Consider the following 115,343-nt stretch of genomic DNA (forward strand, 5'->3'; position numbering starts at 1 on the left):
TGCGCGGGTTCAATGCCCAACGCCAGACCGGCGTTATTCACCAGGACATCAATATTGCGCCACTCGGCAGGCAGCTGTGTGATGGCCTCTTCAATCGATGCCCGGTTACGCACATCTAACTGTACGGTATACAGATTCTCACCCAGCTCCGTTTTCAGCGCCTTCAGGCGTTCAGCACGACGTCCACTGGCAATCACCTTGTGACCTGTTTCGATGAATCGGCGGGTAATGCTTTGGCCAAAACCGGCTGTGGCTCCCGTAACAAAAATAATCATCTCACTTTTCCCTCTTCCAGTTTCGTGATGTCTCCTCACCTTATCACGGCATTTTAGCCTGTGTCCGCTGAATTCCGCGGGGAGGCGCTTTTGCGCGCTTTTAGCGCACGCTGCCCCGAAATCGTGCAGAGAACGGGGCAGCAAAGTAACGTGGCAGGGGGCATTTTTACTGGCAACCGATTGCGTTAGATGAGCAACCGATTGCGTGGCGATTTTATCGGCGAAATTGTTGCGCAACAGGATTATTGACATAAGTTACTGATAATAAAGTAATTTATCAGGCGACAATCTGGCATGCGTCTTGCAAAGTGTTTAAAGAGAGTACGAGATGAACAGGGCGACAACATCAGGCGCCCGGTAAGAGGAAACGATATGTCTACATGCCAGGACACGGCGATTCGTGCCAGTTTTTTTGATTTTGCCGCGGTGGCGAACGAGCCTGAGGCTATTCTGTCTCAGGCGCGTTATATCGAAGATGGTCTGCTCATTCTGCGTGAGGGCCGCGTAGTCGGTTTGCACCCCTGGTGTGATGTCAGCAGCAGTCAGGCAGCAGAGCGCGTTATCGATCTGCGCGGTAAGCTGATCCTGCCGGGTTTTGTCGACTGCCACATTCATTACCCGCAAACAGAAATGATCGGCGCCTATGGTGAGCAGCTTCTCGAATGGCTGAATCAGTATACGTTTCCGGTTGAGAGGCAGTACCGCTGTGCCGAGCATGCCGCGCAAATGTCAGCGTTTTTTCTCCATCAGCTACTGGCTAACGGCACCACCAGTGCGTTGGTTTTTGGCACGGTGCATCCGCAGTCGGTAGAGGCGCTTTTTAGCGCGGCCGAAGTGCTTGAGATGCGCATCATCGCCGGTAAAGTCATGATGGATCGCAATGCGCCTGATTACCTCACCGAAACGCCGGAGGAAAGCTATCAACATTCCCGCGATCTGATTGAGCGCTGGCACGGCCGCGGCCGACTGAGCTATGCCCTGACGCCGCGTTTTGCGCCCACCTCGTCACCCGACCTGTTAAAGAAAGTGCAGGCGCTGCGCACGGCTTACCCGGATGTCTGGCTCCACACGCACCTCAGCGAAAACCCACAGGAAGTTGCCTGGGTCAACGCGCTGTTTCCCGAACGCAATGGCTATCTGGACGTTTACCACCACTATCAGCTGACCGGCCGGCGAAGCGTCTTTGCACACTGCCTGCATCTGGAAAATCATGAATGGCAGTGTCTGCACGATACGGATTCCGCCATTGCCTTTTGCCCGACCTCAAACCTGTTTTTGGGAAGCGGCCTGTTTAATATCAAGCGCAGCTGGCAGCAGGGCATCAAAGTGGGCATCGGCACCGATGTTGGCGCCGGAACCACCTTTAATATGCTGCAAACGCTGGGCGAGGCTTACAAGGTCGGCCAGCTGCAGCAATACAGGCTGAGTGCTGCAGAAGCCTTTTACCATGCCACGCTGGGCGGGGCCCGTGCGCTGGATCTTGACCAGCACATCGGTAATTTTGCACCAGGTAAAGAAGCTGACTTTGTCGTGCTGGATCCCGCCGTATCGGCGCTGCAAAAGCTGCGTATGGGGAACTGCAAGGATATCTGGGAAAAACTGTTCGTCTTGATGACGCTGGGTGATGACAGAAACATCGTAGAGACGTGGGTTAACGGCCGACCGGTCTGGCAATCCACCACAAAGGAGAATGCCGCATGATTCAGTTTCTGCTTAACGACCAGCTCGTCACAGAAGAACGTATCGATCCCAATCTGACGGTACTCTCTTATCTGCGCACGCATCAGCGTCGCTGTGGCACCAAGGAGGGCTGTGCGTCCGGCGACTGCGGTGCCTGTAGCGTCACGCTGGGGAGCGTGGTGGACGGCAGGTTGCACTATCAGACCGTTAACAGCTGCCTGATGCTGGTCAGTGGATTACAGGGCAGGCAGCTCATCACCGTCGAAGATTTACGTGAGGGGAAAACCCTGCATCCGGCTCAGCAGGCGATGGTGGACTGTCATGGCTCGCAGTGTGGCTTCTGCACGCCGGGCTTTGTGATGTCATTGTTCAGTTTGCAAAAAAATCACAGCGACTGGGACCGGCAGCAGGCAGAGCATGCGCTGGCCGGCAACCTGTGTCGCTGCACCGGTTATCGTTCCATTATGGCGGCGGCCGAACAGTTGGTGACGCAGGCACAGCCGGACAGCTTTGATCGGTGTGAGCAGGGCGTGGTTGAGCGCCTGCGCGCGCTGGAGAATCAGGAGGTCCGGGTAATTCAGGACAAAGGCCGTCACTGTTACCTTCCCACCACCGTCGCGCAGCTCGCTGCACTCTGTGTCGCGCACCCCGATGCCGCGTTACTGGCGGGCGGCACGGACCTGAGCCTGCTGATTACCCAACGCTACCAGGGCATTCCAGTGATGATTGCGCTGGGGCAGGTGGATGCACTGAAACACTGTTATGAGGACGACGCATCCTATCACTTAGGTGCCGCCGCCTCGCTCGACCAGATCGCAGCGTTTATGGCGACGCGCATTCCGGGAGTAACGGAGATGCTGACGCGTTTTGCCTCGCTGCAAATTCGCCAGCTTGGCACACTGGGCGGTAACCTTGCTAATGCTTCCCCGATTGGCGATGCATCGCCAACGCTGCTGGCATTAAACGCCTCTCTGCTGCTGCAGAAGGGCGACACGCAACGCACTTTGCCACTCAGCGCGTTTTTTACCGGCTACCGGCAGACCGTGCTGCAACCCGGTGAGTTTATCCATACCATCATTATTCCAAAAGTGACGGTGTCACCTGATTTTGTTGCCTGGAAGGTCTCGAAACGGCTGGATGACGACATTTCAGCCGTGTTTGCCGCTTTTAATATCCAAACCGATAACGGCATTGTGACAGCGGCACACATTGCCTTTGGCGGGATGGCGGCAACGCCGGTGCGCGCCACAGGCTGTGAGCAGGCCATGATTGGATCGGCCTTAACCGCACAAACGATAGCCACGGCCTGTCAGGCGCTGGAAGAGACCTTTGAGCCGCTCAGCGACTTTCGCGCCAGCGCCGGCTATCGCCTGCAGGTGGCGTGCAACCTGCTGCGCCGTTACTTTTACCGTCTCAACGGATTGTCCCTGACTGAGGTAAGCCGCTATGTCCCATAATCGTCCGGCTCTGCCCGATTCAGCATTACCCATTGCTCATGCGCGCGACATCAGCAGCGGCGTGGGGCGCAGCAATAAGCATGAAAGCGCCGATAAACACGTGTCCGGCGAGGCGATATATATCGATGACAAAGCGGAGCAGCCCGGTCTGCTGCATCTCTGTCCTCGCCTGAGCGATCATGCCCATGCCCGTATCACTCACGTTGATGTCCAGCCGTGCTACGACGTTCCCGGCGTCGTCCGCGTCCTCACCTGGCAGGACGTGCCCGGCGTCAACGATGTCGGCCCGCTGCAGCCCGGCGACCCGCTGCTGGCTCAGGACTGCGTCGAATATGTTGGGCAAATTATTATTGCCGTGCTCGCCGACTCGCCGGATGCGGCCCGACAGGGCGCGATGGCGGCGGTGATCGAGTATGAGGTATTGCCCGCGCTGCTGGATGTAGAACAGGCACTGCTGCAGGGCAGTTTTGTGCAGGAGCCCCATATCCACCAGCGCGGCGACGTCGAGGCGGCGCTGGCCCGTGCGCCGCACCGCATACAGGGCGCGTTTCATATTGGCGGGCAGGAACACTTCTATCTGGAAACCCAAACGGCCATGGTGATCCCGGGTGAGGACGACGCGCTGCAGGTGTTCTGCTCCACGCAAAACCCCACGGAGGTCCAAAAGCTGGTGGCAGAGGTCATGGGCATCAGCATGAACAAGGTCACGATTGATATGCGCCGAATGGGTGGCGGTTTTGGCGGTAAAGAAACCCAGGCGGCGGGCGTGGCCTGCCTGTGCGCCGTCGCGGCAGGCCTGACCGGCCGGGCGGTTAAAATGCGCCTGGCCCGACGCGATGACATGCGGATAACCGGCAAGCGACATCCTTTTTACGTGCGCTATGATGTGGGCGTTGAAGACGATGGCCGATTGTGTGGGGTAAAAATCGATCTTGCCGGTAACTGCGGCTACTCGCTCGATCTGAGCGGATCGATAGTGGATCGGGCCATGTTTCATGCCGATAACGCCTACTATCTCGGTGATGCGCGCATCACCGGTTACCGCTGTCGCACCAATACCGCGTCAAATACTGCTTTTCGCGGCTTTGGCGGGCCGCAGGGCATGGTGGCGATTGAGCAGATTATGGATCATATCGCCCGCGAGCGCGGTCTGGATCCGCTTACGCTGCGAAAACGCAACTACTACGGCAAGAACGAACGCAATATCACCCATTACCATCAGCAGGTGAAAGACAACCTGCTGGATGAGATTACGGCGCAACTGCAAACCAGCAGTGACTATGATGCGCGCCGCGCGGCGATCGCAGCCTTCAATGCCAGCAGTCCCGTACTGAAACGTGGACTGGCGCTGACGCCGGTTAAATTTGGCATTTCATTTACCTCCAGCTTCCTCAATCAGGCCGGAGCGCTGATTCTGATCTACACCGACGGCACGGTGCAGCTCAACCACGGCGGAACGGAAATGGGCCAGGGGCTTAACACCAAGGTGGCGCAGATTGTGGCGCAGGTGCTGCAAATCGAGGTCGATCGTATTCAGATCACCGCCACCGATACCGGGAAAGTCCCTAACACTTCGCCCACGGCGGCGTCCAGTGGCACAGATCTCAACGGCAAAGCGGCACAAAATGCCGCCGAGATATTACGTGAGCGCATGACAACCATGCTGTGTACGCTGCACGGATGCGGGCCAGAGGCGGTGATGTTCAGTAACGGTATCGTTCGGGCTGCCGAGCACTATTACACCTTCGCCCAGGTCGCGCAGCTTGCCTGGCTGAATCAGGTACCGCTATCGGCGACGGGCTATTATCGCGTCCCCGGCATCCATTACGACCGTCAGGCCGGTCGCGGCGAACCTTTTTACTACTTCGCCTATGGCGCGGCCTGTTGTGAAGTCATTGTGGACACGCTGACGGGCGAATACCGGCTGCTGCGGGCGGATATTCTGCACGACGTGGGCGCGTCGCTGAATCCGGCCATCGATATTGGCCAGGTAGAGGGCGGCTTTGTCCAGGGGCTGGGCTGGCTGACCTGTGAGGAACTGGTCTGGAATGACAAGGGCCAGTTGATGACCGACGGCCCCGCCAGCTACAAAATCCCGGCGATTGCTGACGTACCGGCCGATATGCGGGTTACGCTGGTGGAAAACCGCAAAAATCCGCAGGACACGGTGTTTCATTCCAAAGCCGTGGGTGAACCGCCGTTTATGCTGGGGATAGCCGCCTGGTGTGCGTTACAGGATGCGGTAGCCAGCGTCGCCGATTATCGTCTGCATCCCGCGCTGGACGCGCCCGCTACGCCGGAGCGAGTATTCTGGGGCGTCCAGCGCATGGCGGGAGGCACCCATGATTTATCATGACTGGATAGCAATTTTGCACGACCTGCGCCAGAAGCGGCAACACTGCGTGCTGGTCACCGTGTTGCGCGATCGGGGTTCAGTCCCGCGTGACGGCGGCGCGAAGATGGTGGTGACGGCCAACGAAAGTTTTCTGACCATCGGTGGCGGCCATCTTGAGTTTCAGTGCATTGCGCAGGCGCGCGCGCTGTTGGAAAGTGGAGAGCGTCGTCCTCATACCGAAGACTACAGCCTGGGCGCCCGGTTAGGCCAGTGCTGCGGCGGGATGACCACCATTCTGTTTGAACCGTTGATGCAGGCGCAGCCGGAAATCCTGGTTTTTGGCGCGGGCCACGTCGGGCAGGCTCTGGTCAGCCTGCTGGCTACGTTACCCTGTCACGTTAACTGGATTGACGGTCGGGACAATCAGTTTGCTTCTGTGCCACCCGGCGTCAGCGTGCAACAGCCCGACGATCCCCTGGACTGCGTGGCCGCGGCGGCGGCGGGGAGCTATTATATTGTGATGACGCACCATCATCCGCTGGATCTTGCGCTATGTGAGGCTATTCTGCGGCGCGGTGATTTCCGCTACGTGGGCGTGATCGGTTCGCAAACGAAAAGTCAGCGTTTTCGCTACCGGCTGGAAGGCAAAGGCATTGCCGAAGACCGGCTGGCGCGGTTACGCTGCCCCATGGGCCTGCCCGATTTAAAAGGGAAACTGCCTGCCGAAATCGCCGTTGCGATTGCCGGGGAAATCATTGCGGTGTATCAGCAACAACGCGGTCAGGTTGTTCTGTAAGAGGCAACCTGCCACTATGAGACTCTGTGTTGTTCACCAGGAGCGCCTATGAACGCCCGTCAAAATCCTTTTTTTAACGTCAGCAGCTTGCCTTATCACACGCCACCTTTTGATCAGATTCAGGAAACCGACTTTCTGCCCGCGCTTCAGGCCGGAATGAAAGAAAAGCGCCAGGAAGTCCTGGCCATCGCCACCAATCCGGAAGCGGCAACCTTTTTGAATACCTGCGAGGCCCTGGAAAAAAGCGGTCAACTGTTGACCCGTGTGAGCCTGGTGTTCAATGCCATGACCTCCGCCCACACCAGCCCCTATTTACAGCAGGTTGACGAGGATATTGCGCCACAGCTCACCGCGCTTAACGACGAAATAATGTTGAACCGGCCGCTGTTTTCACGCATTGACCAGGTCTATTTGCAGCGCAACTCGCTTGATGCTGAATCGAAACGCCTGGTCGAGGTGCTGTGGCAGCGCTTTCAACTGGCGGGTGCCAACCTGCCGGAAACACAGAAGCAGCAGTTAAAGGCGCTGAATCAGGAGGCTGCACGACTGAGTACGCAGTTTACTAATAAGCTGCTTGCTGCAACCAAGGCGGGCGGTTTAGTGGTCAATGACGTGCAGCAGTTAGCGGGGCTGAGCCCGTCCGATCTGGCCGTTGCTCAAGCGGCGGCGGCGGCACGAGGCCTGGAGAATGCCTGGCTGCTGGTGCTGCAAAACACCACGCAGCAGCCTGCGCTGCAGTCTCTGGAAGATCGCCCGACGCGCCAGGCGCTGTTCCACGCTGCTATGACGCGCAGTGAGAAAAATGATGACAACGACACGCGAGCGTTAGTGCTGCGCCTGGCACAGGTGCGGGCAGAGCAGGCGAAGCTATTAGGGTTTGCCAGCTTTGCCGCCTGGCAGCTACAGGATCAGATGGCGAAAACCCCCGATGCCGCCTTTGCGTTTATGCGCAATATCGTTCCTGCGGCCCGTGCGCGGGCCGAGCGGGAAGCTGCGGCCATTCAGCAAACCATCGACAGCCAGCAGGGGAATTTTACCCTTGGCGCGTGGGACTGGAACTTTTACGCGGAGCAGGTTCGGCGGGCGCAGTACGATCTCGATGAAAGCCAGATTAAACCCTATTTCGAACTGAACAGCGTGCTGGAAAAGGGCGTATTCTGGGCCGCGACTCAACTTTATGGCATCCAGTTTACCCAACGTCACGACCTGCCGGTTTATCACCCCGATGTCCAGGTGTACGAAATCTTTGATACCGACGGCAGCGGAATGGCGCTGTTCTATACCGATTTTTTCAAGCGCGACAGCAAAGGCGGCGGCGCATGGATGAGCAACTTTGTTAACCAGTCCACGCTGCTCGACGAGAAACCGGTGATTTACAACGTCTGTAATTACACCAAACCCGCCAACGGCGAGCCTGCACTGCTGAGCTGGGATGACGTAATTACGCTGTTCCATGAGTTTGGCCATACGTTGCATGGCTTGTTTGCCAGCCAGCGCTATCCCAGCCTCTCCGGCACGGAAACGCCACGTGATTTTGTTGAGTTTCCATCGCAGATCAACGAGCACTGGGCCAGTGAGCCACAGGTGTTTCGTCATTTCGCCCGTCATTATCAGACCGGGGAGGCCATGCCAGCGGCCCTGCATGAAAAAATCATCAGAGCAGGCAAGTTCAATAAAGGTTATGAGATGACCGAGCTGCTGGCGGCCGCGTTACTGGATCTCCACTGGCATAGCCTGGAGGGGAAAACCCCGGTGCAGTCGGTCGACGCGTTCGAACAGCAGGCTTTACGCAGCGATGATATTGATCTGGCCGCCGTACCACCGCGCTACCGTTCCAGCTATTTTCAGCATATCTGGGGCGGGGGGTATTCTGCCGGCTATTATGCCTATATCTGGACCCAGATGTTGGCAGACGATGGCTACCAGTGGTTTGTCGAACACGGCGGATTAACCCGGGAAAATGGCGACATCTTTCGGCAAAAAATCCTGTCGCGTGGCAACAGCAGCGATCTTAAAGCGTTGTATGAGTCCTGGCGCGGCGGGGCGCCTCAACTGGAGCCGATGCTAAAAAATCGCGGCTTAGCCGAATAAGCGAAAGGGCGGTGATACCGCCCTTTTTGACTATCCCAGCGGTCCGCCTTCAATGGTTTCGCACAGTCCCGCCAGCACCCGTTCACCCGTTTCCGTTTTCAGCGACTGATACCATGCCGATGTCAGATGGGGATCTTTAGCATGCGTGATGTCGCAGCGTTTACGCGCTTTCAACACCAGATCCTTAACGCGTTCAACGCGGCGCATCTGGTAACGTAACAGCGCATCCTCAATGCCAAGCGAATGTGCAGACAATGCAGAGGCCAGTACAATCCCGTCTTCCATTGCCGCGCAACCGCCCTGACCAATATCCGGCGTGGTGCTGTGTGCTGCGTCGCCCAGTAAGACCACCCGGCCTTTTACAAAGCGGTGAAAAGGCTCGATGTCGTGAATCTCCACGCGGTTAGTGGTTTCCACATCAATTGCCGCGATGAGCTTCTGAACCGGTTCAGACCAGCCGCTGAAGTAGTGCTGCAAATCGTGCCGCATCGTTGATCGATCCTGCTCCAGCCCGGCGGGTAGCGGCACATCGAAAAAGAAGTAGAAGCGGTTGCCGCTGACCGGCATGAGAGAGACGCGTTTACCCTCGCCTACAAAGGTGGTCCATTGATCGGCAGGCGCGATGGACTCATCAACGCTGACCAGGCCGTTCCAGTTCACATAGCCTGCGTAGCGGCGGGGCAGTTTTTCCCCCAGTACGTAATCACGAATAACCGAATGCGTTCCATCGGCCGCAACCAGAAAGTCACCCTGGGCCTGACTGTTATCTTCGAAGGTCGCGATCACGCCGCTGGCATATTGCTCCACCTGCACGATACGCTTGCCAAAATTCACCCGATGGCGGCCGTAAGCATCCAGCAGCATGGCCTGAAGCTCGGCGCGGGCAATGGGATAGGGAAACTCGCCCACCTGCTGCACCAGGGGGGAAAGGCTGAAACGGGTGAGGGTTTCACCCGAAAAGGCCTCTTTATAGGCCATATAGGCCATGTTGCCGCCCAGGGCGCGCACTTTTTCTTTCAGTCCCAATGCATTAAGGCATTTCACCCCGTTAGGCCAGACGGAAATGGCCGCACCAACGGGACGTATCGTTTTGACCGCCTCAAAAACCTCAGTGTCGAAACCTGCCTGTTCCAGAGCCAGCGCGGCGGTCATGCCACCCATCCCGCCACCAATGACGATCGCTTTCATATGTTATCTCCTGTGCACATATCAGTTATTTGCAACTTTTGTACCAGAAGCGCGACGCGCGGAGTGCGCGTCTGAATGGGGGCATGAAGGGTGAAAATGGCGCAGATGCACGGTCGCTGTGCAACAGGCTGCACCTGTCGGGTGCAGAGAAATCTGTAAACCACAGTAATCACATGTTTTTAAGATGTTACCTATGATCTGTTTCATATTCAGCGTGATATAGATCACGTTCGCACTCACCACGACTTCGGAACCCTTCATGAAAATCGGCATAAGTAATAATCACTATCCGGAGCAGCGCAATATTTTGGTCAATCCGGGAAACGACTACATTAACCTGAAAAAACGTAACGTTTTCTATTTCCTCAATCCGCTGCGTACGCGTTTACTGAAAAAAAATAAACGTTTCGTCTTCTTACCTGTCCCGTTTGCAATGGGGCAGAAGCCCGACATTCTCCATCTGTTCAATGAAGTGGCAATAACGCAAATGAACTGGGTCGCGACGTTTGAAACCGAGCTGCCGCGCGTTCTGCCGGTAGCAGGCGTGGCCAAACACGACAACCCAGAGCTGAAACAGCTGATCCCTTATTTGCTCAAAGATAACTGTTTCGGTCTGATTGCTATTTCAGAGGCGACGCTGCACATCCAGATGAAGCTGTTTAAACCGGATGTGGCGGCAAAAATTCGGGCTAAAACGCTGGTGATGCATCCGCCACAAACGCTGTTTACCCCGCAGAAAAGCGCACGTCACAGCGACAAAATCCGTCTGGTCTTTGTCGGCAATGAGTTTTATCGCAAGGGCGGGGCCGAAATTGTGCTGGCGCTGAGTGAGCTTGTCGAAGCGGGTCAGATCGATGCATCCCAGCTTGACGTGCAGCTTATCGGCGATTTGACTAAGCGTCATAACGTGGCACACCGTAAATTCCAGGACGACGAGGCTTTTTACCGAAATATCCAGGATCGTATCTCCCGCCTGAGCTTCGTCACCCATCATGCGCAGATGGCAAACTCGGCACTCCTGAAACTGTTCCAGAACAGTGACCTCGGTTTGTTACCGACCTGGCAGGAAACCTACGGGTTTTCCGTGCTGGAGATGCAGGCGAGCGGCTGTCCGGTGTTAACCAGTAATGTGCGTGCTCTGCCGGAAATCAACCCGGCCAGTGCAGGCTGGACGATCGGCGGCGAGCTGAATGACGATCGTGAATATCAGGTCAACAGCGAAGCCGATAAAGATCGCCTGCGCCGGGCGCTGATCGACGGCATAAAATCGACCCTGCTGGACATTCTGGCACACCCGGCCTGCCTGATGGAAAAGGGAGAAGGGTCAATTTTACGCATTAAACAGCAGCATGACCCGCGTCAGTACGGCGTCCGACTTAACGATATTTATCGTCGCGGCGTTGTGGAATGTGTTGAACATCCGCCCGCGCTCTCAATTTAACAAGATTTATCAGACGTTACGCGTCAGAGTTACCATACTTAACTGACGCGTATCTCTGGAGATCGGTTATGAAATGTCTTTTTGCTTTGCTGCTGACCTGCCTGATGGCCAGCAGCGCACTGGCACAACCCGCACACAGCTTTCCGGCGCGCGCGCCGCTTCCTCAACTGATGCCCATCGCCGCAAAATGTGATCTCTCCAGCTGTCAGACTCGCTGTTATGTTGAGCAATCTCATTGTAATACGCGTAATTCCGGTGCCTGTAGTACCCAGGCGCAGCTTTGCGTGCAATCATGCGCTGCTCAGTGTCATTGACGGCTCCCCGCCCTGAGCGAGGATTCCCACTTCACCGAGCCGAACCTAAGCCGCGTTAAGCGATTTGGAATTTACAGGCTCTCCGTGAGCCAACACTGTCTGCCCGGCAGCTTTTCTATTACGGGCCGCGTTAATGTCGCGATCATGGTCGCGCGCTTATATCTCCGCCCGATTGGGCGAAGTCTTACGCGCAAACTGATGAACTGTCACCTGAATGAGTGCTGATGAAAATATATTTTACTGCATTACTCGTCGCCCTTAGCGCCAGCAGCAGCGCGACGGATTTATCCTCACAGGAGATTGCCTCGCGGGTTAAGGACGTGATTACGCCATTAATGGCGGAGCAGGGGATTCCTGGCATGTCCGTCGCGGTCCTGTATAAAGGCCGCCCGCAGTACCTGAACTTTGGCGTAGCGGATACCGCAACCGATCGACGTGTGACGGAAAATACGCTGTTCGAACTTGGTTCCGTCAGCAAAACCTTTACCGGCGTACTGGCTGGCGTGATGATACGTAACAGCGAACTTCGCCTGAACGATCCGGTACAAAAGTACTGGCCCGCGCTAAAAGGCCCGCAGTGGCAGGCGATCAGGATGGTGCACCTCGCCACCTACAGCGCAGGTGGCATGCCGTTACAGCTTCCTGCCAGCGTGGTCGATCAGGATTCCTTACTCCGTTACGCGCAGCAGTGGCAGCCCGGTGTCGCGCCGGGCATTCAGCGGCAATATTCCAATGTCAGTCTCGGTCTGCTGGGTTATCTCATGGTAAAGGGCGAGTTTGAAGAAGCCATGCAGAAGAACGTCTTTACACCGTTGCGGCTCACGCGCACTTTTTATACCGTTCCGGCGTCCATGATGTTCGACTATGCGTGGGGTTATAAAGACGGCCAGCCCGTGCGCGTCTCTCCCGGAATGCTGTCGGCAGAAACCTATGGAGTGAAGTCCACCGCGCGCGACATGATGACCTTTATGCAGGCCAATGCGAATCCCAACGGGTTATCGTCCGGCAATACGGTTTTACGCAACGGCATACTCACCGCACAGTCGCACTATTTAACGGCAGGTCAACTTTCTCAGGGGCTGGGATGGGAAATCTATCCATGGCAGGTGAAGGAGCAAACGCTCATCGACGCCAGCGACACGAAAACCGCGCTGGAGGCTCAGCCTGCCACGCTGGTGAACCCGGTAAAAGCCGCGGACCGCGCCAGCTGGATCCACAAAACCGGCTCCACAAACGGGTTTGGGGCCTACATTGCCTTTGTCCCTCAGCTCAACAGCGGCATCGTTATGCTGGCGAATAAAAACTATCCCAATCCGGAACGCATTAAGGCGGCCGTGGCGATTCTCGACGCGTTACAGTAATGCCGAAAAGCAGGCAAAAAAATGGCCGCGCAGTGCGGCCATGGCGTATTAAAAACGCTTACAAGGTTCCGGTTCCCCCGTCAGAGCACCATACCTGCCCGGAGGCAAAGCTGCACTCGTCCGACGCAAGGGTGACGTAGAGTGGGGCGATCTCTACGGGTTGGCCGGGGCGTCCCAGCGGCGCGTCTGCGCCAAACTGTTCCACTTTCTCCTGCGGCTGGCCGCCGCTCGGCTGCAGTGGCGTCCAGTACGGACCCGGTGCGACCGCGTTCACGCGAATCCCTTCCGGGCCGAGCTGTTTAGCCAGCGCTTTGGTAAAGGCGACGTTGCAGGCTTTAGTCTGCGCGTAGTCCAGCAGGATATCGCTGGGTTTAAAGGCCTGCACGGAAGAGGTGTTAATGATACAGGCCCCGCGCGGCAAATACGCCAGCGCGGCTTTCGTTACCCAGAATGGCGCATAGACATTGGTTTTAAAGGTGGCATCGAAATCTTCTGTGCTCAGCGTACGGATGGATTCATTAAACTGCTGACGTCCGGCGTTATTGACAAGAATATCCAGCCCGCCCAGCTTCTCGGCCGCTTCGTTAACCAGCGTCTGGCAAAAGGTTTCAGAACGCAGATCGCCGGGGATGGCCACAGCTTTGCGTCCTTCGGCTTCAATCAGTTTAATCACTTCAACCGCATCGGACTCTTCTTCCGGCAGATAGTTAATGGCCACATCTGCACCTTCACGCGCATAGGCGATTGCAACCGCACGGCCAATACCCGAGTCGCCGCCGGTGATCAGCGCTTTACGGCCGGTAAGGCGACCATGTCCACGATAGCTTTTTTCACCATGATCGGGAGCAGGATCCATCTCACTGGCTAATCCGGGTGCCTGCTGCGGCTGCTGCCTGAACGGCGGCTTCGGAAAGCGATCCGGGTCTTGAATGTGGTTATTTGACGTCGTCATAGTGAACTCCTTGAACAGGGTGGTCAGAGAGTTTAAGCCTGGCACAGATGTGATATTTGTCACATTCAAATGCTTATTTAATCCGTACTGGCAGATGAAAACAGGCTTTATGACGAGGGTTTGCCGACGATATTGCAGATAAGCGCAGCGGAAGTAGCAGAATATGTTGATTTTTCCTTAAGGGGGAGCGCCATCAGGCCAAAAAGAGCGCATCCTCTTTCCTGGCGACACGCACAGGTGAAGGCTAACGCATTGAATAAAAGGCGCTTATGGCATGAAAGAAGAGGGGAGATCATTGCATATGATAAAGGAGGACAATCAGGTGTGGGAAAGCGAAGGTAAATGTTTGTACAAATGTTTCTGGGATGTTACTCTGAGTGTCCCGGCCAGCATCACTTTATATTTTGTGAAGTCTGGCCGGAAAGTTTTTCCCTGGTGTTGGCTGTTTCAGCGACCTGGCCTTGCAGGTCAGGTTTTTTTTTACCGCTAAACAACTGAACCCATTGTAACCTCTGGCTGAATCATTGTAAGTTATTCTTAAGTATTATCTTACCTGTACTAAAGTGCAGGTTATGTCATCGTTAAGTAAAAGAAGCAGCATGGAGCCTGAATGTTTTCTTTTTTTCTTGAAAATCAAACAATAACGGATACGCTTCAGACTTACATACAGAGAAAGTTATCTTCGTTTGGCAGTCCTGAGTACGCTTACACTGTTGTGAGCAAAAAAAATCCTTCAAATGTTCTGATTATTTCCAGTTATCCTGACGAATGGGTTAGGTTATACCGCGCCAATAATTTTCAGTTAACCGATCCGGTTATCCTTACCGCCTTTAAACGCACCTCACCCTTTGCCTGGGACGAGAACATCACTTTGATGTCCGATCTCCGGTTTACTAAAATTTTCTCATTATCGAAGCAATACAACATCGTTAATGGCTTTACCTACGTGCTCCACGACCATATGAACAACCTGGCGTTGCTATCGGTCATCATTAAAGGCAACGACCAGGCCGCACTGGAACAGCGTCTTGCCTCAGAGCAGGGCACGATGCAGATGTTGCTGATCGATTTTAATGAGCAGATGTATCGACTGGCTGGCGCAGAAGCGGAAAGAGCACCGACGGTGAATCAAAACGCCGATAAAACCATCTTTTCTTCGCGTGAGAATGAAGTGTTGTACTGGGCGAGTATGGGGAAAACCTACTCTGAGATTGCCGCCATTACCGGTATTTCTGTCAGCACTGTAAAATTTCACATCAAAAATGTGGTGGTTAAACTGGGCGTCAGTAACGCCCGACAGGCTATCAGACTGGGTGTTGAGTTAGATCTTATCAGACCGGCAGCGTCAGCGGCCAGGTAGTTACGGCGACGGGCGCGCAGCCCGTACGTGCGACAATATCCCCACCCAACTGCTGTTTATCGGCTTCCCCGGCTGGCAGCGTCAGCAGATAAATACGCTCTTTTTCCGTCAGAAAAGCTTCTTTGACCACGCTGATTTGCCATCCGGACCGTTTCAGTATTTTCAGCATTGCCCGGCTGACTATTGTGTAGATATGCGTATAAGCATTATTCTGCGCCCAGTTAACCATGGCTAAAAACAGTACCTGGCTGACAGGATAGTGCTCACCCAGCAGTTCGCGCGCGCGGGCTTTATCAACAAAAAAACGGCTGGACTCGGTGCCGTAAGTGGGCAGGGGAACGTCGTCAAAACAGTGACGAAAGGTGTGGGTAATCATATTGGGGCGATCCAGGCAGGTAAAGCGGACACTGCACACTAACTGCCCTTCGCAGATACCCAGAATATAACGCGTCCCTGGGCCATCAAACTCATCCGACTCCATGCCCTGACTGCACACGACTTCCCATCCCAGGCGGTCGCTAAAAGTTTTTTTTCTGAGCTTATAAAGTTCTTCTGAACGTGTGGTTTGCAGCTCTTCATAACTGACGTCAAACAGTTCAAGCATTCCATTTCCTCTAAAAGTTACTGCAGCCCTCACGGCTATCCTGTACTGATTTTACTAACTTTTCACTCTGACGTTCAGCTAAATAACATTTTATTCATCTGAAAATAGGGCTGCTCAGTCGTTCAGTGGGCAGGATAACGCATCTCGGGCGGTAAAATTCTCCCTGAAGAGATATTATTTGCCATAACGCAACAGAAAACAATACAAATAGTAACAAGGCTGTACTATTTCAAGCGTGCATATTCGCCATGTCATAGCGATTTTATATGAGAACATTACAGGCTTATAACAAAGTAACCCCACCTGGTGTCAAAAATATTTCGTCAAAAATGTATTGATCGATAAGTTATCAATATGCACTGCATCACAAACCCGCAAAAAAACTAAATATCATAAATTGGCTGTTAATTTCTGGAATTGTTGCTACTCCTCCAGACTACTAATACTTGAGCCTGGCCTGCCTGTACAGGCAGCGCGTGGAAAGCTGACTGAACAGGTTTTTCACCTAATTATAAGGCTCATAACAATGACTATATCCTCTGTATCCTCTGTGCTCACGACAAAAGATAAAATGGGTTACGGCATCGGTGATGCCGCCAGTTCAATGGTGTGGCAAACCGCCACCTTGTTCCTCGCCTACTTTTACACAGATGTGTTTGGGTTACCGGCAGCCATTATGGGGACGATGTTTTTGGTGGTTCGTCTGGCCGATGCCTTTGTCGATCCCTGTATCGGCGCGCTGGTCGATCGCACTCGAACCAAGCACGGTCGTTTTCGGCCCTGGCTGATGTGGTTTGCGATTCCGTTTGGCGTCAGTTGTCTCATTACCTTTTATATTCCGGATGTCGGCCCCACGGCGAAGATCGTCTATGCCTGTGTCACTTACACGATTCTCAGCTTTATTTACTCTGCGGTAAACGTCCCTTACTGCGCCATGCCCGGTGCACTGACGCTCGATCCTCGCGAACGCCATTCTTTGCAATCCTGGCGGTTTGCCTGCGCGTTTATCGGCGGGCTGGTGGTGACCGTCATCGGGCTGCCGCTGGTGGATCTGTTAGGTCAGGGTGACAAGGCAAAAGGCTACCTCTTTGCCATGGGCTTCATGGGGTTCTTAGGGGTGGTTTTAATCTACTGCTGCTTCTTTATGACCCGGGAACGTTATTTACCCCGCAGTGACAGCGCAAACTCGATGTGGTCCGACCTCAAGGCGCTGAGTAAAAACAGCCAGTGGTGCATCATTGTTATTTTTAACATCCTGCTGCTCACGGCAGTGGTAACCCGTGGCTCCTCCACCATTTATTACATGAACTACGTTTTATTGCGTCCTGACCTCGTATTCACTTTTATAATTACCGGCATGATAGCGGCATTGTGCGGGGCCTTTTTTTCAGAGCGGTTATTGGGAAAATTTGATCGCGTCCGCACTTATCAGATTTGCCTTGCCAGTTTTGTTTTTTTTGTCACCACGATTTATTTTATTCCGCCTTCTCAGGTCTGGCTGATCATTGCCGTGAATATTGTTTTTGGTTTTGTTCAGAACCTGACCACGCCCATTCAATGGAACATGTTCTCGGATGTGGTGGACTTTGAAGAACAGCGCAGCGGAAGACGACTGGACGGCCTCGTATTTTCAACGGCGCTGTTTGCCATCAAATTTGGCCTTGCCATGGGCGGGGCTGTCGTGGGCTGGATTCTGGGACTGGTTCATTACCAGCCCGGCGTGGCCGCACAAACACCTCGCGTCATCACCACCATCAACCTGATGCACAACATTATTCCCGGCGTTCTGTTTACCTGCATGTTGCTACTGCTTTTTCTCTACAAACTGAACAGCGCGCGGGTGAATGCTATCGCCCTTGAGCTGGCTGCGAAGCGCGCCGCTGAAGAGAAAATGGACGCCAGCAAGACTATCTGAAATCTGCATAAAGGAGTGAAACATGACTGCAATCTATAAGGATCCTCATCGTCCGGTCGCTGAACGCGTCGCGGATCTGCTGCCGCGCATGACGGCGGAAGAAAAGTTCGCGCAGATGCATGCTTACTGGCTCATTCTGGATGAAGAGGGCAATCACCAGGAACGCACAGATTTAAGCGATGAGTTTACTGGCGTCAGTGCCCAGACAGCACTGAAAGAAAGATTAACCCGCGGTATAGGTCAGATTACCCGTCCGCTGGGAACGCATATCGTTGACGCGCTGACTGGCGTCCGGGCGGCGAATCGCCTGCAGCGCGACGTGACTGAAGGCTCACGCCTGGGCATCCCGGCGCTGCTGCATGAAGAGTGCCTGGTCGGTTTGCTCTGCAAAGGCGCCACGTTGTTTCCCTCATCGCTCAACTATGGATCGACCTGGGATCCTGAACTCATCAGGCGGGCGGCACAGCGCATTGGCACAGAGGCGCGTTCTGTTGGCTGTAAGCAGGGGCTGGCGCCGGTACTGGATGTGTCCCGCGATGTCCGCTGGGGGCGGACAGAAGAAACCTTCGGGGAAGATCCCTGGCTGGTGGGCGTCATGGCCACCGCCTACGTCGAGGGGCTGCAGAGCGACACGCGCGATCTGTTAGCCACGCTGAAGCATTACGTCGGCCACTCATTCAGTGAGGGCGCCCGTAATCACGCGCCGGTACACCTGGGTTTCAGCGAGTTAAACGATATCTTCTTACTGCCGTTTGAAATGGCGGTCAAGCTGGCGAATGCGGGTTCAGTCATGCCGGCATACCATGACATCGATAATCAACCCGGCCACAGCGATCGTTTTTTACTGACGGAGGTCTTGCGGGAGCAGTGGGGATTCGACGGCATTGTCGTCGCTGACTACGGCGGCGTCAGCCTGCTTCATCAGCATCATGGCGTGGCGCAGGATGCGGCAGAATCTGCCGCGCTGGCTTTTAACGCCGGGCTGGACGTCGAACTGCCAAAAGATGACTGCGCTCGCCATCTGGCGGACGCCGTATCACGTAATCTGCTGTCGATGGAGAAGGTGGATGAAATTGTTGGCCGCATCTTAACCGAAAAGTTTCGTCTGGGCCTGTTCGAGCAGCCCTACATTAATGAAGAGACGATTTCACTGCAGGACGAGGAAACCCGTCAGGTCGCCCGGGAGGTTGCCACGCGGTCGATCACGCTACTGGAAAACAACGGCATTCTGCCGTTGCAACAAACCAGTCGCGTTGCGGTTGTGGGCCCCTGTGCAGACGATCCACTCGCGCTACTGAGTGGCTACAGTTTTCCTGTTCACCTTATCATTAGCGATATGCTGGAGGAAACCTCGCAGGTAACGACGCCGCTCGCCGCGCTGCGCCATACGCTAGGGCAGCAAAACGTCAGCTATGCCAAAGGCTGCCATATTATTGAGAAACGCGCGGCAGGCGCTCCCGTTTTCCCCGGAGACAGTGGGGCGAAACCTGTGCAGCAGTCGCCTGTTTCACAGGATACGCATCTGATTGCGGAGGCGGTTCTCGTGGCACAAGAAAGCGATGTCGTTGTTGCCTGCGTAGGCGATCTGGCGGGCCTGTTCCAGAGCGGCACCGTAGGAGAAGGTTCTGATACCGACAGCCTGAATCTGCCAGGCGTGCAGCAGTTATTGCTGGAGGCCCTTGTGGACACCGGAAAACCGGTGATCGTGGTCATGACCGGTGGGCGACCTTATAACCTGCAGGGCCTGGAGAACAAGGTCGCCGCCTTTCTGCTGGCCTGGGCACCGGGACAGGAGGGCGGCTGGGCGATAGCAGATATCCTCACCGGCCGCGCAGAGCCGCAGGGCCGCCTGGTGGTGAGCGTTCCGAAGAACGTCGGTGCGATGCCGTTCTATTACAACCACAAACTGAAAAGCGGCGGCACGCCAATCGCCTTCCATTTTGGCGCACGCTATCCGTTTGGCTACGGTCTGAGCGGGACAACGTTTAGTTGGGGGACGCTCCAGTCCGAGCAGGACAGCGTCGCTATTGACGGCGAAATCCGCCTCAGAATGACGCTAACCAATAGCGGCCAACGGCAGGGCAGTGAAGTGGTTCAGCTTTATATCCGGGACAAGGTCGCCAGCATGGTGCGCCCGCTTCAGGAGCTCAAAGCTTTTCAGCGCGTCACGTTACAACCGGGTGAAACGGCTGAGCTGTGCTTTACGCTCCCCGTCGATATGCTCAACTTTACCCGTCGCGATGGCAAGCGCATTGTTGAGCCGGGCGAGTTTGAGCTGCAGGTCGGGTCGTCCTGTCGCGATATTCATGGCGTCAGCACGGTAACAGTAAGAGGCGAAACGCGTGTTCTGCCTTGCCACTGGCGCATGTTAAGCGACTGCAAGGTCAATATCATCTGATGCCTTAACCCTGTCCATTGAGAGATGGACAGGGGCAACCCTTGCGTTTTTGCAGCGTGAAGATCAGCGCGCTGCGCTTAACGCTTTCGTCAGATAATGACGTTGCATGCCCGGTTGAGGGAAATCCGTTAACGACATCTGTCGGGCATAACCCTGCTTCTGGTAGAAGGGAAGTGCCTGGAAACTAAAGGTATCCACCAGAGCACTGTGGCAACCCGCCGTGACAGCATCCTGTTCGGCTGCATGAACCAGCTGCTGGCCAAGGCCTGAACCGCGCACGGATTCACTCACCCAGAGAAACTCAATACAAAGCCAGTGCCCTTTTTGGCTACCAATCAGTCCGCCCAGCAATTTTCCCTGCGGATCACGACAAAATACCGCCAGCGGCCCCCATGTCGAAGTATCGATGAACGCGTTGTTATAGGCGCGCAGCCCGGCCAGTAAATCCTGCTTATCGTTCTCGGTGTAAGACCGCGTGACGGCCAGAAGAAAGTTACATTTGGTCATTTTACCTCCAAAATATCCGCTATCGGGGGTAATTAAGTTATCAGGCGAAAGAGCAGCAAGTCTGATAATATCCTCTAACGGGGATAAATCCTCACTTATCAGGGAGCATACCGCATGATTTACAGTCCCCGCCAGTTGGCAAATCAGGTCAGGCTACTGCGGCAGCAAAACGGCTGGACCCAGGTCGAACTGGCGAAAAAAGTGGGCCTGAAACAGGCAACCCTGTCTCACTTCGAAAATGCCCCGGATACAACCTCACTGGCAACGTTGTTCAAAATCTTACAGGCGCTCGATCTTGCTCTGTCGCTTCATGAAAACAGCGCATCCTCAGCCCCGGCTGAGGATGCCTGGTAATGGCAAAGCTCATTGCCTGGATAAACGGCGAGCGTACGGGAACGCTGACGCTGCATCACAACGGCGCGCTGCATTTCCAGTATGACGCCAACTGGCTTCAGCATCCGCTTGCCAGACCTCTCTCGCTTTCATTGCCCTTACAGCGCGCCGCGATGCATTCTGAGAAAGTCGTGTACTTTTTCGAAAACCTTCTCTTTCCCAGCACGTTGATCGAAAAGGATTTTTACCCGACTCACCCGATAAAATCCTGTGAGGTGTTTGCTGCATTGCAGAAAGTGGGACACACATTGCCCGGGGCGCTCAGTCTGCTGCCGGCAAAGCGGCAGCCCGTCGCGCCGGACCAGGCAACGAACAGCATCTTCAGCCCCGCCGATGAGGCACAGCAGTTCGATATCGATAATGCGTATCTGTGTCTGTCCCTGGCCCGGGAGCTGACTATCCCGGTGCCGGATGCCGTGTTAGTTCATGAGAACGGCATCCGTAAATTGAGAACAGAACGATACGATCGCCGTTGGCGTCACGACGGACAACACCTTTATCATCTTCCCGAAGAAGACGTGTGTCAGGCGCTCGGCGTGCCGCTCTCTGGCCGCGATGAGCAGCAGGGCGGTCCGGGAATTGATGACATCATGGCCTTGCTGATGGGCTCAAGCTCCGCCATGAAAGACCGTGATGATCTGATGCGCTGTCTGGTATTTCAGTGGCTGACGGGCATCACGCGCGTCAACGCTAAACATCTCTCGCTGCTGATTGCTCGCGGTGGCAGCTTCCGGCTCGCGCCTTTTAAGCATCTTCTTTCCGCCTGCCCGGGCCTTTCTCTGCGCACAACAGACAGACGGGATTTCCAGCTGGCGATGGGCGTGACAGGCCCTGAGGGCAAACAGCATCACATTGACGCGATTCGGCCCGCGCATTTTCTTGCCCTTGCGGGGAGCGTGGGGTTCAGTCAGGCAGCGATGCGGCAGATACTCGCGGCCTTTGTTCCGGGCTTGCCTGCCGCGATTGTTAAGGTGCGGGACAGCCTGCCCGATGATTATCCCCTGACGCTCGCCGATGCGGTTTTCAGCCACGCAATGATGATGCTGGAAAGGGTGCGCCAGGCGATCTGAGGTTAATGGCCTTCTGGTGCCCGGCGTCAGGGTTTTACTGCATCGTCAGGATTTTACTTCAACATAGTTAAGATGGCCGACTACGCCGCCTTTGCCGCCATCCCGGGGATGATTATTGCCATCGGTGACGGGCACGGAGGCGAAATCGAAAGGCGAAACGCCCGTCAGACAGGCGGCATTCACGCCATACTGTTCAGGATTGGACCGGCTTTGATGAAACGTGTAGATGCCACAAATGGAACAGAAGTAGTGGACTGCCTCACCCGAATTAAAACGGTACTCGCTTAGCGTCTCTTTGCCTTTCACCACCTCAAGCCCCGAGACGGGCGCAAACACCACGACCGCGCCGCGCATACGGCAGAAAGAGCAGTTACAGCGCCGGGCCGTGTTCAGGCCATCCAGCAGTTTTACGTTAAACGCTACAGCGCCACAGTGGCACTGAGCCGATGTCGCATCAGACATGGTTTGCTCCTTTTTTCATCCTGCAACCTCTGGGGAGGTGACAGGGATGAAGCGTTGGTGGCACAGGTAAAACAGGGTATCCCGGCTGGTATTGTGACGGGTTAAGGTCAAAGACACCAGACGGGATCCCGCAGCCTACAGATTTTTCTTCAGCATCCTGCGTTTGGTGCGCTGATGAGGGCCGTTCTGCAAGTCAGCGTTGAGTTCATCGGGCACTATTGAACGCGATAGCCCGCGGCAGGCGGTACTTGCGCCACAGCCGCGCCTGCTGTCCCGTTATGCCTGTATGGGCATACATTTTGCCCGGCAAAGCCTGACGAGATCCGGGAGACGCGTGAAGAAGGCCGTTATGACGGGCGGTGAAAGGGTGCTGAACGCGAGCGGGGAACATGCGGGCTTCCTGACAAAAGAAAACGGCAGAGCCCGTGACGCGCTCTGCCGCAAATGCCCTTATCAGAACTCTTTTTGCCCGCCCAGTTCGATCACCCGGTTAGCCGGGATTCTGAACTGCTCATGCGCGCGTAGTGCATTGCGCTGGAAGAAGTGGAAGATAACGCCTTTGGCATGGGCCAGACCACGGCGCTTTTTCATCACCAGCGTGTCGTGCGAGGTAAAAAACGACGCTTCATTTAACGTACAGCCAAAGCCTTCCAGCCCACAAAGATGCAGGACATCCTGCATCGACGGACGCTCATGCCAGCCATAGGTGGCCGTCACCTGCCAGAACGACGGGGACATCTGGCGCAACGCAATGCGCTGCTGATTGTGTACGCGGGGCAGATCGACCGTTTTGATATGCAGTAAGACAGTGCGCTCATGCAGTACCCGGTTATGTTTCAGGTTATGCAGCAGCGCCTGCGGAATTTCATACTCTTTACGCGTCAGAAAGATAGCCGTTCCCCCCACCCGCATCGGCGGAGAGGCTTCCAGGGAGCTAATCAGCGCTTTCAGCCGCACCGGATCGTCAGTGAGACGGCGGATAAGCCGGGAACGCTCACTGCTCCAGATAAGCATCAGCACCAGCATGGTCATCGCCAGCAGCACCGGCACCCAGCCGCCAGACAGGAGCTTCATCAGATTGGCGGCAAACAGCGGCACATCAATTAACAGCATGCAGAGCAGAAAAACCAACGCCACCGGCAATGGCCACTTCCAGTTTTTAAAGGCCACAATACCGGCCAGACAGGCCGTCAGCACCATCGTGCCCGTCACCACGATACCGTAAGCGGATGAGAGCGCTGAGGACTGGCGGAAAGCCAGGATGACGACAGTTACCGCCGCAAACAGCAGCCAGTTTACGACCGGGATGTAGATTTGTCCTGATTCCGTAGCAGACGTAAAGATCACTCGCATCGGCGGCAGAAACCCCTGGCGAATGGCCTGATGCGTCAGCGTGTAAACGCCGCTGATGATTGACTGGGCAGCAATGACCGTGGCCAGGGTTGACAGGACAATCAGCGGGATCTGTGCCCAGACGGGCGCGAGAATATAAAACGGATTTTGCACCGCGCTGGGTTCGGCAAGCACCAGGGCGCCCTGACCAAAATAGTTCAGCACCAGAGCGGGCAGGGCAATGATCAACCAGGCCAGCCTGATGGGGGTTTTGCCCAGATGTCCCATATCCGCATACAGGGCTTCAGCACCGGTGACGGCCAGCACCACCATGCCGAGCGCGGCAAATGACAGGGCTTCATGATGAAGCAAAAAGGTCAGGGCAAAGGCCGGATTGAGCGCATGTAAAACGTGCGGATTCATGGCGATGCCGCGCACACCGAGTATCGCCAGGGTAATAAACCACACCAGCATGATCGGGCCAAAAACGCGGCTGACGCGCTCGGTGCCGTGCTTCTGGATCACAAAGAGTACCGCCAGTATGACCATGGCCAGCGGCACAATAAAGCGATCCAGCGCCGGGGCCACGACTTCAATCCCCTCAACGGCGGAAAGCACCGAGATTGCCGGGGTGATAATGCCGTCACCGTAAAAGAAGGCTCCTCCTGTGAGGCCTGCCAGTACGATGATGCGGCTGAGCCGCGCGCCGACATTTTGCCGGGCCAGGGACATCAGCGTCAGTATTCCGCCTTCGCCATCATGATCTGCACGCATGATAAAGATGACGTATTTCACCGTCACAATCAGCGTCAGTCCCCAGAATATCAGAGACAGAAACCCCATGACCGCCTCTTCGGTCACCGCCCCAGAGGGAAGAATAGACAGACACTCTTTTAAGGTATAGAGCGGGCTGGTGCCGATATCACCAAATACGATCCCCGCTGCCGCCAGCATGCCTGCAGGAAGAGACTGTTTTTCAGACTGCGCCATTTAATATCCTGTTTTGCTTCACGTAATTATCCACCTTCGCCGGAAAGGTTATCCGGTCAGCGATCAGCACGAGATTACGCGGTTTAGCGTGAGTTAGGGAGTAGGTGGTTAAGTTATGAACTGCATTTTTACAGGTTTGTACCTTTTTTTTACGACATTTTTACACGACTGTCGATTAACTCAGCAGTTATTTCGCGCGAGAAGTGGCGTAAATCCGCCGTCACGACCAGGCTGTTTAAAACCGGTTTAGTCAGCGTGTTGCATTAAGCCAAATTATGTCTTTTGCTTTGTCAGCCATGCCGACCCGCGGCGTGAATGCGGCGAATGACAAGGCTGTGTCGCGGCGGAGACAGGGAAGCCAGCGCTATGCGGGTTTTTAACGCCCGGCCCGAACGAACGGAGAAGAACGTCCCGGCGTTAACAAAAAAATAAAAAAATTTTTAAAATAGTCCTTACTTATGATTAATTCGTTCGCGTTTGTTGCAGCGTTAATTTATTTCAAAAACGGCGGCATTAAACAACGGCGCAGCCGGTATATTCAGGCACAATTTTAAGCTGGCTTTAAGCGAAATTTTATTAATTAAACGCGCGCGCCATTTTGAATAAAGATTATTTCCCTCCTCTTAAATAAAAATTGACTTTCCTCCACCCATTAATTCCATTTGTATTTCCTGAGTCATAAAACCCTGCATCTTTATTTATGCATTCAACGGGCTAATGCTTTTTAACGGTAATGCCGCGTCCGCCCCCATTATTCAGCGGATTTACTATTCAGCGCATTAATGCTCATTCACGCCCTGTCGATATCTTTATGGCTAGCGCGCTTCAGCATAACGTAATGAATAACGAACATAGTATTCGGGGAATTTAATATGACTATTACTCAGCGGCTTTTCCTGACGTTTTCACTGCTCTCGGCATCGATGATTGCCATGGTGGTGATCGTCATCATGGTATTGAGCGGCTTCCAGTCGCGCTTTCAATACGTACAAACCAATACGCTGCCTTCACTGGTTGACCTGGATAAAATGGTCAATGGCAGTAACCGGCTTAACGTCTCGCTTTACCGACATTTGAGTGCAAAAGATCAAGGCAAACAGGCCGAGTTCGAAAAGGAAATAACAACGCGGCTGGATACCGTTAAAGCGCTGACTGAATTTTATTTGAAAAATGAAACCACTAACGATCAGGACATCAGGCTGAGTCAGCATGCCTTAGCGCTGATTAAGCAGATGGAAGACCGTTTGCCCGGTTTTATGGCGAATTCCCGTCTGCATGACGACGCTGCGCTGGCCGATCTGCAGGGCAATAGCGGGGTCGGGCAGTCTATTCGCGATTTAATTGAAAGTTACCAGAAACAGTTACAGTTTAATGTGGAGGTAGGGGCGGCATTTGAAAAAGATAACAACCGGGTTTACCGGCAAACGCTGGTGTGGTTAATTGCCGGTTCGGCCGCCATCATTCTGCTGCTGGGCGCGTTCTCCGTCAGAACGATTCTGGGGATCCGCAGGCACCTTAACGGTATGCGAATCACCATGGAACGTGCCAGCGAGCGGCTGGATCTTACCCTGCGTGCGGATGACTCCCGTCAGGATGAAATTGGTCTTACGGCCAAAGCGTTTAACAAACTTATCGGGAATGTGGCCCACTCGCTGTCGTCCGTTGAACGTTCGGCCCATTCTGTCAGTTCTGCCACCTCGCAAATTTCGGCCGGCAACGAAGATCTCTCTTCACGCACCGAGCAGCAGGCGGCCTCGCTGGAACAGACGGCTGCCAGTATGTCAGAGCTGAGTGAAACCGTGCGCCAGACGGCTGAAAACACCCGACTGGCCAGCCAGCTGTCGAAAAACGCCCGGGACATTTCAGACGACAGCGCCACGAAAGTTCACACCATGCTCGGCACCATGACCGACATTAAACAGAGTTCTGAAAAAATCACCGCCATTATTAGCCTGATCGAAGGCGTGGCTTTCCAGACCAATATTCTGGCGCTCAACGCTGCCGTTGAAGCCGCCCGGGCCGGCGAGCAGGGACGAGGTTTTGCCGTTGTCGCCGGTGAGGTGCGTAACCTGGCGCAGCGTTCTTCGGCTTCAGCGCGCGAGATTAAAGAACTTATCGAATCCTCGATGCGCTATGTGGAAACCGGCGTTAATCAGGCTGAACAGGTGGGTGACAATATCGGACGAATGAAGGACGCGGTGCGACAGGTAACCGACCTCGTTGACGAAATTGCCGTCGCGTCTCAGGAGCAGTCATTGGGGATTGGTCAGGTGCATCAGGCCGTCAATCAGATGGATGACGTAACACAGCAGAATGCGGCGCTGGTGGAGGAAGCCTCATCGGCATCCCGATCGCTCATGGATCAGGCCTCAGCACTGAATCAGCTCGTCGCCACGTTCGTGCTGACCGATGCCGCGCCTGTTGCCCAATCCAGCCTCGCACGGGTTTCTTCCGCCTTTGTTCAGGCTCGTGCGGCCTATGCTAAGCAGGAAGATAACTGGCAACGTTTTTAGGGTTGTGCGGCGGGTGGAGCGGTAACACGGGATATAGGCATGCCATCGTCCCACCCGCTCAACCCGCCGCCCGAATGGCGTTATCCTGTCCTGCCACTGTAAAGCACCGGGCCGGTAGGCTGCCCGGTGGGTGAACCGCCCTGGGGCTCAAGGCTGACCGCAATCACCGCGTTTTTCAGCGTATCACGCGCGGCAAGTTTGAGCTGAGTCGTCTCCTGGGCATTCAGCAGCCCCAAGGAAACGGGCTGTTGACCGGCAGGGATGAGCCACAGTTGCAGGCTGTTGTTTGCGCCAATAGCGACCGGCTGCAACGGTGTTACACGTAGCTGCGTCAACGCCTTATCTGCACTGACCACCCATTGCCCCTGTTGCTCCGCGCCCCGCATTACGGTCAGCGGGGTAAAGTCGGGCGTTCTGATAACCTGATACGACACCAGCGTCAGCGCGGCAAGGGCTGCGGCAACCAGCCAGCCTACATAACCGCGCCTGACGCGCGGCGTTATCTTTGTCGGCAGACTTAGCGTAATTTTTTTCCAGACGTATTCCGGTGGAATCTGAGGCATCAGACTGCGATCCAGTCCGGCAAGCAGGGTTTGCCATTTGGCTACCCGCTCAGTCAGTTCCGGCTCACTCTGCAGACGCTTCTGAAAGCGTAACCGCGCATTGCCGCGCAGCGTACCCAGCGCGTATTCCGCAGAGAGCGCGTCGTCACGTTGGCGTTTATTCATAGTCCGACACACTCCCGAAGGTGCGCCATCGCCCGGCGGATCCAGCTTTTCACCGATCCAACCGGCTGCTGGAGCCAGTGAGCAATATCGCCGTGGGACATGCCCTGATAGTAGGCCAGCGTGATGCTCTGGCGCTGCTCACTGCTGAGGTTTCCCAGACAGCGCTGTAAGCGTGCGGCTTGTGCATCATCCTGTCTGTTATGCAGTTCGTCATGTTCAGCGGCCAGTAGGTCATCGTTATGGGCTTCTTCCGCGCTGGCAAGGCGTGCCTGTCCGCTGCGGAGCCAGTCGATACACCGATTACGAACAATGTGGGTCATCCAGGTCAACGGGGAGCTCAGCGCGGCATTATAGGTTTCCGCCTTGCTCCAGATGGTGATGTAGCAATCATGCAGCACCTCCTCAGCCCAGGGGCGATGCTGCAACATGCGCAACGCGATAGCAAAAAGGTGAGGCGATGTCAGCCGGTAAAGTTGTTCAAATGCCTGACGATCGCCGTCGGCGATTGCCTGCATCAATTTCACCTGCTCCACTGCCTGCACCTTGTCCATAAGCGTCCCGAATGATCTGTTTCCGTTCGAGTATAAATTATTACTTCGGCATTAATACGGTATCAATCACATCTATCACGCCATTTTTTTGGTTGACGTCATAGGTACTGATATTCGCGACGTTGCCCTGGCCATCTTTCAGCTGAATATTGTGGGGGCCATTGTTCATGATCCATAACGGCTGACCGTTAACGGTCTTCAGCTCGGCATGACCGCCACCTTGTTTGATTTTAGCTTCCAGCGCCTTCATATCGTACTTACCGGCAACCACGTGATAGGTGAGTACGCTGGTCAGTTTCGCTTTATTTTCCGGTTTGAGCAGACTGTCTACGGTGCCTGCAGGGAGCTTAGCGAACGCCGCGTTAGTTGGAGCAAACACGGTAAAAGGGCCTTTACCTTGTAAGGTATCAACCAAACCGGCTGCTTTTACCGCAGCCACCAGGGTGGTGTGATCTTTTGAGTTAACCGCATTTTCAACAATATTTTTTTGCGGGAACATGGCGGCACCGCCTACCATGACAGAACCCGACTCCATAGCGGCAAGAGAGGCAGTGGTAAACAGTAATGCACTTGATACAACGGTCACAGCGATTAGCTTTTTCATCGTAAATCCTCATTAGAGCGTGGAGTAAGTGGCTTTCAATGAGATATACGAGTAGGGGGACTAAAGTGGATGCAGAAAAAATTAAATATTTTTAACCCTGCGCGTAGCCTGCCCAATTCATCAGCCTGCGCGTGTTTTTCGGCCATGTGCGCACAGGCAAGCAGCGGCCAGAATGAGAGACGTCCGTCCCTGTCCTCTGTCACACGACATCAAAGGTAAGCCGATAATGAAAATCATCAAAAATGCCGCCGTTCCCTCAGCGAAAGGTCCTGAGGCGTATTTTACCGGTCAGGTCCGCATTGATTCCCCTTTCAGCACAGCGGCGCCGGCACGGGTTGGCGGCGCTATCGTCACCTTTGAGCCCGGTGCCCGTACGGCCTGGCATACGCATCCACTGGGGCAGACGCTGATCGTCACCGCCGGTCAGGGATGGATTCAGTGTGAAGGCGAAGAGAAGCAGACGATCAATCAGGGCGATATCGTCTGGATACCGGAGGATGTTCGTCACTGGCACGGCGCCACCGCCCGTCATGCAATGACGCATATTGCCATCGCGGAATCCCTTAACGGCAGTCCGGTGACCTGGCTTGAGAAGGTCACAGAGCACGAATTTTTATCGTAAGCAACGCCTGTTCAGCCGGTGCAACACCAGGGAGGCCTAATCGATCTCCCACGGCGGTGCGCTGAAGGTGTGTTTCATCAGGTCGATAAAGCCCTGAGTGCGGGGAAGCCGCTTTTTTTCCTGCAGGCTGGTCAGGGCGACGATATCGGCAGACGGCAGGGTAAACGCGGGCAGCAAGGGAACAAGAAGGCCCTGGCGGATCTCGCGGCTGACATCCCAGGCGGAGCGCACCATAATCCCTTTACCGCTCAGCGCCCATTTTTTAATGATACGACCATCATTGCTGGCGAGACGTGGCGTAATCCTTAGGGTCGTTTCGTCCCCGTTGTGGCTGAATGTCCAGCGCGTCACATCTTCCGCATTTTCCCGGATCACCAGACAGTGATGGTGCTGCAGCGCATCAGGATGCGTCGGCGTACCCTGCTGCTGCAGATAAGCCGGCGAGGCGCAGAGTAAACGCGGATTGGCGGCGAGCCGGGTGCTGTAGAGCGTGGAGTCGCGCAGATGGCCGATATAGATCACCACATCCCACTTATCGGCCTGCATCCAGTCGGGGTTATCGGAGAGGGTGAGATCGATACTGAGATCGGCATGGCTGTCGGCGTACTCCGCCAGCAGCGGGGCAATGTGTTCGGAACCAAAGCCCAACGGGGCCAGCACTCTCAGCGTTCCGCTGATGCGGTTTCGCGTCTGATCGATTACATCCTGCAACTGGTCTATCTCATGCAAAATCACCCGGGCGCGACCCAGCAGAGCTTCGCCTTCATCGGTCAGAATGATGCGTTTTGCCGGACGCAGGATCAGCTTCACCCCGATCTTTTGTTCAATACTTTGCAGGCGCTGCGTCACGGAAGGCGGCGTGATATCCAGATGGCGCGCCGCCGCCGCCAGCGTCGGATGCAGGGCAATGACCTGAAAAAAACGTAAATCTTCGCTGTTGATCATTAGGTTCAAACCTAATCACTAATTGGGCCTGACGGCATTTTAAACAGATTTAAACGATGAGAGCATCAATAAAACCTTACAGGAATTCGACGATGCTCAATCACTTAACCATAACCACGCCTTATCTGCTGTTAGATAAAGTTAAGTTTGAACGCAATATCAACCGCTTGTATCAGCGAATCGAAGGGCAACGCTGTCAGATTCGCCCGCATCTGAAAACGCTTCGCACTCTCCAGTCTGCGCCTTATCTGCTCAAAGCATCCTCTTCACCTGCCACCGTTTCTACCCTGGCAGAGGCCGAAGCCTTTGTCGCCGCTGGCTTCAGCAATGTGCTTTACGCCGTGGGGATTGCGCCCGCTAAATTGCCGCGTATTGCCGCCCTGCGGTGCAGCGGCAAACAGGTGCATGTGTTGCTGGACAGCATGGCGCAGGCACAGGCCATCAGCGATTACGCTTTACAGCATCAGGTGACGTTTTCCGTTTTCATTGAGATCGACTGCGATGGCCATCGCGGCGGCATTCGACCTGACGACGGGACGTTGGCCGAGATTGCCGGTCATCTGCATCAGCACGGGATGGTGGTGGAAGGGGTAATGACCCACGCGGGCGAGTCCTACCATTGCCGCACGCCGCAAGACATTCAGCGGGCGGCGCAGCAAGAGTGCCAGGCTGCCATTACCGCTGCCCAGCATATCCGTGCCGCAGGGATCCCGTGCCCGGTCGTCAGCGTTGGCTCCACGCCCACGGCGCATGCGGCTACGGACCTCACGGGCGTAACCGAGGTGAGGGCCGGGGTGTTTTCCACCTTCGATCTGTTTATGCACAATCTGGGCGTCTGCACCCAGGACGACATTGCGCTTTCGGTGGTGACAACGGTGATCGGCCACAACCACGACAAGGGCTGGGTTTTTGTTGATGCCGGCTGGATGGCCATGTCACGCGATCGCGGCACCGCCTCACAGGATACCGATTATGGCTACGGGCTGGTGTGCGACGATGCGGGTTGTCCGTTGGGATTGCTGCTGACAACCACCAATCAGGAGCACGGAATTATTGCGTTGCCGCGCGACAGTGCGTATTCCACCGGAGATTTTCCACTGGGTACCCTGCTGCGCATTCTGCCCAACCACGCCTGCGCGACCGCCGCGATGCATACGCACTATCAGGTGATCGACACCCGAAACGGCGAACATGAGGTCTGGCAACGCATCGTTGGCTGGTAGCGTTTTTTCCATTCATTGTGAGAGGACATCATGTCAGATTTTGATCCCGATAAGGTCCGTCTTTCGACCGGGCATTTTATCAACGGCCAGTTTGTTTCGGCATCCGGCAAAACAATGGGAATTAAACGTCCCTCGGATGGCCAGCATTATGCCGACATCAACGAAGCGGGCGCAGAGACGGTCGGCGAGGCGGTCAGCCTCGCGGAAGACGCGCGCATTCGCAGCGGCTGGTCAAGCTGCTCGCCACGCGAACGTGGCGCGGCCATTTCCCGCTGGGCGGATTTGATCGATGCCGACAAAGATTATCTGGCGCAGCTTGAGGCGGTGGGCTCCACGCGTCCGATAACGGACACGATCAATATTGAAGTGCCTTTCACCGCTGCTGCTCTGCGTTTTTATGCAGAATGCGCAGACAAGTACAGCGGAGATGTGTTTCCAACCCAGAACAGTAGCCTGGGAATGCTGGTGCCGGAACCTTATGGCGTGATCGGCGCGATCACTCCGTGGAATTTCCCGCTGTCGATGGCGTCGTGGAAGTGCGGCCCGGCGCTGGCTGCGGGAAACGCGGTGGTGCTCAAGCCCTCTGAGCTGACGCCATTCTCCACCGCGCGGCTGGCTGAGCTGGCCGTGCAGGCCGGTATTCCGCCCGGCGTGCTCAACGTCGTTCAGGGCGGCGGACAGGTCACCGGCAATGCACTGGTGACCCATCCTCTGGTCAGAAAGGTGTCCTTTACCGGTTCAACCGCGACCGGGGCGGCGATCATGAGCCAGGCCGCGTTACAGGGTACCAAGCCCGTGACGCTGGAACTGGGCGGAAAAAGCCCGCAGCTGGTTTTTGACGATGCAGGCGATGCGGATGAAATCGCCAAGCGCCTGTTTCTGGGCTTCACCGTCAACGCCGGTCAGGCCTGTGTTTCAGGGACGCGTCTGATCATTCAGAAAGGTATCGCGGAACGGGTCATCGAAAAGCTTATCGCCCTGTGCAAAACACCGCTGCCCGGTATGACCTGGCAGGCCGCCACGCGTTACTGTCCGCTGATCGATCAACGTCAGGGGGAAAAAGTCGCGACGATTATCGCGCGGTCCGTGGCGCAGGGGGCCAGCATTCTGGCCGGCGGCCAGCGTTACGAAAACACCGCGCAGGGCTGGTTCTGGCAACCGACGCTGTTAGCCAATGTGAATCAGGATAACGTCGCGATTCAGGAGGAGATCTTCGGACCGGTGCTGACCATCCAGACGTTTAGCGATGAAGAAGAAGCCCTGGCGCTCGCACAGCATCGCGTTTTTGGCTTATGTGCAGGCGTGCATACGCTCAACATGCCACGTGCGATGCGGCTGATGAAAGCCCTGGACAGCGGTACGGTCTGGATCAACCGCTATCGTCGAACCTGGGACTTTATCATTCCAACCGGCGGCTTTCAGGGGTCCGGTTTTGGCAAAGATCTTGGGCGCCAGGCCTTTGAGTCATGTCAGCGCTACAAGAGTGTCTTAATCGATTTTTAACACCTTTACTGGAGATCACAGACGATGCCCGCACCGCTCAGGCTTGTTCAGGACAGTACACATTTCCCCGATTCGGTGGATGTGGTGATTATCGGTGCCGGGATTGCAGGTGCAGCGACCTGTTGGGAGCTGACCAAAAAAGGCTATCGGGTTGCCGTGATCGAAAAGGGCCTTGTCGGCGCAGAGCAGTCCAGCCGTAACTGGGGCTGGTGCCGTCAGCTTAACCGCGACGAGCGGGAAATTCCGCTCATTCTGCACGCCCTGCAACGCTGGCATGCGCTGAGCGACGAGATCGGGATGGACGTAGGGTTTCGCGCCAGCGGGCTGGTCTATGCCACGCGAACGGAGAAGGATATTCGCAACTGGGATAACTGGGGCAAGATGGCAAAGCAGTACGGCATTCGCAGTCGAATGCTGAGTGCCGCCGAGGCCAAAACGATGACGCCGGGCAGTACCACAAACTGGCATGGCGGCGTACATTCCCCTGACGACGGTTATGCCGACCCGGCTTTAGCCGCGCCAGGGCTGATGGAAGCCGCGGTGAAAAAGGGCGCGTTTCTGTTTCAGCGCTGTGCGGTTCGCGGGCTGGATATCTCGGCAGGACAGGTCAGTGGGGTGATAACCGAACGCGGCCTGATCAAAACCGCCCGGGTCGTATGCGCCACGGGAGCCTGGACATCGCTGTTTTGCCGCCGCCACGGCATCGATCTGCCCGCCGGTAACGTCATTGGCAGTGCGTTTCGTACCCATCCTGCAGAGCAGCCACTCACTCTGCCTTTCTATACGGATGCCTTTGCCTGTCGTCCACGCCAGGACGGCGGTTATACCATTGCGCTGTCTGGAACCGGACGGCTGGAGCCGGGGTTCCAGGGCTTACGCTATGCCCGAGAGTTTTTCCCCTTATACAAAGCCCGCCGGTTAAATCTGGAAACCAAAATCCGGCTCTCATCGTTTTTGCATGGCCCTGAATCCCGGGCAAGCTGGTCTATGGATAGCCTTTCACCCTTCGAGAAACTTCGGGTGCTGGATCCTCAGGTTTCAGACGGCATCGTTGAAAAGGGGCTGGCGGCGATAGGCAGGGAGTTTCCGGCGCTGGCCGGGCTGCGGGTGACTCAGGCCTGGGGCGGCGTGATTGACTGCATGCCGGACGACATTCCGGTCATTTCTGCCGTACCGCAGCTTCCGGGGCTGATCCTGTCTTGCGGCTACAGCGGCCATGGATTTGGTATTGGCCCCGGTGCGGGACGTCTCACGGCGGACCTGGTCACCGGGGATGCGCCGATTGTCGATCCCACCGCGTTCCGCTATTCCCGTTTCCGCGACGGCACAACGCTGAAAAAGCCGGGCATGATGTAAAGAGGTGAAGATGCAACCATTAATACACGCGCGCGATATACAGGATACACCGCATCCGGGCCACTATTCGCACTATGCGCTGACCTCGGGATTGATGTTTATCTCCGGCCTGTTGCCAGTCACGCCAGCCGGAGAAATGCGTAGCACGGCCTCCTTTGCTGAGCAGACGTCGCAGGTGTTGGCCAATCTGGAGGCCTGCCTGCAGCAGGAAGGCCTCAATAAGCATCATCTGGTGATGGTGAGGGTTTATCTGGTGGATGTCGGGCTGTGGGCAGAATTCAACAGGCTGTATGCACAATGGCTCGGCGAGTGGAAACCTGCCAGAGCTATCGTGCCGGTGCCGGAACTCCACTACGGCGTGCTGCTGGAGGTTGAAGCAACGGCGGCAACGGGCCGCTAAAACGCCGGACGTGAGCCTGTCCGGCAGTCGTGGTGTGTAAAAAATAAAAACCGTCGCAGGCGCGCCCGCGACGGCAGAGGTCAGGCCGTGCCTTGCGGGGTTTCCGGCTGCACCTGTTCTTTCAGCGCCCGCACAGTCTGGTGGCGATGCCAGTAATAGTTGAGCGTGTATTTAACGTGTTCAATCTCTTTTTTCAGACCGGGCAGGCGGATTTTGCTGCGCTTTTTGCCCTGTGCATTGGGCTGAACATGCTGCACATACACACTGTCTCTGCCGAACTGACGCAGCACGTTAATATTTTTGACGTTATCCCACTCAAGCAAACCGGCTGAATGCGGCTGCACGATGCCTTGCCAGGTAATGATCATCTGCGAACCATCTTTGAGCGTGAAAGGCACATCCGGAAAATACTTTAAGACCAGCGCGGTCTCTTCTTCACCCGTCGGTTGGTAACGCCAGGCCAGGCTCTCTTCATGTTGCGAGGTGAATTCTCGCTCATATTTTTGCCAGAGCCGGTGCTCAATCTGATCGGCGACCGGAATTACATCGACCCAGCTGTCCGCCGGTGATGTCGCGGCGATGACGGCGTAATCCGCCTCTTCCACGGCATAGTTAACGTTGCGCATTCTTTCAGACAGGGGGGGATGAGAATCAAAGGGATGGGGGATATTCTGTTCACGCATCGTGCTGACAAAGTCTGCGGAACTCACGTGTTGCGGCAGGCCAACGGCGATGGCCTGACTGATCCCGGGTGCATTTTCATACAGCGTTTTATTTGCAAAAAGCTTACGCTCAACTTCGTAACGATAGCTGGCATAGGCTGAGATTTTGATTAACGATTCAATAATCGCCGCAGAGGAGACGCGTGCGGCGGCGTTCCGGTCGGCGATAAATTCGCGTTCACGGCTGTTACGCTGCCACGCGAGTTCGAAGAACAGGCGATAAAGATAGAGCGGATAAAAGACAATAAGCGTGGACAGATTCTCGCTCATTAACTGCGTATACATATCGAACCGATGGAGCTTTGGACCCAGCAAGGCACCCGATGCCGTATCGCCTTCGTGCAGGTGTGTCAGTTCATGCACCATCACGCTATCAGCCTGCGCGGTACTCAGCTGACGCAGCAGGGGAATGCTGACATACAGTTTTCGGCCTTGCAGTGGCTGGTCGTTCACGCTCAGCGGTGCTTCTGTCACGAAGAAGTTGGTATCGATACCGGCGATGATGTGATCCGGCGGGATGGTGCCCACGCTGGCCGCCAGCGCGTCAACACGCGCCCAGAGTGCCGGGGCCGCTTCGCGGCTGACCACGTCGCCTTCAATGCTCTCCTCCGGCGGCAGCTTTTTAAAGATGCCTTTGATCATGTAATACATCGCAGCCAACACCAGCAGCGCGACCAGGATCACCAGCTTTGGATAGTATTTTTGCGTGAAAAAGGCGGTGCCCCAGAAAGAAAGCCACACCAACATGGCGCCCTGTACCAGTACCTGCAGCGAGCACGCCAGCATTAAAAAGGGACGCGCCAGGCGGAGGCTGAGTAACTGCCCCCGTCGGCTTTTAAATGCCAGCGCACTGAACAGAAGGATCATCAGCAGAATGACGCCGCTGAAAACCATCGTCCATAGAGCGACTTTGCCGATGAGATAAAATTGCGACAGTTCGGAACCCGGTCCACAGACGGCATTTTTATAGTCAATCAAATTGTCGGCGACCGGTCCGCAGACGCTGGAAGGCGGATTCGCTTGCAGAAACTGCATTAATTTACCCAGACTTTGATTCTGCGCACGCGCATTATCGATAAAAATCTGGGTATATTCCTGATCGAGTTCGTGACTGCCGTAGTGAGCAAAAACCAATGTAATCGCAGGGGTTAAAAACAGCGTGAGCAAAAGCCATAAGAAAACTTTTGCATATCCTTTTTTCAATGCCGTTAATTTATTCACAATAATTCGCTCGCTCATTGTCGGTGGGGGGGACAAGCTGTTTATTATCTGGCGATACTGACAGGGCGTTTCCGACATCAGGAAAATGGCGTGAGATCCGTCTCAGCATGCTTCAGCTTTGTGCGTGTCTTATTTGTGCGTGTCTTATTTGTGCGTGTCTTAGAAGAGCAAGATGGATTATACGCCAGCAATTACTTTACGTCTTCTTAACACTCGTGGCGTTCAGCGGCAAAAAGCCGATCTGTCAATGCGAGAGGCTCGCGGCGGGGCTTGCAGTAAAACGATCCTGTGGCAGGATGGCCGCATGTTCATCAGTCACGCGATTTTCGTCTGATAATTTATGATTGAACCTGATTAATGCGGCGCGTTTGGTTTTGGATTTTTTCGCTGGAAGGGCTTACTGGCGCTCCATAAAGACCGGCAATTCAGGCACCGGTAACACGGATAAGACTTTCAGGCGCTGTAATGTTCTGACCTGCGCCCGCTCAAGGTGATCGCGCATACAGGCGGCCGCCAGTTCCCAGTTCCTTTTCAGTAAAAATTCATAGACCAGGCTGTGTTCATCCAGCATTGCGCTGTCGACAGGAATGCTGAGCCGCTCGTAAAAGATTCGGGTGACGATAAACGGCGATTGATTTTGCCGTAAAATTTGCATCATCAGCTTATTGCCCGCAGGCTCCAGGCTGCGAATGTGCAGATCTTCTTCCAGCATTTCGAGTTCCGCGGCATTAAGCTGTCTGCCCCGGCAGGTTTGCACGTTATCCAGCCGCGCGTTAAGCCAGGCAACACTTAACCGTTCGCCGGCTTTTCGTAATGCGGCCGGCTCCAGATGCGCCCTGATTTCAAAATGGTCAGCCAGTTCGCGCGCGGTTAAGGGGCCTGTCAGCCACTGAGAATAGGGCTCTTTTTCTACCAGCCCCTTGTCGCGCAGGCGCATCAGGCTCTCGCGTATCACCGCGCGGCTGGTGTTATAGTGCTTCGCCGCGCCCGTTTCATCCACCTGGTAGCAGCCGAATACCATCGCGGTAGACAGGATCCCCTGCAGGTTTTCCAGCACTTTTTCACCCGTGCTGCGCGTATCAACCAGCTCGTCGCGCTGTTCAAGGCCGAACAGCTCGCGCGTCAGCGCAATGCGAACCGGCTCAACGTCCTCATTATCGCGCGCAACGATAAATCCCCGACCTTCAAAACGGGCAATCCAGCCTTCATCATGCAGCATGCTTAACGCCCGCCGGACGGGAACACGACTGGTGCCAAACAGCTGCGCCAGCGGACCTTCCAGCAGCACCAGCCCCGCAGGCACGCTATTCTGCTGAAAAACCTTCAGTAAAACCTGGCGAATACTTTCGTAACGCGCAGAGCCTGCATCGTCCATGTCCGTTCCCGTCACCTTGTTTTGCATTGTTTCATCTTCTGCTCTCCGTCCTGCCAGCCACATTAGCATATCTGACAGCACTCCCGGTGCAGGCTATCAACAGCACTGATGTAGTGCACCTTGCCCAATAATGGATCACTTTTAAATTAATACATTTAATGTCTGCGTGCAATTTCATCTGTGACGTGACGAAATTATCGAAAATGCGGCAAATAACCCCTTGATAAATCATCAAATTTAATTATAAGGATCGACATGATCACAATTATGCAACTTAACAGTGCTTTTTATGGCACCGTTATTGCTATCTTCAAATGTACATTGAAACGTAATATACATTTAAAGGTGATGCTGTGCAGGCCGAAAATGTTCGTCAGTTATTCATGGCTGGTCAGATTGATGCGCTGGGAATCAGTGCGCTCTACGCACAACAGCGCCTGTCGCCGCTGGCCTTTACCACAGCCTGTCTAAAAGCGGCTGAAAACGCGCCTTCCGTTTTCATCTCAATGACCGCCGCCCGTGCCCGCGAAGAAGCCGAAGCCTCAACGCTGCGCTGGCAAGCGTGCCGCCCGCTGAGCCCACTGGATGGTATTCCGGTGGCCTGGAAAGATCTGTTCGATATTCAGTCAAGCCAGACCTCCGCCGGGTCGGCCACGCGAAGCAATGTCCCTGTCGCACCACAGGATGCCGCGCTGGTGGCACAGTGTTCGGCAGCAGGACTGGTGACGCTGGGTAAAACCAACCTGAGTGAATTCGCGTTTTCCGGCCTTGGACTCAATCCCAGTTTTGGTACGCCGGCCATCCGGGGCACCACGTCGCAGCTTTTTGCACCCGGAGGATCGTCCAGCGGCGCGGGACGAGCAATTGCGGAAGGTCTCGCCTGTATCGCCTTTGGCACCGACACCGGCGGCTCAATACGGATTCCTGCCGCATTCAGCGGCACGATTGGCTATCGCGCCAGTCGCCAGCGCTATGTGACAACGGGCGTCTATCCTCTGGCGCACTCGCTGGACACGGTGGGGCCGCTATGCCGAAGCGTACGTGATGCTATTGCCCTGGATGACATTCTGTGCGGCGCGCAAAAAATGCGCTTTCCTGCGCCGCACTTTCGTGTCGACGAGGCCTTACTGGCCGCGTGCCAGCCCGCCGTGCGTGAGAACGCTTTTCGCCGAATAGCCCAGTTGACGGCCGCCGGGTTCAGAATTGATCACGCGCCACTTCAGGCCTTTAACCAGGCACTGGCCTGGATTGCCGATAAAGGCTGGCCGGGTGGACGTGAGGCCTGGCTGCTGCATCGCGAACTGTTAGCCTCGCCTGACGCGGCATTGATGGATGCGCGCGTACGGGAACGCCTGCTTGCCGCCAGCCATCAGGATCCTGCGGTGCTTGAAACGTTTCTGGCACAACGCAAGTCGTGGCAACAGGCACTGGCGGCAGAACTGGACGGGGCAGTGCTGATTACGCCTACCGTTGCCCACACCGCACCGGAACTTGCCCCCTTGATGCAAGACGACGATCTGTTTGTCCAGACCAATCTTGCCACGCTGCGGTTAACCATGCCAGGCAGTCTGCTGGATATGCCGGGAATCGCTTTGCCGACCGGCAAAGACGCAAACGGGCTGTATACCAGCCTGCTTTTTTCCCTTCCTGCTGGCGAGGATCGCCGGCTTCTTCACGCTGCCAGCACGGTCGCAGGCACGTTTACGGCAGACCATTCCGTCTGCGCTTAACTCCTTAGAGGAAAGACTCATGGCTAAAGAAATTTTGTGTGCATTTGGTGTTGATGTGGATGCGGTTGCGGGCTGGCTGGGTTCTTACGGCGGGGAAGACTCGCCGGATGATATCTCACGCGGACTGTTTGCCGGGGAGGTGGGTGCACCGCGCCTGCTGAAAATGTTTGCGGAACACCAGTTGCGTACAACCTGGTTTATCCCCGGTCACTCCATTGAAACCTTTCCTGAGCAGATGAAAGCGGTGGTGGACGCAGGGCATGAAATTGGCGTTCACGGTTACAGCCATGAAAACCCCATCGCCATGACACCCGCGCAGGAAGAAGCCGTACTGGACCGCAGCATTGAGCTGGTCACCCAGCTGTCCGGAAAACGTCCGACAGGCTATGTGGCGCCCTGGTGGGAATTCAGCAACGTGACCAACGAGCTGCTGCTGAAAAAGGGCATCAAATACGATCACAGTCTGATGCACAACGACTTTCATCCTTACTACGTTCGCGTCGGCGACAGCTGGACCAAAATTGATTACAGCCAGCATCCCGACAGCTGGATGAAGCCGCTGACGCGTGGTGAAGAGACTGATTTGGTCGAGATCCCCGCTAACTGGTATCTCGATGACCTGCCGCCAATGATGTTTATCAAAAAATCGCCAAACAGCCACGGCTTTGTGAACCCCCGTCATCTGGAAGAGATCTGGCGCGACCAGTTCGACTGGGTCTACCGCGAAAATGACTACGCCGTGTTTACCATGACCATCCATCCCGACGTTTCAGGTCGTCCGCAGGTGCTGCTGATGCTGGAACGTCTGATCAAGTACATCCAGAGCCACCAGGGTGTGCGATTTGTCACCTTCGACGAAATCGCAGATGACTTCTTAGCGCGCAAACCGCGTTAAGTTTCTTTCCTTTATCTTGCAGAGCGATCACGACATGAGCATCTACAAAAAAAAATCCGTTAACGGCTGGCAGCCACAGCAGTTAACCATCAGGGATGTGAAATTCGCCACATGGATTGCCTTCTTCGCCTGGATTTTTGCCGTTTACGACTTCATTCTTTTCGGCACGTTACTGCCTGAAATCGGCGGCCATTTTGGCTGGAGTGAAGTTGAGCAGTCGGAGATTGCCACCTGGGTCGCTTTCGGCGGGGCGGTCATCGCCCTGGCCATTGGGCCACTGGTCGACCGGCTGGGGCGTCGCATGGGCATCGTGATTACGGTGGGCGGCGCGGCGCTGTGCTCGCTGCTGACCGCAATCGGCGGCCTGTGGGGCAAGGGCGCGTTAACCGCTATTCGCTCCGTCGCTGGCCTGGGCTATGCAGAGCAGACGGTAAACGCCACCTATTTATCTGAGCTTTATACCGCACTCGACGATCCTAAACTCAACAAGCGCAAGGGCTTCGTTTACAGCCTGGTGCAGGGCGGATGGCCGGTGGGTGCGCTGGTCGCATCAACCCTGACCGCGATTCTGCTGCCGATCATTGGCTGGCAGGGGAGCTTTATCTTCGCCGCGTTCCCCTCGCTGGTCATTGCGCTGCTGGCGCTCAGACTCAAAGAAACGCCACAGTTTGAAGTGCAGAAAAAAATCAAAACGCTGCGCGAGCAGGGCAAAGACAAGGATGCCCGTCAGGTGGCTGCCGACTATCTGGTGCCGTATGAAGATCAGCCTAAATCGGGTTTTGCTTCGGCGTTTCGTGGCACCGCCCTGCGTTCGACCTTAGTGCTCGGCATTGCCATTCTGCTGAACTGGTTCGCAATCCAGATCTTTAGCGTGCTGGGCACGACGGTCATCACCAAAACCCACGATGTGTCGTTCAATAACTCGCTGCTGATCCTGATTCTGTCGAATCTGGTGGGTTACTGCGGTTACCTGGCGCACGGCTGGCTCGGCGATCGGATTGGCCGCCGCAACACCATTGCCGGAGGCTGGATGCTGGGCGGTATTGCCTTTGCCGCCATGCTGTTCTGTCCGGACAACTTTGCCATCATCGTTGCGCTGTACAGCGTCGGTCTGTTCTTCCTGATCGGACCCTATGCCGCTGCCCTGTTTTTTATCAGTGAAAGCTTTCCTACCGCAATCCGCGCGACGGCGGGTGCCCTCATCATGGCGATGGGACCGGTCGGTGCCATCGTAGCCGGTATTGGTACTACCTCGGTGCTGAGTCAGGGCGGCCACTGGCAGGAAGCCGCTCTCTGGTTCGGTGCCGTACCCTGTTTTGTCTCCGGCATCATTATTCTGTTTGCACGACCGGCGGCGCAACTGGATACCCAGGTCAGCGCCACCTCGACCCAGCCTCAGGCTTAAGGACAGCATATGCAGAATGAAAACGGAACGCCGGTCGCCGCTATCAGCGGTGCCGCCAGCGGCATTGGTCTGGCGCTGGCCACGCTGTATGCGCAGCGTGGCGTGCGGGTGACTGCGGGTTATTACCCGCAGGATCCGCACGATCCGGCGCTGGCGTCAGCACAGGTTGAAGCCGCGGGGGGAGAGGCACTCTGGCTGCCGCTCAACGTTGGCTCCACCGCCTCCGTCGATGCATTTATCGCCCAAGGCGTTCAGCACTTTGGTCGGCTTGACTACGTGGTGGCCAACGCCGGCATTCTGCGCCGCGCAGGCATTGATGAGATGAGCGATGCGCGCTGGGATGAGATGCTTAATGTCGATCTGACGGGCGTGATGCGGCTGTTCCGCGCTGCCGCCGCGCATCTGCATTCCGGGGCCAGCCTGGTTGCCGTGTCATCGATTGCAGGCGGGGTTTATGGCTGGCAGGACCATGCTCATTACGCGGCGGCGAAAGCCGCCGTACCGGGCATTTGCCGGTCGCTGGCGGTGGAACTGGCACCGCGCGGCGTCCGCTGTAACGCCATTATCCCCGGCCTGATTGAAACGCCGCAGTCGCTGGATAAACACAACTCGCTTGGCCCGGAAGGGCTGGCGAAAGCGGCGCACGCGATTCCCCTTGGGCGAGTCGGCCGGGCGGACGAGGTGGCAAAAACAATCGCGTTTCTCACCAGCGAAGAAAGCAGTTATCTCACCGGGCAAAGCCTGATTGTCGACGGCGGGCTGACCGTCCGCTGGCCTGATTAAGGAGAGAGTATGCAGTTAGCAAGCAAACGCTGCGTTGTCAGCGGGGCGGCCAGCGGAATCGGGGCCGCCATCGCTACGCTGTTCGCCCGCGAGGGCGCACACCTGATACTGACCGATCGGAACAGCGAGCACCTGGAGGCCATGGTGACACGCTGTCGCGCCTTAGGTGTGCCCTGTTTTGGTGTGGTAGCGGATGTCGGGGAGGTCGACGGGGCCACGGCGGGCGTGGATGCCTGCCTGGAACGGTTCGATGGGATTGATATTCTGGTTAACAATGCCGGTATGCTCACGCAGGCCCGCTGCACGGATATCACGCTGACCATGTGGGAGCAGATGATGGCGGTGGATTTACGCAGCGTCTTTCTCGCCACCCAACGTGCGCTGCCTTCCATGCTGGCGCAGCGCTGGGGAAGGGTGATCAATATCGCCTCGCAACTGGGAATAAAGGGCGGCGCCGAACTGAGCCATTATGCCGCCGCCAAAGCGGGTGTGATTGGTTTTACCAAGTCGCTGGCGCTGGAAGTCTCTGCCGATAACGTGCTGGTGAACGCGATCGCGCCGGGGCCCATTGAAACCCCGCTGATCGATGGCATCAATCAGGCGTGGAAAACCGCCAAGGCCGCTGAGCTACCGCTGGGGCGTTTCGGCCGGGCAGACGAGGTGGCACCGGTTGCGCTGCTGTTGGCCAGTGAGCCGGGCGGCAACTTGTTTGTCGGTCAGACGCTGGGGCCGAATTCTGGCGATGTAATGCCCTAAGGAGCACGTGATGTGTGGAATGTGCGGATTACTGGATAATGGGCCGCAGTGGAGCGATGCGCTGGAAAACAATCTGCCCCAGCGTCAGCTACGCCTGCAGCAGCTGGCGCTGCTTAACCGGGCGCTTAAGCCCTGGCGACTGAGCTTAACCGAGTTTCACACCAGTTGGGTGCTGTCCAGTCCTACGGGGCAGCAGGTCATGGTGAGCTCGCTGGACCTGCTGTGGAAAGAAGCCGAGAAGATGACCCGACGCACTCTCGATCCGCTGGATGAGACCTGGCTGGCGGCGCTTTGATGGCGAGTAACGGAGAGTCCGCGATGCGAAATGAAAAACTGCCGCTGCATATCCTGAGCGGCTTTCTCGGCAGTGGTAAAACCACGTTGCTGAAGGGCTGGCTGACGCACCAGAATCTTAACGATGTTGCGCTGCTGGTGAATGAGTTTGGTGAAGTCGGGATTGATCACCATCTGTTAAATGAAGTGGCACCGGATACGGTGCTGTTACCCAGCGGATGCGTATGCTGCCAGATTCGCGGTGAACTGAAAACGGCGCTACTGGACCTCTACGAACGCCGTACGCGCGGCGAGCTGCCACCGTTTAGTCAGGTGATACTCGAAACCACCGGGCTGGCCGATCCTGCGCCCATTCTGTCAACCTTGCTGCACGATCCGCAGCTTAAACACCATTTCAGTCAGGGCACGCTGGTGACGCTGGTCGATGCAGAGCACGCCCGTTTACAGTCGGCCCATCAGCCCGAATGGTTAGCCCAGGTGAGCGCGGCTGACAAACTGCTGCTCAGCAAATGCGATCGGATCGATCACGACGGTTTGCTCGCACTTCAGACATGGCTTGGCGGTTTAAATCCTCTGGCGGAGCTAGACGATACGCAACATGCGCTGGCCGAACCCGGGCAGTTATTCGCGCTTCGCCTCGTCAAAGGAACACACGCACAGCGGTTTCGCTGGCTTGGTGCCGTGGGCGATGCCCGCTACAATCTGACTCCCGGACAAAAAACGCATCATCACCCTCTAACCCAGACCTGCGTGATCACTCTGGAAGACGAACTGAACTGGCCCGCGTTTGCTATCTGGCTGTCAATGCTGTTACATAGCCATGGGCAATCGGTCTTGAGAATGAAGGGCATTCTGCGTTTTAGCGGCACCAGTGCGCCGGTGGTGATTCACGGCGTTCAGCATACCTTGCATCCGCCCGTACATATGAACGACTGGCCGGGGGATTTAGACACTTCCAAACTGGTTTTTATTCTGCGCGGACTCGACGCAGAGCGGCTGAAACAGGGATTTAACCGCTTCCAGCAGGCGTTAAAGGACAGGTAAAACGATGAATTCTGCAGCGAAGGTCAACGATCAACTCACTTTACGCGTGCTCGGGACCTCCGTCACGTTGCTCGAAATGCTACGCGTCAGCGCCGAGAAAGATCTGGGCATTCGCATTGAATATTTGCTGCACAGTGTGGAAGATGCGCAGCGCATTGCCGTCATGCAGCCTGAGAGCTATGACCTTTACGATCAGTGGTTTCACAATATTGATTTTGTCTGGCCCGCGCAGGCCATTCAGCCGCTGGAGATTAAACGACTTAAATACTGGGACGAGATCACCCCGCTGGCTAAAACCGGCAGGCTGCGTCCGGATCTGCCGCTCGCTGACGGCAGCGTGCCCTCTGAACGGCTTTATGTGCAGCGCGACAGGCATCTGGGCAGCCATGCCAGCGATCACATCAGCATGTTGCCGCTGACGCACAACGTTGACAGCTTTGCCTATCACGCCGACAGGCTCCCGGCCGCGTTACAGCAGCAGGAGGAAAGCTGGGGATGGCTGTTGCATCCTTCACTAACGGGCCAGGTTGCCTTACAGGAAGATGCGGCAATGGGCGGCATCGATGCGGCGCTTGCCATGCAGGGCGCAGGTCTGGCGCGCTTTGCCAACACGGGCAATCTTACGCTCGAAGAGATCGACCTGCTGACGCAGCAACTGGCGCGCCTCAATCGTAACGGGCATTTTGCGGCATTCTGGGCCTCCCAGGATGAAGCCTGCGACCTCATTGCCAATCAGCAGGTGGAAGTGCAGAGCCTGTGGGCGCCCATCTATTTCCGTCATCACTTTCATCAACGTGGCTATAAAATGGCACGTCCGCGTGAAGGCTACCGCGCCTGGTACGGCGGCATGTCGCTTTCGCGCTGCGCGACCGGCAGAATCAAAGACGCGGCCTACGACTATTTAAACTGGTGGCAGTCCGGCTGGCCTGGCGCAGTGATGGCGCGGCAGGGTTACTATATTTCCAACGCGGAACGCAGCCGGGCGCATCTGTCAGCTGCAGAGTGGGATTTCTGGTACGGCGGCCAGCCTGCGAGAGAGGTGCTACTGGATGCCTGGGGCGCACCGCTGATCCCCCAGGGTGAAGTGCGCGACGGTGGTAGCTACGACGCGCGCATGAGCCATATTGCCGTCTGGAACGCCGTCATGGATGAACATAACTACCTGACGCGCCGCTGGCAGGATTTTTTACGGGCCAGTTGAAGGACTGCGCCAAGCTAAAACAGAAGGAAGAAGGCATGCGTACGCGCCGCTCGGCCCGACTACTGATCCTCAATGCTTCGCATAACCTGTTGTTGTTTCGTTTTGTGCATACACAGGATGCACTCGCAGGCCATGCTTACTGGGCAACGCCGGGCGGCGGCGTAGAGGAGGGCGAATCCTTCGAGCAGGCGGCGCTCAGAGAACTTTATGAAGAAACCGGTATTCGCCGGAACGATCCTGGCCCGTCCCGAAGAGAGCGATGCTTTGTCATGACGCTGCCCTCGGGCGAACGCGTTCAGGCACATGAGCGTTTTTTTATCATTAATGTCTCGGGAGACGAGATTGATACCCTGGGTTGGAGTGAAAACGAAAAGTCGGTTATTGCCAGCTATCACTGGTGGTCGATTAGTGCACTTAATGCCACAACCGAAACGGTATATCCAGGCAATCTCGTAGAAATGTTGACCAGCATTGATTCAGATTCATCTGGGAAGTAGATTGATGTTTGTATTTGGTAGTTATACTTAAGATAAATTTATATGATGCCAGCCAGCCATCGAATGCAAAGCAATCAATTTCAGGACGAGTATGCTCAAATCAAAAGATTATTCCAAGGCAGAAGGTTACGCCAGCTTGGCCAAAGCTTTGGGAAACACCGCCACTAATGAACTGGTTTCCCACACTGTTAAGACTTCATCAGTCAACGATTTAGAGATGCCGGGAAATCTGTTAAAGCTCGAATGTGAAAATTCTGTGGAAAATTTGGCAACCTGGTGCACTAACTTTCATTTGGCAGCGTCAGTTTGGTTTGCAGGTAATCATGCAGCCCATGCAGCCTTATAAAAAAATTAAGATGCGACATGCCGGGACTCTGTGCATCTTCCATAAACACGCTTTCTCTATGCTAAGTGAATCTCGACAGAGCAGAGATGCTGATGCGCATTTCGAACCATGAACATGCGTCGCAAAAGTTCATCATCATTTAATCTCACTGAGTAAAGAGGAAAGTCGCAAAACGACAAAGCAGTTTTTTCGATTGTGGCCTGATGACGAAATGAATGAGATGTAGGTCATCAGGCAAACTTAAAGCCAGGGCGTAAAGAGACAGTAATGGCTTGGTATGCGAAAAAGACGGGCTAAACGGCCATATCAAAGTCTACCTGCAAAAGTGCGCATAATGTATATTATGTTAAATGAGACATCCCGCCGCGTACCCGGTTACGAACCGGGACCTCACCTTCGTCCCCTCTGGACCTGAAGCCCGTTAATCACCGGGCGCGCTACGTGAAAACTGGCGCACAGAACCCCTGCGGGTTATGCAGAATTCACGTAGCGTTGCCTGTCATGATCTGACTATTGCCCACTTTCAGCTGCACGGCAGCGTCATCACACTCTGTTGTTTACGCGTCATGCGCTTTGACCGTTCAGGCTGCTCTCGCGCGTACTTCGGCTCGGCATCATTCAGCGCGTTCACGACCACACTCTACTGCAGCGTGAAGCTGCGCGCCTTCTCGAACTCACCGTCCGTCAGGTTCAGCGCGTTATCGTGAACATGGCGCGGCGTCGGTTGTATCAGAACTTCGCGGGCGTCCCGGCAACAACCGTATTCATCAGCAAGCAATCATAACAATGCGATAAGAATAATAATCCGCACACAAACTGCTGCTGCACAGATTTCGGCGTTGTAGTTTCAGCACTGTGTTTTCAGCACTACGGCAGCAAGTTTTCCAGTTACGCACTCGCCAGCAAATCGCTTTGCGTTCTTCGCATCAACTTGTTCGGTTCAACGTCACCTGCGCGCCGTATTCACGCGTCAGCCGGCGCGACTGGTAATAAACGGATTTCCAGTATGGGTTATCCAGTGACGAACGAATCACGCCTTTGCTGGCCGAGGCATGAATAAACTGATGGTCTGTGTCATAGAAGCCGACATGCATACCACCACCGATACGGAAAAACACCAAATCGCCCGGCTGTAAATGTTCCGGTGCTACGCGCACGCCCATATGCAGCAGATCGGCGGTAGTCACGCGGTCCATCGGCAGATTAAAGCGGTCATGCAAAGTACGCCAGACGTAACCAGAGCAGTCCACGCCCGACAGCTGCGTGCCGCCCCATTGGTATGGCGTATCATGCCAGGTGTGCATTTGGTCGTGAAGTGCAGCAACAATGGGAATTAAATCAGGATTTTGAGCTGAATCCGATGCGGAAACGTCCTCTGGAGCTTCGGGACGAGGATGATGGCTGCAGCCGGAAATCAGCAATATAAGGCCGGAAAGTAAAAAGAAAGATGTTCTACGCTTCATCGAGTGATCCGCACAGTAAAGATAAAGAGTCAGCAAAGTTAAGGGCTTTTATAACCTATTCAGAATCTTATAGAAACAACAGTAGTCTGGTTTACTGAAACTTACAATAGCAGGCTGCTTAGATTTTACTCATACGTTGATAGTTACATTTCTTCACATTCCGTTGCAGTTGTTCTTTGATTATTTACCTACCATACTCGCTATTTATCTGAATACACATAATTACAATAATAGATTCCAGTCCATAATATTTATAACCATCTAATAAGTGACTCTGCGACCTTAATAAATTTCTTTTTTAATTATTTAAACCAAGTACACCCAGTTTTCCAGCAAGTTCGAGCCTGCTGTAACGCCAGTCAGTCAGAGCCTGGATCTGCTGCTTCTCTGCATCAGCAAGAGATTTCTGGGCATTGAGCAATTCAATAATATTACCCACGCCATTCTCATAGCGATATTCTGCTACTGAATAGGACTTTCTGGTGTTATCGAAGAGGCTTTCAGTTAATGGTAAATTATTTGTGTTAGCTTTAAGAGACTGAAAACTTTTCCATACATCAAGTTCAACGTTATGTCTTACTTCGGAGACAGCCCCCTGCTTCTGCTCAGCCTGAGCAAGACCTTCCTGGATTTTATATTCCCGAGTGAATCCCTCAAACAAAGGGACCGAGACCTGAATGCCTATGTATCTGTCATTGTGAGAGGAGTCAAGATAGGGTTGGCCTATTCCTGCGCTGACTTTCTGATTATCGCGGCTGGCTTTCCCTATGAGACTTAAAGTGGGCATTCCCTCAGCCCTCGTTTGATCGACCTCAGCTTCTGCTGCCTGTAACTGAGCCTGAGCCGCAAGCAGCGCCGGATGTATTTTAATTGCCTCATCGATTAATGCTGAAACTGATTCCTTAAATCTAAAATCAGGTTTTAGACCTTCCTGGACATTTGCCAGATTTATGTAACTGTCTGGGCGTAACCCCATATCGATAGCAATAACACCTAAATCATTCTCAAGCGTATTTTCTGCTTTCTCTTTCTCAGTTTTAGCCTGCAGCCAGGCCGTTCTTGCTTGTAATTCATCACCGACTGAAGCAGCACCATGCCCTTCTTTAGTTACAACCACCTCTACGCTCTTTGAGGCAATTCTTTCCATATCAGCCGCAGCAGCCAGGTTTCCAGCAGCAGCCTGTGCTGCATAATAATCTTTGGCGGTGGCTATCATCACAGACTGCAGAGTTTCCATATGACTGGCTTCAGCAGCAACGAGAAGAGCTTTCGCTTTGTGCAGAGCTGCTGAGCGGGCTCCAAAATCATAGAGCACCCAGTTTAAACTAAAGTCTGCAGAATAATTTGGCGATGAATTGACTGAGCCAAACTCCGGGTGCCCGGCAACATTTGTTTCAGAACGTTCGCTGATTTCTCTTCCGGACAAGGAGAAAGTTGGCAGGTATGCACCTTTAGCTGTGCCGACAGCGGCGCTTTCTGCCTTTATTTCAGCCCAGCTTTGTGCCGTTTTGGGGTTATTACATAAACTGCGCTCCAGTGCATCATTCAAAGCCAGTGGGCTTGGCAATGGACCAAACTCGCATATTGAGTTTCCATATACCGGTGCGGCCTGTGAGGAAGGAACATCAGCTTCAGTGTCAAATATATCAGAAGCATGATTTTTCACTGTATACAGGCCTGAGAGTATTAAGGCCATCACAGGCAATATTTTATTATCTTTCATGCAGACTCTCATTACTCATTCTGATAAGCGGGTCGAAAAAGTATTGCCAGACATTTCTTTTTCCAGTTTTAATCTCAGCGGACACGGTCATGCCCGGCGTCAGTTTAATCCATCTACCTCCTGCCTCAATGCCACTTTTATCAAGGTGTACCCTGGCAGTAAAATTCAAGCCATGATTACGGTCCTGAACGGCGTCATTTGATACTGAAATTACATTCCCTTTGATATAGCCATAGTACGTGTAGGGAAAAGCATCAATTTTAACTGTGGCATTCTGCCCCTCTTTTATAAAACCAATGTCTTTATTCGCTATGTTAACTTCAACTTCCATCGCATCATCAGGTACGATTTCCATCACTTTCTGAGCACTGGTGACCACACCGCCTATCGTATGAACACTGAGTTGCTGAACTGTTCCACTTACAGGCGACACGAGATTGAGCAATTGCTTGCGTGTTTTAGCCTTAACTTCATCTTCGACGCTTTGTTTTAATTTTTGCTCAGCCTGTTCCAGAGCATCGAGCTGTTCCCGTCGGAATTGTGAACCTACTGAGGCTTTTTCTGCAATCTGCGCATCAATAGCAGCTTTGAGTTCATTAGCGTGACTGCGTTTGGCCGTAAGGTCATGCTCCTGCCCCAGCGCCGTCTGCTCTTTGTCAAGGTAGTCATTTCTTGCGACATAATGATCTTTGGCAAGCAGCTTATAACTGTTCGCCTGCTCTCTTGCCAACGGTGCCGTAGATTTTAAGCGTTCAATGTCCTGTAAAGTCGTGGCCAGTTCATCACGATGCTGTGTAAGCTCAGCATCCGCACGGTTAAGCTTATCTTTGTACTCCATGAAAATACCGTCAGCAAAACGGCTCGTGGCGTTAACATCGGCTTGTGAGAGTCCATCACTGACTTTCATCTCAGGGACATGACCAGAGATTTGCGCATCCAGTAAAGCTTTTGCCCTGATTATCGCCAGCATGGACTCCGCTCTTGACGCCTCGGTTTTAGTTAAATCGGCTTCTGCCTGTGTGGAATCCAGAACCATCAAAACGTTACCAGCATTTACACGTTGCCCGTCATCAACGTAAATATGGCGCACCACCCCCGTGATGGCAGGCTGAATTTCTTTTACTCTTGCATCCGGAATAACTTTACCCTTAGCCACAACGACAATATCTAACCTGCCAAAAAGCGAGATGCTGATAAGAACAAGTGTCAAAATAACGATGATCCTCATCGTCCAGTAGGGTGCCGGGTGAACAGGTGCTTCTGCCAGTTCTATATTTGCCGGCAAAAATGCAAGCTCATAAGACTGTCTTTCATAAGCGTTCAGTTGCTTACGCATTTTCCAGTTGGCAAGGAATACATCCTTGTAACGACGCAGCAACTCAGTTAAAGCTATTATCTTCAACATTGAATGTTCCTTTTAAGCATGCTGAAGGGAAACCAAGTGACTGTACAGACCGTTTTCTTCAATTAGTTGAGAATGGTTGCCCTGCTCTACTATCAGGCCTTTCTCCATAACTAAAATGGTGTCAGAATTTCTTACTGCAGTCAGTCGGTGAGCGATGATAATAACTGTTCGGCCCTGACATATGGCCTGCATGTTTTTGTGAATCACCCGTTCTGTTTCAAAATCGAGAGCGCTCGTTGCCTCATCGAAGATGAGAATTCGTGGGTTCGTAATCAACGCGCGTGCAATAGCAATACGCTGACGCTGGCCTCCTGACAGCCCACTTCCGTGTTCTCCGATTCGTGTGTCATAACCCTCAGACATTTCACTGATAAAATCATGAGCGCCAGCAAGTTTGGCGGCGTTTATAACTGATTCTAAAGATATGCCAGGATCAGCCAGCGCTATATTTTCACGAATTGATCTACCAAAAAGTATGTTTTCCTGAAGGACCACTCCAATTTGTCTGCGTAACCATGAGGGGTCAGCCAGGGCTACGTCGGTTCCATCGATCCAGACACGGCCAGATTCGGGAAGATAGAGACGCTGAATTAATTTAGTGAGCGTACTTTTTCCTGATCCTGAACGTCCGACAACGCCAATAACTTTTCCTGGCTCAATATCAAAAGAGATATTATTCAGAACTGCAGGTGCTTCAGGTTTATATCTGAACCTTACATTCTCAAAACGAATGGCACCCTTCAGAGAGGGCTGAGAATTCCGGCCTTGTAAGTTTTCTGTACGGGTATTGAGAATATCACCTAACCGTTGCATCGAAATGCCTACCTGCTGAAAATCCTGCCATAGCTGTGCCAGGCGCAGAATCGGCGCAGAGACGCGTTGAGACATCATATTGAAAGCTATCAGAGCGCCTACGGATAGTGCGCCCGATATGACCAGTTTCGCTCCTAAGAAAAGGGTTAAAATAGTAACTATTTTCCCAACAAACTGAACTAACTGCTGCCCAATATTTCCTAAATTACTGACACGAAATGATGCAGCAACATAACCAGCCAGTAAATTATCCCACTGACGAATAAACAAAGGCTCAACTGCAGATGATTTGACAGTTTCTATTGCGGAAACGGTTTCAACTAAAAATGACTGGTTATCAGCCCCACGCGCGTATTTTTCATTAAGACGTCGTCTGAAAGCCGGGATGATAACTGTTGTAATAATGACATAGACAGGTAAAGACAGCAGCACAATGAGTGTAAGCTTTATGCTGTAAAGGCACATCACGGCGACAAAAACCACCGAAAATATGCTGTCTATTATCGCTGTAAGGGCCTGACCGGTCAGGAAATTGCGGATATTCTCAAGCTCTTTTACGCGTGCGACAGTGTCACCAACCCGGCGCGTTGCGTAATACCCGACAGGTAACGCAAGTATATGTCGGAAAATACGCGAACCCAGTTCAACATCCATGCGGTTAGTGGTATGTGAGAAAACATAATTCCGCAGGCCAGTCAGTAAAACTTCAGCGATACCGCTGACCAACAGCCCTATACAGACCACATTAAGCGTTGAGAGAGCATTATTTACCAGCACTTTATCCATTACAACCTGGAACATAAGTGGTGATACAAGACCAAAGAGTTGTATGAGCGCAGAAACAAAAAAGACTTCTAATAAAATTTTCCTGTACTTGACTATCGCAGGCATAAACCACGTAAAATCGAATTTCGCCAGTTCACCCGTTAAAGATGCTCTGGAAGCAAACAGAAGAAAATCGCCATTGCAGCGCTGCCAGAGCACTTCTGAAAGGATGACTGTAGGTTTTCCAGCATCAGGCTCCAAAACCAATACCCTGTCCCCATCGCATGCCGTAACAATAAAATGGCGACCAAGCCGATCCAGAGCCAGTGCAGGAAAAGGTGTTTTAGCTAAACGTTCAGGCCGCACGGTAACTTTACGGGATTTAAGCCCCATTGTTCGCGCGGCAAGAATGAGGTCACCATCGGTAAGCTGTTTTTTACCTGAACCTGATAAATGTCTGATTTGTTGTGAATCAGCAGCGATTTTATGATACCTGGCTATTAAAACTAAAGCTTCGACACCCGAATCTTGTTCTACTTCTTTTTCCGTATAATGGTTTTCATTCATTTTTTTATTTGAGCTATAAGAGGAACTCATGGAATTACCTGAGTAATTTTACACTGTTGTAATCATATAAAGGCAGGCTTCTACCTGAGTAAAAGCCTGCAGCTAAACGTTAATTCCAGGCTGCGTCTAAGCTTGGTTTTAATTGCGTCATCTGATCCTGGCTAAGTGTCGTCTGACCCATTGCAGGTGGTGTCATCGTCGCCATTGCGTTAATTAAATTATCAAGCTGTGAATTAACCAGTGCATGGCCGTCGCCTGACTTTATTTGTAGTTGATTTGTTCCGCCTTCGAACCAGTTGTTAACATCAATTTCCTGGTGCGTACCTATAACGGATGCCACCAGGGTATTTCCACTCTGGCTGAACCAGAGCTGATCGGTACTTATACCATTCATGAACTGCAAGGCATCGTCCTGTGTTGCGTTTGCAATATTAAGTGACAGCGTACCTGTATTGTTCATGGAAACAATATCAGCCGACCCTGTTATTGTCAGCGAGTCACCATTACCGCTTACTGTCACAGTGTCCCCGCTCCCCTGAACGGATGTCTGTATCTGGTTGCCAGCCAGTGACACAGTTGTTACCCCGCTGGTGACGATACTTGAATTATCCCCCGTTACGGTAATACTGTTGTTTTGCCCGGATACGGATATCAACTGGTTTTTACCATCGAGCATGACAGCATTGGAATCCCCTTTGATTACGACAGTATTGCTGTCACCCTCAAGTTTAATAACCGACTGGTTACCGGTGTAAGCCAGAGCGTTATTGTTGCTCAGAGTGTTAACAGCCATTGCTGTCCCGGACACCATAAGGGCCGAGTTATCATTACTGAGCGTTACAGAGGTAGCTGTACCGGCCTGCAGGACGTTACCTTTTCCACTCACATTAACGTTGTCAGTTGTCCCGTTTAACGTAACCAAATCATTGCCCGTCATGGTAACTGTATCCGTGTTTCCGTTAACGGTTAATGTGTCACCCAGTCCCATAAGCACGGAGTTGAAGTCACCATTAAGAATATTGCTGCTGGCAGCGGTCGCTGTTGAGCTTCCACCGTACCAGTGGTCGACAACATTCTGCGCAGGTTTCCCCTGGACGCTGAAATCATCTGCGGCTACACCTGACGGATTGGCTTCCCAGTTCCACAGATAAGCCCCCTCCATCCAGCTGCCTTGCCCACTCCATGCCTCAAAAAAGGCTTCAAGAGCACGTGTCTGTTGCTGGAAATCAACCCAGTGGAAGCCACTCCAGTCACCGTTTAAAGTATTTGTTCCATTTACGCTGCGATAACCGACTTCAGTAAGAAGAACAGGCTTTCCATAAGCAGTCGACAGCGAATGGTAAAAATCAATCGGAGACAAATTATTGAATAGTGATGCTGTAGAGCTATCGCCTGAAACACTGTTCCAGCCGGCAACCATTTGCGCCACGGTGGGATCGGTGATATCGGTCGGGGCCTCGTAGGCATTCGCCCCAATAACGTCTACTTTGTTCCAGAAGCTGACACTACCGGTTTCATTCCATGCGGAAGCATAGGTAATGGGTCCGGTATAAACCTGCCGTACGGCGGATATAATATCATCCCAGTAATTTGTATAAGCACTTCCACTCATTGATGTCAGCTCTGTGCCTACACTGAACATACCCACGTGCGTTGCCTGTGCAATCGCCGCGTAGTGCAGAATAAACGTTTTGTAACTGGCAAAAAAATCGTCAACATTGGAAGGTTTCAGTAATGCCCTCCAGGTACCATCTTCAATATCGATATGCGGCTTCAGAAGCACCGACATCCCATCCGCCTGAGCCTGTCCGATTGCGAGCTCAAGATTGGCGTCGGATTCTGTCGCCGCAGTGGCTGCAATGCTGTCGCTTGTCACAGAATCCAGATACTGAGTCACCACAATTTGTGTTGAGTTAGCGCCGGTCTGTTGCATGGCTTTAAGTGATTCAGATGCATTGGCATACTGACCATTTGCAGAGGAGGTAAAACCAAATCCTTTAACCTGGAAACCACTGTTCACATTACTGTTTGACGAAACACTGTCCAGCGTAAGAGACGAGCTGGTCATCTGTAACACGTTACCCGTGCCGGAAATATCCAGTGAACCGTTCGAAGCCGCAGTAACAGTATTGTTGTTACCCGAGAGATTCAGGCTTGCTCCTGCCTCTAAAACAGCATTACCGCTGTTCATCAGAGCATACTGACCATTACCATCAACGGTAAGTTGCCCGCCATTACCGTTAAAGCCGACACCATTTTCACTACCTTTCAGCAAGACTGTGTCTGTTGACTGCGCATTAACCCAGTTATCTCCGCCATCGACTTCAACATTAGCAACTTTGCCCGCGGTGACTATGTTGCCATGGCCCTGAAGAATGAGTTGCGCATCGGCAGCAGCTATTACACTGCCATTTTCCATGACGACCGTCTGGCCCGTTCCCGTTAAGCTGACTTCTCCACCCGTTCCGTTAACGCTGACATTGTTGCCATTTCCGTTCATCTGGATACTGTCGCTGTTGCCGTTAGCCGTAAACGTATTGCCTGAGCCATTCAGCGTTATGTTACTCCAGTCTCCCTGAAGCGAAGCACTACTCCCTGCTCCGTTGAAATTTAATGAATAACCGCTGCCATTGATTGATATATTATCATTGTCACTCAGGACGACTTTATTTCCCCCGCCATTTAACCATGCCTGGGTATTGTTTTTAACTGATACAGCATTCCCGCTCGTATGGAGGTCGTCCTGGCTGCCATCCAGTGAAATTTCATCCCCCGAACCATTGGCATAAATAACGTTCTGCTGCCCATGAATATCAATATTATTCATATCACCATTGGCCGTGATGCTGTCGTTATTTCCTGAAACAACATTAAAAGAATGTCCGCCATTGGTCGTAAACGTATTTTGATTGCCTTTAACGGTGACTACCTCACGATCACCGTTAGCGACAACAGTGGACTGCTGTCCAGTGAGGTTAATGACAAAGTCACCGCCATTAATGGTGTCGTTATCTCTGTTTCCAAGCGTGACACTGTCATCGACGCCTGACAAGGTTGCCTGAGTATCATCAGAGACAGCAACAGTACCGTCTCCGATTGTCAGTTTACTGTTTTCACCCTGTAACAGGACAATATCACCTGGCCCGTTTGCCACAATATCGTCGTTTTCACCCTGCATCTGAATCCAGGTGGAAGGACCATTCGCTGTCAGCATATTGTTGTTGCCGACAACAGTAACAACAGCTTTTGCACCGTTCAGTGTGATGGTGTTATTTACACCTTTAACGATAGCCACTTCTTTATCACCATTGGCAGTGATATATGATGCGCTTCCTTCTGCAAGCAATGTTGAGCCGCCACCGTTAACAGTGATTAAGTCTGCATTACCAATATGAACAGCATCATTATTGCCGTTGAGAGTGAGCTGGCTGGCATCAGACAAAACTATTTGTGCACCGCCTGTAGCCAGGCTGTCATTCTGTCCGGATATTTCCACATTGCTGTGTTGTCCATTTGCAGTAAAGTTATCATTATTTCCTGATACAAATACTGTTTCGTTGTCGCCGTTACTCGTGACAGACGAATTATCTGCCTGCAGATAGAAATTGTATTCACCGCCGTTTGCTGTGAGTGTTTCATTATTACCTATAGCAACCGTATCATTACCACCATTGATGATCAGTGAATCATTGTCTGCGAGTATGGCAGTACCGCCGGACAGCGTTACGTCCTCTCCCTGGCCTTTAATATAGACAGTGTCTCCCTTTCCGTTCGCAGCAAGTGTGTTGCTGTTTCCTTCAACGAAAAATTTCGCGTTGTCACCATTAACGGTTAAGCTGTTGGTATCACCTTCCGTTGTCATCACAGCTCTTCCGCCATTCATGACAAGGGTGTTTTTACTGCCTTTGGTGATGATGTTGTTTCCATCACCATTAGCAATAATTTGGGAGGCAGTCCCGTTTGTGGTGATCGAAAAGCCGCTTCCGTTTACCTGCAGGTTTTCATTACTGCCTGCACGGACAACACCCACACTGCCTTTGACTGTACCCTGACTGTCATTTGCAAAAAATACGCTGCCACCACCAACATTAGCCGTGTCAGCCTGACCATCCATAACGACCACGTCACCACTGCCGTTCGCCCATACGGTATCGTTATTTCCGGTAATCAGAATCTGATTGTTGTTACCATTTGCTGTAAGCGTTGATGAATTACCCTGTATAGCAGAAGTGAAACTGTTGCCGTTCGTTGTGACATTATCATTGTTTCCAAGGCCAACAATATTTGACAGCCCGTTGACCACAGCCTGAGTACTGTTTGCTGTCAGTAATGTACTGTTACTGGTAGTGGCACTGTTATTTGCTCCGTTAATAACAATAATATTTTTATCACCATTAGCAGTAATACTGTTCCCGGATCCCCCTATCGTGACAACTTCAGTGTTGCCATTGGTGGTAATTGCAGAGCCATTACCTTCGAAAGCTAATGCAAAATTTCCACCATTAATTGTACCGCTGTCGCTGTTATGGACAGTTACTGAATTATTGGTACCATTGATATTTACTTTAGTATTGTCATTCAAAACGATACCATTATGCCTTGAGTCGGCGGAAATTCGCGACATAATTGCCGTGTTATCATTACTGGCAACCTGCTGAATCTGACTGGGAGTGCTTGACGCATTAGCGCCGTCTGGCAAGCTTCCGTTATCAATCACGCTATATGCAGAGCTGTTAAACGCCCCATCGATCATGTTCAGAATCTGTTGCCAGACGGGATTGACGGTACCGTTCCATCCTGGCGTAGCGTTACTGCTACCCTGAGCGAAGTTTACGTTTTCAATCGGTTCGATACTGCCATTGCTGAATATCACCGTCGCGACACCAGATACCTGATTGCCTTGCGCATTGACTGACAGTGTTTCGTTTTGCAGACGAATAGACTGAATTCCAAGCTGTGAAAGTGTGTAAGCCTGTGCCTGAGCACTGCCGTTACCTGTCGGATCAGCAAGCACGCGCAACTGGTTAAAGACCACATCAGAGGCATCAATCACGCCGTCTTTGTTAAGGTCATAGCTGGCCAATACTGCCATTGCATCCCCGGCACCGTTAACCAGGGAAGGATTAATTATTTGTGTTCCAGCCGACGTCACGATTGCGAGAACGCCGGTGTCCGAGCCGATCCAGCCCGAAGTTGACGACTGACCAGCAATGTTTACGACTGCATGCGACAGGTTTAGCGGGATAAGCTGTATCGGATGCCCGTCAAGACTCATGACTAATGGATCGCCACCACCACCACCACCGCCGTCACCACCATCACCACCGCCGTCACTACCGCCGTCGCTACTACCACCGTCGCCATCGTCACCACCACTGCTGTGGTTGTAATTATCGCTACCTGAATCTCCATTATCTCCTGTATCGCCGTTATCTCCACGGTCTCCAGCTGAGGTATCGCCATTACCATCGTCTCCTGAACCGTCTCCTGAACCATCCGCGCTCCCGTCATCGTCGCCATCATCGCCTGGGTCACCCGCCAGACCGCCATAAAGATCACTTGTTACCACATCTGGTATTTGCGCATCGAAGGAATATTGCGAAGCGTCAGAAATCCAGTTTCCAACGGCCAGGCTTTCAGTTTGAAGTGAGTCAGCAGTAAAGTTAGTGAAGGAGTCTGATGTTGCTGCGCCATTGAGTAAGGTATCTGAAAAAGAAGGCACTGAAACAAAGCTAGGAACAGTAAGATTTGCGGTGTCAAAATTAAGCTGGGCTCCTGCTGCCCCCCAACTATCTCCACTGGGAGTATAAGAGGAGCTGCCCAGGCCTGTGGGTGCTGTATCAAGTAGCGTTAAATTCAATGCACCGGCCGCATTCCAGCTAGCGAACCTGTCTGTCTCAGAAGTCCAGCTTAAATCAAATTCTTTATCATAATTAACTTGTTCGGAAGTACCATCTGAATAATTGAATTCTGTTTTAGTTAATTCTCCAGTTCCAAAGGCCTGGGAGAAAGTTTCTGTCATTGAAACAACATTGCCTCCAGGTGAACCATAGAGTGTATTACTGGAGGTACCATCTACATTATTAACAAGAGACGACGTTAGGTGTCCTGTGTCATTCAGACCACTATACTGGTTCATCACCATAGTCCAGTTCCCTTCGGTTCTGTCAATAACAGTATCCTCCGAAGTACCGTCCGGGTTATTAACCAGCGATTCGGTTAAATTTCCTTGTGCGTTAAGACCCAAATAACTATTCGTTGTGGTGGTATTACCACTGTAATTTGTTTCTGTAGATGTGCCATCCAGATTATTTGTCAATGTACTAAGGAGAGTGCCCGTTTCGTTTTCACCACTATATTTACTGGTCACGGTGCTCCAGTTACCAGTGGATTCGTTATAGACGGTCGTTTCCGATGTGCCGTCGAAGTTGTTTATTTTTGTTTCTGTGATCTGATTGGTATTATTAGCATCACCGTAAATATTAAATTTATTAGTATCAGTCCCTGTTATACTGTTCCCCGTTCCGACAATTGTTCCTGTGGAGTCATCGCCCATGAAAGCACTGTTGTTATTTCCAAAGACTGAAACGTTATCTGATGAACCACCTGTTATTACATTGCCGTTACCTATAATGTTGACTTCAGCATCAGATTCTAGATTAATAACAGAGTTATTAGCTGTAATATCAAGCCTTCCAGATGAGGATGAGATAGTAGCTGCCGAATTATTACCAACCAAAGTTGCAAAGCTTGTATTTCCATCCGAAGTAGAATAAGAGTATGTATTGCTTTTTTCGGATGTCATTGAGGTATTTACACTACTGCCATTTCCGAGATTAAATGTATCGTTACCAGTTTCTCCAGTAATGTTAACAGTTATACCACTGTCAACATTAAGCTGAACGTTTTTTAATTCACTAAATGCCGCTATTGTTGCATCATCTTCATCACCTTTTGTAATATTTATAATGGTTTCAGGGAGAGATTCTTTGGACACGGTATTATTGAAGGCATCACTGCGCGTTGCATCGCCCGGATCTGCCGCTGAAAACCAGTTTTCCATGTTCTCAGAAGCAGTTAAAGAATCACTCCATGTAAGTGAAATACCGTTAGTTACGATTGATTGTCCCGATAAGAAACCTCCGAATTGGCGTAATAGGCTGGTACCAAACTGATTTGCGATGTCGTAAATACGCTGTATAGATTCAGGTTCTGAAGCTATTTGCGAATAAATATCGTCATTAGTAATATCAAGGAGATTGGTAGTTGTGTGAACTAATTGCGCTTCATAATTGTTAAGCAAATTATCCATGATCTGCTTACCAGCAGTAGTTGCCAGAGCAGCTTGTAGCTGTTCGCTTAATGCTGTTTTAACGTCATTACCAAGAGTACCTCTTTGGGATAGTTGGTCAATTTGAGTGTCAGTAAAGCCCATGGACCTTAGCGCGTCCTCTGCAAGATCATTGTTTCTAACATCAAATTGATACAATCCGAAAGAATAAGAACTATATCCACCTGCCCAGTTAAACTCGTTTAAGACTGATGGTCTCGAACCATCTTCTGTAGCAAAAGCCGTCGTTCGATATTGTTTGAGTTGGTCAATGAGAGTTTGTTTATCAATAAATTCACTTGCAGACATGATCGTTTCCTTATATTAAAGTAATGATAATTTATTTTGGCCAGGAGTTCCACAAGTCACCGATTTTTTCATTATAAATTATACTGTTATTTTTTTGTTGTTCTTTAAGTAATGGGGCTAACTTAAGCTGCCAGATATTTACTATTTCATCTTTCCCTTGTGCCGATTTAACAATATTAGTGGGAGTTCTATATGCTTCCTGATTGTGAACACATTCAAAACTTACCTTTCCGTTCATAGTGACTGCGCTTGGATTGTCATTAATATTTTCATCGAAATATAGACGAAATAAACCTTTTTTTGTTTCAGCCTGCAATATTGTTGATGCACCGCTTTTTGGGATATTAACAATTTGTTTTATTTTATCTAGTTTCAGGTTTTTAATATTTAAATTTTCTTGGTATGCAAAAAACATTTGTTTATTTGCACTATTCATGCAAATAGCTATAGTTTCTTTCGATTTGCTCGGGCATGAGAAAATCTCTATTTGTTCTTTATTGCATATTGTTGGATAGGATGTTTCTGGGGTTTGCACCCATGCCTTTACATCAATATTATCAGAAGCATATACTTTTATGATTGCCAGATTTGAAATTAAAATACAATTAATTAAGAGAATACTAAAGAAATTGAACATTTTAGTTCCTTTTGAAATCCCAGGTTTTTTCTGAAGGTTTAAATTAGAAAAAAGAGCACAAAGAGATTGGGAAGCTAACAGATAGAATTATTTTAAAGAAATAAATATCTTAAGTAAGTCCCTTATAATATTAAGCTTACAGTAGAAATATAAAAAATTCTCGCCAATATCATATATTGTCAACATGGAAAAATAACTTCACCCATTCATGGGTTATTATATCATCTTGTCATTTCTAGACTATTTATATTTATGGGTGGTTATTAATCATCCTGAAGCTAAAATTAATTTTTATTTCTTCACACCGCCTGACAATTTAAAACACCTTAAGTGCAATGGAGATTTTTCGCCACTTGTTTTTAATTTATTTATGCATTGTTTAAACTTCATTTAATCATAAGTATAGTGCTAGAAGCATAAATATTTACACATATAATGATAAACAAAATAAAATTATCTTACACATAGACACAAAAATAGTTTAAGCAAAGGTTTTTTCTTTTTTACAGCTAGTACTTTTTATAAATAACTTAAAAGTAGGGGGGGTGATTTTTTAAGTAGTGGCAGATGAAAATTCTAATTTAATTTTTAAATTAAGTTTCTTATAAACCTTAAAGAAAAATAAACAGGCTAAAAATGAAGTGATCTGTAAATGACATGTGATTAATCTGACACAACTATCATTTCTTATGGGGTATTAATTTAGGCAATGACTGTAGTGTCTGACATGAACGATGTGAAAATTTATTCAGTGGTCAGGCTATGTCATTAAGATGATAACCACTATGCTGTGCAAAATCTGACGCATAACTCTCCTGCTTTTTTGCCAGAATTAATGAAACTACGTCTGTTTTTTATCCTGTTCATTCTCGCTCGGACCCAGTCCTTCATCCTTTAAGTGTAATGAACTGTCACCTTTCACACAGCTGATGCTCCTCAATATACTTTCCAGCTATCAGGTCATAGGGAGCAGCTCACTTGGCGTATTGATGCGGAACGAACACGACCGTTTTGATGACCACTATAATACTGACATTATTCCACAACTCCGTTCCTGACCAGGTATTCATACCAGAGTACCTGGACGCCTTCGCCCTGCCCGGCTTTTTCATTTTCTTCATTATCACCAGAGGGTTAGCATCACTGAGAGTGCGTGAAACTGCGCCGGGAGCCTGCTTTTTATTTCCGTCTGACCAGGTTATTCTCCATATACGGGAGAAAAGCCGGGAAACCGATCCAGAAAGGATCCGTTGCGGATCGATTTATTCTCATCGAAAACCCTTTACAGATGCGCGAAAATACGTTCCACACCGGCTGATAACGGAGATTAAAAGTTTGGGTACTTTGCCCCGCGAAATGACGCAGATTTCACACAGCGACGCCAGTGGTCACAATGTGAACACTTCCGGCGCTGCACGCTATTTTGACTATGAAAGTGCGGTCGCGCTGCGAAACCTGGCCGCCGCCTACGGCACCGACATGCCACGCTACCTGCTCGCCCCCGAGGTGGCCGTGCTGCTGTCAAAGGTGACCGATCTCCGCAAACGCCTGTTTATCGATACGCTGTGGAACACCGGCGGCCGGCTCAATGAAATACTGCCGCTGACCAAGGGGGATTTTGTGCTGGACGATCCGCTGAGCGCGGCTCCGCTCGTCTCGCCGTTTGTGGTGCTGCGCACGCTCAAGCAGCGCAGGCTGGAGGAATCTGCCGGCAGCCGGTCCCGTCGCCGCGGGCGCCCGACAAAAGAAGAACAGCAGGCTGAGCAGGAGGCGCAGGCAGAGATACGCGATAACCCGCCGCGCGCCGTGCCGCTCACCGATCCGGCCTTCGTCCAGCGGCTCAGGGAATGGTTTGCGATCGCACAGCCCGCCCCGGGCGCACGGCTCTGGGATATCCGGAGCGAAGACACCGCCCGCAGCTGGATAAGTCAGGCAGTTGAAGCCGCAAAGCGTGACGGCGTCACGTTCTCCATCCGGCCGGTCACGCCCAAAACGTTCCGGGATTCGTTTGCGATGCACCTGGTTCAGCACCAGGTACCCCAGAAGGTCATTCAGACCCTGATGGGCCACAAGGACGCGAAGTCGACCGAATGGTATACGCGGGTGTTTGCGCTGGACGTGACACGCCAGCTCGGCGTGCGGTTCAGCATGGATGCAGCTCGGGCAAGGGACCTTCTCGGGCAATGATCTGCGCGAATCACTGACACTGCCGCCACGGAAAGGCTTTTACGCAACAGTTATTTTCGGTTTTGTAATGCTGTCGCCCGGACAGTTGCAGTAATGTTTAGCCTCGCAAAGAATAAGAGACGGTGACTTATCCCTCATCAGACGGTTAAGAGGATATTTTTGCAGAACCAACAGGCGCCAGTTAATCTGGTAATTTAACTTAGCTTAACCAGAGTGAAAAGACATCCTGGCCTCGTTGTCAGTCAAGATGCGTGGCCAGACTACAAAGTGCGTAATAGTCACGCATGATCATTCCAGTCTCCAGATGTCTCAGTATCAGTATCTGAAAAGCTTCGTGATGATGTTTATTGCTATCCAGGTCTCCGTGGACTGATGTAGTAGTGGGTGGTCGTCCCTGACTGTAATTATCAAAACTTTTTTTCAAAAATTGAATTGCAGCCTCTGACCAGCCCCCAGTATTAGATACAACCTTCAGTTAGTAATGTCGGTGGGTTTTTCTTCATGTTTCCCGTTTCGCCAGCCTGCTGCAAATTCAGATGGCGTCTGATAATTCAGCGATGAATGAGGTCTGGACTCGTTATAGTCCTGCCGCCAGTCATTAATGATTTTCCGGGCATGAAGAACATCGCTGAACCAGTGCTCATTCAGGCATTCATCCCGAAAGCGACCGTTAAAACTCTCAATAAATCCGTTTTGAGTTGGCTTGCCTGGCTGGATTAAGCGCAGCTCAACACTATGTTCAAAGGCCCATTGATCCAGCGCGCGGCAGGTAAATTCCGGACCATGATCGGTTCTTATTGTCGCAGGATATCCACGAAACAGCGCAATGCTGTCCAGAATCCGCGTGACCTGAACACCTGAAATCCCGAAAGCGGCTGTGATCGTCAGACACTCTTTCGTGAAATCATCCACACAGGTCAGGCACTTAATCCGGCGGCCGCTGGCAAGTGCATCCATGACAAAATCCATTGACCATGTCATGTTCGGCGCATCCGGGCGGAGAAGCGGAAGCCGTTCAGTCGCCAGACCCTTACGGCGGCACCTGCGTTTTACACACAGACCGTTAAGGTGATAGATGCGGTAAACCCGCTTATGGTTGACGTGAAGGCCCTCCCGGCGCAATAACTGCCAGATCCGCCGGTAACCAAATCGCCGGCGTTCAAGTGCCAGCTCTGTGATCCGTAGAGACAGTTGCGCGTCAGCAGCAGGACGCTGGGCCGAATAACGGCAGGTTGAAAGTGACAGACCAGCCAGACTGCAGGCACGGCGTTGCGACAGACCCATTGCCTCACACATGACCTCCACGGCTTCCCGCTTCTGGTCTGTCGTCAGTACTTTCGCCCCAGAGCCACCTGAAGTGCCTCCTTATCCAGCATGGCTTCGGCAAGGAGCTTCTTGAGGCGGGCGTTCTCCTCTTCAAGCGACTTGAGCCGCTTCACTTCGGGAACTTCCATGCCGCCGAACTTCTTGCGCCAGGAGTAAAAGGTGGCATCTGAAATGGCATGCTTGCGACAGAGTTCCCGGGCCGAAACCCCGTCTTCTGCCTCGCGGAGAATACTGATGATCTGTTCGTCGGAAAATCGCTTCTTCATGGGGATGTCCTCATGTGGCTTATGAAGACATTACTAACATCACGGTGTATTAATCAACGGGGAGCAGGTCATATCAACTATGAAATGTGCGTCTACAACTGGATGTCCTACATTGTTAGCATCGAAGCCTGACACTGTAAAAATTGATGTGGCACCTAGTTTTTCCATTATTTTTCCTTAAGATTGCTGTTAATTTTTTATTTTATGGCGCAGTGATAGCTGGGGTAATAATTGAAATTTTTATCAAACAAATCATATTCAACAGCGTAAAAAGAATGACCAACATCAGATGTTTTAAAGAGTATTGAAGGCATACTTATTTCTTTAGCAACACCGTAGAGTATGCTGTCATTCTTTTCTCTGGCAATTGAGTACCAGGCTTTATACCACGAGCAAGAACGACTATCTTCCGGTAACATCAATTCTCCACCAGTATCATAAAAAACATCATAATTCCCCCCCCTCTATTTCAGGATATGTTCTAAAACAATAGGCGAGTGTTTGCTCCTGATTTTTACCATAATGTTCCAGAGCACAGTGTGATAAGTTTTTATAAAACTGACCTCTAAGTGTATAAAATCCTTTATGAATAATTAAATCTTTCAAACCTGAATAAGGATAAATAACGACCATGGTAACTGACAACACAAGAACAAATAAATAATGCCACTTCCTTTTTATTAAGCTAAAAAAGAAAATCAGTACATATAAAATAATAATAATGAATTCTATTGTTGAGTTTAAATGGCCAAGAGCGCTGTATTTTGTGAAGTCAACATATATATAAGCACCAGGAAGTGACAGGAGTAAAACCAATGTAAACATAGTTGGCTTTACTTTTTTTCTGAATTTATAATTACTTTCTTTTTTTTCCTTACAAAACCCCATTTTTTCCTCATCATTGACTTAACGGCATAATCGGTTTAAGTAATCCTTAATTCACTCTTAATTTAAAATGCACTCGCTTACAAATTAAATGATTACTCCGGCCATGATCCCCATAGATCATACATTTTATCTTCATGTAATTCTGGATTATCTTTTTGTTCTTTTTCAAAAAAAGCATTGAATTTAATATGCCAGAGATTTACCAGATCATCTTCACCTTGTTTCGATTTAATAATATATGTAGGGGTTCGATATGTTCTCTGGTCGTGGATGCATGCGAAAGCGACCTTTCCGTTCAGAGTCACCACTCCTGGATAATTTTCATCTGAATCTGAAGAATTTTCATCAAGATAAAATCGAAATAAGCCTTTTCCTGTTTCAGCTTGCAATATGGTAGATGGTCCATTTGACGGGCTATCCATAGCCCGTTGGATGCTGTTCAGCTGAATGCTTTTCTTTATTCGATGCTGCCGGTAGACAAAGCTTATCAATTCATCTTTTCTAGTCATGCACAATGCAATAGTGTGCCGTGATTTATCAGGGCATGAGAATAATTCAATCTGATGTTTATCACAGAGCGTTGGATAGGCAGTTTCCTTTGTCTCTCTCCACGCTGAGGCGCTGATATGATCAGAGGAATAGGCTTTGGTAGCCAGAGTACTCAATGCGAATGTAGAACAGAAAATGAATGAATGTATAAAGTGCGACATTCCGTATCCTTTATAATGATGAAGCCGTGGCGGAAAAACTTCCTTTTTTTAACATCAAACCTATAATTTATTAAAAATATAAACCGCTCATGAGTCGTAAATTTAAAACGCTCAAAAACTTGACTGGTAAATGTTAAACTAAAACATGGTTAATTTGAGCATGTTCAAAATAAATAAAATCATAATGAATTTCTTATTAGATAATTTTTTTCCTACCCTTTGTTTACACTCTGTTTAAATACGGAAATCCATTAGCCTCCTGAATTGAATTGCGCAATTACACCCCAATGACGGAAATTTATTGACACAACATCCAACATTAAAATATAAAAATATACATCTAGTAACACAAACACATCTCTTTAATGTATTAAGAAAGAAAAACATTAGCGAGATTAACACCCCCCGAGGGTGTTAACTCTTTATTTTATGTTCAGATATCTCATGCCAAAATAAGATATACTTAAAGGTGTTTTCCTCAGCATTTTATTTTACATAAAAATTAAATTTTGGATGTTTTTAGCTAAGTATTTTAAAAGCAGGATAACAACGCTACGCCAATTCTGACCCATACTTCCCCTGCCCGTTCCTCAGAATTCACGTAGCGACGCCCGTTTTTTGCCCTATCCGTTTTCACTCGGATCCAACCCGCACACCTGCCAGCGCACGGAACTGACGCCTTTCTCCAGGCTGATGCGACTCACCAGACTTTCCAGCTGTCCGGTCATGCTGGGCTGTCCCATCACTTCAGCATTCACTTCCATACGATGTGGCGGATCCATATCTTCGCTATGGAGCGACTGCAGGCGCAAGCCGCTGTTGCCCAGGCTGTGCAGCATCAGGCTGCGTACCTGAACTTCATCCTGAGCCAGACAGACAATTTGCACTTTATAATGTTGCACCGCTTCGTCGGCGGAGACGATGGACTGACGATTAATGCCCAGCGCCAGCTCGCGCAGCAGGATATTGGCGCACAGAATCACCATGCAGCCAATCGCGGCTTCAAGCAATAATCCCATGCTGCACAGCACCCCAACGGCCGCGGTACACCACAAGGTGGCGGCAGTGTTCAGGCCACGAACGTTTAATCCGTCGCGCATAATCACCCCGCCGCCGAGAAAACCAATACCAGAAACCACATAGGCGGCAACGCGCGTCGCGTCGCTGGCAATGCCCGGCACACATTGGGTCATTAGAACAAACAAGCAGGCGCCGGTGCTCACCAGCGCATTCGTACGCAAGCCGGTCATACGTTGGCGCAGTTGGCGTTCGCTGCCAATCAGCGCGCCAAGAATCAGCGCAGCCGACACGCGCAGTAAAAAGATTTTCCAGTCCATGATAAACCTCTCTCCGCCACGCACGTATGCGCAGTACGGAAAAATAAAGATGAATAAAATGGATTACAGCGGGCGCTGATGCACAGAGCACATCACGTTATGGAGGGAAGATTGAGCCGCCATCTTAACGCGCAGTTAAGACAGCCAGAAGACTATCTTACTGCAGAAGCCAGGTGTAATCGTTCGGGACTTGTGTCCAAGGTTGATTGCCTCATGAGTAAAATTCCCGGCGATTATAGCCATCTGAGTAGAGATTTCCACTCAGATGGCCGTTCGTTAAGGTTTGGTTTAGACCAGCAGAAAACCGTTAGCGGCGCGTTGCGCTTTCCGCTGGCGCCTCTGTCTGGGCCAGTTCCATCATTACCGGGGTGCTTTTATAGGAAGGAATCCCGCTTTTCGTGTCGAAGCTGTCCAGCGGTATGAGTACGTTGGCCTCGGGATAATAAGCTGCGACCGAACCTTCAGCCATGTCATGTACGGCAATGGTGAGATTATCAATACGACGATGCGTTGGGTTTCCGTCAGGATCCAGCGCAATCACATTCACCCGATCGCCCATGCGGACACCGTTTTTTTCCGCCTCATTTTCACTGATAAACAACACATCACGGCGTCCTTTGATTCCGCGATAGCGGTCGTCAAGGCCGTACAGCGTGGTGTTATATTGGTCGTGGCTGCGCAATGTCGTCAACACCAGGTCGTGGCACTTCAGCGAGCGCGGATCTTCATTGATGCCTTCCATGACCAGGAACTGCGCTTTGCCCGACGACGTGTGCCAGACTCGCTCGGAGGCGCCGTTGGGTAAACGAAACCCGCCAGGCTGCTGGAGGCGCTCATTAAAGTTTTCAAAGCCCGGCACCACTTTCTCGATGGCATCGCGAATGAGGCTGTAATCGGCGATCATGCTGTCCCAGTCCACTACCGTGCCCGGCAGCGTGGCTTTCGCCAGGCCGGCAACCAGCGCGGGTTCGGATTTCAGATGCGGTGAGGCAGGATCAAGGGTACCGCGTGATGCGTGCACCATCGACATGGAGTCTTCAACCGTGACGCTCTGCGCGCCGGATTGCTGCCGATCGATCTCTGTGCGGCCTAACACCGGGAACAGATAGCTGTGTTTTGCCAGAAGCAAATGTGACCGGTTCAGCTTGGTGGCCATATGCACGACCATGTCCAGCTTGCGCATGGCAGGAAACGTCACCTGAGGATCGGACATCGCTTCGGCCAGGTTACCGCCGAGGCAGAGCAACGCGTTGATTTTGCCATCCCGTATCGCCTGAACGGCCTGTACCGCACTGTGACCATGTTTGGCCGGTGGCTTGAAGCCAAAAACCTTTTCAAGACTGTTCAACAGGCTTTCGGAGGGAATCTCAGTGATGCCAACGGTACGATCGCCCTGCACGTTAGAGTGACCGCGCAAAGGGCAGATTCCTGCGCCCTTCTTGCCCATATTGCCGCGCAACAGTAGCAGATTGGCAATCTGCTGAACATTTTGCGTTCCATACTGGTGCTGGGTAATCCCCATGCCGTAGCAAATGATTGTGCGTTCAGCATTGGCATAAAGGTGAGCAATATGCTGGATTTGCTCGCGCGTCATACCGGACACTTTCAGGATATGATCCCAGTCTGTCGCAGCCAAATCGGCTTTTAACGCGTCAATGCCTTGCGTATGTTGTTCAATAAAGGTCTCATCGAAGATGCCAGGGTTGCCGTTCGCTTTAGCTTCATCATCCATCGCCAACAAACATTTCATCACGCCTTTCAGCATCGCGGCATCGCCGCCTACCCGAATTTTATAATAGGTTGAGGCGAGTTCCGTTGAGCTGAGGGTTATCATCTGAACCGGACTCTGTGGCGCGGTAAAACGTTCAAGACCGCGCTCGCGCAGTGGGTTGATGGCGACGATTTTGGCACCGCGTTTTGACACCTCCTGCAGGGTTGCCAGCATGCGGGGATGGTTGGTTCCAGGATTGTGACCGATACAAATCACCAGATCACAGTGGTCAAAATCATCCAGCTCCACCGTGCCTTTGCCGATGCCAATGGATTCGGGTAAGCCTACACTGGTTGGCTCATGGCACATGTTTGAGCAGTCGGGGAAATTGTTGGTCCCAAACTCGCGGGCAAACAGCTGCCAGAGAAACGCCGCTTCGTTAGAGGCGCGGCCGGAGGTGTAAAACTCCACGCTGTCGGGATCCTGATAACTCCGCAGTCGCTCGCCAATTTCGTTAAAGGCCGTTTCCCATGCAATGGGCTGGTAGGTATCGCTGGCGGGATCATACTTCATCGGATGCGTCAGTCTGCCCTCTCCCTCAAGCTCATGGGCATTGCGCCCCCATAGCTCGGTAACGGTATGCGCCGCAAAAAATTCAGGTGTGGTGCGTTTGCTGGTTGCTTCCCAGGAAACCGCTTTTGCGCCGTTTTCACAGAACTCAAACGATGAAGTATGCTTGGGATCGGGCCAGGCGCAGCCCGGACAGTCAAACCCTTCAGGTTGGTTGACCTTGAACAGCGCAATGACATCCTGGGTTACCGCCATCTGTCCGCGAATGGCACCGGCCACTGCTTTTAACGCGCCCCAGCCGCCCGCCGCACCGTCATAGGTATGAATGCCTGATGTGCTCTCTTGCTCTTTCATATTGCTCCACAATCACTGTTATTGGCTTTTCTTTAAGCCTGGTACAGTAATTGCGTTGGTGCGTGGGAACAGTGATGTAAAAGCCAGGATAACTTTTGCTAAATGTTACATGGCGGGTTATCGCAGGCAAAACCACAGGATTTTACCGGCTTTCAGGCATCGGTATTTGTGGCTCGCCGCTGCCGACGGCAGCGCTCGGAGCAATATTGCACCTCTTCCCAGCACTTTTCCCACTTTTTGCGCCATGTCATCGGTTTCTGGCACTGTTTGCAATAGCGAACCGGCAATGACTGTTTATTGCCTTTAAATGTTTTCATTTATCGCTCCTTTGCTCAGGTTACGCCTCAGCATAAAAAGTTCAGACGCCGGGTAAGGCAAACTGCGTGACCTGATGCTGCCAGGGCTGATTGACTTTGCGGCAAATAGGATCAGAATAGCCTGCATCAAGGACTGCGCTACACGGAGTTTATTATCATCAGCCTTCGCGATCTTTTCCGCCTTAACGCGGCGGTAAAACCCGGCCTGTTAGCCTCGGCTTTACTGCTGGTCAGCTGTGCCTCGACGCCGCCTAAGTCACTGGTTACGCCTTTTCCGCCCGCGAGCAAACCTGCGCAGCCTTCTCAACCGGTGCCGCACAACGCACCCATGCGCGGCGTCTGGCTCACCACCGTTTCACGCCTCGACTGGCCGCCGCTCGCCTCGGTGAATATCAGCAGCGACGACGTGCGCATCCGGGTGCAGAAAAAAGCGTTGACGGATAAGCTGGATAAACTGAAAAGTCTGGGAATCAACACTGTGTTCTTCCAGGTTAAACCTGACGGAACCGCGCTCTGGGACTCTAAAATCCTGCCCTGGTCAGACATGATGACCGGGAAAATTGGGCAGAATCCGGGCTTTGACCCGCTGCAGTTCATGCTCGATGAAGCGCACCGGCGCGGTATGCGGGTACATGCCTGGTTCAATCCCTACCGTGTATCGGTGAATACCAAACCTTCAACAGTAGCCGAGCTAAACCGCACGCTGTCGCAACATCCTGCCAGCGTATTTGTGCTCCATCGTGACTGGATTCGTACCGCGGGGGATCGCTATGTGCTCGATCCGGGCATTCCTGATGCCCGTGACTGGATAACCAGTATTGTGGCTGAGGTGGTCAAGCGTTATGACATCGATGGTGTGCAGTTTGACGATTACTTCTATGCCGAGTCTCCCGGCTCTGCCCTGAACGACAGCCAGACCTTTATCAAATACGGTCAGGGCTTTGCGTCCAAAGCAGACTGGCGCAGACATAATACACAGTTGTTAATCGAGCAGGTTTCACACACCATCAAGCAGCTCAAGCCGAATGTAGAATTTGGCGTCAGCCCTGCGGGCGTCTGGCGCAACCGCTCACATGATGCGGCAGGCTCAGACACGCGCGGCGCGGCCGCTTACGATGAATCTTACGCGGATACGCGCCGTTGGGTGCAGGAAGGGTTACTGGACTATATTGCGCCGCAAATCTACTGGCCCTTCTCGCGCAGCGCTGCCCGCTATGACGTGCTGGCAAACTGGTGGGCTAACGTCGTCAAGCCGACCAAAACTCGCCTGTATATCGGTATCGCCTTATATAAAGTTGGCGTGCCGGCGAAAAATGAGCCTGAATGGACGATTAACGGTGGCGTGCCGGAACTGAAAAGACAGCTGGATCTTAACGATTCCCTCCCGCACATCGATGGCACCATCTTGTTTCGTGAAGATTTCCTGAATCAGCCGCAAACGCAGGATGCCGTAAATTACCTGCGCAGCCGTTGGGGCCAGACTCCATGATACATACCGATATCGTCCCCGGCAGCGCACCCGCGCTACAGACGCTGACGGCCCGCCTGTCAGCCGAGCTGTTGGCAATAACCGGCGACAACGGAACCCATCACTTTACGCCATCAGACGGGGCGCTGTGGATACTTGCCACCGATGAAGTGGGTAACGCGGTTGGCTGCGGCGCACTCGTGCATGTTTCCGCTGAAACCGCCGAACTGAAACGCATGTTTTCAACCCGACAGCACGCGGGAACCGGCGCGGCGCTGCTCTCAGCCCTAGAGCAGCTTGCCCGGGCGCGCGGCTACAAGGCAATTCGCCTTTCTACCCGCGTCGTTAATACCCGTGCAGTAGCGTTTTATCAGCGTCACGGCTATCAACAAACCGCGCGCTATGGTGTGTACAAGGATAAGCCTGTGTCGGTTTGCCTGAGTAAAATGTTATGAGCATTAACAATTATTTTACTAATTTGCCATAAATAGCACGTTTGTCAGCACCGCCATTTTTTCGTGGAGTAAGATACGTCAATAAACGTAAAGCCTTAAGCGGAAATCTTCATGTCTGATTACACCAGTGACGTAAAATCAAGCCAGCCGGATCTGCCCCCCGCCGTTGACGACAGCCAGAAGATTCTGGTGTCGATTCTTGGCGCGGTCGCATTTTCCCACTGCTGTAACGATTTTATCCAGGCCATGCTGCCATCGATTTATCCCTTGCTGAAAACCAACTTTACGCTGAGCTACGCGCAGATTGGTTTGATCACGCTGATCTATCAGATGACGGCATCGCTGTTGCAGCCCTGGATCGGCCTGTACACCGACAAACATCCCAAACCCTGGCTGCTGCCGTCTGGCATGGTTTCGACCCTGATTGGCATCGGACTCCTGGCGATGGCCCCGCACTTCTCCGTGGTGTTGGTTGCTTCGGCGCTGATTGGCGTTGGCTCTGCAACCTTTCACCCGGAAGCCTCGCGGGTTGCAAGAATGGCATCGGGCGGCCGCTTTGGTACGGCACAGTCAACGTTTCAGGTCGGCGGTTATATTGGCACGGCGTTTGCGCCTTTAGTGGCGGCGATGCTGATTATTCCGCATGGACAGATAGCGGTTGGCTGGCTGATGATCATTGCGCTGTTTGCGGTCATTATTCTTTCCGGCATCAGCCGCTGGACGGTGAAACACGGCCATGCGCACATGAAAAAACACAACCTTCAGGCGCTGCGGTCGCTTTCTTCGCGGGATGTCAAAGTGGCGTTGTCCGTGGTTGGCGTGCTGCTGCTGGCAAAATTTACCTATATTGCCTCAATCAGTAACTACTACATTTTTTACCTGGTTGAGCGCTTTCAGCTCCCGATTCCGCAGGCGCAGATCTACCTGTTTACCTTTCTGGCCGCCGTCGCGGTTGGCACGCTGGCCGGCGGACCGATTGGCGATCGCATTGGCCGCAAAGCGGTTGTCTGGATCTCGTTTCTGGGTGTTATCCCGTTCTCGCTGCTGATGCCGCATGCCAATTTGTTCTGGACCGTGGTGCTGACCGTTTGTATCGGCCTGGTCTTTTCATCAGCATTTGCCGCGCTGGTTGTGTACGCGCAGGAAGTGTTGCCCGGCCGTACCGGGATGGTGGCCGGGATTATGTTCGGCACCATGTTTGGCATTGGCGGTATCGCCGCGGCGGCGCTGGGGAAACTGGCTGACGGGTACGGTATCACTACCGTGTATAACGCCTGTGGCTTTCTTCCGCTGCTGGGATTTGCCACGTTACTGATGCCTGATACACGTCGGGTTAACTAAACCGCGCGAACAGGCAGCGCGTCGCTGCCTGTTGCCTTTCTCAGACGTAACCCATCATTTTCAGCATCGACTGCGCCTGAGTCATCGCCTCAGCCCGATGCGTAATCCCCAGCTTCTGATAAAGATTCCGGATATGGGTTTTGATCGTGGTTGAGGCTACGTCCAGCTCCGCCGCAATCTGCTCGTTACTGTAGCCGGAATAGATCAGCCCCAGCACCTGCCATTCACGCTGCGTTAGCGGACTGGTACGAATCAGCTCGGGCACGTCAGGATGATTCAGCAAACGGCTGACAAAGCTTTCATCAAAATGGGCAAATTTGTGACGATGATACTTATTGATCTCGTTAAGGATGCGGCGCGCCCGGTGGTTATCCAGCTCATCAAGGGTATTCAACTGCAATAACTGACGCAGCTGTTGCGCCATGGATTCGCCCTGCACCACAAAGTGGCTAATGAACCCCGTGCTGCGGGCCAGCCGGAGCGCATCCAGCAACGCATGCTGCGCTTTGGCACGCTGATCGGTTTCCCAGTAAATCTGGTTCAGCAGCAGTACATTACGGTTGAGATCGCTCATCAACTGCAAGGGGCGCGCATTTTCATTAAGCTCGTCGAGAATCACTTCTGCCTGCGTGTAATGCCCGAGCAAAATCTGTGCCCGTGCCACGTTTCGCCACTGGCCCTGCAAAAAATGGTTATTGGCGCAGGCCGGTTTAGGTGTCTGACGCAGCCACTCACTGGCGCTTTGCGTATCGCCGGTCATTTGCCAGTACAGCACTCTGACCTTATCGGCATTGGCGAGCCAGTCATTGTGCCAGCGGCCGTTGTTTAGCAGGTTTTCCAGCCGGTTCAACAGGCTGCGTGCGTTGTCCAGGTTGCCCCGGGCAATTGCGCTTTGCACCAATAAGCCCAGGCACTGTATTTGCTGCTGAGGCTGATAACCCTGCAGCACTTTCATGCCCTCGCGTGCCGCCTGCTCGGCTTCATCCAGCCTGCCCCAGGCCCACAGCAACTGGGCGCGGATACGCAACAGAAACTCATGCAGCGGAAAGTGTGAAAGATGCTGCTCTTTGACCAGCACGAAGGCCCGGTCCTGAGTCTCGTACGCCGTTTGCAGAAAGCCTTGAGCAAACAAAATTTCGCTTTGCTGGATCAGGCTCCAGAGCACATAGTGCCAGGCTTCATCCCGCCGCGCCATTTGCTCTGTCTGGCGCATCAACTCCAGCGAGTTACTCAGCTCGCCTTTACAGTGCATGACTTCGCCATGTACCGAGGTTGCCACGATACGGCTGTAGTGGCGGCTCTCAGGCAGCGTATTCAGCGCCAGCATCGCCAGGCGTTCCGCCTCATCGGCATTGCCATCGTTAATGGCGACCTGCGCCAGTAACGCGTTAAATTCACCGCGTAATATCGCATCGATTTCGCACTGGCTTTCCTGCTCAAATCGGGCCAGCAGGCTGTTCACCTCTGCGTAGCGGTGCTGGCTTTGCATCAGCCAGGCCTGTAACAATACCAGGCTGGGATTATCGAGCCGCATCGCCCAGGGCAGTGCATTCAGCGAGGACTCCAGTAAAGGCAGCTCGCTTTGATTAAACAGCGACCACGCGTGCTCGGTTAACACATCACGCAGCATCTCCGCGTCACCGGAAGCACGCGCATGATGAATCGCCTCGCTCGGGAAGCCCTGCGCCATCCAGCTGGTTGCCGCCGCCCGATGCAGCGCCGGAAGTTCGGCAGCCAGTTCCCACTGGCAACGCTGTTGCAGGAAACTGCCAAACAAAGGGTGATAGCTAAACCACTGGCCGGAGTCATCCATCCGCTGCAGAAACAGCCCCTGCCGCTCAATGTCTTCCAGCCAGCACTGGCCGTTATCCTCGCCTGTCACCTGGGTAATCAGCGGCGCGTTAAGTGAACGCAGCAGCGAACTTTTCAGCAGAAAATGGCGCGTGGTCAGACTGACGTTATCCAGCACTTCCTCAACCAGATAATCGGTTAAGTGGCTGGCATTGATCCCTGACAGGCGACGCGCGGAGTGTTGGGCCGCGCCCGCCCCCTGTCGGGCCGAGAGCGCGATAAGCTGCAGCGCCGTAGCCCAGCCTGCAACGTCATCACACAGGCGCCCCGCATCTTCGGACTCCAGCGGCGCAGGCAGTCGGGCATCAAAAAACTGCTGCGCCTCCTGATGGGTAAACGCCAGTTGTTGACTGCTCAACTCCATCAACTGCTCGCGAACGCGCAGGTTGGCGATCCCCAACTGGGGAAGATTACGCGAAAGCACCACCAGGGTAACGTTTTCAGGTTGATGGCGTAAAAAGAAACGCATCGCTTCATGAATCACAGGATTGGTGATGTGATGGTAATCATCGATAATCAGCCACAGCGGTTGATGCCAGGCATGAAGCTCATTGAAAATCTGCGTAAACAGCGCATTCAGATTCACGTACTGCCGTTTGTTTGCCAGCGCTTCGCTCCGGCTACAGCTGCCGTGCGTGGCCTGCTGCAGGGCGGCAATTAAATAGTCCGCAAAACGCTCTGGCTGATTGTCACTTTCATCCAGGGAGTACCAGCCCAAATCGGCTTTGTCTGCAGCCCACTGCGATATCAGGGTGGTTTTGCCATAGCCTGCAGGACTGGTTACCAGCACCAGGCGGTAGTTACCTGCAGCGGAAAGTTTTCGTATCAGCCGCTCCCGTTTCACCGTGGCTTCATGGCGGACAGGACGGCTGAGTTTAGAGGGGATTAACATGTACGCACGCTTCTCCGTTAACGTCTGGCGCATCATTTTTTTACGCTTCGTAATTATTCCTCACACGTTCAGCTATCCCTCCTGATAAAGCAAGCGGACGCTTTAGCGAATCTTCACAAAAGCGAGTCTAATCACACTTAAGTGAAATTTTCAGACTTGCCTCAACGTCTCCTCCCTTGCCCTCATCCTGACGGAACTTTTGCCAGGAGGATGAGCGATTCCGCGCGCAAGGGCAGACTCATCCTCATTCCCATTCTTTGTCGACAGGATACCCGGCTATGACACAGCACCCTTTTGATCGTTCCCGTTTTGACGCTGCGCTGACGCGCCAGTGGCAACGCTTTGGCCTGCATGATGCAGGAGAAATGACGCCATATCAGTGGTGGCAGGCTCTGAGCGGCGCGCTGGCAGAAATGCTCAACGCGCTGCCCGCCCGCCCGGCATCCGGCGATTTGCGCCATGTGAATTACCTCTCTATGGAGTTTCTCACCGGGCGACTGACCGGCAACAACCTGCTCAACTTAGGGTGGTTCGAGGGCGTTAATACGGCCCTGAAGCAGTGGGATGTTTCGCTGAGCGAGGTGCTGGAAAGCGAGAGCGATCCGGCGCTGGGCAATGGCGGACTGGGCAGGCTGGCGGCCTGTTTTCTGGACGCGATGGCCACGGTGGGTCAGCCCGCAACGGGCTATGGCCTGAACTACCAATATGGCCTGTTTCGTCAGCGCTTTGTCGAAGGTGAACAGGATGAACTGCCCGACGACTGGCAGCGCGACCGCTATCCCTGGTTTACACATAATGCTGCGCTAACGGTGCAGGTAGGCCTGGGCGGCAAAGTTGTGGCAGAGAATGGTAAAACGCACTGGCAGCCTGCGTTTCAACTGGAGGGCGAGGCCTGGGATCTGCCGGTCGTGGGCTTTGAGAATGGCCTCACGCAGCCTCTGCGGCTGTGGCAGGCAAAACATGCGCACCCTTTCGATCTCAAAACGTTTAACGGCGGCGCTTTTTTACGGGCGGAAAAGCAAGGTATTAATGCGGAAAAACTGACCAAAGTGCTTTACCCCAACGACAACCATCAGGCAGGAAAAAAACTACGCCTGATGCAGCAGTATTTTCAGTGCGCCTGTTCGCTGGCAGACATTCTTCGTCGTCACCGTCTGGCGGGCCGTGCCATTGAAACCCTGCCGGATCATGAGGTGATCCAACTGAATGATACGCACCCAACGCTGGCTATTCCTGAACTGATGCGGCTATTGCTGGATGACCATCAGCTCAGTTGGCAGGACGCCTGGCACCTTACCCAGCGCACCTTTGCCTACACCAACCATACGCTGATGCCGGAAGCGCTGGAGTGTTGGGATACCCACATCGTGCGTAGCCTGCTTCCGCGGCACATGGAGATTGTTAACGCCATCAATACCCAGCTCAAAGAGGCGGTTAACCGGCAGTGGCCTGGGAACAAGGCCGTCTGGTCGAAACTGGCCATCGTGCACGGTAAGCAGCTGCGCATGGCCAATTTATGCGTGGTGACCTGCTTTGCGGTAAACGGCGTGGCCGCCCTGCACTCGCGGCTGGTAAAAGACGATCTGTTTCCGGAATACGTCACCCTGTGGCCGGAAAAATTCCACAACGTCACCAATGGCATCACACCGCGCCGCTGGATTCATCAGTGTAATCCCCGACTGGCGGCGCTTATCGGAAAAACGCTTAATCAGCCCTGGCTCAACGATTTGGATGCGCTTCAGGGGCTGGAAAAACAGGTGGATAATCCGGGGTTTTGCACGGCGTACCGCGAGATTAAACAGCGCAATAAAGCGGATTTGGCCTGCTGGATTGCGCAACGCACCGGGATTAAGGTGAATCCCGAGGCCCTGTTTGATGTGCAAATCAAACGGCTGCACGAGTACAAACGTCAGCATCTCAGCCTGCTGCATACCATCGCCTTATGGCAAACCCTGGTGAGCGATCCTCAGGCGAACCGCTGTCCTCGCGTCGTGATCTTCGGCGCGAAAGCGGCACCGGGCTATGCGTTGGCTAAAAATATCATTTTTGCCATCAACAAGGTGGCCGACGTCATCAACACCGATCCGCGCGTGGCCGATCGCCTCAAAGTGGTGTTTATTCCCGACTATAACGTCTCTGTGGCAGAACGGCTTATCCCGGCCGCAGACCTGTCAGAGCAGATTTCACTGGCGGGCAAAGAGGCCTCGGGCACCGGCAACATGAAGCTGGCCCTGAACGGCGCGCTGACCATTGGCACGCTCGATGGTGCGAACGTGGAGATTTCTGAACAGGTCGGCGATGAGAATATCTTTATTTTTGGTCATACGGTAGAACAGGTTAACGCCCTCAAGGCCGCTGGCTATGCTCCGTCAAAATGGCGCGAAAAAGACGCCCAGCTCGACCAGGCGCTGACGTCACTGGAGGATGGTACGTTCAGCGCAGGCGACCGGCACGCTTTTGATCTGCTGTTGCACAGTCTGGGGGCTAAAAACGGCGATCCTTATCTGGTGCTGGCCGACTTCCGACATTACCTCAACGCTCAGCAGCGCGTTGAAGCACTGTGGTCTGATAAAGCGGCCTGGACGCGCGCCACGATACTCAACACCGCTCGCTGCGGCATGTTCAGCGCCGACCGGTCGATTCGTCACTATCAGCAACGTATCTGGCAGCGTAAACGCTAAGGATCAGCATGAAACCACTTCATTATCCGGCCGGGATCGGCAGGGTAGCCACTGAATATGTTGATGCGCATGGGGCGGTCCGGCAGGTTTCTGCATCGACCCGCGATCGCTTGCTGGCGGCGATGCAGCCAGGCCCTGGCCCTGGCGTTATCCCACCGGTCGCCGTCTTTACCCAGGGTTTGCCCATCCGTTTAACGCCCTCTCTGGCTGGCCCGGCACGCTGGCACCTGGAGGGCGAATCGGGTGAACGCTGGTCAGGGCACTGCGAGCCTGAGGCGTCTTTGACGCTCCCGGCGCTGCCTGAAGGTTACCATCTTCTGACGATAAACGCGGATGCACAGCAATCGAGGTGCCAGATAATAGTGACACCGTCACGTTGCTATGAGCCGGAGGCCTTGCTACGGGGCGAGAGACGCTGGGGAACCTGTGTCCAGCTCTACGCTTTACGATCGGATCAGAACTGGGGAATCGGCGATTTTGCTGACCTGCGGGACATGGTGAAGGCGGTTGGCATGCGCGGCGGCGCTTTTGTGGGGCTGAACCCCCTGCATGCGCTTTTTCCTGCGTTACCTGATGATGCCAGCCCCTATAGCCCGTCTTCCCGACGCTGGCTCAACGTGCTCTATATCAGCGTTCCTGAGGTTGAGGACTTTAACCTGAGTGCCGCTGCGCAGTGCTGGTGGCAGTCGGCAGAAACGCAACACAGGCTGCACCAGGCGCGTCACGCGCCCTGGGTCGATTATTACACGGTGGCATCACTGAAGCTGGATGCCCTGCGGTTTGCCTGGCAGCAGTTTATGCAGCGTGAGAAAGAGGATAGTCAGGCCGAGGCATTTGAGGCGTTTGTGGCTGAGGGCGGTGAAAGTCTGCTGCATCAGGGATTGTTCGATGCCCTGCAGGCCTGGCTTCGCGAAGAAGATCCCCTGCGTCACGGCTGGCAAACGTGGCCCACTGCCTATCAACAACCCGATACGGCCGCCGTACACGCGTTTCGGATTGAACATGGCGATGAGATTCGTTTCTATCTCTGGCTGCAATGGCTGGCGGCGCGTCAGTTTGCCGCCTGTTGGCACCTGTGCCAGCAGCACCAGATGGCACCAGGACTTTATCGCGATTTGGCCGTTGGCGTCGCCGCAGGGGGATCGGAAACCTGGAGCCAACGCGGGCTTTACTGTTTAGCGGCCAGCACAGGCGCCCCGCCGGATATTCTGGGCCCGCTTGGCCAGAACTGGGGGCTGCCGCCAATGGACCCGCAATCTTTGTATGATCGGGCATACGAACCCTGGATTACGTTGCTGCGCGCGAATATGCGCGATTGTGGGGCGTTACGTATCGATCATGTCATGGCTTTGCTGCGACTGTGGTGGATTCCGCAAGGAGAAACGGCCGCCGCAGGCGCGTATGTCGCCTATCCCATTGACGATCTGCTCGCTATTCTGGCGCTGGAAAGTCAGCGCCAGCGCTGCATGGTGATTGGTGAGGATTTAGGCACGGTGCCGGAGGCGATTGTCGATAAACTCCACAATGCTGGCGTCTACTCGTATAAGGTGCTCTATTTTGAGCAAAACTCGCACAAGGGCTTTCGCCCGCCTGCGGCATGGCCGCGTCAGGCAATGGCTGTAGCCACCACTCACGATATGCCAACGCTCCGTGGCTGGTGGCAAAGTGACGATCTGACACTGGGGAGCCAACTGGGGTTGTATCCTGATAAAGCGGTGCTTGCCGGGCTGTATCATCAGCGCCGGGCAGCCCGATCGGCGTTGCTTCAGACCCTGACGCGCCACGGTTACCTCAAGCCCAAAGGGCGGGTTCAGGCAAACAGTCCGCGCATGAGCCTGTTACTTAACCAGGTTATCCATCATTATCTCGCGGACTGCACCAGCGCCCTGCTGGGTTTACAACCCGAAGACTGGCTGGATATGGCCTCGCCGGTTAATGTGCCGGGCACGGTAGAGGCTTATCCGAACTGGCGGCGTAAGCTCAGTCTGTCGCTGGAGACGATGTTTGCAGATAAGCGTATCACGGCACTGCTGGAGGAGACTTCCCGGCGTTGTTCGTGATTTATCAGGCGATCCAGGGATAAGTTTCAGGCGTGATCCCGGATCGCTGAAATCGTTGTCGCAGAGGCTGTTCAATGCGGTCAGCATGAAGAGCAGTACACCAAAATGGACTGGCGTGAGAAAACACAGGCAGAACATAAGGTTTGCGTTTAGCTATCGATTCGTGTTTTTTACTCTGTAAAATGGACGCCATTCTGGCTTTTGAGTTAGCGTATGTTTTCGATTCCCTTTCCTGCTTTGACGTTATTTGCACTACTGATATTAATGATGATGCTCATTCGTTCTGGTAAGCGCGAATACCGTGGGGCAATGATGTTTATTGCAGCGTCGGCAGGACTAATGGCCTTGAGTATAATTAGGTGGGAATGGCATTTCTCTCTTCTTAAACCCCTGCAGGCTATACTGGCAACACTCTTACCCGCAGTGGCCTGGTCGTGCTTTAGCGGCCTTACGCATCAATCCCGTGCGCGTCGCCTGAAGCTGGCTGTTATCCCTGTTTATACTGCCATCATCATCCAGCTGTGTCTGCCCGTTCTGACCGATGCTCTGTTGTTTCTGATTTATGCAGGTTATGGCATCGCACTACTACGTGCAGCAACAAACGGAGCTGATTTTTTTGTCGAATCACGCTTCAGAGAAGCCTCCATAACGCAGAAAATGACCTTTTTTGCGGGCTGTTTTCTTTGCTTTTCGGCACTCACCGACGCGGTTATCAGCAGAATGATGAATATTGCCCCGCAATTAATTGCCCTGTTTCAGGGAATGACGCTACCGTTACTTTGTATTGCCATTGTCCGGGCAGTAAAGAGCGTTCCTGCGGGTGAAACTCACGCCGAAGAAACGTCATCCCTTACCGATGATGAGGCAAAGGATGCGACGCTTGAGCCCTTATGCCTGCACATCGAAAACCTTGTCCGCGCACACGCTTACTATCTTGATACCGATCTTACGCTGAACAAGCTTGCACGCAAACTCGATATTCCAGCACGGCATATTTCTCGCGCGGTAAACGCTACACGGCAGTGCAACGTTTCGCAGTGGCTCAATGGGTTTCGTATAGAAAAGGCGCAGGACATGCTGCGCCAGCCACAGCTAAAAATTACCGACATCATGCTTGAAACCGGGTTTATCAGTAAGTCGAACTTCAACCGGGAATTTATGCGCATTACGGGGAAAACCCCCACCGCATTTCGTCAGGCTATGGATGATAGTGAAGCGCGGTGTTGAGAAACGCACTGATTTTACCGATCAACATGTTGTGAAGTGCGTTTCTGTTCACGCCCTGTCCATCCCGGCAGACTTCCCCTTCGCCCGGCGCGCTTTGCTCAATCAGCGCCTCTCCCTGCGGTTTGCATTGCTGCATAAAGCTAAAATGGGTCGCGCCGGGGATAACACCATAAGTGACAATGTCACTTGATAATGCCTTTGCCAGATACTTCGATTCAAGCGAGGCAGGCAGCGCCGGCGAATCTACACCTGCCGCTAAGATCAGCACGGGCAGCCGAATATGCCCCAGACTCTGCGTCGTGAGTCCGCGAGCTAACCCTAAATCCAGCGCCACTACCGCCTTAATGCGCGGGTCTTGCAGGTCTGAGCTCAGGTGGCTGGCCCCTTGCCTGTTATCAAGGCCCAGTGTTGTCATTAGCCGACAGCTGGACAACTCAGCATGTTGGATGCAGTCATGAGCAAATTGTTGCGGGTCAAAACGCGCCCCCGCTAATTCCATTACCGTCCAGCCGCCAAGAGAATGCCCGACAGCGGCGATTCGTTTCACGTCAGCACGCCCTGCCAGCAGGGGATCGTTCAGAATCCGCTCCAGTGCCATGATTAAATCCTGAGGACGCCGCCAGAGCTGTCTGGCGTGTGCCGATGTTAAATCCGACGTCGTGGTACCGGGATGATTGGTCGCAATCACGATATATCCCTGTTCAGCCATCGCGTCGGCCAGCCATGCAAGGTTGCGCCAACTCCCGCCATAACCATGAGATAACAGTAATACAGGATGTAAGCCGGGCAAGGGTTTAGCATTTCGCACCACGCTGACACCTGTAAACGCGGGATTATCCGCAATGTTTTCCTTGGGCGACGACGCTGCACTGGGATACCACACGGCAACCTCAACCGGGCGTTGCTGCTCGCCTGCTATGAACTGGCGAAAGCCGTTGCTGGCCATCGCAGAATGACTAAATACGATGAGGGAAAAAGAGATAATCAGACGTATTAACATGATGAAGGCTCCAGTTGTGATAGAGCCTTTTTTGTATCAGTGCCGAAGGTTACGCGCGTCCTGGAACGCGATCGGGTACCTCAATAACATCATTTAGGCTGAGGATTGCGCAAAGCCTGACCAAAAGTATCAGCCTCTTTGAAAGAGAAAGACGCGAATTTACGCCAGAACGGAACAGGTTAAGCGCGAGGGACAGGTCACTGACCTCATAAAAAAGGTGCGCCTCAGTGCAACAGATGGAACAAATCAGCACTGCCGGAGTGATTACCCCTTGCCTTTAACACTGCTGATAAAGGTTTGCCGCGCAGACGTCGAGCCGAGCCGTTCGGCCTCATCCAGCAGTCTGAGCGCTTTATCAATATTGCCCTGCGCCGACGCCTGGCGAATAGCATCGTTAAAATAGCCTTCGGTATCCTGAACAATAGGCTGTGTTTTCGCTGCAGGAGCCGCAGTGGGCGCACGACTGGCTGCCGCTGGTTGACTGTTTCCGACCGTAACCGGAGCCGGGCCAGAGGATCCAAACAACGGCCCGACCAGTATTGAGGAATCCGAGCGGGTACTCAGTTTTATTTTTACTGTGCCAGATGTTGTATGACGGGCAACCGGATCGGGAATATCGGGAACGGCATGGCCGGTGCCTTTGGCATAGGCTTTTGCCGGATCAACCAGCGTTGTGGTCTGAGCAAGATCCGTCTCTGTGGTGAATACCAACAGATAAATTTTTTGCTGTCCGGGAACCGGGGTCAACTTCATCACGCCTTCCAACCGATCAGCGGCCATCACGCCAGGTTGCTGATAAGAAAACCAGCGGCTGGGGAACCAGGCGGCCGGACGCAGGTTTTCGTCCAGAATGAGCACGTTGGGCGCAAAGACCTGGTTCTGCTGTACCTCACTGCTTAAGGTGATTGTCAGCTCGCCCAGCGTGGCAGGCAGGCTGTAAGCGGCGACCGGCCCGGTGATACCGGCAACGTTTAGCGGACTGTGCCCGGCCGTTAACGTCGTTACCTGCGGCCGTGCGGTATCCAGGGGTTGCCAGTGCATGCTCTGCAGGCTGGAAAGCGGAATGGCGGGCGCTGCAGAGACATCCTGCGGCATCAGATTGATCGCGGCCCGTGCAGGCAGACTGTGTCCTGCCAGCAGGAGCGCGCTCAGGCAAAGTGCGGTGAATGTTTTATACGTTTTCATTTTTAACCTCGAGAAACGGGCAGGCCGCGGCAACGCAGGCAATAGCCGCCGCGGCCTGAAAGACAGTGCGAAACGGTCTACAGCGGTTTATCCAGAAAAGGGATCACCACCAGATTTCCATTTGCGCGCCAAAGGTCCACTCATCATTGTTGCCGCGGCTGTTGGTAAACAGGCCGTTTCCGGTGCTGTCCTGTGACGCGAAGGTGGTGATATCACCGGCCGCGTCTTTGTTATAACCCCACTTCTCATCCCATTTGGCATAGGTCGCGAAGAGCCGCAGCGCAGGACGTGACCAGATGCTGTCTCCAGCCTGCCACTGCTGCGCCAGCGTGATTTTGTACTGACCATTGCGTTCGCCGACCTGCTGTGACTTCACGTTGTCATAGCCCACTTCCAACAGGGTGCTCATGATCGGCGTCCATTTGTACATGGGCCGCACGCCAACGGTGTACCACTCATTACCCCGGTTGTTATCCAGATCGGTGTTTTGGTACATCGCGACGTACATCATGTCCCAGCGTTCCGCCAGGGTGATCGCCCCGTGGTCCAGAACCCGATACATCTTGCCGTTGTTATTGATATTCGTGCCCTGTGCCAGCCCTTTCCCCTGGGACGTCAACGCATCGGTCGCGTACTGCAGCACAAATTTGTTGTAGCCTTTGAGCATGCTCTGCGTATGCTCAGCGGTGAACAGCCAGCCGTCTCGGGATGCGCCATCTTCTAAGCGGTAGCCGTCACGCGCATTGGCACGGCCGTAATCCACACCCAGTTCCAGGACGCCATTTGGGTTGGTTTCCAGCCCTGCCAGACGGACGTCAAAAGCATCATCTGCGGTACTGGTGGCGTAATTGCGAATGCGATCGTTAGAAAAGGTGTAAGAGCCGCCCGCTTCCGATGAGCGCGTTGCGGCAAACGACAGCTTACCAAATCCCAGATCGACATCTTCCAGACCCGCACCCGGGCCGGAAATATCCCAGTAGTAGAAATCGATCATGTGAACGTCATGGCGCTGGTAGAAACGTTTACCGGCCCAGATAGTGGAACCCGGCAGGGCGTCGATCAGGTTTTTACCCTTGACGTTGGCTTCACGAAAAGCCGGTGAAGTGGATTCCCAGTCGTTTTGCTGAGAAACCGAGTACGCCACGTTGGTGTCGAAGTAGAAGCTCTTGTCGCCCTCTTTCCACACTTCCTGACCCAGCTTAAGTTCAGCATAGGTTTCGCACTCGTTACCCAGACGGTATTTACTTTGAGCACCGGTTGCCTGGAAGCATTGCTGCTCGCCGCCGCTGCCCGTCCAGCCAATGCCGGAGCGAGCATAACCGGTAAAATCCACCGCCATCAGCGGTGAAGACAGCGTGCCTGTCGCTACCGCTACGGCAAGGGAAAGTTTGCGCAGAGTTAACATTTTCTATCTCCTGAGGTCATTGCTTTTATTGTTTTGCTGGATTAAACGCCGGGCTCCTGATGCAGCCTGCGACACGCGCTTCCGTCCTCTCGGAACAGATGACAACGCTCGGGTGGCAAGCCAATGCCCATCATGGCGCCCTCTTTTACCAACACCACGTCCTCCTGGCGGTACACCAGGTTTTGACGGATGGCGGGGATTTGGATGTGGATTTGAGTTTCGTGTCCCAGTTGCTCAACGACCTGCACTTCCCCCTCAAGGGTGACGTCAGCGATATCACTGGACAGCAGATGTTCCGGCCGGATACCCAACGACATATTGCTGCCGACCTGCACGTTGGCGCTGTCTATCGGTAGCCAGACCAGCTGATTATTGGGCAGGCGCACCTGCACCTGTTCAATCGCGGTGGCGGTGACCTTAACGGGGAGGAAGTTCATTTTTGGCGAGCCAATAAAGCCTGCAACAAAGCGGTTTGCCGGATAGTGATAGAGCTCCAGCGGCCGACCAACCTGCGCCACACGACCGGCGTCCAGTACCACAATTTTATCGGCCAGGGTCATGGCTTCGATCTGGTCGTGAGTCACGTAAATCATGGTGCGCCTGAGTCGCTTATGCAGGCGGGAGATCTCGATGCGCATCTGCACCCGCAGCGCGGCATCGAGATTAGAAAGGGGTTCGTCCAGCAGGAAGACTCGGGGTTCGGCGACCAGCGTGCGGCCGATGGCAACGCGCTGGCGCTGTCCGCCAGAGAGCGCCTTTGGGCGGCGATCAAGCAGATGCGCCAGCTGTAGCACCTCAGCAACCTGGGTTACGCGCTGCTCTCTTTCCGCTTTTTTAACGCCGGCCAGCTTCAGGCCAAAAGACATGTTTTCTGCCACCGAGAGATGGGGATAAAGCGCGTAAGACTGAAATACCATGCCAATGCCGCGTTCGGCAGGCGGCACCTCATTCATCCGTTTATCGCCAATCAACAATTCACCGCGGGTAATCGTCTCCAGGCCAGCAATCATCCGCAGCAGCGTTGATTTACCGCATCCAGAAGGCCCGACAAATACGACAAACTCGCCTTCACCAATCTCCAGATTGATATCGTTCGACACGACCGTGTCGCCCCAGGCTTTGGTGACATTGCGTAACACGACGCTCGCCATAGTACTTTCCTCTCCACTCGCTAATGCGGCCCGCACGTCAGCGGACAAATTCTGGCGTTCACTATGCGTAGCGTGATTCGTCGCCACATCCTCCACCGACGCGCTTTATCTGGGGGAGGAGACGGGAGGAGGAGAAAACATCAGCACACGAGAGCGGTCGCGCGCTGCACTGATTTTTGTGATCGGTAACGCAGTCTGGCACCCACCTTAGTGTGAGCCAGACCGTGATAATCCTGTCACTTTGTAACAGCGATCACACCTCGACGGCGGCAGGCGTAGAGGCCAGGAGGATGAGAAGCCGGTAAGAACACGCAGAATGTGCGGCAAGCAACATGTTCGTTTCCGCTAACAGGATGGAGTGTTAAAGATGAAAACTGGCGCAAAAATTTTGGCTCTGTCAGCCCTCTCGGCGGTGCTGTTCTCCGCTTCCGCAGTCGCAAAGATTGAAGAAGGAAAACTGGTTATCTGGATCAACGGTGACAAAGGCTATAACGGTCTGGCCGAGGTGGGTAAAAAGTTTGAACAGGAAACCGGTATTCACGTTACGGTCGAGCACCCGGATAAAATGGAAGAAAAATACCCGCAGGTGGCCGCGACCGGTGACGGTCCGGACATTATCTTCTGGGCGCACGACCGTTTTGGCGGTTACGCCCAGTCCGGCCTGTTAGCCGAGGTGTCACCGGACAGCAGTTTCCAGCAAAAAATCTTTCCTTTCACCTGGGACGCCGTGCGCTTCGACGGCAAGCTCATTGGCTATCCGGTTTCGGTTGAGTCGCTGTCGCTAATCTACAACAAAGACCTGCTCCCCACGCCGCCGAAAACGTGGGAAGAGATGGCCGCCCTGGATAAGTCGCTGCGCGAGAAAGGCAAAAGCGCCATCATGTTTAATCTGCAGGAGCCCTACTTTACCTGGCCGCTGCTGGCAGCCGGCGGCGCTTATGCCTATCAGTTGACGGACGGACACTATGATGTCAAAAACACCGGCGTTGATAATGCCGGAGCCAAAGCCGGCATGCAGTTCCTGGTCGATCAGGTCAAAGCCAAGGTCCTGAACGCCGATACGGATTACTCCATTGCCGAAGCCGCTTTTAATAAAGGCCAGACGGCAATGACCATTAACGGCCCCTGGGCCTGGAGCAATATCGATAAGAGCGGTATTCACTACGGCGTCGCGCCGCTGCCGACGTTAAACGGCAAGCCCACCAAACCTTTTGTTGGCGTACTCAGCGCCGGGATCAATGCGGCCAGCCCGAACAAAGAGCTGGCTAAAGAGTTTCTGGAAAACTATCTGTTAACGGATGCCGGCCTTGAGGCCGTGAACAAAGATAAACCGCTGGGTGCGGTGGCGCTGAAGTCCTTCCAGCAAAAGCTGGAGAAAGACTCGCGTATTGCCGCCACCATGAACAATGCACAACGCGGTGACATTATGCCCAACATCCCACAGATGGCCGCGTTCTGGTACGCCATGCGCACCGCCACCCTTAACGCGCTGAGCGGCCGTCAGTCCGTTGATGCCGCGCTCAAGGATGCGCAGTCACGTATAAGCAAGTAAATCGTTCAGCGCAGGCCAGTTTGCTGGCCTGCAAACCTGCCGTTAAGGAAATCGGGTCATGTCAGAAAAACCGCAAACGGGACGGCATCGTTCTGTGTTGAAAGGCGCACTGGTGGGCATCTGTTGTTTGCTGGTCGGTTATTTACTGGTGCTGATGTATGCTCAGGGGGAATACCTGTTTGCCCTGCTGGCGCTGGTCATAAGCGGGCTGGGCATCGGGATTTATGCCAATCGCAGGGCCTACGCCTGGCGTTATGTTTATCCCGGCATGGCTGGAATGATGTTATTTGTCTTGTTCCCTTTGGCCTGTACCGTGGGCATTGCCTTTACCAACTACAGCAGCACCAATCAGTTGACCCAGGAGCGGGCTCAGCAGGTTTTACTCAGCAGACAATATCAGGACGGCGCAGGCCTGAATTTCAGCCTGCTTCCCGAAGGCGATCGCTGGCGGCTGGTGCTTAGCGAGGGATCGAACAGTCAGACCTGGGTGTCACCGCTCTTCTCCTTCGACACTGCGGGCCCATTAAAGATGGTGAGCGCACCTGCTCCAGAGGGAGAACGGGCAAACTTACGCGTCATCACCACACATCGCCAGGCACTGGCAAAACTCCGCGCCGTGCTGCCTGACGGACGTGAACTGGTCATGAGTTCCTTGCGTCAGTTTTCAGGAACGCGCCCGCTCTATGGGGTAACGGATCATCAGACGTTAAGAAACCAGCAAAGCGGCGTAAGCTATCGCGCCAATCCGGATACCGGCTTTTATCAGGTGATTGACGCAAAGGGCCAGTGGGGAGAAGAACGTCTGAGTCCCGGATTTACCGTGGGCGCGGGCTGGCAGAACTTTATTCGCGTGTTCACCGACGAGGGGATTCAAAAGCCGTTCCTGGCCATCTTTGGCTGGACGATGATTTTCTCTTTGCTGACCGTGGTGTTAACGGTGGCGGTGGGCATGGTGCTGGCCTGCCTGGTGCAGTGGGAGGCGTTAAAAGGCAAAGCCGTTTATCGGGTAATGCTGATCCTGCCTTATGCCGTGCCCGCCTTTATCTCCATCTTGATCTTCAAGGGATTATTCAACCAGAGCTTTGGCGAAATCAACGTCATGCTCAACGCCATGTTTGGCAGTAAACCGGCGTGGTTCAGCGATCCTACGCTGGCGCGTGCCATGCTGATCATCGTGAATACCTGGCTGGGTTATCCCTACATGATGATTTTGTGCATGGGGCTGCTGAAAGCGATTCCCGAGGATTTGTACGAAGCCTCTGCGATGGACGGTGCCGGGCCGCTACAAAACTTTTTCCTGATTACGGTACCGCTGCTGTTAAAACCGCTGACGCCGCTGATGATTGCCAGTTTTGCCTTCAATTTTAATAACTTTGTGCTGGTGCAGCTACTGACGAATGGTGCACCCGACAGGCTCGGCACGACCACGCCTGCGGGTTATACCGACCTGCTGGTGAACTACACCTGGCGTATTGCTTTTGAAGGCGGTGGCGGGCAGGACTTTGGTCTGGCAGCGGCTATCGCCACGCTGATTTTCCTGCTGGTTGGCGCACTGGCGGTGATCAATCTGAAAGCCGTGCGGATGAAATTCGACTAAGGAGTCATGATGGCGATGGTACAACCCAAATCGCAGAAGTTACGTCTGTTTATGACGCATCTGCTGCTGCTGGCGTTTATTGCGGCAATACTGTTTCCCTTACTGATGGTAGTGGCGATTTCGCTGCGCGCGGGAAATTTTGCCACCGGCAGTATTATTCCGGAACATATCTCCTGGGAACACTGGCGGCTGGCGCTGGGCTTCAGCGTTCAGCATGCTGACGGCTCAGTCACGCCGCCGCCCTTTCCTGTTTTGCTGTGGCTGTGGAACTCGGTCAAGATCGCGGCTATCAGCGCAATGGGCATTGTGGCGCTGTCCACCACCTGCGCCTATGCCTTTGCCCGGATGCGCTTTAAAGGGCGTGAGAGCCTGTTAAAAGGGATGCTGATTTTTCAGATGTTCCCGGCGGTGCTGTCGCTGGTTGCGCTTTATGCCCTGTTCGACCGTCTCGGGCAATATCTGCCGTTTGTGGGTTTAAATACCCATGGCGGCGTGATCTTCGCCTATCTTGGCGGCATCGCGCTGCATGTCTGGACGATAAAAGGCTATTTCGAAACCATTGATGGCTCGCTGGAGGAAGCGGCGGCGCTGGATGGCGCAACGCCCTGGCAGGCTTTCCGGCTGGTTTTACTTCCGTTATCGGTGCCCATTTTAGCCGTGGTGTTTATTTTGGCGTTTATCGCTGCGGTAACGGAAGTCCCGGTGGCCTCACTGCTGCTGCGTGACGTCAACAGTTACACGCTGGCCGTGGGCATGCAGCAATATCTTAATCCGCAAAACTATCTGTGGGGCGATTTTGCCGCAGCCGCCGTTCTCTCTGCCATTCCTATTACCCTGGTGTTCCTGCTGGCGCAACGCTGGCTGGTTAACGGCCTGACCGCCGGCGGCGTGAAGGGCTGATCGCGTCATCCTTCCCCTTTCAAGGGGATAATGCGAACATTGGCGGCCCGTCATGGCCGCCTTTTTTCAATCTTCACTGACCAGATCGTCGTAGACCGCCCGCAAGCGCATGCGCAGATACAGTACGGCTTTATGCTTGCGCGACAGCAAGGTCTGAACACTGACGCCGGTTAATTCTGACAGCGCTTTATAGCTGATTCCCTGCAGCTCCGTTTGGTCAAACACCTCATACTGCGCGGGCGGAAGTTCGGCTAGCGCCGCCTCCAGCGCGTCCCAGAGTAGCGCCCTGAGGTAATCATCTTCAGGGGTTTGCGGAATGCCAAACAGGGTTTCAGCCAGTTCGCTTTCAACCCCATCCTCCTCGTCGTTTTTCATGTAGCTGGCAAGTGGCAACTCCCGCTTCTTACGCGCCCGATCCGTCATTTCATTGCGTGCCGCCCGAAACAGCCAGGCGGAGATATTCTCAACCGGCTGTTCCACGCCGATCAACTGACAGGTAATTTCCTGCAAAATATCGTCAGCCTCCTCCCGTGCTGGGGTACGGGCACGAATAAATCGCTGGAGTTTCGTTCTGCAGAGCGTAAGCGCTTTGACCCACGATGAGGCTTGCGATGCGCTGGCCTTCATCGTCTACTCAGTCCGGGCAGCATGGTTGTCATCTGACGACGGAGGCTGTTCGTCCCGGCGTTTATCACGGCAGTGTTGCCCCCGATGGCCAAAACCTTCCCGACGTTGCTTCATAAATGCGTCTCGTTGTTCCGGTGTCATCTGCATCCAGCGTTCATGCATACGACGCCGGGCATGGCCAAACATTCCCGGCCTGATACCCAAGCCGCCAAACAGAATCCGGCACAGTAGCAACAACCCTGCGGCCTGCCAGAAACCGATCGTTTTAACCCCGATAAGCGCGGGCAGCAAGGCATTCCACAGTGACATGACCAGCAGACATAGTGCGACAATAAAAACGGCACCCACTATCAACGGCTTCGCCAGTCGGTTTCTGCCCCTGGCACGGGCATGGCGGAACGAAGGGTGATCAAAATCTCTCATATCAGAATGACCTCATCAGTGATAAACACACGTTTGTGATGAGGTAGACGAATGAGCCAGCAGAATATTGCTGACGGCGGAAAAAAAAAGTGAAGGCATCGACGTGTTGTGCGGGTGACGGAGATAACACAGCGGTGCCGGTGAGCGAATATTCACCGGCACCGCGTACCTGATGCGGTCAGGAAGGCATCACGCGCCCTCTTTATTGTGACATTGTCACGTCAGGATTTACTGGCCTGCCCGGGCATAATTTTTTCAACGGCCTTTCCCTCCAGCGCGGCCTTTACGACGGTGAAAACGTCGGTATTATCAATGTAATCACCCTGATTGTAACCGACATATTTGGCATAGCCCGCGTCGTTACCGCGCACGCGTTCGGCGAAGGCTTCAGCGCCCACACCTTTTGCCCACAGCGGAACCAACGCGTTAGCGTGATTGCCGGTGGGACGGAAAGACACGCCTGGCATGGCGCCTTTGCCGTTATTGATGACGGGTTCAAATGCGCGAGTCTGCGCATCCGGCCCCATCGGCATGCCGTTATCATGATCCGTGGTAACAATCAGCAAGGTCTCGTTCCAGTTGCTGTTTGTCTCGACCCATTCAATGACAGAGGCCACGGCGTGATTAAAATCGGCGCTTTCTTCAATCAGACGGCCGTATTCAACGCCCACACAGTTGGGGTTATACGTGTTGCCCCAGTCTCCTTTACCACTGCAGGCATTGCTGGTATGGGCAGACCAGTCGGTTGCCCCACCTTCTACCATCATAAAGAAGCCGTTCGGATTTTTGCTCAGATGCTGAATCGCGCCACGGGTCATCAGGTTCAGCGTTGGCACAGTGGTAATAAATGCATCGCCTGATGGATTCGCCGCATTTTTACCAACAAATTCACCCTGCCGGCCCTGCTGTAACGTTCCGTTGGGGGCGACGTTGGGCGATCCCAGCAGCGGGCCATCATAGTTCAGCGAGCCGTTAGCCAACTGGGTAAACGCCTCCGTGCTGCGCACAATTTTCCACGGCTGACCGCCCGCTGGCGCCAGCTTACCCGCGCGGAGTAAATCCCATTCGGTTTGCGCCAGATAAAGGTTCGCATCTTTGCCACAGCCGGCGGTGGACTCATTTTTCGCCAGATGCTGACAATCCGTTCCATTCACGTTGAAGCCCGGCAGTCCGGTTCCCATAATCACGTCGAGCTTACCGGCGGTGAGCATTTGTCTGGCGATCGCGTGATAATCGTTACGGGAAGCATTCTGCGCACCAAAGGCCGCTGGCGTGGCGTGCGAGAACGGCACACTGGTGACGACGCCCGTGGCCTTCCCCTGTGCCCTGGCTGTCAGAGTAATGAAGTCGACCGGTTTACCCATGTTATCGACGTTGATGGCATTGTTATAGGTTTTTACCCCGGATGCCAGCGCGGTGCCCGCCGCCGCACTGTCAGTAGGATTGATGGCCAGATATTCGTAACCCTTAAAGGGCAGTTCTTTGCTCTGGGTTTTTGTCGTGTCCCAGGCTTTCTGCGCGTCATAATTAACAAGGGATTCATTGCTGTGTGTGGCTTTTTTCGAGGCGTTGAGTGGATAGGTTGTCATGGCATACTTTACCGGGAATCCAGCATAAGGCGTTTTATCGCGCCCACCGTACTGCCAGTATGCGGTGGCATCCCATGTTCCCCAGCCTGCACCATCGTTAATCATGACAATGACGTTTTTCGCTTTGATGGCGTCGGCAAACGCAGAGGCACTGAGGGTCAGACCGCCCAGAGCCAGCAGGCACAGAGGAAGTTGACGCAGGGAAAACACAGTAGAGGAAGGGTGAAGACGAGGTTGACGTGGCATAAAACTCTCCATAATGATGACAGCGACCGCCTGAACAAAGAAACAGGTTTCAAAGGATGTCGAAAGATGTCTTTTTGTTACTCCGTGGCTGTGCAGTATTGGGATGCGTTGTGACAGTTTTATGAAAATCCTGTGCCGATGGACGAGAGAATTCCCTAAGGCAAATTTCATCACGGGTAAGCCTGTTACTTATCAACCTGTTACCTGAACAATGCGGCTGATTTCAATTTTTTCAATTAATGTAAACGTCTGTCAGCCCGACGCCGCGCGCCCTTTTATCCCACTTTGCTGTTCTTGCCGGCTTGATTGTTAAGTTCGCGTTGGCATTTTGTATCCAGATTTCACAACCTGTAAGCAGACACAAAAAACCTTCCATATTTCAGCTCAAGTGTGGCTGAAGCTTTCATAAGCATCTGATTAGCAAGAAAAGCCAAATTCGTTAACCGGAAAAGGTATTTTATAACTTTTGCCGACAGTCCTTAACATGACCGCGTTAATCGAACTCATGGCGAATGAATTAAAAAATCGATGGCGCTCAACAGGCGCGTGATGCCGTAATTTCAGATACTCAGGAGCACGAAAATGAAAGCACTTGTTCAGGATATTTTGTCTATCTTCTCTCCTCAGACCGTTAGCCCTGTGTTTATCCGTACAGGTTTGTCTCAGGATGAAAAAAATGCCATCAAGCCGATGGGCGTGACAACCGTCACCTGGGCGACATCGATGGAAGAAATCACGGATGCCCTGCTGCGCAAAGCAACGGAGGCGGGTGCTGTGGGCTATCACATTACCCACGTTGATTCCCATAAACCGGGTAACGATCAGCAGCATATTCTGGAAGCCACCGCGACGCTGTATGCGCTTGACGAGAAGGCGTTGCAGAGAGCCTGATTGTGACCGATCACTCTTCGCAATGCGTTATTAGCCACCCTGAACCCTGCTGTTATCTTCGGCAATAACAGCAGGGGTTCCCGTTTTCCCCTGCCTACGCAACGTTATCTCATCTTTTTCAGGCCGTGATCGCTTTACATATTCTGCCTGTTCTTCCTGTTTTATATGTATGCTGTAACTAAATAAGGCTGTTCAATAAATTGTTACGCTGTCAGAAGTACGCGTTTGCTCATCAGCCACTATAGTTTTCAACACACTTTCCCCCTGCGCCGACAATGAGGTTTTTATGAGCAAGCTCTTTTCCCCTTTCTCTCTGGGTGAGTTAACCCTGGATAACAGGATAGTCATTGCGCCAATGTGTCAGTATTCGGCTGATGAAGGCAGTGCGACCGCCTGGCATCGTATTCACCTGGGCCATCTTGCCTTATCGGGTGCAGGCTTGTTGATTATTGAAGCTACCGCCGTTGAGGACATCGGCCGGATCACCTATGGCGATTTAGGCTTATGGGACGATGAAACAGAAACGGCGCTGAGCGAGGTTCTGCAGGATATTCGTCAGTACTCCGATATGCCGATCGGCATTCAGCTCGGCCATGCCGGGCGTAAAGCATCCTGCACCGTTCCCTGGGAAGGTGGCGAACAGATTGCGCCTCAGGATGGCGGCTGGCAAACCCTGGCCCCTTCTGCCCTGTCGTTCAGTGATGGCGAGCATCTTCCGCTAGAGATGCAGGCCAGCGATCTCGAGCGCGTTAAAAATGCTTTTGTCGCAACGGCAAAACGCGCGGTTCGTCTGGGAATAGAATTAATTGAAGTTCACGCCGCGCATGGCTACCTGCTCCACCAGTTTCTCTCTCCCTTATCCAACAAGCGAAGTGATGAATACGGCGGCTCGCTGGAAAACAGAATGCGTTATCCCCTGGAAGTGTTTCATGCGGTACGTGAAGCCGTACCCGCAGAGATTCCGGTTGGGGTGCGTATTTCGGCCAGCGACTGGGTAGAAGGCGGATGGGATGTCGGCCAGTCCATTGCCTTCTCTAAGCAGCTTGAATCCCTGAACTGTGCCTACATCCACGTATCCAGCGGCGGATTGTCGGAACAACAGCAGATTAAGGTCGGGCCAAATTACCAGGTTCCTTTTGCACGCGACATCCGCCAGCAGATTGGCATTCCGGTGATTGCGGTAGGCTTAATTACCGAGCCACAGCAGGCTGAAGAGATTTTGCAACAGGAGGAAGCCGACCTGGTCGCCCTGGCACGCGGCATGTTGTATAACCCACGCTGGCCATGGCACGCCGCGGCCGAATTCAATGCCAATGTCAAAGCACCGCCGCAGTATCTGCGCTCAGAACCCCATGGCGCGAAAGGAACGCTGACGCAGGACGAATAACTGACTCTGGCCGCAACCAGGTTGCGGCCTTAACGGTTAGCCTGCTGGTGACACTGCAGCAGCGCCAGATGCGGACCTGACAGGGGCTGACGTTCAGGCGGAAACTGCTGCGCAACCGGTGCCATCGAACTCTGTGCCAATACCACCCGCTCTGCGCCCTGCTGCCAGGCATGTTCCACCGCTGTACGTACGCAGTGAAAATATCCCGCTCCATCTCCCGCTTTAAAGCGTTGCCAGGCTTCGGGAATCAGGCGGATGTCCGGCGTTTGCCCGTCGGTACAGAACAGCGCACGCGTTGCGCCAAGCGTGGATTCTGCCGCACAGAGCACCACCGTTTTCTTTGCGCTCTGATGCACGGCTTTTGCCAACATGCCGTCGGTACGCCAGACAGCGCAGGGTTGTCGGGATGAGGTGAAGGCTTCTGAAACCGGCCCTAATGTCGAGCAGGTGATCAGAATGACATCGAAGTGCGGTTGCAGATCCCGTAACAGAGCAACCAGCCGCTCGTGCAGTCCTGCGGTCAGGCCGCCGCTGGCTTCAGCTTCAGCCAGCAGGTGCGGCATGACCAGATGGCTGAGCTGCAGATGGTCCAGCTCAAGCTGACGGGCAGCATCGTCAAAAATGGCGATATTGCTGGCGGCGGTATGTAAGCAGGCAATATTGATCACGTGTTGGCTCTTACGCTGAAAGATGTCCCTCATCATGCCACGCGTTTACCCGGCCACCAAGCCCTTGCCCGCCTCACATATTTGGCGGTTTTGCGTCAGTCGTTCACGTTAACCGCACGCTTATTACTTGCCCCCTGTGACGTCAGGCAGGTTCAAGGGATGAGGCTGAAAAAGAGGACTACAATCGCCAGGTGCCGTGCTGAAGCACCGTACGATAACCGTCTTTATCCTGGAAGGTAGCGCCGTTTTCCGCCCAGTAGGGATTAAACGATGTTACGCGCGTAAAACCTGCGCGGGTCAGGCTGAGGCAGCGTTGCTGCCAGTCCGCTTCACTGGGCAAATACAGCACCAGAAGATCCTCGGCTGTTGAAGCCGGTTTGACGGGATGGTGATGGCAGTGGGTAAATTCCAGATGCCAGGACAGGGTTTCGTCGCCAAGCATCACCCCACTAAATCCCTCGTGATCGGTGAATTCCCCAATGGGCATCAGGCCCAGGCCCGAACAGTACATTGCGCTGCTCTCGGCTAAATCAGTAACGGGTCGGGCAATACGCAATTGCTGAATCGTCATCTCTTTTCCTCGTCGGGTAAACGCGCTAATAATATGCCATTCAGATGGCCTTACACTGAGGTTTATAGTGCATCTTCAGACCCCGCGTTTATTGCTCAGAGCTATGCGCCCTTCCGATGACAAGGATCTGTTCAGGATTTACGGTGATCCCGCGACCAATACGTTTAACCCGGCAGGCCCTTATCCTGACCTGGCTCACGCGCAAAAGGTGCTGGCCGACAGACTGCGATCGTACCAGCGTTATGGCTATGACAGCTGGGCGATAGCAACCCAGGATGCACCGGATACCCTTATCGGTTTCGGCGGCCTGAGCGTTCGCATTCACGGTGACGAAACCATTCATAATCTTGGCTATCGGTTTGCCACCAGCGCATGGGGTAAGGGCTACGCTACGGAGCTGTCGCGCTTCGCGCTGGAGTATGGTTTTCGCGAACTGGGGTTGGATACGATATCAGCCCGGGTAAGAAGCCATCATCAAGCCTCTATCCGCGTGCTGGAAAAAACCGGGTTGCGATTTCTTAAAGAGATTCATGATGTGGATAATGCGCCGCCCAGCCTGTTTTATTCGATCACACAACAAGCATGGCAGGCGCTGGTGGCAGCAGATAATGCGGCTGATATTCACGCTCGTTGCCTTTGCAATGACGCACAGCGCCTTCCCTGACCATCAGGCTCAAAGCGAGCCCGTCTCAATAAAGCCTTTCTTTTTGTTAAAGGCAACCCCCTGATGATTCTGTTCATCAACATCAAGTTGATTAACGCCCTGATCATGACTGGCCTGTTGCAGGAGTAATGTGTATCTCCCCCACGGGATGGCATCGACAAAGCGCATCTCTGCAAAATTTCCACTGCCTCTGGTAAACCCGATGATTGAGCCGTCATGACTACAGACGGAATACTCACTGACCCGAACCATAAAGGACTGGCTGGACAGAACGACAGATATGAAGTGGGCCAGTATAGATGCGGAGCGGCAGGTATCGTGATGATAAAGCCGAAGGAAAACGCAGGATGATTAAATCTCGCTAATTATAATTAAGCAAAACTTAACTTTTTCAGCCCTTAGTGCCCTTTTATATGGAATTTTGCGCCGGAACTCCATATAATTTATTAATAATGGTTAAGTGTAAGGATCTCTGATGCAACTTATAAAAACTGAATACTCTCTCAATTCCGGTTATCCGATTGTCAGGCGCACGCTGGAGGACAAAAAGAAACGAGTGGAACAACCTGGTTTCGGTCCTGAGTCTTGCTGTGCAGTAGTCGAGTACAGGCTTCGGGGGAATATTCGTTATGCGTTCGGAAACAGTCGGATGCAGGTAAGCATGCCACCAGGAATCTATACCCATAACTGGGTCAGGCTACATGGCGAAATGGCGGCGCTAGTTGCCGCGATAGACCGCATCGAGCGCTATTCCACCGATGATGTAATACCCATCACGGCTGCCTATATTGAATTGCGGCCCTGTGAGGCCAATTGTATGCAGGCACTGCGTAATATTCTGCCTGAGGATGCTCGCGTCTATTACTCTTTTGAATATCCCAATCAGCTTGACGAATGGAAAGTAAGGGCCAACGAGCTTTGTCGCGTTTGAAATTTTCCACCAAAACATTTTCCGGGCAAATCAGAAACGATATCCCCAAAATTTAGGTGATGTGCTGGGTGAATGAAAACGCAGACATTTCCATTAAGAGCTACCCCGCTGGTTGCTCTCAGCCAAAATTGCACTGAATTCATGTCCGCTCTGTGTCAAAAGCGGACATGACTAAAATCGCGATGTATTGATCAATGAGAGTAGGTCACGACCGCCATATTAAGTCAGCTGGTTTCTTTTAGAAAATCACGCCAGCGACGTAGTAACGACCTGTTATTATACAAAGTGCCAATTAACACAGCGCCATTGACCTGTTTGGAAACCTTGTCCTTTACTTAGTACAGTGTTTTATTTTCTCTAGCGAATAATATAATTCTTTCTCTTTCATATTAATTACCTTCAAATTCCTCAAGACCAAGAAAACAATTTAACCCAATGATATTAAAAGAAAAAATAAAATGGTCCCATTTTTTTATTGGATACAAATTGTTAAAAATGAAAGTTAGTGAAACAGATTTTTACATTTATCCCTCCGGACTCGACGAATAAAGAATCACTTATTCAATGTATTTCGCCGAAGTTTCCGTCCACACTGTTGCATCATTAGCAATTTGAACGGCACGTCATATACTTTATGCATATTCTCATTCGGAATATAAAACAATTTCAATTTATGGCAGCGCAAACGGCCCTGTGAGGGCGTCTGTGCAAGGAGAAAGTATTATGGATCAAACCGCATTTTTGATCGGGTTTTCGGTCATGGCACTTGCGTCATTGGTGATTTATGCCTCAGGCAAAAAGATATTCCCCCTCCGGCATCATACGTTAATGCATGCCTCGGTCCCTTTTATTGCGGCAACCGCTTATCTGGCAATGGCATTTGGTTTCGGTAATCTGGCGACCGAAAGTGGCAGCATCGTTTATCTCGCCCGCTATGCTGACTGGTCCGTCACTACACCTGTATTACTGGCGGGGCTGGTTATGGTCGCCTTTCATGAACAGAGTAAACCGGGTGAGATGGGTGGTTTTTTAACGGCTATCATCATTCTGGATGTGATGATGATTATTACCGGTCTGGTCTCTGCACTGGCGACAACGTTCGCCGCAAAATGGGTGTGGTATCTCTGGTCCTGTGCTGCGTTTCTTGGCGTGGTTTACCTCCTGTGGGGACCGCTGCGTACGATTGCCGCTGGACGCGGCAGGGCGATGGCGGTCGCTTACAACAAAAACGTCGCATTGCTGACGGTGGTCTGGTTTATCTACCCTATCGTTTTCCTTGTCGGTCCGGAAGGATTAAAAGTCATCACCGACCCTGCGTCCGTATGGGCATTCCTGGTTCTTGATATCATCGCCAAGGTGTTTTACGCCTTTTACGCTGCATCCAGTCTTGAAAAAGCGCTGCGCCATTCCACATCAGATGGTGCTGTGCGGGTATGAGTCTGCGGCAAACTGCCAGTTGGACAGGACTGTGGGGGGCAGCGCTGGCTGCCTCTTTCAGTCCGCTGCGCGTACAGTTAATGTTTGCCATAGTAGCAATAGGTGTGATTGGCATGGCACACGGTGCCAGCGATCTGGCAATAGTAAAACGCGGGCGTAAGTTGCCATTCCTGGCGGCTTATGGCGTGATCATCCTGCTTTGCCTGTTCTGGTGGCACTGGTCGCCGGCACTGGCATTACCCGGTTTCTTGCTGGCATCTGCGCTGCATTTTGCCCTTGAGGATGCGCCAAAGGGAGGGATGTCAGAGCGCCTTGCCAGAGGAGTCAGCATGATAGCGACCCCAGCCTTCTTCCACCTGCGAGAATACAACATCATCCTTCACCAGGCAGGACTGACACCCTCACTGCTCAGTTCCGTGACGTTTTTCATGGCTAACGCGGGCGCACTTTGTACCCTTAGCCTGGTTATCACCGGATTGATTCGTCACGATGTGCGGCTCATTACCGGAACGCTGGCCTTGCTGATCCTTCCACCTTTTGTCGGCTTTTCCATGGGTTTTTTAATTCTGCATGCCCTGCCGCAAACCCGGTTACGTCGAATTCAGTTGGGTTATGCTCATTACACAGGTTACCTTTATGCGACCTGGCCGGTGCTTTTAGCGGCAATTCTGCTGGCGGCCGTGACAACCTGTATCATGTACCCCTCTAGTGACGCAGACATTAAATCGCTATTTGCTGCGCTCGCTTCTCTCGCTATTCCTCATATGCTGATTACTCCGTACTTTGAGCCAGGTAACAGTGAATAATCTCAGAAGTAACAGGTACGCTTCGCAGTAAGCAGAGAGTTAACTGGCGTCAGCATATAAATGTCCGGTTTTGAGACATGATAACCAAGGGGTATCACTTTTCGATGTAACCACTGCGCGCGTTTCAGCGTTCCCCTGAATATCTCCAGGCCACGGCTCTGAACGTGTGAGTAATGACGGCGTAAGATTATGCCTCAGGAATTATGCAGCGGCAAAAGCGGTCAACGTGAGGGAGATGAGTGGGAAAAACGAGTATTGGGGTTCAGCCTGGCAGTCGTAGGGCATCAGTTCCCGGCTTTAGGGCCGAATAAAATACGAAGGAGTTCACAGTAGTGCTGCTCTTCTTCTGCACTTCCTGCCAGTTCCAGGCGACGGACAAGCTTGCTACAAATGGCCGTGCGGTTCAGGCTTTTTCCTGCGCGAAGGATTTCTGACGCAATGCTTCCCAGCGTTTCCTGCTGAGTAGGCAGTGACGCACTGTCGAAGTAGCGTGCAATGGCGCTCATGGCGTCGGGCTTGGAGGCGTTTTTGTACAATGTCTGCTCTGGGAACGCGATTTAAGGGTTTACTGTTACTTGTTTATAAAGTTGTAGGCTTGATATCAGCTGTTGAAGTGTATTTTAGGAAACGATCGTTCTCTTTAGCAAAACGTGCCTTTACGCAATATGATTTAATCCCCTTTACCGAATCGTAAATGATCCCTGGCTTTACTGTGCAGGTAAACCCTGGACGGAATATCCGAAGATGAGCCATGAGTGAGTCAATACATATGAATTAGCAAATATGTTATTGACTCGCCGTAGACAGACAGCAACAATGTCTTCTGTTCCGTAATCAGGAGTCAGCATGCCTCAACTTCAGCCTCTTCAGCTTTTCAAAAATTTTTCGGATGAAACACGCCTCAGTCTGGTACTGCTGTTGCGTGAAAAAGGCGAGCTTTGCGTCTGTGAACTCACGTCAATCCTGAGGCAAAGTCAGCCTAAAATTTCACGGCATCTGGCACTGCTCAAAGATAGTGGTCTGCTTATTGACAGGCGTGACGGCAAATGGATTCATTATCGGTTGTCACCACACATGCCCGCATGGGCTGCTATGGTGATCGAGCAGGCTTACCTGTGTCAGCGCGATGACATTCTGCAACTCAGCCAGCAGGCTGAAAGGAATAACGCGACCACCAACGGCAAGCCTGTCTGCATTTAAAAATTTACTCAAACACATATGATTTTTCATATCTGTTTGCAGGGCTGTCTTACGTCCTGTTTACCAGACTTTGTATTAAAAGGAAAAAGTATGTTTCTGGCAGGCGCTATATTCGTCCTGACACTGGTACTGGTTATCTGGCAGCCAAAAGGGCTGAGTATTGGCTGGAGTGCTGTTATCGGGGCTGTGCTGGCCCTGCTGACGGGCGTAGTGCATTTCGGCGATATTACGGCCGTCTGGCAGATCGTTTGGAACGCGACGGCCACGTTTATCGCGGTGATTATCATCAGCCTGCTGCTCGATGAATCTGGTTTTTTTGAGTGGGCTGCCCTGCACGTTTCCCGATGGGGTGGCGGTAAAGGCAGGCTGCTGTTCACGTATAGTGTTCTGCTGGGTGCGGCAGTGGCGGCCTTGTTTGCCAATGACGGGGCGGCACTGATCCTGACGCCTGTTGTCATTGCCATGCTACTGGCACTGGGCTTCAGCCCCGGCGCAACGCTGGCGTTTGTGATGGCGGCAGGTTTTATCGCTGACACATCCAGCCTGCCACTCATCGTGTCGAACCTGGTTAACATCGTGACGGCGGACTTTTTTAAGCTGGGATTCAGCGAATATGCGTCTGTCATGATGCCGGTCAACATGGCATCCGTGGCGGCCACGCTGGTTATGCTTCACTTCTTCTTCCGTAAAGACATCCCGGTCGCCTATGACATGGCAAAACTAAAGGTACCACGGGAAGCCATTCGTGACGTGCGAACCTTTAAAGCCGGATGGCTGGTTCTGTGTCTGTTGCTGACCGGTTTTTTTGCTCTGGAGCCGCTCGGCGTTCCGGTCAGTCTGGTTGCTGCGGTCGCGGCATTTATTCTGTGGCTGGTTGCCCGTAAAGGACAGGTGATTGATACCCGTAAAGTCCTGAAAGGCGCGCCCTGGCAGATCGTCACCTTCTCGCTGGGTATGTATCTGGTGGTTTATGGCCTGCGTAACGCCGGACTGACGGATTACCTCTCGTCCGCCCTGAACGGGTTTGCAGAGCATGGTGTATGGGGAGCCACATTCGCTACCGGTTTTCTGACGGCCTTTCTGTCATCGGTGATGAACAACATGCCTACCGTCCTGGTCGGTGCCCTTTCCATTGATGGCAGCACGGCTGAGGGTGTGGTGAAAGAGGCGATGATTTACGCCAATATCATCGGTTGCGATCTTGGTCCGAAAATCACCCCCATCGGCAGCCTGGCGACCCTGCTGTGGCTACACGTTCTGGCGCAGAAAAATATCACCATCAGCTGGAGCAACTACTTCCGCGTGGGCGTTGTGATGACCCTGCCGGTACTTTTTGTCACGCTGGCGGCGCTGGCCCTGCGTCTTTCTGTTTAACCTTTACAACGTGACTGCGCCAGCGTAGCCCCGTAACGGAGTGCCATTTATGACTAACATCATCATTTACCACAACCCGGCCTGTGGGACGTCGCGTAACGCCCTGGCGCTTATCCGCAACAGTGGCGTGGAGCCAACAGTGATTTTATATCTGGAGACGCCACCCTCCCGCGACGAGCTTAAAAAACGGATAGCGGATATGGGGATCCGCGTGCGCGATCTGCTGCGCAAAAACACAGAGCCGTATGAACATCTGGGGCTGGCCGAAGATCGGTTCAATGATGATGAACTGCTGGATGCTATGCTGGCTCATCCTGTCCTCATCAACCGTCCGATAGTCGTGACGCCGCTCGGCACAAGGCTCTGTCGTCCGTCTGAGGCCGTTCTGGGCATTCTGCCTGAGCCACAGAAGGGAGCCTTTACGAAAGAGGATGGCGAAAAAGTTATTGATGAGTACGGCAACCGGATCGGTCACTGATTTTTCAGCGTTTTGCCGACAAGCAGCAAAAACATAGCCGACGCTTTGTCCCGTATTTACCCTGTGGCGCACGACAAAACAACCCGATTCGCCATTTCAGGCAGAGGCGTTCGGTTAGGCATTCGTCGCCATCTGTGCCGCCAGCCCCATCCGGAAACCGATATCGCTAAAGAGAGTGAAATTGGCCCCCCGTGACGGTGACGGATACCGGTGCCCTCCTCCCCGGCAGACAGCAAAGCCCGCCGAAAAGGAACGTTTACGCTTGGGTACAAGTCACGGGGCCACTCACCTGAAAAGGATGCCCGTAACGGCTTCACGATGATGGCCGCGAACGTCGGACAGCATTGTCGGCCCTCTCTTCTGCAATACTGATATCCGACGAGCACGGCACGTCACTGTAATGCTGATCGTCAGCCCAGCACATCCTCCACACAGGCTTTAAACACTTTCACTCCCAGCGCCAACGCATCGCGGTCAAAATGCATCTCCGGATGATGCAGGCCGGGCGTCAGGTTGGCGCCCAGTCCCCAGAAGCCGCCTTTGATTTGAGGTCGAAGACGCAGATAGTGGAAGAAATCTTCACTGCCAGGTGTCGATTTAGCCGCGGTGAGGCCGGTTTCACCAAACACACTGCGGATAGCACGTGTGATGACCGCTGTTGCCTCGTCATGGATAATCGCGGCGGGCATCTCTTTCAGAATGCGAATTTCCGCGCGCGCACCATACGCGGCGGCGCTGCTCTCAATCGCGCGTATCACCTGGGGTTTGAGGCTATCCATCGCTTCGTTCTCAGCGGCGCGCAGATCCCAGCACACCTGCGCGCGATCAGGAATCGAGTTGGTCACGCCCGCATCGCAGAGAAAACGCGTCGCTTTCGCGCTCCATGTCAACGAGGGCGCAAGATGAATGCCGTTTACCGCCTGCACCGCATGGGCGGCGGCATCCAACGCGTTAACGCCTAAGTGCGGGCGCGCAGCGTGCGCAGCTTTGCCATGAAACACCACTTCCACCGTGGCGGACGCGGAGTAGTACATTGCCGGCACGGCCTGGCCCATCGGGCACTCCTCCAGCGGGCGCAGATGAAAGCCAAGCAACATATCAACATCATCCAACACGCCGCCTTCGGTCAGGGCTATCGCGCCGGTGCCTAACTCCTCAGCAGGCTGGAAGATCAGCTTCAGCCTGCCCTTTTTCACCCGCTCCTCAGCCATCACCTCCTGGGCCGTGGTCAATACGACGGTGGAGTGACCATCGTGCCCGCAGGTGTGGCGCGCCACATGTTTGCCGTCAATGATATGCCCCAGCGCATCCATATCGGCGCGTAGCGCTAAGGTTGGGCCCGGCTTACCGCTGTCCAGCACCGCGACAATACCGGTGGTGTTATTAACCTGGCGCGTGACCTGGTAGCCTGCCGCCTCCAGCACGCCCGCGATGTAGGCGGACGTCTTGTACTCTTCGAACCCCAGTTCCGGGATCTGGTGCAGGTAATTAAAGTGCTCAAGTGTAGGTGACACGTCTTACTCCTTAATGCTCAGGCAATAACGCGCATAATCAACATGGCGATTACGGCATTGAGAATGCTGACCGCCATCAGTAGCGGCCAGTACTTTTTCGGTACATCGGCCACGCCCAGCAGGCGCCCCATGTACTGGAGTTGCGAACCCATCAAAAAGATGGCGGGCGCAAGAATCGTGATCTGCCCGATATCAAGCTGGCCTTTGCTCAGCAGGCTGATGGCAACGCCGGTTCCGGCAGATGACGAGAGCCAGGCGGTTAACAACACGGTGATCGCCTCACCGGGCAGGCCAAATAGCCCCATCAACGGTGCGCACACGTGGCCAATAATCTGCATCACCCCTAACAAATTAAGCATTTCGGCGATCACGTAGGCCATTAATACATTCGGCATCAAATTATTAATGGCAATATTAAAACCCTTGCGCGCACCAATTACGAAAATATCAAACGGATTACTGGAGACTTTTGCCTGATTACTCATTGTCGAAATCTCGCTTATAAACAGTATTTAATGCCAGTCGCACCACGGCTGCGCCAACGAATTTAAGCACAAACATTAAAACCAACGGAATAATAATCGGGATGGTGAGTGAAGCGAACATCGCCGAGCCGATAGAAAAATAGTTATTAATCAACCCGGCGCCAGAGTATTGCCAGGATCCCATAATCACCACGTCTTTGCGGGTGATCTTTTTGCTGTCATAGAGCTCTTTCGTTAATGCCGCGCCGGCATCGGTACTTTGCAGGTCGGTAATCAGCGCAAGGCCGGTATAACCCGGAAGGCCGAGCAGTGGTTTTAACAGCGGCGTGAGTAATTTATGTGCTGCGCGGATCGCGCCATAATGGGTGAAGATTTCCAGCAGGCCAAGTGCCAGCATCACCGTGGGCACCAGCGAAAGCGCGAAGAGGAAACCCGCTTTGGCACTGATGCCGCCGCTGCCGATAAAGGTGTTGGTTTCCGGCGTCTTCATGGTGCCGAACGCGCCGCCAAGCGTGGTGAAATCAAACGCGCCCAGCCATGCCATGCCGTCAACCTTGAAAAAGAAGCCTGAAAAGACAAGCAGCACGATGACCAGTGAGATCCACGCGCCGGGCCCGACGTTCCACGCCTCTGTGGCCTCTTTTTCTGGCTCATTTAGTGTTTTTGGTTCGCTCATATCAACTCTCTTTACATCTGTAAGGGAAAAGTCCTGATACTAAGCAGGATCCATGCCTGAATAGCCCAGCCGTAAAATAAATGCCTTTTATTAAGATTAATGACGCAATAAAACCCCCTCGCTAAAACTCGCAAGAAATTTATTTTTTTGCCGGGGATTGCTATTTCATTACGCCTGCATCGAATCGCAAAAAAGTATTCCCGCCCCCTTTTGGGGCGCATTGTTGGTGCAATAAGAGCACTTTTACTTTTTTATTTATGCTCTCTCAACGCTTGGCCATTAATTTGATTATCACTATTTAAACGGCTTGATAAATAGCCATCAAATGATGTTATTGTTGCTCTCTGGTCAACAGTAACGAGGAAGTGTGGCAGATGTTCCAGGATAAACAGGTGGGTTATCTGTATGAAGTCGGTAACCAGGGCGGCATTCGCCGCGCAGCAGATATCCTCGGCGTTAACGCATCCGTGGTCAGCCGGCAGATTGCCCAACTTGAACGTTCGCTGCAGCTTCCCCTGCTGGAACGGCGCGGGCGTAATGTGGTGTTGACCGAAGCGGGACGCCTGCTGGCGGCGGATTATTTTACCAGCCGTCAGCGGCGCGAAAAGCTGGAGAGTCAGCTTAAAGATCTGCGCCATATGCGCGGCGGGACGATTTCGGTGCGCATCGGCGGCGGCTTGATCACGGCGTTTATTGAAGGCGTCATGCGTGAGTTTGCCCAGTATTACCCGCAGGTGTTTGTCGATATTGTCGTGGGCAGCATGCAGGAGATGATGAACGATATCGTGAGCGGCGAAGCGGATATGGCGCTGGCCTTTGGCCCGATCGGCACACCGGAACTCAAGCGCCACAGCTTTCAGTGGGGGCCGATTTGTGCCGTCGTCGCGCCGCAGCACCCCATTGCCAATCGCGCCAGCATTACCATTGAAGAGTTGACCGCTCACCCGCTTATTGCCCTGACGGAGAACTTCGGCCTGCAGCGGCACATGAATGCGATGTTCAAAAGCCAGGGTTTGCAATTTCACCCGGCCTACCGATGCAACCTCTTCTCCACCGCTATGCACCTCAGCCAGGCGGGGCTCGGCGTCTCGTTTATGACGGCCTACGCCGCTGCCGATCCTATTCGCCAGGGCGCGCTTGTCGCCGTTCCACTCGACCACCCGATCGCCAGTAGCGCCCAGTGTCACCTGCTACGGAACTCGGACAGGCGCTTTACGCCCGCAGCTCATCATATGTGGCGACTTCTGCACAATGCGTTTCGTGACAAATAAATATTGAGATCCCTGTCTTTACTGAAGGCCACATTTTTTGAGATGCGTTCATGCTGATGGATGACTGTTGATAACAGAGATGTGCTTAACACCCAGCATCCACAGCGTCAGATAACAGACAGAACGTTACCCTATAAATGTTGCTCCCGATGTATTGAATGAAAAGTGCACATGACAGTTAACCTCAGGCTTCAGTTTGGCGACGCTGTGGGTCTGATGGTTATTTCTGTTGTGTCAACGTTTTCAGGCGCTTCAATAATGTGCCTTACGGCACGGGCAATATCCGCGGGTTTAAGGGCAACAGAACGGTAAGCGTCCATTGCCGCCATCGTTTCCGCATGGGTAATCGTCGACGCCAGTTCACTTTCTACCACCCCAGGATTGACACAGGTCACGCGGATTTTTGAGCTTTCCTGCCGTAGGCCATCAGAAATAGCCCGTACGGCGAACTTGGAAGCACAGTAGACCGCGGCGGTGGGTACGACAGAAAGGGCGCCAATCGAGCCAATATTGATTATCTGTCCGGAACCCTGCGCTTCCATCAACGGAAGTACGGCACCAATCCCCCACAGCACGCCCTTGATATTGACGTCAATGATGCGTTCCCATTCGTCCTGTTTTCCGGCTGCAAGCGGTGAAAGCGGCATAACGCCCGCATTATTGATGAGAACATCAACCCTGCCCCAGTTATCCAGCGCGGCCTGAACAAAGTCGGCCATAGATACCCGGTCTGTGACATCCAACAAATGTGCTTGCGCGATACCGCCTGCGCTACAGATTTCCGCTGCAATGGCTTCAATACGCGCCAGTCTGCGTGCTCCCAGTAACACCTTCGCGCCTGTCGCCCCTAACTCTCTGGCAATACCTTCCCCAATACCACTGGATGCGCCGGTAATTAATATAACCTTATTCATAACGTTCTCCTTCAAATGGGTTCGGAGAGAGAATAGGACGTTACGATAAGTTCAGGTATCCTGCTTTCAATGTACTCAGTGGTTAGCAGCATTAAACAATGAAAATCGATCTTAACCTTTTGCCCGTTTTTATCGCGGTAGCAGAAGAAGGTAATTTCAGTAAAGCCGCCGCACGGCTGGGTGTGACTCGTTCGGCGGTCAGTCAGGGAATAAGACGGCTTGAAGATACTTTCGGGACGATGCTTGTCATGCGCACCACCCGCGCGGTTAATTTAACGGAAGCGGGAGAACGACTGCATAAATCGCTGTCATTACCTTTAACCGGAATTAACGCTGCGTTCGAAGAGATCGTTTCTGACCCTGCGCCACGTGGACTTCTCAGAATCGCGGTGACATCAATAGCGGAAGAATTCCTGTCAGGTCCGTTGATCGCTTCGTTTGCAGCGGCCAATCCGGCCGTGACGCTCGATATTGTTGTGACGGACGAAGAGTTTGATATCGTGGCTGCAGGTTACGATGCCGGCGTAAGGCTTGGAGAAGTCATTGAAAAAGACATGATTGCGGTTCCCCTGACCGGTGAGCAACGCGAAATGGTGGTCGCATCCCCTTCCTACTTCACTGCCAACGGCCTGCCTGTTCATCCGCGCGATCTTGTACATCACCAGTGTATCGGCTGGCGCCAGTCCCCGGATATTCCGCCTTATCGCTGGCCATTTGAAGAGAACGGAAGCGCGTTCGACCTTGCGATTGAGCCGCAAATTACCACTAATGATCTGCGTCTGATGTTGAGGCTGGCTCTAACCGGCGGAGGCATCACACTGGCCACTCAGGAAACGTTCAGGCCCTATATTGAGAGCGGTGAGCTTGTATCCGTACTTGATGACTTTCTGCCAACATTTCCAGGCTTCTATCTGTATTTCCCTCAGCGTCGCAATATGGCACCAAAGCTTCGCGCCCTGATTGACCACGTCAGGAAATGGCGGCAACAATCGACGTAAATTCCTGCACAGGTTCTGTTTCATATCAGACCCGCGTGTTGAAGAAGGGGCGGTGTTGGAGGTGGGTTGAATAACCCTTTACAGGGATGATGCTTCCGCAACGGCACCATAACAGGACGCAGTTTGTTCCATTCGACGTTTTCAGCGGCTCAAACCGGTCTTTAAGCTTGACCTAAACTTAACCTGAGCTTTTAGAATGCATGTTTTGCTACGCATTGGGCGGATTGGGTATATGAAAATAGTCGATGTTGGTTTTACGCACGTTGCATTCGCTGTCAGAGACTTATATAAGAGCATTGCTTTTTATGAACGCTATGCCGGTATGGTTGTTGTCCACCGTCGCGAACCCAACGTTCCGGATGCACGTAAAGTGGCATGGCTCAGTGATCACAGCCGTCCATTTGCGCTGGTTTTGGTTCAGTCAGACAAGGTCACAGACACGCCCTTAGGTCACTTTGGGCATCTCGGCGTGGCATGTGCCAGCCGGGAAGAAATGGATAAGAAAATTAAAATGGCGCGCGCTGAAGGTGTTTTGCGTAAAGAGCCTGAAAATGCGGGTGATCCTGTGGGTTATTACGTTTTCTTCGCTGATCCTGATGGCAATACGCTGGAGCTTTCTTACGGACAGCGAGTGGCGCTTGAGGCCATTGGCAGCATGGCTTCTGATTAAAAGCCCGTTAACAAAAGCGATATTATTTCAGCAGGATGCGTGCCACCTGCTGTCCGGTATCGTTCTCTGTCCACTAACGGTATTTGATGACTATGCTGAACGGATCATAAAGCCTGCATTCCCGGTGCTCAACATCGTTAATTTGCCAAAGAACGTTGCGCCATGATGTCTTGTGCATAACCTTCAATACCAATATGGTGATCATGACTGATCTGAGAGATAAAGCTCTGCAGGAATTCGGGTGTTGAGTGAAGCGTGTCGGCAACGAGGTTATCGAAATCGCGCTGGGTTAAGCGGTCATTTCCTTTTAGCGTCGAATGCTGAAGCACTGTATGCGCAGTAATTTCGAGAACGGCGCGTCGGTAATTATCAGTCAGCAGGACATCAAGATCTTCCCGCTTAATCTCAAATGCAAATTCATAAGTGATAAATCCCGAATCGACAGGGAGTGAGTAGACCAGTTTGCCCCCTTCCTGAACGACATGAGGTTCATAGCCTTCTCCCATAAGATGCACTGACTGCATATCTCGCTCCTTTTTTGTCTTAAACTATTGAAGATGACTCGCTGAAATAACAACGTTTTTATGTCTTATCGGCTTGATGGCAGGCGGCAAGGTGCTCTGCATCCGTGCCCTTCACGCCCATAATGACACAGGTCTCCCGCAGCGTCGCAACACAAAGTCGCTACGCTTCATACGTCGAAGTGGAAACGGCTGTTCAGGCCTGCATTTACCCCTGCCCATGAGTATCAGCATCTCAAACGTAAGGCATGACGTTGTTAATGATTAAAAGATTTCTTTGAATGAAATACCGATATATGCGCGGGGATTTAACGAATGACTTTCGCACAATATATTGTGGATGGGGCATAGCATGTAGATTTTTAAGACGTTGCGGTGCAACGTTATCTCATTGGTGCTGCCAGGGTAGCCCTTTCGTCCCTGAGGCAATAAAAATTGAATACACTGTCTTCTGGACAACGATCTTCAAAAAAATGATAAGGAAGCCGATGAACGATGTAACCTGTGTACCTGATGGTGATCTCTACGATGCCACTCACGATGAGCGCATTCTTCATCTCCGGGATCAGGCTAAGGCACTCTGTTATGACTATAACCTGAGTCGACCCGACAATAAGGAAGCGCGCCTGGCTATTCTGCAGCGGCTTCTTAAAAAGTGCGGCAACAACCCTGTTATTGAACCGCCTTTCTACTGTGACTATGGCGCTAACATCAGGGTTGGCGACAATTTTTATGCTAACCATCATCTTGTTATTCTTGATGGGGCGGACGTGGTGATCGGGGATAATGTTTTTCTCGCCCCAAACGTCGGTATTTATACCGCAGGCCATCCTCTGGATTCTGAACGCCGTAATCAGGGACTTGAATATGCGCTTCCCGTGACCATCGGAAATAATGTCTGGATCGGCGCAGGTGTCAGCATTGTTCCGGGCATTACCATCGGCAATGACGTTGTCATCGGGGCGGGAAGCGTCGTGGTCAAAGATATTCCGTCAGGCGTACTTGCTGCAGGCAACCCTTGTCGTATTATTCGCGAAATCAATGATGAAGACCGCGCCCGCACGGCATTTTGCCCCAGGAAAGCCCCAAGGTGAGATCGGCATTTTGCGTGATCGAACAGGAAATATTGCTATGGCCGAACAGGTCAGTCAGGCCGGGAAGTCAAAACCAGGGCAGGCTATTGCCGGTATTGCACCAGCGTCCTGAGCAGCGACGCTGGAGAGGGCTTACTGGCGAGCCTGGGCCAGAAGATAAGCGAGGCTGCCGCAGTGCTTTCTGCACGCTGTGGCTATTCACCGCCGCATTTATAAGACGATTCTTCAGATTAACGTTAAGCAATTTAAAAAGTGATGGCTTTTATTGCTGCTGTACAAGCCCGCAAGGAAAGCCATGCCCCTCCGGAGAGAAGATCTGGAGAGCGATCGCCGTCAGAGGTGGGTAACGTCAAGCAACGTCGACCATCAGGAATCACGGTTATCGTGTTAACGGAAAGACATAAAAAATTTCTGCTCCGAAGGGGAGATTCGTGATTACAATTCCTCGCAATGTTATTCACTTCAACTACGTTTCACACTAATACTGACACAGACAAAAGGGGTTATCGGGCAAAGGCCGAACGTCTGGAATCTGTCACCTGATGGGCAGTGCGCATCGGCGTCATAAACGAAATTATCTTGTTATGGATTTAAGACCGAAAATCATTTATCCCTGCTGGTTATTTTTCTTTGAGGATGCGTTATGACCCCATTTTTACCTCTGCTTGACGTACAGGATGTGACGCTTTCAAGCCAGGGACGCACGCGACTCCTCCCCGTTTCTTTACAGATTCATCGCGCAGACTCGCTTGTCCTGACCGGCCCTTCCGGCAGCGGCAAAAGCACACTTCTCAAAATTATGGCTTTATTATTAAACCCAACCGCTGGGC

The 115,343-nt window shown here is 52.9% G+C and carries 96 protein-coding genes (2 of these 96 running past the window's edge); 53 read left to right on the forward strand and 43 right to left on the reverse strand.

Features of this window, described 5'->3' with window-relative positions:
• Positions 1-275, reverse strand: partial view of a bifunctional NADP-dependent 3-hydroxy acid dehydrogenase/3-hydroxypropionate dehydrogenase YdfG gene (gene ydfG, locus AAIE03_RS07720; RefSeq protein ID WP_014605789.1) — the 5' portion only. Its footprint begins 472 nt before the window's first position; 275 of the gene's 747 nt are visible here — the first part of the coding sequence; it begins with the start codon at positions 273-275; the stop codon falls past the left edge of the window.
• Between the two features lie 372 nt (positions 276-647).
• Here ydfG and guaD point away from each other — a divergent pair, with 372 nt between their 5' ends.
• The 5 genes from guaD to dcp are packed head-to-tail and all read left to right on the forward strand — an operon-like array spanning position 648 to position 8,634.
• Entirely contained in the window at positions 648-1,976 is a 1,329-nt protein-coding gene (guaD, locus tag AAIE03_RS07725; RefSeq protein ID WP_072138079.1) for a guanine deaminase, read from the forward strand.
• Entirely contained in the window at positions 1,973-3,412 is a 1,440-nt protein-coding gene (xdhA, locus tag AAIE03_RS07730; protein ID WP_498562914.1) for a xanthine dehydrogenase small subunit, read from the forward strand. Before guaD ends, xdhA begins: the two co-directional genes overlap by 4 nt.
• Positions 3,402-5,768 carry a xanthine dehydrogenase molybdopterin binding subunit gene (gene xdhB, locus AAIE03_RS07735; protein WP_014605792.1) on the forward strand — a complete coding sequence of 789 codons (2,367 nt, stop codon included), beginning with the start codon at positions 3,402-3,404 and terminating at the stop codon, positions 5,766-5,768. Before xdhA ends, xdhB begins: the two co-directional genes overlap by 11 nt.
• Positions 5,755-6,543 (forward strand): xanthine dehydrogenase accessory protein XdhC, encoded by a 789-nt coding sequence (gene xdhC, locus AAIE03_RS07740; RefSeq protein ID WP_498562915.1) that lies wholly within the window; start codon positions 5,755-5,757, stop codon positions 6,541-6,543. Before xdhB ends, xdhC begins: the two co-directional genes overlap by 14 nt.
• Positions 6,544-6,591: 48 nt before the next feature.
• The gene (gene dcp, locus AAIE03_RS07745; RefSeq protein ID WP_498562916.1) at positions 6,592-8,634 is read left to right on the forward strand and encodes a peptidyl-dipeptidase Dcp; all 2,043 of its coding nucleotides are present in this window, start codon (positions 6,592-6,594) and stop codon (positions 8,632-8,634) included.
• A gap of 30 nt (positions 8,635-8,664) precedes the next feature.
• Here the strand turns inward: dcp and hpxO are convergent, their stop codons facing one another.
• Positions 8,665-9,822 (reverse strand): FAD-dependent urate hydroxylase HpxO, encoded by a 1,158-nt coding sequence (gene hpxO / locus AAIE03_RS07750; protein ID WP_013025837.1) that lies wholly within the window; start codon positions 9,820-9,822, stop codon positions 8,665-8,667.
• A gap of 259 nt (positions 9,823-10,081) precedes the next feature.
• On the opposite strand from hpxO, the gene AAIE03_RS07755 reads away from it, so the two are divergent.
• Both AAIE03_RS07755 and ampC read left to right on the forward strand, forming a co-directional pair.
• Positions 10,082-11,263 carry a glycosyltransferase gene (locus AAIE03_RS07755; protein WP_128392083.1) on the forward strand — a complete coding sequence of 394 codons (1,182 nt, stop codon included), beginning with the start codon at positions 10,082-10,084 and terminating at the stop codon, positions 11,261-11,263.
• Between the two features lie 532 nt (positions 11,264-11,795).
• The gene (gene ampC, locus AAIE03_RS07760) at positions 11,796-12,938 is read left to right on the forward strand and encodes a class C beta-lactamase (protein ID WP_423241587.1); all 1,143 of its coding nucleotides are present in this window, start codon (positions 11,796-11,798) and stop codon (positions 12,936-12,938) included.
• A gap of 58 nt (positions 12,939-12,996) precedes the next feature.
• Here the strand turns inward: ampC and AAIE03_RS07765 are convergent, their stop codons facing one another.
• Positions 12,997-13,890: an SDR family oxidoreductase gene (locus tag AAIE03_RS07765; RefSeq protein ID WP_014593760.1), complete on the reverse strand. Its 894-nt coding sequence runs from the start codon at positions 13,888-13,890 to the stop codon at positions 12,997-12,999.
• A 610-nt stretch (positions 13,891-14,500) separates the two neighbouring features.
• Here AAIE03_RS07765 and AAIE03_RS07770 point away from each other — a divergent pair.
• Complete coding sequence (locus AAIE03_RS07770) at positions 14,501-15,250, forward strand: helix-turn-helix transcriptional regulator (RefSeq protein WP_013025833.1); 750 nt, start codon at positions 14,501-14,503, stop codon at positions 15,248-15,250.
• On the opposite strand, the gene AAIE03_RS07775 is transcribed toward AAIE03_RS07770, so the two are convergent.
• Positions 15,222-15,854 (reverse strand): acyl-homoserine-lactone synthase, encoded by a 633-nt coding sequence (locus AAIE03_RS07775; RefSeq protein WP_498562917.1) that lies wholly within the window; start codon positions 15,852-15,854, stop codon positions 15,222-15,224. The genes AAIE03_RS07770 and AAIE03_RS07775 overlap by 29 nt on opposite strands.
• A gap of 526 nt (positions 15,855-16,380) precedes the next feature.
• Here AAIE03_RS07775 and AAIE03_RS07780 point away from each other — a divergent pair.
• Together AAIE03_RS07780 and AAIE03_RS07785 are read left to right on the forward strand one after the other, a co-directional pair.
• Positions 16,381-17,769 (forward strand): MFS transporter, encoded by a 1,389-nt coding sequence (locus tag AAIE03_RS07780; RefSeq protein ID WP_110015134.1) that lies wholly within the window; start codon positions 16,381-16,383, stop codon positions 17,767-17,769.
• Positions 17,770-17,791: 22 nt separating this feature from the next.
• Complete coding sequence (locus tag AAIE03_RS07785; RefSeq protein WP_498562918.1) at positions 17,792-20,167, forward strand: glycoside hydrolase family 3 N-terminal domain-containing protein; 2,376 nt, start codon at positions 17,792-17,794, stop codon at positions 20,165-20,167.
• 63 nt (positions 20,168-20,230) lie between these two features.
• Here AAIE03_RS07785 and AAIE03_RS07790 read toward each other — a convergent pair whose 3' ends face one another.
• Positions 20,231-20,674 carry a GNAT family N-acetyltransferase gene (locus AAIE03_RS07790; RefSeq protein ID WP_151260373.1) on the reverse strand — a complete coding sequence of 148 codons (444 nt, stop codon included), beginning with the start codon at positions 20,672-20,674 and terminating at the stop codon, positions 20,231-20,233.
• 114 nt (positions 20,675-20,788) lie between these two features.
• Here AAIE03_RS07790 and hipB point away from each other — a divergent pair, with 114 nt between their 5' ends.
• Positions 20,789-21,028 carry a type II toxin-antitoxin system antitoxin HipB gene (gene hipB / locus AAIE03_RS07795; RefSeq protein WP_013025828.1) on the forward strand — a complete coding sequence of 80 codons (240 nt, stop codon included), beginning with the start codon at positions 20,789-20,791 and terminating at the stop codon, positions 21,026-21,028.
• Positions 21,028-22,137: a HipA domain-containing protein gene (locus AAIE03_RS07800; RefSeq protein ID WP_498562919.1), complete on the forward strand. Its 1,110-nt coding sequence runs from the start codon at positions 21,028-21,030 to the stop codon at positions 22,135-22,137. Before hipB ends, AAIE03_RS07800 begins: the two co-directional genes overlap by 1 nt.
• Before the next feature lie 45 nt (positions 22,138-22,182).
• On the opposite strand, the gene AAIE03_RS07805 is transcribed toward AAIE03_RS07800, so the two are convergent.
• Positions 22,183-22,599 (reverse strand): GFA family protein, encoded by a 417-nt coding sequence (locus AAIE03_RS07805; protein WP_013025826.1) that lies wholly within the window; start codon positions 22,597-22,599, stop codon positions 22,183-22,185.
• A 453-nt stretch (positions 22,600-23,052) separates the two neighbouring features.
• On the reverse strand, positions 23,053-24,921 hold the full coding sequence (gene kup / locus AAIE03_RS07810) for a low affinity potassium transporter Kup (protein WP_013025825.1): 1,869 nt from the start codon (positions 24,919-24,921) through the stop codon (positions 23,053-23,055).
• Between the two features lie 872 nt (positions 24,922-25,793).
• On the opposite strand from kup, the gene AAIE03_RS07815 reads away from it, so the two are divergent.
• Positions 25,794-27,434 carry a methyl-accepting chemotaxis protein gene (locus tag AAIE03_RS07815; RefSeq protein ID WP_498562920.1) on the forward strand — a complete coding sequence of 547 codons (1,641 nt, stop codon included), beginning with the start codon at positions 25,794-25,796 and terminating at the stop codon, positions 27,432-27,434.
• Positions 27,435-27,514: 80 nt separating this feature from the next.
• Here the strand turns inward: AAIE03_RS07815 and AAIE03_RS07820 are convergent, their stop codons facing one another.
• Genes AAIE03_RS07820 through AAIE03_RS07830 form a run of 3 tightly spaced genes read right to left on the reverse strand, consistent with a single transcriptional unit; the run spans position 27,515 to position 29,317 of the window.
• Positions 27,515-28,162, reverse strand: coding sequence for an anti-sigma factor (locus tag AAIE03_RS07820; RefSeq protein ID WP_019105193.1), 648 nt, complete (start codon positions 28,160-28,162; stop codon positions 27,515-27,517).
• Positions 28,159-28,713, reverse strand: coding sequence for an RNA polymerase sigma factor (locus AAIE03_RS07825; RefSeq protein WP_013025822.1), 555 nt, complete (start codon positions 28,711-28,713; stop codon positions 28,159-28,161). The genes AAIE03_RS07820 and AAIE03_RS07825 overlap by 4 nt, the downstream gene beginning before the upstream one ends.
• A 40-nt stretch (positions 28,714-28,753) precedes the next feature.
• Positions 28,754-29,317: a fasciclin domain-containing protein gene (locus AAIE03_RS07830; protein WP_014593752.1), complete on the reverse strand. Its 564-nt coding sequence runs from the start codon at positions 29,315-29,317 to the stop codon at positions 28,754-28,756.
• 226 nt (positions 29,318-29,543) lie between these two features.
• On the opposite strand from AAIE03_RS07830, the gene AAIE03_RS07835 reads away from it, so the two are divergent.
• Positions 29,544-29,939 (forward strand): (R)-mandelonitrile lyase, encoded by a 396-nt coding sequence (locus tag AAIE03_RS07835; RefSeq protein ID WP_019105194.1) that lies wholly within the window; start codon positions 29,544-29,546, stop codon positions 29,937-29,939.
• A 36-nt stretch (positions 29,940-29,975) separates the two neighbouring features.
• Here AAIE03_RS07835 and AAIE03_RS07840 read toward each other — a convergent pair whose 3' ends face one another.
• Positions 29,976-30,884, reverse strand: a complete 909-nt coding sequence (locus AAIE03_RS07840) for a LysR family transcriptional regulator (RefSeq protein ID WP_019105195.1) — start codon at positions 30,882-30,884, stop codon at positions 29,976-29,978.
• A 92-nt stretch (positions 30,885-30,976) separates the two neighbouring features.
• Between AAIE03_RS07840 and AAIE03_RS07845 the strand changes: the two genes are divergently transcribed.
• From AAIE03_RS07845 to AAIE03_RS07860, 4 genes are read left to right on the forward strand one after another with little or no spacing between them, the layout of a single operon-like run.
• Complete coding sequence (locus tag AAIE03_RS07845) at positions 30,977-32,107, forward strand: DSD1 family PLP-dependent enzyme (RefSeq protein WP_015700275.1); 1,131 nt, start codon at positions 30,977-30,979, stop codon at positions 32,105-32,107.
• A gap of 30 nt (positions 32,108-32,137) precedes the next feature.
• Positions 32,138-33,610, forward strand: a complete 1,473-nt coding sequence (locus tag AAIE03_RS07850) for an aldehyde dehydrogenase family protein (protein ID WP_015700276.1) — start codon at positions 32,138-32,140, stop codon at positions 33,608-33,610.
• A 24-nt stretch (positions 33,611-33,634) separates the two neighbouring features.
• On the forward strand, positions 33,635-34,966 hold the full coding sequence (locus AAIE03_RS07855; protein ID WP_014605810.1) for an NAD(P)/FAD-dependent oxidoreductase: 1,332 nt from the start codon (positions 33,635-33,637) through the stop codon (positions 34,964-34,966).
• 10 nt (positions 34,967-34,976) lie between these two features.
• Positions 34,977-35,366, forward strand: coding sequence for a RidA family protein (locus tag AAIE03_RS07860; RefSeq protein WP_015700278.1), 390 nt, complete (start codon positions 34,977-34,979; stop codon positions 35,364-35,366).
• Positions 35,367-35,446: 80 nt separating this feature from the next.
• On the opposite strand, the gene AAIE03_RS07865 is transcribed toward AAIE03_RS07860, so the two are convergent.
• Both AAIE03_RS07865 and AAIE03_RS07870 read right to left on the reverse strand, forming a co-directional pair.
• Positions 35,447-37,327 (reverse strand): M48 family metallopeptidase, encoded by a 1,881-nt coding sequence (locus AAIE03_RS07865; protein ID WP_029568787.1) that lies wholly within the window; start codon positions 37,325-37,327, stop codon positions 35,447-35,449.
• A gap of 379 nt (positions 37,328-37,706) precedes the next feature.
• Positions 37,707-38,753: a GntR family transcriptional regulator gene (locus tag AAIE03_RS07870; protein ID WP_014593745.1), complete on the reverse strand. Its 1,047-nt coding sequence runs from the start codon at positions 38,751-38,753 to the stop codon at positions 37,707-37,709.
• Positions 38,754-39,037: 284 nt separating this feature from the next.
• Here AAIE03_RS07870 and AAIE03_RS07875 point away from each other — a divergent pair, with 284 nt between their 5' ends.
• The 11 genes from AAIE03_RS07875 to AAIE03_RS07925 all read left to right on the forward strand — a co-directional run bounded on the left by AAIE03_RS07875 (position 39,038) and on the right by AAIE03_RS07925 (position 48,342).
• The gene (locus AAIE03_RS07875; protein ID WP_498562921.1) at positions 39,038-40,414 is read left to right on the forward strand and encodes an amidase family protein; all 1,377 of its coding nucleotides are present in this window, start codon (positions 39,038-39,040) and stop codon (positions 40,412-40,414) included.
• A 19-nt stretch (positions 40,415-40,433) separates the two neighbouring features.
• Positions 40,434-41,309, forward strand: a complete 876-nt coding sequence (locus AAIE03_RS07880) for a polysaccharide deacetylase family protein (RefSeq protein WP_013025811.1) — start codon at positions 40,434-40,436, stop codon at positions 41,307-41,309.
• 34 nt (positions 41,310-41,343) lie between these two features.
• Complete coding sequence (locus AAIE03_RS07885) at positions 41,344-42,714, forward strand: MFS transporter (protein ID WP_498562922.1); 1,371 nt, start codon at positions 41,344-41,346, stop codon at positions 42,712-42,714.
• A gap of 9 nt (positions 42,715-42,723) precedes the next feature.
• The gene (locus tag AAIE03_RS07890) at positions 42,724-43,497 is read left to right on the forward strand and encodes an SDR family NAD(P)-dependent oxidoreductase (RefSeq protein WP_498562923.1); all 774 of its coding nucleotides are present in this window, start codon (positions 42,724-42,726) and stop codon (positions 43,495-43,497) included.
• Between the two features lie 9 nt (positions 43,498-43,506).
• Complete coding sequence (locus AAIE03_RS07895) at positions 43,507-44,253, forward strand: SDR family NAD(P)-dependent oxidoreductase (protein WP_078828682.1); 747 nt, start codon at positions 43,507-43,509, stop codon at positions 44,251-44,253.
• Positions 44,254-44,263: 10 nt separating this feature from the next.
• Complete coding sequence (locus AAIE03_RS07900; protein ID WP_014605818.1) at positions 44,264-44,548, forward strand: hypothetical protein; 285 nt, start codon at positions 44,264-44,266, stop codon at positions 44,546-44,548.
• A 23-nt stretch (positions 44,549-44,571) separates the two neighbouring features.
• Entirely contained in the window at positions 44,572-45,591 is a 1,020-nt protein-coding gene (locus AAIE03_RS07905) for a CobW family GTP-binding protein (protein WP_498562924.1), read from the forward strand.
• A gap of 4 nt (positions 45,592-45,595) precedes the next feature.
• Complete coding sequence (locus tag AAIE03_RS07910) at positions 45,596-46,792, forward strand: ABC transporter substrate-binding protein (RefSeq protein ID WP_013025806.1); 1,197 nt, start codon at positions 45,596-45,598, stop codon at positions 46,790-46,792.
• A 35-nt stretch (positions 46,793-46,827) separates the two neighbouring features.
• On the forward strand, positions 46,828-47,289 hold the full coding sequence (locus tag AAIE03_RS07915; RefSeq protein WP_028715153.1) for an NUDIX hydrolase: 462 nt from the start codon (positions 46,828-46,830) through the stop codon (positions 47,287-47,289).
• A gap of 91 nt (positions 47,290-47,380) precedes the next feature.
• Positions 47,381-47,635, forward strand: a complete 255-nt coding sequence (locus AAIE03_RS07920; protein WP_155270041.1) for a hypothetical protein — start codon at positions 47,381-47,383, stop codon at positions 47,633-47,635.
• Between the two features lie 473 nt (positions 47,636-48,108).
• Positions 48,109-48,342 (forward strand): hypothetical protein, encoded by a 234-nt coding sequence (locus AAIE03_RS07925; RefSeq protein WP_029570026.1) that lies wholly within the window; start codon positions 48,109-48,111, stop codon positions 48,340-48,342.
• Between the two features lie 219 nt (positions 48,343-48,561).
• On the opposite strand, the gene AAIE03_RS07930 is transcribed toward AAIE03_RS07925, so the two are convergent.
• From AAIE03_RS07930 to AAIE03_RS07955, 6 genes are all read right to left on the reverse strand, one after another.
• On the reverse strand, positions 48,562-49,098 hold the full coding sequence (locus AAIE03_RS07930) for a C40 family peptidase (RefSeq protein WP_014593738.1): 537 nt from the start codon (positions 49,096-49,098) through the stop codon (positions 48,562-48,564).
• A gap of 298 nt (positions 49,099-49,396) precedes the next feature.
• A complete protein-coding gene (locus tag AAIE03_RS07935) occupies positions 49,397-50,821 on the reverse strand; it encodes a TolC family protein (protein ID WP_206100154.1) in 1,425 nt (474 codons plus the stop codon).
• Positions 50,811-52,226 (reverse strand): HlyD family type I secretion periplasmic adaptor subunit, encoded by a 1,416-nt coding sequence (locus AAIE03_RS07940; RefSeq protein ID WP_014593736.1) that lies wholly within the window; start codon positions 52,224-52,226, stop codon positions 50,811-50,813. Before AAIE03_RS07940 ends, AAIE03_RS07935 begins: the two co-directional genes overlap by 11 nt.
• Before the next feature lie 12 nt (positions 52,227-52,238).
• Entirely contained in the window at positions 52,239-54,371 is a 2,133-nt protein-coding gene (locus AAIE03_RS07945) for a type I secretion system permease/ATPase (protein ID WP_050442526.1), read from the reverse strand.
• A 109-nt stretch (positions 54,372-54,480) separates the two neighbouring features.
• The gene (locus tag AAIE03_RS07950; RefSeq protein WP_498562925.1) at positions 54,481-62,010 is read right to left on the reverse strand and encodes a glycoside hydrolase family 113; all 7,530 of its coding nucleotides are present in this window, start codon (positions 62,008-62,010) and stop codon (positions 54,481-54,483) included.
• Between the two features lie 31 nt (positions 62,011-62,041).
• The gene (locus AAIE03_RS07955) at positions 62,042-62,647 is read right to left on the reverse strand and encodes a hypothetical protein (RefSeq protein ID WP_498562926.1); all 606 of its coding nucleotides are present in this window, start codon (positions 62,645-62,647) and stop codon (positions 62,042-62,044) included.
• 1,014 nt (positions 62,648-63,661) lie between these two features.
• On the opposite strand from AAIE03_RS07955, the gene AAIE03_RS07960 reads away from it, so the two are divergent.
• A complete protein-coding gene (locus AAIE03_RS07960; RefSeq protein ID WP_312845365.1) occupies positions 63,662-64,834 on the forward strand; it encodes a tyrosine-type recombinase/integrase in 1,173 nt (390 codons plus the stop codon).
• Positions 64,835-65,305: 471 nt separating this feature from the next.
• Here the strand turns inward: AAIE03_RS07960 and AAIE03_RS07965 are convergent.
• From AAIE03_RS07965 to AAIE03_RS07995, 7 genes are all read right to left on the reverse strand, one after another.
• Positions 65,306-66,426 (reverse strand): IS3 family transposase gene (locus AAIE03_RS07965; protein WP_085980269.1). Its coding sequence is split into 2 segments (ribosomal slippage): positions 65,306-66,168 and positions 66,168-66,426, totalling 1,122 coding nucleotides; the frame shifts between segments, so codons are not numbered across the junction.
• A gap of 197 nt (positions 66,427-66,623) precedes the next feature.
• Positions 66,624-66,845 (reverse strand): hypothetical protein, encoded by a 222-nt coding sequence (locus tag AAIE03_RS07970; protein WP_146109217.1) that lies wholly within the window; start codon positions 66,843-66,845, stop codon positions 66,624-66,626.
• A 28-nt stretch (positions 66,846-66,873) separates the two neighbouring features.
• Complete coding sequence (locus AAIE03_RS07975; protein ID WP_498562927.1) at positions 66,874-67,314, reverse strand: hypothetical protein; 441 nt, start codon at positions 67,312-67,314, stop codon at positions 66,874-66,876.
• A 92-nt stretch (positions 67,315-67,406) separates the two neighbouring features.
• A complete protein-coding gene (locus AAIE03_RS07980) occupies positions 67,407-68,024 on the reverse strand; it encodes a hypothetical protein (RefSeq protein ID WP_014593729.1) in 618 nt (205 codons plus the stop codon).
• Positions 68,025-68,647: 623 nt separating this feature from the next.
• Positions 68,648-69,361, reverse strand: a complete 714-nt coding sequence (locus AAIE03_RS07985; RefSeq protein WP_014605821.1) for an MgtC/SapB family protein — start codon at positions 69,359-69,361, stop codon at positions 68,648-68,650.
• 307 nt (positions 69,362-69,668) lie between these two features.
• Positions 69,669-71,996 (reverse strand): FdhF/YdeP family oxidoreductase, encoded by a 2,328-nt coding sequence (locus tag AAIE03_RS07990; protein WP_210483897.1) that lies wholly within the window; start codon positions 71,994-71,996, stop codon positions 69,669-69,671.
• Between the two features lie 152 nt (positions 71,997-72,148).
• Positions 72,149-72,313: a DUF2256 domain-containing protein gene (locus AAIE03_RS07995; protein ID WP_105078647.1), complete on the reverse strand. Its 165-nt coding sequence runs from the start codon at positions 72,311-72,313 to the stop codon at positions 72,149-72,151.
• A gap of 154 nt (positions 72,314-72,467) precedes the next feature.
• Between AAIE03_RS07995 and AAIE03_RS08000 the strand changes: the two genes are divergently transcribed.
• From AAIE03_RS08000 to AAIE03_RS08010, 3 genes are all read left to right on the forward strand, one after another.
• Positions 72,468-73,802, forward strand: coding sequence for a glycoside hydrolase family 10-like protein (locus AAIE03_RS08000; protein ID WP_498563166.1), 1,335 nt, complete (start codon positions 72,468-72,470; stop codon positions 73,800-73,802).
• Entirely contained in the window at positions 73,799-74,236 is a 438-nt protein-coding gene (locus tag AAIE03_RS08005) for a GNAT family N-acetyltransferase (RefSeq protein WP_498562928.1), read from the forward strand. The genes AAIE03_RS08000 and AAIE03_RS08005 overlap by 4 nt, the downstream gene beginning before the upstream one ends.
• A gap of 111 nt (positions 74,237-74,347) precedes the next feature.
• Positions 74,348-75,577, forward strand: a complete 1,230-nt coding sequence (locus AAIE03_RS08010) for an MFS transporter (RefSeq protein ID WP_105077004.1) — start codon at positions 74,348-74,350, stop codon at positions 75,575-75,577.
• A gap of 40 nt (positions 75,578-75,617) precedes the next feature.
• On the opposite strand, the gene malT is transcribed toward AAIE03_RS08010, so the two are convergent.
• The gene (gene malT / locus AAIE03_RS08015) at positions 75,618-78,320 is read right to left on the reverse strand and encodes an HTH-type transcriptional regulator MalT (protein ID WP_498562929.1); all 2,703 of its coding nucleotides are present in this window, start codon (positions 78,318-78,320) and stop codon (positions 75,618-75,620) included.
• 278 nt (positions 78,321-78,598) lie between these two features.
• Here malT and malP point away from each other — a divergent pair, with 278 nt between their 5' ends.
• The 3 genes from malP (at position 78,599) to AAIE03_RS08030 (ending at position 84,288) form a co-directional block, all read left to right on the forward strand.
• On the forward strand, positions 78,599-81,001 hold the full coding sequence (malP, locus tag AAIE03_RS08020; RefSeq protein WP_498562930.1) for a maltodextrin phosphorylase: 2,403 nt from the start codon (positions 78,599-78,601) through the stop codon (positions 80,999-81,001).
• Between the two features lie 8 nt (positions 81,002-81,009).
• Positions 81,010-83,061, forward strand: a complete 2,052-nt coding sequence (gene malQ, locus AAIE03_RS08025) for a 4-alpha-glucanotransferase (protein WP_498562931.1) — start codon at positions 81,010-81,012, stop codon at positions 83,059-83,061.
• 213 nt (positions 83,062-83,274) lie between these two features.
• Complete coding sequence (locus AAIE03_RS08030; protein ID WP_019105214.1) at positions 83,275-84,288, forward strand: helix-turn-helix domain-containing protein; 1,014 nt, start codon at positions 83,275-83,277, stop codon at positions 84,286-84,288.
• Here the strand turns inward: AAIE03_RS08030 and AAIE03_RS08035 are convergent.
• The 4 genes from AAIE03_RS08035 to malK form a co-directional block, all read right to left on the reverse strand.
• Positions 84,260-85,288, reverse strand: a complete 1,029-nt coding sequence (locus AAIE03_RS08035) for an alpha/beta hydrolase family protein (protein ID WP_019105215.1) — start codon at positions 85,286-85,288, stop codon at positions 84,260-84,262. The two genes, AAIE03_RS08030 and AAIE03_RS08035, sit on opposite strands and share 29 nt — an antisense overlap.
• A gap of 264 nt (positions 85,289-85,552) precedes the next feature.
• The gene (gene malM, locus AAIE03_RS08040; RefSeq protein WP_019105216.1) at positions 85,553-86,473 is read right to left on the reverse strand and encodes a maltose operon protein MalM; all 921 of its coding nucleotides are present in this window, start codon (positions 86,471-86,473) and stop codon (positions 85,553-85,555) included.
• A 103-nt stretch (positions 86,474-86,576) separates the two neighbouring features.
• Complete coding sequence (locus AAIE03_RS08045; protein ID WP_498562932.1) at positions 86,577-87,878, reverse strand: maltoporin; 1,302 nt, start codon at positions 87,876-87,878, stop codon at positions 86,577-86,579.
• A 41-nt stretch (positions 87,879-87,919) separates the two neighbouring features.
• Positions 87,920-89,029, reverse strand: a complete 1,110-nt coding sequence (gene malK, locus AAIE03_RS08050) for a maltose/maltodextrin ABC transporter ATP-binding protein MalK (RefSeq protein WP_498562933.1) — start codon at positions 89,027-89,029, stop codon at positions 87,920-87,922.
• 367 nt (positions 89,030-89,396) lie between these two features.
• On the opposite strand from malK, the gene malE reads away from it, so the two are divergent.
• Genes malE through malG form a run of 3 tightly spaced genes read left to right on the forward strand, consistent with a single transcriptional unit; the run spans position 89,397 to position 93,078 of the window.
• Positions 89,397-90,581 (forward strand): maltose/maltodextrin ABC transporter substrate-binding protein MalE, encoded by a 1,185-nt coding sequence (gene malE / locus AAIE03_RS08055; protein WP_014593716.1) that lies wholly within the window; start codon positions 89,397-89,399, stop codon positions 90,579-90,581.
• A 58-nt stretch (positions 90,582-90,639) separates the two neighbouring features.
• Entirely contained in the window at positions 90,640-92,178 is a 1,539-nt protein-coding gene (malF, locus tag AAIE03_RS08060) for a maltose ABC transporter permease MalF (protein WP_498562934.1), read from the forward strand.
• Between the two features lie 9 nt (positions 92,179-92,187).
• Positions 92,188-93,078, forward strand: a complete 891-nt coding sequence (gene malG, locus AAIE03_RS08065) for a maltose ABC transporter permease MalG (RefSeq protein WP_022622784.1) — start codon at positions 92,188-92,190, stop codon at positions 93,076-93,078.
• A gap of 66 nt (positions 93,079-93,144) precedes the next feature.
• Here the strand turns inward: malG and AAIE03_RS08070 are convergent, their stop codons facing one another.
• From AAIE03_RS08070 to AAIE03_RS08080, 3 genes are all read right to left on the reverse strand, one after another.
• A complete protein-coding gene (locus AAIE03_RS08070) occupies positions 93,145-93,705 on the reverse strand; it encodes an RNA polymerase sigma factor (protein ID WP_013025785.1) in 561 nt (186 codons plus the stop codon).
• 3 nt (positions 93,706-93,708) lie between these two features.
• Entirely contained in the window at positions 93,709-94,128 is a 420-nt protein-coding gene (locus AAIE03_RS08075; protein WP_014605837.1) for a hypothetical protein, read from the reverse strand.
• A 221-nt stretch (positions 94,129-94,349) separates the two neighbouring features.
• Positions 94,350-95,963, reverse strand: coding sequence for an alkaline phosphatase (locus tag AAIE03_RS08080; protein ID WP_498562935.1), 1,614 nt, complete (start codon positions 95,961-95,963; stop codon positions 94,350-94,352).
• 582 nt (positions 95,964-96,545) lie between these two features.
• On the opposite strand from AAIE03_RS08080, the gene AAIE03_RS08085 reads away from it, so the two are divergent.
• On the forward strand, positions 96,546-96,854 hold the full coding sequence (locus AAIE03_RS08085) for a YdgH/BhsA/McbA family protein (RefSeq protein ID WP_013025782.1): 309 nt from the start codon (positions 96,546-96,548) through the stop codon (positions 96,852-96,854).
• 286 nt (positions 96,855-97,140) lie between these two features.
• The gene (locus tag AAIE03_RS08090) at positions 97,141-98,241 is read left to right on the forward strand and encodes an NADH:flavin oxidoreductase/NADH oxidase (RefSeq protein WP_022622781.1); all 1,101 of its coding nucleotides are present in this window, start codon (positions 97,141-97,143) and stop codon (positions 98,239-98,241) included.
• A 29-nt stretch (positions 98,242-98,270) separates the two neighbouring features.
• Here AAIE03_RS08090 and AAIE03_RS08095 read toward each other — a convergent pair whose 3' ends face one another.
• On the reverse strand, positions 98,271-98,945 hold the full coding sequence (locus AAIE03_RS08095; RefSeq protein WP_013025780.1) for a hypothetical protein: 675 nt from the start codon (positions 98,943-98,945) through the stop codon (positions 98,271-98,273).
• 142 nt (positions 98,946-99,087) lie between these two features.
• On the reverse strand, positions 99,088-99,480 hold the full coding sequence (locus AAIE03_RS08100) for a VOC family protein (RefSeq protein ID WP_014605841.1): 393 nt from the start codon (positions 99,478-99,480) through the stop codon (positions 99,088-99,090).
• 67 nt (positions 99,481-99,547) lie between these two features.
• On the opposite strand from AAIE03_RS08100, the gene AAIE03_RS08105 reads away from it, so the two are divergent.
• On the forward strand, positions 99,548-100,144 hold the full coding sequence (locus AAIE03_RS08105) for a GNAT family N-acetyltransferase (RefSeq protein WP_064373769.1): 597 nt from the start codon (positions 99,548-99,550) through the stop codon (positions 100,142-100,144).
• A gap of 9 nt (positions 100,145-100,153) precedes the next feature.
• On the opposite strand, the gene AAIE03_RS08110 is transcribed toward AAIE03_RS08105, so the two are convergent.
• On the reverse strand, positions 100,154-100,312 hold the full coding sequence (locus AAIE03_RS08110) for a hypothetical protein (RefSeq protein WP_158639833.1): 159 nt from the start codon (positions 100,310-100,312) through the stop codon (positions 100,154-100,156).
• A gap of 307 nt (positions 100,313-100,619) precedes the next feature.
• Between AAIE03_RS08110 and AAIE03_RS08115 the strand changes: the two genes are divergently transcribed.
• The 3 genes from AAIE03_RS08115 (at position 100,620) to AAIE03_RS08125 (ending at position 103,318) form a co-directional block, all read left to right on the forward strand.
• The gene (locus tag AAIE03_RS08115; RefSeq protein ID WP_498562936.1) at positions 100,620-101,075 is read left to right on the forward strand and encodes a hypothetical protein; all 456 of its coding nucleotides are present in this window, start codon (positions 100,620-100,622) and stop codon (positions 101,073-101,075) included.
• A 723-nt stretch (positions 101,076-101,798) separates the two neighbouring features.
• Positions 101,799-102,512: a bacteriorhodopsin gene (locus AAIE03_RS08120; RefSeq protein WP_014593707.1), complete on the forward strand. Its 714-nt coding sequence runs from the start codon at positions 101,799-101,801 to the stop codon at positions 102,510-102,512.
• Positions 102,509-103,318, forward strand: coding sequence for a Brp/Blh family beta-carotene 15,15'-dioxygenase (locus AAIE03_RS08125; RefSeq protein WP_013025775.1), 810 nt, complete (start codon positions 102,509-102,511; stop codon positions 103,316-103,318). Before AAIE03_RS08120 ends, AAIE03_RS08125 begins: the two co-directional genes overlap by 4 nt.
• Positions 103,319-103,602: 284 nt before the next feature.
• Here AAIE03_RS08125 and ycgZ read toward each other — a convergent pair whose 3' ends face one another.
• A complete protein-coding gene (gene ycgZ, locus AAIE03_RS08130; protein ID WP_013025774.1) occupies positions 103,603-103,854 on the reverse strand; it encodes a regulatory protein YcgZ in 252 nt (83 codons plus the stop codon).
• A gap of 310 nt (positions 103,855-104,164) precedes the next feature.
• Here ycgZ and AAIE03_RS08135 point away from each other — a divergent pair, with 310 nt between their 5' ends.
• From AAIE03_RS08135 to arsC, 3 genes are all read left to right on the forward strand, one after another.
• On the forward strand, positions 104,165-104,518 hold the full coding sequence (locus AAIE03_RS08135) for a metalloregulator ArsR/SmtB family transcription factor (RefSeq protein ID WP_042676344.1): 354 nt from the start codon (positions 104,165-104,167) through the stop codon (positions 104,516-104,518).
• Positions 104,519-104,608: 90 nt separating this feature from the next.
• Positions 104,609-105,892: an arsenic transporter gene (locus AAIE03_RS08140; protein ID WP_028715131.1), complete on the forward strand. Its 1,284-nt coding sequence runs from the start codon at positions 104,609-104,611 to the stop codon at positions 105,890-105,892.
• A gap of 49 nt (positions 105,893-105,941) precedes the next feature.
• The gene (arsC, locus tag AAIE03_RS08145) at positions 105,942-106,370 is read left to right on the forward strand and encodes a glutaredoxin-dependent arsenate reductase (protein WP_024471606.1); all 429 of its coding nucleotides are present in this window, start codon (positions 105,942-105,944) and stop codon (positions 106,368-106,370) included.
• A gap of 410 nt (positions 106,371-106,780) precedes the next feature.
• Here the strand turns inward: arsC and AAIE03_RS08150 are convergent, their stop codons facing one another.
• The 3 genes from AAIE03_RS08150 to AAIE03_RS08160 are packed head-to-tail and all read right to left on the reverse strand — an operon-like array spanning position 106,781 to position 109,045.
• Positions 106,781-107,884 (reverse strand): M20 peptidase aminoacylase family protein, encoded by a 1,104-nt coding sequence (locus AAIE03_RS08150; RefSeq protein WP_019105225.1) that lies wholly within the window; start codon positions 107,882-107,884, stop codon positions 106,781-106,783.
• A 17-nt stretch (positions 107,885-107,901) separates the two neighbouring features.
• Positions 107,902-108,369 (reverse strand): YjiG family protein, encoded by a 468-nt coding sequence (locus AAIE03_RS08155; RefSeq protein WP_013025769.1) that lies wholly within the window; start codon positions 108,367-108,369, stop codon positions 107,902-107,904.
• Positions 108,362-109,045, reverse strand: coding sequence for a nucleoside recognition domain-containing protein (locus AAIE03_RS08160; RefSeq protein WP_014593702.1), 684 nt, complete (start codon positions 109,043-109,045; stop codon positions 108,362-108,364). The genes AAIE03_RS08155 and AAIE03_RS08160 overlap by 8 nt, the downstream gene beginning before the upstream one ends.
• A gap of 374 nt (positions 109,046-109,419) precedes the next feature.
• Here AAIE03_RS08160 and AAIE03_RS08165 point away from each other — a divergent pair, with 374 nt between their 5' ends.
• Positions 109,420-110,316 carry a LysR family transcriptional regulator gene (locus AAIE03_RS08165; protein WP_015700316.1) on the forward strand — a complete coding sequence of 299 codons (897 nt, stop codon included), beginning with the start codon at positions 109,420-109,422 and terminating at the stop codon, positions 110,314-110,316.
• A 191-nt stretch (positions 110,317-110,507) separates the two neighbouring features.
• Here AAIE03_RS08165 and AAIE03_RS08170 read toward each other — a convergent pair whose 3' ends face one another.
• The gene (locus AAIE03_RS08170; protein ID WP_024471605.1) at positions 110,508-111,230 is read right to left on the reverse strand and encodes an SDR family oxidoreductase; all 723 of its coding nucleotides are present in this window, start codon (positions 111,228-111,230) and stop codon (positions 110,508-110,510) included.
• Between the two features lie 98 nt (positions 111,231-111,328).
• Between AAIE03_RS08170 and AAIE03_RS08175 the strand changes: the two genes are divergently transcribed.
• On the forward strand, positions 111,329-112,228 hold the full coding sequence (locus AAIE03_RS08175; protein WP_072138756.1) for a LysR family transcriptional regulator: 900 nt from the start codon (positions 111,329-111,331) through the stop codon (positions 112,226-112,228).
• Positions 112,229-112,424: 196 nt separating this feature from the next.
• On the forward strand, positions 112,425-112,898 hold the full coding sequence (locus AAIE03_RS08180; RefSeq protein ID WP_498562937.1) for a VOC family protein: 474 nt from the start codon (positions 112,425-112,427) through the stop codon (positions 112,896-112,898).
• A gap of 137 nt (positions 112,899-113,035) precedes the next feature.
• Here AAIE03_RS08180 and AAIE03_RS08185 read toward each other — a convergent pair whose 3' ends face one another.
• A complete protein-coding gene (locus tag AAIE03_RS08185) occupies positions 113,036-113,422 on the reverse strand; it encodes a hypothetical protein (protein ID WP_029568773.1) in 387 nt (128 codons plus the stop codon).
• 485 nt (positions 113,423-113,907) lie between these two features.
• Between AAIE03_RS08185 and AAIE03_RS08190 the strand changes: the two genes are divergently transcribed.
• Positions 113,908-114,513, forward strand: a complete 606-nt coding sequence (locus AAIE03_RS08190; protein WP_210523521.1) for a sugar O-acetyltransferase — start codon at positions 113,908-113,910, stop codon at positions 114,511-114,513.
• Between the two features lie 643 nt (positions 114,514-115,156).
• A protein-coding gene (gene fetA / locus AAIE03_RS08195; protein WP_029570002.1) for an iron efflux ABC transporter ATP-binding subunit FetA crosses the window boundary here: on the forward strand, positions 115,157-115,343 show its beginning. Its footprint extends 482 nt past the window's final position; the window shows 187 of its 669 coding nt (coding positions 1-187); its start codon is at positions 115,157-115,159; its stop codon lies off the right edge, out of view.

The sequence above is a fragment of the Pantoea sp. Ae19-2 genome, assembly GCF_059801205.1.

Coding starts and splice junctions, on each gene's coding strand:
- guaD (WP_072138079.1), top strand. CDS start 648: ATGTCTACATGCCAGGACACGGCGATTCGTGCCAGTTTTTTTGATTTT.
- xdhA (WP_498562914.1), top strand. CDS start 1,973: ATGATTCAGTTTCTGCTTAACGACCAGCTCGTCACAGAAGAACGTATC.
- xdhB (WP_014605792.1), top strand. CDS start 3,402: ATGTCCCATAATCGTCCGGCTCTGCCCGATTCAGCATTACCCATTGCT.
- xdhC (WP_498562915.1), top strand. CDS start 5,755: ATGATTTATCATGACTGGATAGCAATTTTGCACGACCTGCGCCAGAAG.
- dcp (WP_498562916.1), top strand. CDS start 6,592: ATGAACGCCCGTCAAAATCCTTTTTTTAACGTCAGCAGCTTGCCTTAT.
- hpxO (WP_013025837.1), bottom strand. CDS start 9,822: ATGAAAGCGATCGTCATTGGTGGCGGGATGGGTGGCATGACCGCCGCG.
- AAIE03_RS07755 (WP_128392083.1), top strand. CDS start 10,082: ATGAAAATCGGCATAAGTAATAATCACTATCCGGAGCAGCGCAATATT.
- AAIE03_RS07765 (WP_014593760.1), bottom strand. CDS start 13,890: ATGACGACGTCAAATAACCACATTCAAGACCCGGATCGCTTTCCGAAG.
- AAIE03_RS07770 (WP_013025833.1), top strand. CDS start 14,501: ATGTTTTCTTTTTTTCTTGAAAATCAAACAATAACGGATACGCTTCAG.
- AAIE03_RS07775 (WP_498562917.1), bottom strand. CDS start 15,854: ATGCTTGAACTGTTTGACGTCAGTTATGAAGAGCTGCAAACCACACGT.
- AAIE03_RS07780 (WP_110015134.1), top strand. CDS start 16,381: ATGACTATATCCTCTGTATCCTCTGTGCTCACGACAAAAGATAAAATG.
- AAIE03_RS07785 (WP_498562918.1), top strand. CDS start 17,792: ATGACTGCAATCTATAAGGATCCTCATCGTCCGGTCGCTGAACGCGTC.
- AAIE03_RS07790 (WP_151260373.1), bottom strand. CDS start 20,674: ATGACCAAATGTAACTTTCTTCTGGCCGTCACGCGGTCTTACACCGAG.
- hipB (WP_013025828.1), top strand. CDS start 20,789: ATGATTTACAGTCCCCGCCAGTTGGCAAATCAGGTCAGGCTACTGCGG.
- AAIE03_RS07800 (WP_498562919.1), top strand. CDS start 21,028: ATGGCAAAGCTCATTGCCTGGATAAACGGCGAGCGTACGGGAACGCTG.
- AAIE03_RS07805 (WP_013025826.1), bottom strand. CDS start 22,599: ATGTCTGATGCGACATCGGCTCAGTGCCACTGTGGCGCTGTAGCGTTT.
- kup (WP_013025825.1), bottom strand. CDS start 24,921: ATGGCGCAGTCTGAAAAACAGTCTCTTCCTGCAGGCATGCTGGCGGCA.
- AAIE03_RS07815 (WP_498562920.1), top strand. CDS start 25,794: ATGACTATTACTCAGCGGCTTTTCCTGACGTTTTCACTGCTCTCGGCA.
- AAIE03_RS07820 (WP_019105193.1), bottom strand. CDS start 28,162: ATGAATAAACGCCAACGTGACGACGCGCTCTCTGCGGAATACGCGCTG.
- AAIE03_RS07825 (WP_013025822.1), bottom strand. CDS start 28,713: ATGGACAAGGTGCAGGCAGTGGAGCAGGTGAAATTGATGCAGGCAATC.
- AAIE03_RS07830 (WP_014593752.1), bottom strand. CDS start 29,317: ATGAAAAAGCTAATCGCTGTGACCGTTGTATCAAGTGCATTACTGTTT.
- AAIE03_RS07835 (WP_019105194.1), top strand. CDS start 29,544: ATGAAAATCATCAAAAATGCCGCCGTTCCCTCAGCGAAAGGTCCTGAG.
- AAIE03_RS07840 (WP_019105195.1), bottom strand. CDS start 30,884: ATGATCAACAGCGAAGATTTACGTTTTTTTCAGGTCATTGCCCTGCAT.
- AAIE03_RS07845 (WP_015700275.1), top strand. CDS start 30,977: ATGCTCAATCACTTAACCATAACCACGCCTTATCTGCTGTTAGATAAA.
- AAIE03_RS07850 (WP_015700276.1), top strand. CDS start 32,138: ATGTCAGATTTTGATCCCGATAAGGTCCGTCTTTCGACCGGGCATTTT.
- AAIE03_RS07855 (WP_014605810.1), top strand. CDS start 33,635: ATGCCCGCACCGCTCAGGCTTGTTCAGGACAGTACACATTTCCCCGAT.
- AAIE03_RS07860 (WP_015700278.1), top strand. CDS start 34,977: ATGCAACCATTAATACACGCGCGCGATATACAGGATACACCGCATCCG.
- AAIE03_RS07865 (WP_029568787.1), bottom strand. CDS start 37,327: ATGAGCGAGCGAATTATTGTGAATAAATTAACGGCATTGAAAAAAGGA.
- AAIE03_RS07870 (WP_014593745.1), bottom strand. CDS start 38,753: ATGCTAATGTGGCTGGCAGGACGGAGAGCAGAAGATGAAACAATGCAA.
- AAIE03_RS07880 (WP_013025811.1), top strand. CDS start 40,434: ATGGCTAAAGAAATTTTGTGTGCATTTGGTGTTGATGTGGATGCGGTT.
- AAIE03_RS07885 (WP_498562922.1), top strand. CDS start 41,344: ATGAGCATCTACAAAAAAAAATCCGTTAACGGCTGGCAGCCACAGCAG.
- AAIE03_RS07890 (WP_498562923.1), top strand. CDS start 42,724: ATGCAGAATGAAAACGGAACGCCGGTCGCCGCTATCAGCGGTGCCGCC.
- AAIE03_RS07895 (WP_078828682.1), top strand. CDS start 43,507: ATGCAGTTAGCAAGCAAACGCTGCGTTGTCAGCGGGGCGGCCAGCGGA.
- AAIE03_RS07900 (WP_014605818.1), top strand. CDS start 44,264: ATGTGTGGAATGTGCGGATTACTGGATAATGGGCCGCAGTGGAGCGAT.
- AAIE03_RS07905 (WP_498562924.1), top strand. CDS start 44,572: ATGCGAAATGAAAAACTGCCGCTGCATATCCTGAGCGGCTTTCTCGGC.
- AAIE03_RS07910 (WP_013025806.1), top strand. CDS start 45,596: ATGAATTCTGCAGCGAAGGTCAACGATCAACTCACTTTACGCGTGCTC.
- AAIE03_RS07915 (WP_028715153.1), top strand. CDS start 46,828: ATGCGTACGCGCCGCTCGGCCCGACTACTGATCCTCAATGCTTCGCAT.
- AAIE03_RS07920 (WP_155270041.1), top strand. CDS start 47,381: ATGCTCAAATCAAAAGATTATTCCAAGGCAGAAGGTTACGCCAGCTTG.
- AAIE03_RS07925 (WP_029570026.1), top strand. CDS start 48,109: ATGCAGAATTCACGTAGCGTTGCCTGTCATGATCTGACTATTGCCCAC.
- AAIE03_RS07930 (WP_014593738.1), bottom strand. CDS start 49,098: ATGAAGCGTAGAACATCTTTCTTTTTACTTTCCGGCCTTATATTGCTG.
- AAIE03_RS07935 (WP_206100154.1), bottom strand. CDS start 50,821: ATGAAAGATAATAAAATATTGCCTGTGATGGCCTTAATACTCTCAGGC.
- AAIE03_RS07940 (WP_014593736.1), bottom strand. CDS start 52,226: ATGTTGAAGATAATAGCTTTAACTGAGTTGCTGCGTCGTTACAAGGAT.
- AAIE03_RS07945 (WP_050442526.1), bottom strand. CDS start 54,371: ATGAATGAAAACCATTATACGGAAAAAGAAGTAGAACAAGATTCGGGT.
- AAIE03_RS07950 (WP_498562925.1), bottom strand. CDS start 62,010: ATGTCTGCAAGTGAATTTATTGATAAACAAACTCTCATTGACCAACTC.
- AAIE03_RS07955 (WP_498562926.1), bottom strand. CDS start 62,647: ATGTTCAATTTCTTTAGTATTCTCTTAATTAATTGTATTTTAATTTCA.
- AAIE03_RS07960 (WP_312845365.1), top strand. CDS start 63,662: ATGACCACTATAATACTGACATTATTCCACAACTCCGTTCCTGACCAG.
- AAIE03_RS07970 (WP_146109217.1), bottom strand. CDS start 66,845: ATGTTACCGGAAGATAGTCGTTCTTGCTCGTGGTATAAAGCCTGGTAC.
- AAIE03_RS07975 (WP_498562927.1), bottom strand. CDS start 67,314: ATGGGGTTTTGTAAGGAAAAAAAAGAAAGTAATTATAAATTCAGAAAA.
- AAIE03_RS07980 (WP_014593729.1), bottom strand. CDS start 68,024: ATGTCGCACTTTATACATTCATTCATTTTCTGTTCTACATTCGCATTG.
- AAIE03_RS07985 (WP_014605821.1), bottom strand. CDS start 69,361: ATGGACTGGAAAATCTTTTTACTGCGCGTGTCGGCTGCGCTGATTCTT.
- AAIE03_RS07990 (WP_210483897.1), bottom strand. CDS start 71,996: ATGAAAGAGCAAGAGAGCACATCAGGCATTCATACCTATGACGGTGCG.
- AAIE03_RS07995 (WP_105078647.1), bottom strand. CDS start 72,313: ATGAAAACATTTAAAGGCAATAAACAGTCATTGCCGGTTCGCTATTGC.
- AAIE03_RS08005 (WP_498562928.1), top strand. CDS start 73,799: ATGATACATACCGATATCGTCCCCGGCAGCGCACCCGCGCTACAGACG.
- AAIE03_RS08010 (WP_105077004.1), top strand. CDS start 74,348: ATGTCTGATTACACCAGTGACGTAAAATCAAGCCAGCCGGATCTGCCC.
- malT (WP_498562929.1), bottom strand. CDS start 78,320: ATGTTAATCCCCTCTAAACTCAGCCGTCCTGTCCGCCATGAAGCCACG.
- malP (WP_498562930.1), top strand. CDS start 78,599: ATGACACAGCACCCTTTTGATCGTTCCCGTTTTGACGCTGCGCTGACG.
- malQ (WP_498562931.1), top strand. CDS start 81,010: ATGAAACCACTTCATTATCCGGCCGGGATCGGCAGGGTAGCCACTGAA.
- AAIE03_RS08030 (WP_019105214.1), top strand. CDS start 83,275: ATGTTTTCGATTCCCTTTCCTGCTTTGACGTTATTTGCACTACTGATA.
- AAIE03_RS08035 (WP_019105215.1), bottom strand. CDS start 85,288: ATGTTAATACGTCTGATTATCTCTTTTTCCCTCATCGTATTTAGTCAT.
- malM (WP_019105216.1), bottom strand. CDS start 86,473: ATGAAAACGTATAAAACATTCACCGCACTTTGCCTGAGCGCGCTCCTG.
- AAIE03_RS08045 (WP_498562932.1), bottom strand. CDS start 87,878: ATGTTAACTCTGCGCAAACTTTCCCTTGCCGTAGCGGTAGCGACAGGC.
- malK (WP_498562933.1), bottom strand. CDS start 89,029: ATGGCGAGCGTCGTGTTACGCAATGTCACCAAAGCCTGGGGCGACACG.
- malE (WP_014593716.1), top strand. CDS start 89,397: ATGAAAACTGGCGCAAAAATTTTGGCTCTGTCAGCCCTCTCGGCGGTG.
- malF (WP_498562934.1), top strand. CDS start 90,640: ATGTCAGAAAAACCGCAAACGGGACGGCATCGTTCTGTGTTGAAAGGC.
- malG (WP_022622784.1), top strand. CDS start 92,188: ATGGCGATGGTACAACCCAAATCGCAGAAGTTACGTCTGTTTATGACG.
- AAIE03_RS08070 (WP_013025785.1), bottom strand. CDS start 93,705: ATGAAGGCCAGCGCATCGCAAGCCTCATCGTGGGTCAAAGCGCTTACG.
- AAIE03_RS08075 (WP_014605837.1), bottom strand. CDS start 94,128: ATGAGAGATTTTGATCACCCTTCGTTCCGCCATGCCCGTGCCAGGGGC.
- AAIE03_RS08080 (WP_498562935.1), bottom strand. CDS start 95,963: ATGCCACGTCAACCTCGTCTTCACCCTTCCTCTACTGTGTTTTCCCTG.
- AAIE03_RS08085 (WP_013025782.1), top strand. CDS start 96,546: ATGAAAGCACTTGTTCAGGATATTTTGTCTATCTTCTCTCCTCAGACC.
- AAIE03_RS08090 (WP_022622781.1), top strand. CDS start 97,141: ATGAGCAAGCTCTTTTCCCCTTTCTCTCTGGGTGAGTTAACCCTGGAT.
- AAIE03_RS08095 (WP_013025780.1), bottom strand. CDS start 98,945: ATGATGAGGGACATCTTTCAGCGTAAGAGCCAACACGTGATCAATATT.
- AAIE03_RS08100 (WP_014605841.1), bottom strand. CDS start 99,480: ATGACGATTCAGCAATTGCGTATTGCCCGACCCGTTACTGATTTAGCC.
- AAIE03_RS08110 (WP_158639833.1), bottom strand. CDS start 100,312: ATGCGCTTTGTCGATGCCATCCCGTGGGGGAGATACACATTACTCCTG.
- AAIE03_RS08115 (WP_498562936.1), top strand. CDS start 100,620: ATGCAACTTATAAAAACTGAATACTCTCTCAATTCCGGTTATCCGATT.
- AAIE03_RS08120 (WP_014593707.1), top strand. CDS start 101,799: ATGGATCAAACCGCATTTTTGATCGGGTTTTCGGTCATGGCACTTGCG.
- AAIE03_RS08125 (WP_013025775.1), top strand. CDS start 102,509: ATGAGTCTGCGGCAAACTGCCAGTTGGACAGGACTGTGGGGGGCAGCG.
- AAIE03_RS08135 (WP_042676344.1), top strand. CDS start 104,165: ATGCCTCAACTTCAGCCTCTTCAGCTTTTCAAAAATTTTTCGGATGAA.
- AAIE03_RS08140 (WP_028715131.1), top strand. CDS start 104,609: ATGTTTCTGGCAGGCGCTATATTCGTCCTGACACTGGTACTGGTTATC.
- arsC (WP_024471606.1), top strand. CDS start 105,942: ATGACTAACATCATCATTTACCACAACCCGGCCTGTGGGACGTCGCGT.
- AAIE03_RS08155 (WP_013025769.1), bottom strand. CDS start 108,369: ATGAGTAATCAGGCAAAAGTCTCCAGTAATCCGTTTGATATTTTCGTA.
- AAIE03_RS08160 (WP_014593702.1), bottom strand. CDS start 109,045: ATGAGCGAACCAAAAACACTAAATGAGCCAGAAAAAGAGGCCACAGAG.
- AAIE03_RS08165 (WP_015700316.1), top strand. CDS start 109,420: ATGTTCCAGGATAAACAGGTGGGTTATCTGTATGAAGTCGGTAACCAG.
- AAIE03_RS08170 (WP_024471605.1), bottom strand. CDS start 111,230: ATGAATAAGGTTATATTAATTACCGGCGCATCCAGTGGTATTGGGGAA.
- AAIE03_RS08175 (WP_072138756.1), top strand. CDS start 111,329: ATGAAAATCGATCTTAACCTTTTGCCCGTTTTTATCGCGGTAGCAGAA.
- AAIE03_RS08180 (WP_498562937.1), top strand. CDS start 112,425: ATGCATGTTTTGCTACGCATTGGGCGGATTGGGTATATGAAAATAGTC.
- AAIE03_RS08185 (WP_029568773.1), bottom strand. CDS start 113,422: ATGCAGTCAGTGCATCTTATGGGAGAAGGCTATGAACCTCATGTCGTT.
- AAIE03_RS08190 (WP_210523521.1), top strand. CDS start 113,908: ATGAACGATGTAACCTGTGTACCTGATGGTGATCTCTACGATGCCACT.